The sequence below is a fragment of the Proteiniphilum sp. X52 genome, assembly GCF_003712195.1.
GTDB lineage: Bacteria > Bacteroidota > Bacteroidia > Bacteroidales > Dysgonomonadaceae > Proteiniphilum.
The window spans coordinates 115,344-230,686 of record NZ_RDSD01000002.1 but is presented as its reverse complement, the minus strand read 5'-3'; the positions used below and the strand labels follow the sequence as shown (position 1 = coordinate 230,686).

The 115,343-nt window shown below is 43.3% G+C and carries 106 protein-coding genes, 2 tRNA genes and 1 pseudogene (2 of these 109 cut by a window edge); 34 read left to right on the top strand and 75 right to left on the bottom strand.

Features of this window, described 5'->3' with window-relative positions; genetic code table 11:
* The 6 genes from D7D25_RS03330 to nadA all read right to left on the bottom strand — a co-directional run.
* Positions 1-2,640, bottom strand: the 5' portion of a protein-coding gene (locus D7D25_RS03330) for a TonB-dependent receptor (RefSeq protein WP_122967540.1). Its footprint begins 504 nt before the window's first position; only the first 2,640 of its 3,144 coding nucleotides appear in the window; the start codon lies at positions 2,638-2,640; its stop codon lies beyond the left edge, outside the window.
* Between the two features lie 123 nt (positions 2,641-2,763).
* Positions 2,764-3,963 carry a glycoside hydrolase family 172 protein gene (locus D7D25_RS03325; protein WP_122967539.1) on the bottom strand — a complete coding sequence of 400 codons (1,200 nt, stop codon included), beginning with the start codon at positions 3,961-3,963 and terminating at the stop codon, positions 2,764-2,766.
* A gap of 153 nt (positions 3,964-4,116) precedes the next feature.
* Positions 4,117-5,892, bottom strand: coding sequence for an L-fucose isomerase (locus D7D25_RS03320; protein WP_091905578.1), 1,776 nt, complete (start codon positions 5,890-5,892; stop codon positions 4,117-4,119).
* A 583-nt stretch (positions 5,893-6,475) separates the two neighbouring features.
* Positions 6,476-7,471: a LacI family DNA-binding transcriptional regulator gene (locus tag D7D25_RS03315; protein ID WP_122967538.1), complete on the bottom strand. Its 996-nt coding sequence runs from the start codon at positions 7,469-7,471 to the stop codon at positions 6,476-6,478.
* Between the two features lie 255 nt (positions 7,472-7,726).
* Positions 7,727-8,830, bottom strand: a complete 1,104-nt coding sequence (gene ychF / locus D7D25_RS03310; RefSeq protein ID WP_122967537.1) for a redox-regulated ATPase YchF — start codon at positions 8,828-8,830, stop codon at positions 7,727-7,729.
* A 137-nt stretch (positions 8,831-8,967) separates the two neighbouring features.
* Positions 8,968-9,912, bottom strand: coding sequence for a quinolinate synthase NadA (gene nadA / locus D7D25_RS03305; RefSeq protein WP_122967536.1), 945 nt, complete (start codon positions 9,910-9,912; stop codon positions 8,968-8,970).
* 794 nt (positions 9,913-10,706) lie between these two features.
* Between nadA and D7D25_RS03300 the strand changes: the two genes are divergently transcribed.
* The 5 genes from D7D25_RS03300 to D7D25_RS03280 all read left to right on the top strand — a co-directional run bounded on the left by D7D25_RS03300 (position 10,707) and on the right by D7D25_RS03280 (position 18,512).
* Positions 10,707-11,714 (top strand): tyrosine-protein phosphatase, encoded by a 1,008-nt coding sequence (locus tag D7D25_RS03300; protein WP_122967535.1) that lies wholly within the window; start codon positions 10,707-10,709, stop codon positions 11,712-11,714.
* A gap of 202 nt (positions 11,715-11,916) precedes the next feature.
* Positions 11,917-13,647, top strand: a complete 1,731-nt coding sequence (locus tag D7D25_RS03295; protein ID WP_122967534.1) for a DEAD/DEAH box helicase — start codon at positions 11,917-11,919, stop codon at positions 13,645-13,647.
* 255 nt (positions 13,648-13,902) lie between these two features.
* Positions 13,903-16,185, top strand: coding sequence for an inorganic phosphate transporter (locus D7D25_RS03290; protein WP_255417160.1), 2,283 nt, complete (start codon positions 13,903-13,905; stop codon positions 16,183-16,185).
* Positions 16,186-16,975: 790 nt separating this feature from the next.
* Complete coding sequence (locus D7D25_RS03285) at positions 16,976-18,310, top strand: NADP-specific glutamate dehydrogenase (protein WP_122967532.1); 1,335 nt, start codon at positions 16,976-16,978, stop codon at positions 18,308-18,310.
* Positions 18,311-18,438: 128 nt separating this feature from the next.
* Positions 18,439-18,512, top strand: a tRNA-Arg gene (locus D7D25_RS03280).
* Positions 18,513-18,775: 263 nt separating this feature from the next.
* On the opposite strand, the gene D7D25_RS03275 is transcribed toward D7D25_RS03280, so the two are convergent.
* The 3 genes from D7D25_RS03275 to D7D25_RS17925 are packed head-to-tail and all read right to left on the bottom strand — an operon-like array spanning position 18,776 to position 19,806.
* Positions 18,776-19,117: a hypothetical protein gene (locus D7D25_RS03275; RefSeq protein ID WP_122967531.1), complete on the bottom strand. Its 342-nt coding sequence runs from the start codon at positions 19,115-19,117 to the stop codon at positions 18,776-18,778.
* A 12-nt stretch (positions 19,118-19,129) separates the two neighbouring features.
* Positions 19,130-19,594 carry a hypothetical protein gene (locus D7D25_RS03270; protein ID WP_122967530.1) on the bottom strand — a complete coding sequence of 155 codons (465 nt, stop codon included), beginning with the start codon at positions 19,592-19,594 and terminating at the stop codon, positions 19,130-19,132.
* Between the two features lie 32 nt (positions 19,595-19,626).
* Positions 19,627-19,806, bottom strand: a complete 180-nt coding sequence (locus D7D25_RS17925; RefSeq protein WP_158602525.1) for a hypothetical protein — start codon at positions 19,804-19,806, stop codon at positions 19,627-19,629.
* A gap of 167 nt (positions 19,807-19,973) precedes the next feature.
* Between D7D25_RS17925 and D7D25_RS03265 the strand changes: the two genes are divergently transcribed.
* Both D7D25_RS03265 and D7D25_RS03260 read left to right on the top strand, forming a co-directional pair.
* Positions 19,974-20,420: a GNAT family N-acetyltransferase gene (locus D7D25_RS03265; protein WP_221407949.1), complete on the top strand. Its 447-nt coding sequence runs from the start codon at positions 19,974-19,976 to the stop codon at positions 20,418-20,420.
* 23 nt (positions 20,421-20,443) lie between these two features.
* Positions 20,444-21,172 carry a YggS family pyridoxal phosphate-dependent enzyme gene (locus D7D25_RS03260; RefSeq protein ID WP_122967529.1) on the top strand — a complete coding sequence of 243 codons (729 nt, stop codon included), beginning with the start codon at positions 20,444-20,446 and terminating at the stop codon, positions 21,170-21,172.
* Between the two features lie 63 nt (positions 21,173-21,235).
* Here the strand turns inward: D7D25_RS03260 and D7D25_RS03255 are convergent, their stop codons facing one another.
* Complete coding sequence (locus D7D25_RS03255; protein WP_122967528.1) at positions 21,236-22,642, bottom strand: PLP-dependent aminotransferase family protein; 1,407 nt, start codon at positions 22,640-22,642, stop codon at positions 21,236-21,238.
* Positions 22,643-22,881: 239 nt separating this feature from the next.
* On the opposite strand from D7D25_RS03255, the gene D7D25_RS03250 reads away from it, so the two are divergent.
* The 3 genes from D7D25_RS03250 to D7D25_RS03240 all read left to right on the top strand — a co-directional run bounded on the left by D7D25_RS03250 (position 22,882) and on the right by D7D25_RS03240 (position 26,827).
* Positions 22,882-24,783: a carbohydrate-binding domain-containing protein gene (locus tag D7D25_RS03250; protein WP_122967527.1), complete on the top strand. Its 1,902-nt coding sequence runs from the start codon at positions 22,882-22,884 to the stop codon at positions 24,781-24,783.
* A gap of 101 nt (positions 24,784-24,884) precedes the next feature.
* On the top strand, positions 24,885-26,090 hold the full coding sequence (locus D7D25_RS03245) for a sensor histidine kinase (protein ID WP_255417159.1): 1,206 nt from the start codon (positions 24,885-24,887) through the stop codon (positions 26,088-26,090).
* Positions 26,087-26,827 carry a LytTR family DNA-binding domain-containing protein gene (locus D7D25_RS03240; protein ID WP_122967526.1) on the top strand — a complete coding sequence of 247 codons (741 nt, stop codon included), beginning with the start codon at positions 26,087-26,089 and terminating at the stop codon, positions 26,825-26,827. The genes D7D25_RS03245 and D7D25_RS03240 overlap by 4 nt, the downstream gene beginning before the upstream one ends.
* A gap of 636 nt (positions 26,828-27,463) precedes the next feature.
* On the opposite strand, the gene D7D25_RS03230 is transcribed toward D7D25_RS03240, so the two are convergent.
* A complete protein-coding gene (locus tag D7D25_RS03230; RefSeq protein ID WP_122967525.1) occupies positions 27,464-28,483 on the bottom strand; it encodes a branched-chain amino acid aminotransferase in 1,020 nt (339 codons plus the stop codon).
* Positions 28,484-28,594: 111 nt separating this feature from the next.
* Here D7D25_RS03230 and dnaG point away from each other — a divergent pair, with 111 nt between their 5' ends.
* From dnaG to D7D25_RS18440, 4 genes and pseudogenes are all read left to right on the top strand, one after another.
* Complete coding sequence (dnaG, locus tag D7D25_RS03225; RefSeq protein WP_122967524.1) at positions 28,595-30,622, top strand: DNA primase; 2,028 nt, start codon at positions 28,595-28,597, stop codon at positions 30,620-30,622.
* A gap of 176 nt (positions 30,623-30,798) precedes the next feature.
* A complete protein-coding gene (locus D7D25_RS03220) occupies positions 30,799-31,698 on the top strand; it encodes an ABC transporter ATP-binding protein (protein ID WP_122967523.1) in 900 nt (299 codons plus the stop codon).
* A gap of 71 nt (positions 31,699-31,769) precedes the next feature.
* Positions 31,770-33,080, top strand: a complete 1,311-nt coding sequence (locus D7D25_RS03215; protein WP_122967522.1) for an ABC transporter permease — start codon at positions 31,770-31,772, stop codon at positions 33,078-33,080.
* Positions 33,081-33,135: 55 nt separating this feature from the next.
* Positions 33,136-33,306, top strand: a pseudogene (locus D7D25_RS18440) (LL-diaminopimelate aminotransferase); the annotation flags it as partial.
* Positions 33,307-33,374: 68 nt separating this feature from the next.
* On the opposite strand, the gene D7D25_RS03205 reads toward D7D25_RS18440, so the two are convergent.
* The 8 genes from D7D25_RS03205 to D7D25_RS03170 all read right to left on the bottom strand — a co-directional run bounded on the left by D7D25_RS03205 (position 33,375) and on the right by D7D25_RS03170 (position 46,971).
* Positions 33,375-34,481 carry a DUF4185 domain-containing protein gene (locus D7D25_RS03205; RefSeq protein WP_122967520.1) on the bottom strand — a complete coding sequence of 369 codons (1,107 nt, stop codon included), beginning with the start codon at positions 34,479-34,481 and terminating at the stop codon, positions 33,375-33,377.
* Between the two features lie 58 nt (positions 34,482-34,539).
* Entirely contained in the window at positions 34,540-36,042 is a 1,503-nt protein-coding gene (locus tag D7D25_RS03200; RefSeq protein WP_122967519.1) for a RagB/SusD family nutrient uptake outer membrane protein, read from the bottom strand.
* Positions 36,043-36,053: 11 nt separating this feature from the next.
* Complete coding sequence (locus D7D25_RS03195; protein WP_122967518.1) at positions 36,054-39,146, bottom strand: TonB-dependent receptor; 3,093 nt, start codon at positions 39,144-39,146, stop codon at positions 36,054-36,056.
* Between the two features lie 34 nt (positions 39,147-39,180).
* Complete coding sequence (locus tag D7D25_RS03190; RefSeq protein WP_122967517.1) at positions 39,181-41,928, bottom strand: GH92 family glycosyl hydrolase; 2,748 nt, start codon at positions 41,926-41,928, stop codon at positions 39,181-39,183.
* 12 nt (positions 41,929-41,940) lie between these two features.
* Entirely contained in the window at positions 41,941-42,798 is an 858-nt protein-coding gene (locus tag D7D25_RS03185) for a hypothetical protein (RefSeq protein ID WP_148038836.1), read from the bottom strand.
* Between the two features lie 108 nt (positions 42,799-42,906).
* Positions 42,907-43,998 (bottom strand): ROK family protein, encoded by a 1,092-nt coding sequence (locus D7D25_RS03180; protein WP_122967515.1) that lies wholly within the window; start codon positions 43,996-43,998, stop codon positions 42,907-42,909.
* 61 nt (positions 43,999-44,059) lie between these two features.
* Entirely contained in the window at positions 44,060-45,220 is a 1,161-nt protein-coding gene (locus tag D7D25_RS03175) for a sugar MFS transporter (protein WP_122967514.1), read from the bottom strand.
* 11 nt (positions 45,221-45,231) lie between these two features.
* Entirely contained in the window at positions 45,232-46,971 is a 1,740-nt protein-coding gene (locus D7D25_RS03170) for a class I mannose-6-phosphate isomerase (protein WP_370453819.1), read from the bottom strand.
* A gap of 118 nt (positions 46,972-47,089) precedes the next feature.
* Between D7D25_RS03170 and D7D25_RS03165 the strand changes: the two genes are divergently transcribed.
* The 5 genes from D7D25_RS03165 to dusB all read left to right on the top strand — a co-directional run bounded on the left by D7D25_RS03165 (position 47,090) and on the right by dusB (position 52,054).
* Positions 47,090-47,812, top strand: a complete 723-nt coding sequence (locus D7D25_RS03165) for a GntR family transcriptional regulator (RefSeq protein WP_122967601.1) — start codon at positions 47,090-47,092, stop codon at positions 47,810-47,812.
* Between the two features lie 248 nt (positions 47,813-48,060).
* Complete coding sequence (locus tag D7D25_RS03160) at positions 48,061-50,151, top strand: alpha-L-fucosidase (RefSeq protein WP_255417158.1); 2,091 nt, start codon at positions 48,061-48,063, stop codon at positions 50,149-50,151.
* 113 nt (positions 50,152-50,264) lie between these two features.
* Positions 50,265-50,609: a hypothetical protein gene (locus D7D25_RS03155; RefSeq protein ID WP_122967512.1), complete on the top strand. Its 345-nt coding sequence runs from the start codon at positions 50,265-50,267 to the stop codon at positions 50,607-50,609.
* A gap of 105 nt (positions 50,610-50,714) precedes the next feature.
* Positions 50,715-51,071 (top strand): arsenate reductase family protein, encoded by a 357-nt coding sequence (locus D7D25_RS03150; RefSeq protein WP_122967511.1) that lies wholly within the window; start codon positions 50,715-50,717, stop codon positions 51,069-51,071.
* Complete coding sequence (gene dusB / locus D7D25_RS03145) at positions 51,068-52,054, top strand: tRNA dihydrouridine synthase DusB (RefSeq protein ID WP_122967510.1); 987 nt, start codon at positions 51,068-51,070, stop codon at positions 52,052-52,054. Before D7D25_RS03150 ends, dusB begins: the two co-directional genes overlap by 4 nt.
* A 21-nt stretch (positions 52,055-52,075) precedes the next feature.
* Here dusB and D7D25_RS18750 read toward each other — a convergent pair whose 3' ends face one another.
* Positions 52,076-52,264 carry a helix-turn-helix domain-containing protein gene (locus tag D7D25_RS18750; protein WP_370453825.1) on the bottom strand — a complete coding sequence of 63 codons (189 nt, stop codon included), beginning with the start codon at positions 52,262-52,264 and terminating at the stop codon, positions 52,076-52,078.
* Positions 52,265-52,486: 222 nt separating this feature from the next.
* On the opposite strand from D7D25_RS18750, the gene D7D25_RS03130 reads away from it, so the two are divergent.
* Complete coding sequence (locus D7D25_RS03130) at positions 52,487-54,055, top strand: sulfatase (protein ID WP_122967507.1); 1,569 nt, start codon at positions 52,487-52,489, stop codon at positions 54,053-54,055.
* A gap of 133 nt (positions 54,056-54,188) precedes the next feature.
* The gene (locus D7D25_RS03125) at positions 54,189-54,551 is read left to right on the top strand and encodes a hypothetical protein (RefSeq protein ID WP_122967506.1); all 363 of its coding nucleotides are present in this window, start codon (positions 54,189-54,191) and stop codon (positions 54,549-54,551) included.
* Positions 54,552-54,615: 64 nt separating this feature from the next.
* Here D7D25_RS03125 and D7D25_RS03120 read toward each other — a convergent pair whose 3' ends face one another.
* The 4 genes from D7D25_RS03120 to D7D25_RS03105 form a co-directional block, all read right to left on the bottom strand.
* Complete coding sequence (locus tag D7D25_RS03120) at positions 54,616-56,364, bottom strand: S41 family peptidase (RefSeq protein WP_122967505.1); 1,749 nt, start codon at positions 56,362-56,364, stop codon at positions 54,616-54,618.
* A gap of 76 nt (positions 56,365-56,440) precedes the next feature.
* Complete coding sequence (locus D7D25_RS03115) at positions 56,441-57,049, bottom strand: L-threonylcarbamoyladenylate synthase (RefSeq protein WP_122967504.1); 609 nt, start codon at positions 57,047-57,049, stop codon at positions 56,441-56,443.
* 238 nt (positions 57,050-57,287) lie between these two features.
* Positions 57,288-58,145, bottom strand: a complete 858-nt coding sequence (locus tag D7D25_RS03110) for an enoyl-ACP reductase (RefSeq protein ID WP_122967503.1) — start codon at positions 58,143-58,145, stop codon at positions 57,288-57,290.
* 392 nt (positions 58,146-58,537) lie between these two features.
* The gene (locus D7D25_RS03105) at positions 58,538-59,224 is read right to left on the bottom strand and encodes an MIP family channel protein (RefSeq protein ID WP_122967502.1); all 687 of its coding nucleotides are present in this window, start codon (positions 59,222-59,224) and stop codon (positions 58,538-58,540) included.
* A gap of 346 nt (positions 59,225-59,570) precedes the next feature.
* Between D7D25_RS03105 and D7D25_RS03100 the strand changes: the two genes are divergently transcribed.
* The 5 genes from D7D25_RS03100 to D7D25_RS03080 all read left to right on the top strand — a co-directional run bounded on the left by D7D25_RS03100 (position 59,571) and on the right by D7D25_RS03080 (position 64,208).
* A complete protein-coding gene (locus tag D7D25_RS03100) occupies positions 59,571-60,296 on the top strand; it encodes an MBL fold metallo-hydrolase (RefSeq protein WP_122967501.1) in 726 nt (241 codons plus the stop codon).
* A 146-nt stretch (positions 60,297-60,442) separates the two neighbouring features.
* A complete protein-coding gene (locus D7D25_RS03095) occupies positions 60,443-60,823 on the top strand; it encodes a VOC family protein (RefSeq protein ID WP_122967500.1) in 381 nt (126 codons plus the stop codon).
* Positions 60,824-60,833: 10 nt separating this feature from the next.
* Positions 60,834-62,687 carry a 4-hydroxy-3-methylbut-2-en-1-yl diphosphate synthase gene (locus D7D25_RS03090; RefSeq protein WP_122967499.1) on the top strand — a complete coding sequence of 618 codons (1,854 nt, stop codon included), beginning with the start codon at positions 60,834-60,836 and terminating at the stop codon, positions 62,685-62,687.
* Positions 62,688-62,832: 145 nt separating this feature from the next.
* Positions 62,833-62,906 (top strand) — tRNA-Ile (locus D7D25_RS03085).
* Between the two features lie 129 nt (positions 62,907-63,035).
* Positions 63,036-64,208 carry a site-specific integrase gene (locus D7D25_RS03080; RefSeq protein WP_122967498.1) on the top strand — a complete coding sequence of 391 codons (1,173 nt, stop codon included), beginning with the start codon at positions 63,036-63,038 and terminating at the stop codon, positions 64,206-64,208.
* Here D7D25_RS03080 and D7D25_RS03075 read toward each other — a convergent pair.
* The 22 genes from D7D25_RS03075 to D7D25_RS02970 all read right to left on the bottom strand — a co-directional run bounded on the left by D7D25_RS03075 (position 64,205) and on the right by D7D25_RS02970 (position 83,823).
* Positions 64,205-64,810 carry a hypothetical protein gene (locus D7D25_RS03075; RefSeq protein ID WP_122967497.1) on the bottom strand — a complete coding sequence of 202 codons (606 nt, stop codon included), beginning with the start codon at positions 64,808-64,810 and terminating at the stop codon, positions 64,205-64,207. The two genes, D7D25_RS03080 and D7D25_RS03075, sit on opposite strands and share 4 nt — an antisense overlap.
* Positions 64,811-64,847: 37 nt before the next feature.
* Positions 64,848-65,360 carry a hypothetical protein gene (locus D7D25_RS03070; protein ID WP_122967496.1) on the bottom strand — a complete coding sequence of 171 codons (513 nt, stop codon included), beginning with the start codon at positions 65,358-65,360 and terminating at the stop codon, positions 64,848-64,850.
* Positions 65,357-65,917 (bottom strand): hypothetical protein, encoded by a 561-nt coding sequence (locus D7D25_RS03065; protein ID WP_122967495.1) that lies wholly within the window; start codon positions 65,915-65,917, stop codon positions 65,357-65,359. Before D7D25_RS03065 ends, D7D25_RS03070 begins: the two co-directional genes overlap by 4 nt.
* Position 65,918: 1 nt before the next feature.
* Positions 65,919-66,419, bottom strand: coding sequence for a hypothetical protein (locus tag D7D25_RS03060; protein ID WP_122967494.1), 501 nt, complete (start codon positions 66,417-66,419; stop codon positions 65,919-65,921).
* Entirely contained in the window at positions 66,419-67,498 is a 1,080-nt protein-coding gene (locus tag D7D25_RS03055) for a hypothetical protein (protein ID WP_122967493.1), read from the bottom strand. Before D7D25_RS03055 ends, D7D25_RS03060 begins: the two co-directional genes overlap by 1 nt.
* 2 nt (positions 67,499-67,500) lie before the next feature.
* Positions 67,501-68,361 carry a hypothetical protein gene (locus D7D25_RS03050; RefSeq protein ID WP_122967492.1) on the bottom strand — a complete coding sequence of 287 codons (861 nt, stop codon included), beginning with the start codon at positions 68,359-68,361 and terminating at the stop codon, positions 67,501-67,503.
* A 22-nt stretch (positions 68,362-68,383) separates the two neighbouring features.
* Positions 68,384-68,719: a hypothetical protein gene (locus D7D25_RS03045; protein ID WP_122967491.1), complete on the bottom strand. Its 336-nt coding sequence runs from the start codon at positions 68,717-68,719 to the stop codon at positions 68,384-68,386.
* A gap of 247 nt (positions 68,720-68,966) precedes the next feature.
* On the bottom strand, positions 68,967-70,457 hold the full coding sequence (locus tag D7D25_RS03040) for a hypothetical protein (RefSeq protein WP_122967490.1): 1,491 nt from the start codon (positions 70,455-70,457) through the stop codon (positions 68,967-68,969).
* Positions 70,444-72,174, bottom strand: coding sequence for a hypothetical protein (locus D7D25_RS03035; RefSeq protein ID WP_122967489.1), 1,731 nt, complete (start codon positions 72,172-72,174; stop codon positions 70,444-70,446). Before D7D25_RS03035 ends, D7D25_RS03040 begins: the two co-directional genes overlap by 14 nt.
* A gap of 38 nt (positions 72,175-72,212) precedes the next feature.
* Positions 72,213-72,917 carry a hypothetical protein gene (locus tag D7D25_RS03030; protein WP_122967488.1) on the bottom strand — a complete coding sequence of 235 codons (705 nt, stop codon included), beginning with the start codon at positions 72,915-72,917 and terminating at the stop codon, positions 72,213-72,215.
* Complete coding sequence (locus D7D25_RS03025) at positions 72,914-75,166, bottom strand: hypothetical protein (RefSeq protein ID WP_122967487.1); 2,253 nt, start codon at positions 75,164-75,166, stop codon at positions 72,914-72,916. Before D7D25_RS03025 ends, D7D25_RS03030 begins: the two co-directional genes overlap by 4 nt.
* On the bottom strand, positions 75,157-77,655 hold the full coding sequence (locus D7D25_RS03020) for a hypothetical protein (RefSeq protein WP_122967486.1): 2,499 nt from the start codon (positions 77,653-77,655) through the stop codon (positions 75,157-75,159). The genes D7D25_RS03025 and D7D25_RS03020 overlap by 10 nt, the downstream gene beginning before the upstream one ends.
* The gene (locus D7D25_RS03015; RefSeq protein ID WP_148038835.1) at positions 77,600-78,307 is read right to left on the bottom strand and encodes a hypothetical protein; all 708 of its coding nucleotides are present in this window, start codon (positions 78,305-78,307) and stop codon (positions 77,600-77,602) included. Before D7D25_RS03015 ends, D7D25_RS03020 begins: the two co-directional genes overlap by 56 nt.
* Before the next feature lie 25 nt (positions 78,308-78,332).
* Complete coding sequence (locus D7D25_RS17825) at positions 78,333-78,545, bottom strand: hypothetical protein (RefSeq protein ID WP_148038834.1); 213 nt, start codon at positions 78,543-78,545, stop codon at positions 78,333-78,335.
* A 373-nt stretch (positions 78,546-78,918) separates the two neighbouring features.
* Entirely contained in the window at positions 78,919-79,227 is a 309-nt protein-coding gene (locus D7D25_RS03005; RefSeq protein WP_122967483.1) for a hypothetical protein, read from the bottom strand.
* On the bottom strand, positions 79,215-79,811 hold the full coding sequence (locus D7D25_RS03000) for a hypothetical protein (protein WP_122967482.1): 597 nt from the start codon (positions 79,809-79,811) through the stop codon (positions 79,215-79,217). The genes D7D25_RS03005 and D7D25_RS03000 overlap by 13 nt, the downstream gene beginning before the upstream one ends.
* Position 79,812: 1 nt before the next feature.
* Positions 79,813-80,175, bottom strand: a complete 363-nt coding sequence (locus D7D25_RS02995) for a D-Ala-D-Ala carboxypeptidase family metallohydrolase (protein WP_122967481.1) — start codon at positions 80,173-80,175, stop codon at positions 79,813-79,815.
* Positions 80,168-80,644: a hypothetical protein gene (locus D7D25_RS02990; protein ID WP_122967480.1), complete on the bottom strand. Its 477-nt coding sequence runs from the start codon at positions 80,642-80,644 to the stop codon at positions 80,168-80,170. Before D7D25_RS02990 ends, D7D25_RS02995 begins: the two co-directional genes overlap by 8 nt.
* A gap of 104 nt (positions 80,645-80,748) precedes the next feature.
* On the bottom strand, positions 80,749-82,047 hold the full coding sequence (locus tag D7D25_RS02985; protein ID WP_122967479.1) for a hypothetical protein: 1,299 nt from the start codon (positions 82,045-82,047) through the stop codon (positions 80,749-80,751).
* A complete protein-coding gene (locus D7D25_RS02980) occupies positions 82,044-82,532 on the bottom strand; it encodes a helix-turn-helix domain-containing protein (protein WP_122967478.1) in 489 nt (162 codons plus the stop codon). The genes D7D25_RS02985 and D7D25_RS02980 overlap by 4 nt, the downstream gene beginning before the upstream one ends.
* Positions 82,533-82,675: 143 nt before the next feature.
* Entirely contained in the window at positions 82,676-83,068 is a 393-nt protein-coding gene (locus D7D25_RS02975; protein ID WP_122967477.1) for a recombination protein NinG, read from the bottom strand.
* Between the two features lie 158 nt (positions 83,069-83,226).
* On the bottom strand, positions 83,227-83,823 hold the full coding sequence (locus tag D7D25_RS02970) for a hypothetical protein (protein ID WP_122967476.1): 597 nt from the start codon (positions 83,821-83,823) through the stop codon (positions 83,227-83,229).
* A 100-nt stretch (positions 83,824-83,923) separates the two neighbouring features.
* On the opposite strand from D7D25_RS02970, the gene D7D25_RS02965 reads away from it, so the two are divergent.
* A complete protein-coding gene (locus D7D25_RS02965) occupies positions 83,924-84,244 on the top strand; it encodes a hypothetical protein (RefSeq protein WP_122967475.1) in 321 nt (106 codons plus the stop codon).
* A gap of 37 nt (positions 84,245-84,281) precedes the next feature.
* Here the strand turns inward: D7D25_RS02965 and D7D25_RS02960 are convergent, their stop codons facing one another.
* From D7D25_RS02960 to D7D25_RS18435, 22 genes are all read right to left on the bottom strand, one after another.
* A complete protein-coding gene (locus tag D7D25_RS02960) occupies positions 84,282-85,133 on the bottom strand; it encodes a phosphoadenosine phosphosulfate reductase family protein (RefSeq protein WP_122967474.1) in 852 nt (283 codons plus the stop codon).
* Positions 85,130-85,657 (bottom strand): hypothetical protein, encoded by a 528-nt coding sequence (locus D7D25_RS02955; protein WP_148038833.1) that lies wholly within the window; start codon positions 85,655-85,657, stop codon positions 85,130-85,132. The genes D7D25_RS02960 and D7D25_RS02955 overlap by 4 nt, the downstream gene beginning before the upstream one ends.
* A 58-nt stretch (positions 85,658-85,715) precedes the next feature.
* The gene (locus D7D25_RS02950; RefSeq protein ID WP_148038832.1) at positions 85,716-86,360 is read right to left on the bottom strand and encodes a DUF6291 domain-containing protein; all 645 of its coding nucleotides are present in this window, start codon (positions 86,358-86,360) and stop codon (positions 85,716-85,718) included.
* Positions 86,361-86,380: 20 nt separating this feature from the next.
* Positions 86,381-86,536 carry a hypothetical protein gene (locus D7D25_RS17920; RefSeq protein WP_158602522.1) on the bottom strand — a complete coding sequence of 52 codons (156 nt, stop codon included), beginning with the start codon at positions 86,534-86,536 and terminating at the stop codon, positions 86,381-86,383.
* Positions 86,537-86,540: 4 nt separating this feature from the next.
* Entirely contained in the window at positions 86,541-88,250 is a 1,710-nt protein-coding gene (locus tag D7D25_RS02945; protein ID WP_122967600.1) for a DNA cytosine methyltransferase, read from the bottom strand.
* Between the two features lie 45 nt (positions 88,251-88,295).
* Positions 88,296-88,802: a hypothetical protein gene (locus D7D25_RS02940; RefSeq protein WP_122967471.1), complete on the bottom strand. Its 507-nt coding sequence runs from the start codon at positions 88,800-88,802 to the stop codon at positions 88,296-88,298.
* Positions 88,803-89,023: 221 nt separating this feature from the next.
* Entirely contained in the window at positions 89,024-91,540 is a 2,517-nt protein-coding gene (locus D7D25_RS02930) for a DNA methyltransferase (RefSeq protein WP_122967469.1), read from the bottom strand.
* Between the two features lie 294 nt (positions 91,541-91,834).
* Positions 91,835-92,098 (bottom strand): hypothetical protein, encoded by a 264-nt coding sequence (locus tag D7D25_RS02925; protein ID WP_122967468.1) that lies wholly within the window; start codon positions 92,096-92,098, stop codon positions 91,835-91,837.
* 11 nt (positions 92,099-92,109) lie between these two features.
* Positions 92,110-92,442 carry a hypothetical protein gene (locus tag D7D25_RS02920; protein WP_148038831.1) on the bottom strand — a complete coding sequence of 111 codons (333 nt, stop codon included), beginning with the start codon at positions 92,440-92,442 and terminating at the stop codon, positions 92,110-92,112.
* Between the two features lie 26 nt (positions 92,443-92,468).
* Positions 92,469-92,684: an HNH endonuclease gene (locus tag D7D25_RS18745; RefSeq protein WP_370453818.1), complete on the bottom strand. Its 216-nt coding sequence runs from the start codon at positions 92,682-92,684 to the stop codon at positions 92,469-92,471.
* Positions 92,671-93,486: a hypothetical protein gene (locus tag D7D25_RS02910; RefSeq protein ID WP_122967465.1), complete on the bottom strand. Its 816-nt coding sequence runs from the start codon at positions 93,484-93,486 to the stop codon at positions 92,671-92,673. The genes D7D25_RS18745 and D7D25_RS02910 overlap by 14 nt, the downstream gene beginning before the upstream one ends.
* Position 93,487: 1 nt before the next feature.
* A complete protein-coding gene (locus tag D7D25_RS02905) occupies positions 93,488-93,718 on the bottom strand; it encodes a hypothetical protein (RefSeq protein WP_122967464.1) in 231 nt (76 codons plus the stop codon).
* A 16-nt stretch (positions 93,719-93,734) separates the two neighbouring features.
* The gene (locus D7D25_RS02900) at positions 93,735-94,835 is read right to left on the bottom strand and encodes a PD-(D/E)XK nuclease-like domain-containing protein (RefSeq protein ID WP_122967463.1); all 1,101 of its coding nucleotides are present in this window, start codon (positions 94,833-94,835) and stop codon (positions 93,735-93,737) included.
* Positions 94,832-95,317: a hypothetical protein gene (locus tag D7D25_RS02895; RefSeq protein ID WP_122967462.1), complete on the bottom strand. Its 486-nt coding sequence runs from the start codon at positions 95,315-95,317 to the stop codon at positions 94,832-94,834. Before D7D25_RS02895 ends, D7D25_RS02900 begins: the two co-directional genes overlap by 4 nt.
* A 10-nt stretch (positions 95,318-95,327) precedes the next feature.
* The gene (locus tag D7D25_RS02890; RefSeq protein ID WP_148038830.1) at positions 95,328-96,107 is read right to left on the bottom strand and encodes a cell envelope integrity protein TolA; all 780 of its coding nucleotides are present in this window, start codon (positions 96,105-96,107) and stop codon (positions 95,328-95,330) included.
* An 11-nt stretch (positions 96,108-96,118) separates the two neighbouring features.
* Entirely contained in the window at positions 96,119-96,544 is a 426-nt protein-coding gene (locus tag D7D25_RS02885) for a hypothetical protein (protein ID WP_122967460.1), read from the bottom strand.
* Positions 96,541-96,804 (bottom strand): hypothetical protein, encoded by a 264-nt coding sequence (locus D7D25_RS02880; protein ID WP_221407948.1) that lies wholly within the window; start codon positions 96,802-96,804, stop codon positions 96,541-96,543. The genes D7D25_RS02885 and D7D25_RS02880 overlap by 4 nt, the downstream gene beginning before the upstream one ends.
* A 58-nt stretch (positions 96,805-96,862) precedes the next feature.
* Entirely contained in the window at positions 96,863-97,129 is a 267-nt protein-coding gene (locus D7D25_RS02875; RefSeq protein ID WP_255417157.1) for a hypothetical protein, read from the bottom strand.
* Position 97,130: 1 nt separating this feature from the next.
* Entirely contained in the window at positions 97,131-97,529 is a 399-nt protein-coding gene (locus tag D7D25_RS02870; RefSeq protein ID WP_122967458.1) for a hypothetical protein, read from the bottom strand.
* Positions 97,526-97,840, bottom strand: coding sequence for a response regulator transcription factor (locus D7D25_RS02865; RefSeq protein ID WP_122967457.1), 315 nt, complete (start codon positions 97,838-97,840; stop codon positions 97,526-97,528). The genes D7D25_RS02870 and D7D25_RS02865 overlap by 4 nt, the downstream gene beginning before the upstream one ends.
* Positions 97,840-98,088 (bottom strand): hypothetical protein, encoded by a 249-nt coding sequence (locus D7D25_RS02860; protein WP_122967456.1) that lies wholly within the window; start codon positions 98,086-98,088, stop codon positions 97,840-97,842. Before D7D25_RS02860 ends, D7D25_RS02865 begins: the two co-directional genes overlap by 1 nt.
* 171 nt (positions 98,089-98,259) lie before the next feature.
* The gene (locus D7D25_RS18435) at positions 98,260-98,391 is read right to left on the bottom strand and encodes a hypothetical protein (RefSeq protein ID WP_255417156.1); all 132 of its coding nucleotides are present in this window, start codon (positions 98,389-98,391) and stop codon (positions 98,260-98,262) included.
* Positions 98,392-98,438: 47 nt separating this feature from the next.
* On the opposite strand from D7D25_RS18435, the gene D7D25_RS02855 reads away from it, so the two are divergent.
* The 6 genes from D7D25_RS02855 (at position 98,439) to D7D25_RS18740 (ending at position 101,623) form a co-directional block, all read left to right on the top strand.
* Positions 98,439-98,831, top strand: coding sequence for a hypothetical protein (locus tag D7D25_RS02855; RefSeq protein WP_122967455.1), 393 nt, complete (start codon positions 98,439-98,441; stop codon positions 98,829-98,831).
* 77 nt (positions 98,832-98,908) lie between these two features.
* Complete coding sequence (locus tag D7D25_RS02850) at positions 98,909-99,262, top strand: DUF3157 family protein (protein ID WP_122967454.1); 354 nt, start codon at positions 98,909-98,911, stop codon at positions 99,260-99,262.
* Positions 99,263-99,268: 6 nt separating this feature from the next.
* Complete coding sequence (locus D7D25_RS02845; RefSeq protein ID WP_148038829.1) at positions 99,269-99,595, top strand: hypothetical protein; 327 nt, start codon at positions 99,269-99,271, stop codon at positions 99,593-99,595.
* A 231-nt stretch (positions 99,596-99,826) separates the two neighbouring features.
* A complete protein-coding gene (locus tag D7D25_RS02840) occupies positions 99,827-100,801 on the top strand; it encodes a P63C domain-containing protein (protein WP_122967452.1) in 975 nt (324 codons plus the stop codon).
* A 212-nt stretch (positions 100,802-101,013) separates the two neighbouring features.
* Complete coding sequence (locus D7D25_RS02835) at positions 101,014-101,358, top strand: hypothetical protein (protein ID WP_122967451.1); 345 nt, start codon at positions 101,014-101,016, stop codon at positions 101,356-101,358.
* Between the two features lies 1 nt (position 101,359).
* Positions 101,360-101,623, top strand: a complete 264-nt coding sequence (locus D7D25_RS18740) for a helix-turn-helix domain-containing protein (protein WP_122967450.1) — start codon at positions 101,360-101,362, stop codon at positions 101,621-101,623.
* Positions 101,624-101,872: 249 nt separating this feature from the next.
* On the opposite strand, the gene D7D25_RS02825 is transcribed toward D7D25_RS18740, so the two are convergent.
* The 7 genes from D7D25_RS02825 to D7D25_RS02795 are packed head-to-tail and all read right to left on the bottom strand — an operon-like array spanning position 101,873 to position 113,230.
* The gene (locus tag D7D25_RS02825; protein WP_122967449.1) at positions 101,873-104,236 is read right to left on the bottom strand and encodes a glycoside hydrolase family 3 protein; all 2,364 of its coding nucleotides are present in this window, start codon (positions 104,234-104,236) and stop codon (positions 101,873-101,875) included.
* Between the two features lie 20 nt (positions 104,237-104,256).
* Complete coding sequence (locus D7D25_RS02820) at positions 104,257-104,592, bottom strand: hypothetical protein (protein ID WP_122967448.1); 336 nt, start codon at positions 104,590-104,592, stop codon at positions 104,257-104,259.
* Between the two features lie 12 nt (positions 104,593-104,604).
* Entirely contained in the window at positions 104,605-105,813 is a 1,209-nt protein-coding gene (locus D7D25_RS02815) for an esterase (protein ID WP_122967447.1), read from the bottom strand.
* A 50-nt stretch (positions 105,814-105,863) separates the two neighbouring features.
* Positions 105,864-108,206, bottom strand: a complete 2,343-nt coding sequence (locus D7D25_RS02810) for a glycoside hydrolase family 3 protein (RefSeq protein WP_122967598.1) — start codon at positions 108,204-108,206, stop codon at positions 105,864-105,866.
* Between the two features lie 15 nt (positions 108,207-108,221).
* The gene (locus D7D25_RS02805) at positions 108,222-109,802 is read right to left on the bottom strand and encodes a RagB/SusD family nutrient uptake outer membrane protein (RefSeq protein ID WP_122967446.1); all 1,581 of its coding nucleotides are present in this window, start codon (positions 109,800-109,802) and stop codon (positions 108,222-108,224) included.
* A gap of 33 nt (positions 109,803-109,835) precedes the next feature.
* Entirely contained in the window at positions 109,836-112,913 is a 3,078-nt protein-coding gene (locus D7D25_RS02800) for a TonB-dependent receptor (protein WP_122967445.1), read from the bottom strand.
* Positions 112,910-113,230, bottom strand: coding sequence for a carboxylesterase family protein (locus tag D7D25_RS02795; RefSeq protein WP_148038828.1), 321 nt, complete (start codon positions 113,228-113,230; stop codon positions 112,910-112,912). The genes D7D25_RS02800 and D7D25_RS02795 overlap by 4 nt, the downstream gene beginning before the upstream one ends.
* Before the next feature lie 432 nt (positions 113,231-113,662).
* Between D7D25_RS02795 and D7D25_RS02790 the strand changes: the two genes are divergently transcribed.
* A protein-coding gene (locus tag D7D25_RS02790) for a two-component regulator propeller domain-containing protein (RefSeq protein ID WP_255417155.1) crosses the window boundary here: on the top strand, positions 113,663-115,343 show its start. 2,369 nt of this gene lie beyond the right edge of the window; only the first 1,681 of its 4,050 coding nucleotides appear in the window; it begins with the start codon at positions 113,663-113,665; its stop codon lies off the right edge, out of view.

Genomic DNA, 115,343 nt, shown 5'->3' with positions numbered 1-115,343 from the left:
TCCTATAAAAGTACGGTCATACAATTCATCAACGACCCCATTCCCATCCAGGTCCTTATAACGGATCCTTCCGATGGCCTTTCCTGTCTGCTCGGCATGGTTATCCACCTCTTCCTGGGTTTTGAAGATGCCATCGGCCACCATTCCATAAAGGATATTAGGCGTTCTGCCTAAGACAAAATCATGCATACCGTCACCCGGATACCTGTTGACCACATTTTCGGGAAGTTCTACCAGTTTTGTCCTGTAAGAACCGATATTGGCCGTTATGGCATATTGAAACTCAGCGGTTGGATCGTTTCTGTAAGTAATCTCGAATTCAACACCCTGATTATTCATATTGGCGCCATTGATCCACGGCTCTCCTCCTTCACCCATAGCGGCAATATAAGGAACCTGTACCAACACATCGTTTGTCTTTTTAAAATAATAGCTTAACGAACCGAACAGGCGTTGATTCAGAAAACCAAAATCGACTGCAATATCAGTCTGTTTTGTCGTTTCCCACTTCAGATTCGGATTTCCAAGCCAGGTTCTCCGGTAACCAGACCAAAGCGGTCCGCTTTCATTACCTTCTATCGGATAGGATGTACCAAAATAATCGGTTGTAAAAGGTGTGGAAGTATATCCACGCGGCAATCCCTGCACATTTCCGTTGGCTCCCCAGCTTGCACGAAGCTTCAGATCAGATACAGCTTCCACGTCAGCCATAAAGGGTTCGTTGTTGATTCTCCATCCGGCCGAAACTGCAGGAAAAATTCCATACCGGTTGTTCGCACCAAAGAGTGATGACCCATCTCGTCGTAATGTAAATGAAAGGAGATACTTTGAGTCAAGGGCATAATTTACTTTTCCAAAGAGTGATAAATAGACGTATTCATCTGCCGAACTCCCCAATGAATATTTTGTACCGGTAGTCACACCGATATGGGCAAAATCCCTGTCTTCAAGGTATATCCCTTCCCTTCTGGCCGAAAATCCTTCCTGTACAAATCGGGTAAATTCGGTACCCGCCACCGCATCCAATGAATGTCTTCCGGTATTCAGCGAATAGGAAAGGGTATTGGTCCATACATAACTCAATGGATGCGACTGGTAGCTTCCTACATAATTTTCCCCGTCGCTGTTTCTTCCGCCGGTCTCAGACCAGATGCCATCGACCGCCCTGTTATAGGCATTACCGTAATCTACCCCAAACTGGGTACGGGCTGATATTCCTTTCCAGATATCAAGGTCAAGGAAAATATTACCGATTATTTTCACGTAATTATTGATATTGTCTTTATTCATTGTCAATAGACGTACCGGATTGGTAAAATCATCAAAGCCGGGAGCTCCCGCCCAGTTACCATTGATGTCGTAAACCGGCCCGGCAGGAGGATTGATCATTGCCCAACGGGTTTCGTTCGAATTCCTGTATTGCAAATAGGTCAACGCGATATTCTCACCGATTTTCAACCGGTTATTCAATAAAGCGTATTCCGTGTTGGCACGTACCGAGTATTGTCTGAAAAAGGTATGAATTTGCGTACCTTCATTGTTATAATAACCCAATGAAAACAGGCTCTTTGACCGATCTGTTCCTTGAGAAACGGTCACCTGATGGTTTGTCATCATCGCGGTACGGAAGATTTCGTCCATCCAGTCGGTATCCGAGCCTCTGACAGTCTGTTCCGGATTGAGCCATTCCTCCGGTTTCACCCCGTCGAGCACTGCCAATCCGTTGTCATTTCTGTGCCAGGTAAAATCATAGGTAGTGGGTAATGACATGGATACGCCATACACTTTCTCGTCATATGCCTGCGCTCTGAAAGCAGCTATTCCGTACTCTTCAGCATTCATCAACCGGGGTTTGTTCACAACGGAACTGAATGAAACACTTCCGTTGTATTCAACGGATATTGCACCTTCTTTCCCTTTTTTGGTTTGAATCAAAATTACGCCCCCTGATGCGCGTGCACCGTATATACTGGCTGAAGCAGCGTCTTTCAATATCTGAATCGATTCTATATCTCCGGAATTAATATCCCTAAGGTTGAGATTCTCCGTGGGCATCCCATCCAATACGATCAACGGTTTTACTCCACCTGAAAGGGAAGAGAGCCCTCTAATCTGAATATTCACATCTTCAGCAGGATTTCCCCCGTTTGTTGTAATATGGACCCCGGAAAGTTTTCCCTGCAAGGCTTTCATCGCATTGGCCGAAGGATTTTTGATGATATCACTGCTCGTCGCCATGGAAACAGATCCGGTAAGATCAGCTTTCCTTTGTGTCATATAGCCTGTATAAACCAATTCTTCCAGCATGGTAGCATCATCTTCCATCACCACATCAATTACCGTCGCTCCTCTCACGGATTGTTCCACTGTCCTCTTTCCGATAAAGGAAAAAACCAGTACCGCATCCTCTGAAGGCACGTTTAGCTGGTATCTACCATCCATATCGGTGATAGTACCAACAGTTGTACCTTTCACATATACACTTGTTCCCGGCAAGGGGTCATTGGTATTTTGTTCTGTAACAACTCCTCTGATGGTTTTAGCCTGTTGTATCTCGTTGGGTGTCTGGGCTGCAAAGGTATAGAGAGTGAATCCCAGAAACAGACAAACCAAAGCGAGTTTACTTATAAAATTTTTCATATGATTATTTTATTTTTTTATTTCGGTATATGGAACCTTTGATGTTCAAAATAATCATTCCCTTCGGGTGTTTAATGATTATTTTAAACATGTCGGTTTCATATGACTAAATTTATTGATTGATCACTCATTCCCCCACAATTGCGGGTCATTTCCTTTCGCTTTCCGCCAGGCATCTCTCCAGCGGTGCATATCCATATGGTTGATAAAAGGCTTGGGTTTACGTGCTTCCTTAGATGGCGCCGGAGGCAATTTTACCGCACTGTCCTGATACCAGTAAGCCACAGTGGCCAGATCAAGGGTGAGATTGTTGTTATGGCCTGTTTCAATGGTTCCTTTCACTTCTGTTTCAAAGAAAATGGGGTCATCGATAAAAAACCGGTACACATGGGTTCTTCCCAGCCAGCCTATATCGTTATTCACCCTGGGATAACCGAAATGGGGATGTGAGAACGGCTCTTTGGGACACCAGGAGGTGTTGAAGAAATCTTCCGTACCGGTGCCGATCAAAGAAGGAGTCTTCTCCCCGTCGATAAACCACATATCATCTCCCTCGCCGTACCACATGGGGGTAGGAGAGTGGACGTAATAATTGATTCCTACAAAATGCCCTTTCCCTTTGGTTTCGATAAAAACATAGTTCCGGTCTAACCGGGTATTGGGCTTCCATTCACCTGTCAGCGCCCATTCAGTTTCTCCTTCAGGCAGGGCTTTGGATAGGCTGTGATTATACCAGGCGTGAAAACGGCCCATTCCCTCGGGAAGTTCCGCCATCTCCAGATAATCTACATAAAAATAGAAAGCATTGATCGTCTTATCGGTCTGATTCTCAATTTCTATTCTTGCTCCTTTCTCGAAGGGCATCGCAAAATAACTGCTCAGTCCTGTTCCGTTCTCAGGTCCTGCCGACAAGGGGAGTGAAGCGTAATTATACCGCTCGTCCCATCCCTGTCCAAAGAAAGGCCCGATAGGTGATTCCACCGAGGGATAATCGTTCCCGTCCCAATACATCCTGATAATGATATCGTTCCTGCTTAATTCACCGGGCGGAGGAGCAATGGTAATCCAGATATGGTTGATCACACCTGTTCCTTTTATCTCCGCAATAGTTCGTTTTTCACCGGGCTTGAACGGTTCCAGATGGTCCCGGTTTCCTCCTGTGGGATCGGTACTGGATATCCTCCTGTTTTTCATGCCCGACTTCAATTTTGCCAGTTCAAACATCTCCCCCATCGACTCTGTTTGGGAAAAGAGGGGTAATGAAAGCATAATTCCCAAAATAAGGGTGCTTAATTTCAGCATTTTAAAGTTAATTCTCTCCATTGTATCTGTTTTATTTGGTTTATTATTATTCCGATAAACCGGAATCTTTGATCCACTTCGTCCTGTTTCACATATTCACCTCATTATTTTACTTTTGAGTCTGAATATTTTGCATCTGAACGTCCTGGTTCCTGATTCCTGGCTCTTGGTTCTCTATCTATACAACGGTCCGTAAGCAGCACAGGCACGGTAATCCGCCCCTTCGTTATCAGAACCGAATGCGGACCATGCATCCGGACGGAAGATATTTTCATCATCCACATTGTGCATATTCACCGGAATAGAAAGCGCCGAAGCCAGTGTGATCAGGTCGGCACCGATATGTCCATAACTGATAGCACCATGATTTGCACCCCAATAGTTCATCACCGAATAGATATCTGTAAAGCGGCCTTTACCGGTGATGCGCGGTACGAAGAAGGTAGACGGCCATGTCTTGTCGGTTCGTTTGTTGATGATGTCGAAAACTTCTTCAGGAAAGGTAGCTGTCCATCCTTCAGCAATCTGTAATACAGGCCCCAACCCCTTGATCAGGTTCAGGCGGCACATGGTCACCGGCATACCTGCCCTGGTAAGAAATTGTGAAGAATATCCTCCTCCACGCATATACTCAAGCGATGCAGGATACCAGGTAGTGGTATTGAGCATCTTTTCCACCTCTTCCTCACTGATCTCCCAGAAAGGTTTCATCACAGGATTGCCGTTTTCGTCCGACTGCTGACCGGTACCGTCAAGGGTGCATGAACCGGAATTGATGAGGTGGATCGCACCATCTTTCAGTATTCCTTCCGGTTTCCATCCGCTTACCCGTTCTATCGCTTCGGGACTCCAGTAGGTACGTACATCGGCAAAGATCTGGGAAGTATTGGTAAGTAGTTGGTTGAATAACATACTGATACCGTTAAGGTGATCATCCTCAGTAGCAAAAGTAAATGGTTTCCGGATCCCGTTCCAGTCGAATGAAGAATTGAGGATCGCTTCCGAAAAATCACCATCGGGCAGAAAATCGGTCCACTGCCGTTGCCCCTGGAAACCTCCCGCTATGGCATTGTGGCCGAGGGCTTCTTCACCATATCCCATAGTGTCCAGTACCGGATTTCCAATCATCAGGTCACGCATAATCAGTGTCATCTTCACCACGAACTCCCAGTCTTTATCTTTCTGTTCCCGGCTGTGCTTCAGATGTTCAGGATTAAAATCCTCTCCCTCACGAGTCATACAGTGCTCTTTTGTCCACTGCATCGCTTTGGCGAATTCATCATGATCATAGATACCCAGTTGAATGCGGCGAAGTATTTCACTGGCATCCACAAATTCGGTACGCATCCCGAGGTACTCCTGCAAGAAATCGGGATTGGTCATAGAGCCACCGATCCCCATCGAGACGGAACCGATGGAGAGGTATGATTTCCCCCGCATGATAGCCACGGCAAGTCCCGCCTTCGCAAAGCGAAGCAGTTTCTCCTGTACATCGGCCGGAATCGACGGGTCGTTCATATCCTGTACTTCCCTTCCGTAAATACCGAATGCAGGCAGTCCCTTTTGATTATGAACCGCCAGCGCAGCCGAAAGATAAACCGCGCCGGGGCGCTCCGTACCGTTGAATCCCCAAATCGCTTTCGGTATATTAGGATTCATGTCAATGGTCTCCGATCCATAACACCAACAAGGAGTAACCGACAAAGAAAGTCCTACGTTCTCTTTTTCAAACTTTTCAGCACATAAAGCTGCTTCTCTCACCCCTCCGATACAACTGTCGGCAATCACACATTCTACCGGAGAACCGTCGGGGTATCGAAGATTTTCACGGTATAACTTTTCTACACTTTTCGCCAGATTCATAGTGGTATCTTCGAGAGATTCCCTGATACCTCCGCGTCGTCCGTCAATCACAGGACGAATTCCGATCTTAGGATAATTTTGTTGCATACAATTTGGTTTACTTTTTTTATACTGTTAGAAACTGTTTTGAATTTTACGAGTAATTATTTCACGCTTATTTTTCCACTCTTTCATATGATTATTTTATTTTTTTATTTCGGTATATGGAACCTTCGATGTTCAAAATAATCATTCCCTTCGGGTATTTAATGATTATTTTAAACATGTCGGTTTCATATTGTTTTTTGCCCTTTTTCGCGCCTTTGAACTTTCATTTCTTTTAAGTGGCCCGCCACATTTCAATCAATGAAAATCCAAATCCATCAAAAAATGGCTAAAAAACAATCGATGAAAAAATTCAAAACAGCTTCTAAATAGTTCGGTAATTTTCTATTTAATGACCTCATAACCGGTCAATTGTCATATTTTTTCTAAAAAGTGTATTTACTATTAATAATCAATCAGTTATAAGCATTTTTGAGCAAAAAACAGCGAACTGTGGATACTATATATAAATGACAGAATTAAACGTTTAACTCCTGTCCTCACACTTATCATAATTATTTTCTCCTATACAAAAACCATTTAACAGAGATTTAAATTAAACGTTTAACTAAATATGGAAAAAATTTCATGTAATCAATTCTGCTTCCAAGAAGAGTTTTTTGTTGGTAACCTCCTTCTTCTCTATCTGATCAATGAGCAGTTCCAATGCAGTTTTAGCCATTTCTTTGATAGGTTGTTTAATGAAGGGTACCCTAAAGGGGAACAAATCAATAGCATCAGTTTCATCAAAACACATTACCTGAATATCTTTTTGAATAAGCATTCCCCGTTTGAACAACGATTTCACCCCCGCCATGGAGATAGTATTGGTAGCGAAGAAAATGGCATCTACTTTTTTTTCACATTTCAATAATTGTGAAATCGCCTTATCCATATCTTCATTCAAATATGGATAACTTACCTCCTTCACATGATCCGGAGTAAAAAGACCTGCGTCTTTCATTGCCTCAATGAATCCCCGTTTTCGTTCGTTGGTATGAAACTGGTCCTGTCTGTAAGTAATGAATGCCGGATTTTTGAATCCCTGGTCGATCAACTGCTTTGTGGAACGATAACATATTTCATAATTGTTGATCAACACAGAAGGAACGTTTAAATCCGGAAATCCCCTGTCTACCAAAACCAACGGTTTCTTACCTTTCAAAACCGATTCTATCAAAAACTCACTTCCCTCAGCAGGAGTGATGATTAAACCATCCACCTGCCGGGAATTAAGAAAAGTGATCATCTTTTCCATCTCCTCCAATTTTTCATTGGTATTACCAATAATCACCGTGTATCCTCCTTTCTCGGCATAATTCTGAATATGGAGAGCCAACGTGCCAAAAAACACGTTCGAAATATCAGCGACTATTAATCCGATCGACTTTGAATGGCCCATTTTTAAACCTTTGGCCAGGCTATTGGGGATATAATGCAACTCAGCCGCTTTATCTATGATTTTTTTTGACATTTCCTCACTTACCCTGCCGTTCTTGTTCTTTCCGTTCAAAACAAGCGACACGGTTGCTGCAGATACTCCTAACTCTTTCGCTATTACCTTTAAGGAAACTTTTTCCACTCTCTATAGACATTTATAACGTAACTTAACGCAAAAGTATAGAGTTAATCGATTAATTAAAAATTATTTCTTATGTTTTATAACATATTTATGCCCTACCATGCTATTTATGTCAATTCTAAATAAAAATATCGTTAATATGGGATAAGAAGTAGATTGGGAAAGTGGTATTTTTATGAGAAATGCTCAGTCAACTTAAAGAGATAAGATAGCAACTATAAAAAAGTTCATAGACTGTGCCACGCATTCAATACGTCACACATTGAACCTGAAGTGCATAATATCCCCGTCCTGCACGATATATTCTTTTCCTTCCACACTCATTTTCCCTGCTTCCTTCACGGCATTTTCTGAACCATAACGGATAAAATCCTCATATTTGATCACTTCAGCCCTGATAAATCCTTTCTCAAAATCGGTATGGATCACTCCCGCGCACTGCGGCGCCTTCCAACCTTTCTGGAAAGTCCACGCGCGTACTTCCTGCACGCCCGCTGTCAGGAATGTTTGCAAGTCCAACAGGTTATATGCGGCTTTGATCAGGCGGCTCACACCCGATTCTTCCAATCCGATTTCATTCAGGAACATTTCACGCTCTTCGTAGGTGTCGAACTCGGCTATTTCGGATTCGATCTTTGCCGCAACTACCAATATATCCGCTTTCTCGTTTTTTATTGCTTCGCGGACTGCTTCCACGTATGGATTGCCGGTCACGGCACTCGCTTCATCCACATTGCAGACATATAACACAGGTTTTGCCGTCAACAGGAAAAGTTCGCGTGCAATCCTGTTTTCGTCTTTTGTATCGAAAGTGACCGTACGCGCCGACTCACCCTGTGATAATGCCTCCCGGATCTTTGCATAAACTTCGAAAGCAAGTCTGGCATCTTTGTCTCCTCCCGTTTTAGCCTGTTTCTCTACCTTATTGATACGGGCTTCAATCGTTTCCAGGTCTTTCAGCTGCAACTCGGCATCAATGATCTCTTTATCACGTACCGGATCCACACTTCCATCGACATGGGTCACATTTTCATCGTCAAAACAACGCAATACATGCAATATGGCATCTGTTTCACGGATATTGGCCAGAAATTTATTTCCCAAACCTTCACCTTTACTGGCGCCTTTTACCAATCCGGCAATATCGACGATCTCGACAGTTGTAGGTACAATCTTTTGGGGATGGATCAATTCCGCCAGTTTATTGAGCCGTTCATCGGGAACAGTAATGACCCCCACATTGGGTTCTATAGTACAAAACGGGAAATTCGCCGCCTGCGCTTTCGCATTCGACAAACAATTGAAAAGGGTGGATTTCCCCACATTGGGAAGTCCCACAATACCACATTGCAGAGCCATTTTATTAAGACTTTAAAAGCGCTTCGCCAAAAGACAAGAGCTAAGAACCAAGACACAAGACCGGAGGCAAAGCCGAAATTCATATTGCTTGACGAAAATGTTTTTTCGGTTGCGGGTGCAAAGGTACAAAAAAAGGGTTACAAACCATACTTCGCCGATATCTCCAGCATCCGTTCGATAGGTTTCACCGCTTTAATCCTTACCTCTTCATCCACTATAATTTCAGGTTTTTCATTTTTCAGACAGAGATACAGTTTTTCCAATGTGTTCATCTTCATATAGAAACACTCGTTACAGGCACAGGTTGAATCCTCGGGCGGAGCAGGAATAAATTCCTTGTCCGGATTGTCATTCCGCATCTGGTGTAAAATTCCCGCTTCGGTAGCCACTATAAATTGTGGGTTGTCAGATTGGGTAGCATATTTTAAAAGGGAGGAGGTAGATCCCACATGATCAGCTATTTCCAACAGATATTTTGGACATTCGGGATGTGCCAGCAACAACGCATTGGGATATTCCCCCTTCAATTCCAGTATTCTTTCGAGGGAAAATTGCGCGTGTACATGACACACCCCATCCCATAAAATCATACTCCTACCGGTCAGCTTATTGATATAATCACCCAGATTCTTATCCGGACCAAAGATTATCTTTTCATCTTCCGGAAGCGACTCCACAATCTGTTTGGCATTGGTGGAAGTCACCACGATATCTGTAAGCGCTTTTACAGCCGCTGTCGTATTTACATAAGAGATGACCGTGTGGTCGGGATGCGCATTTACGAATTCTTCAAAGGGTTTGGACGGACAACTTTCAGCGAGCGAGCAACCGGCTTCCAGATCGGGAATAAAAACCCGTTTTTCCGGACTTAGTATCTTAGCCGTCTCGCCCATAAAGTGTACGCCGCACAATACGATGATATCTGCCGAAGTTTTAGCAGCCCATTGTGCCAATGCAAGACTGTCCCCCACAAAATCAGCAATATCCTGTATTGCCGGTTCCTGATAGTAGTGCGCCAATATAATAGCGTTCTTTTCCTTCTTCAGCAACTTTATATTCACAACAAGTTCTTCTTTTGTCATACGGCTATTTATTTTCCCCTGTTACGGCATACAAACCTTTCAACCGAATTTATATTTATATATATTTTTAAATTAAAAAAATGTATGATAGTGATGATTGGCTGTTGAAACTGTTGATGATTTTCACATAGAAAAGCAACAAACAATGTTATTAAACTTTGGATCTATGTTATCATAACTTATCAACAAAAATATATATTTTTTCTATCTGTATACGTGATAATTACAAATGTTATCATAAACTGTTTACAAAGGGCAAAGTTAATAATTTATTTCTTTTTGGTTTCATTTTCCCTGTTGAAAAGTGGCTGAAATCTTTCCAATAAAAAAAATATCTTTTCGAGGGAAAGTCGGAATTTTTTATAAAGGGTCGGTTTTTTCTCTTTTGCAAATTATTTTATCAATTTCTATCTACAGTTATTGCACAAGTTATCAACAGACGGTTTGATTTGGTGAATTGTTGATTTGTTGATTGAACGATGTGATGATTATTTTATTCCACACTTTAGATGAATCGCTATAAAAATCAGGGATTCAAATATCTAAAAATTAAGTATTAAAAAGAAAAACGAATAATTATATATTGTTAATCTGAGCCGGTTGTTTTTATTTTGGAATAAAGTTTTTTGTATATTTGTATAATATAGGGTGCGCCTCGGAGCAGCTTAAGCAGGTTTAGCTGGTCTCCCGGCTTTCGCTATATTTGTTCGTCTGTACTATTTGTAGAAGAAGAGGTGAAAAGACTGTATTCTATATCTTATCTGTTTTTACTTTTTGTGTCAGGGTATTCCTGTATGTCAACAGTAAAAATTACTTCTGTCGTTGAAAAAGACAGGGAAGGGGATTTTTTATTGAAATGGGAGGTAAGTCCTGACCAGGAGGGAGACATAGATATTTATTCTTCCCTCACCGACAGTTCCCTTACCAGTTTTACACCCCTTGCCTCTAAGAAAATTACCGATCAGGTACTAAGAGTAAGCCCCACCGGTTCGGGATTGAGGGAATATTTTATACTTCGTACTGCGGGTGTCTATTCGGGTGTGGTTGCCAATAGAATCATAGAAATGAATAATATTAAAAATTTCAGGGATATTGGTGGATATTTCACTACAGATAACCGACAGATAAAATGGGGAGAAATCTACAGATCGGCCAATTTGAGCGATGCCACTCTATATGATCAGGAGAGGATACGCAGGTTGAATATTAAAACGGTCATTGATTTCAGATCCGAGAGGACAGCGAAAAAATATCCGTTGCTCCTTCATCCTTCCATCCGGAAAATAGCGTTACCTCTCAGCCCGATGGATGCTGAAAAACTGGATGAACAAATAAAAAATGCTCATTTCGACAGGAGTGATGCGATCCGCTATGTACAGGAATCGTATGTGGATATCGTGGAAAATCACAAGCCACAATTTGGTGAAATGTTCGATGTACTGACTAACGACAGTAATTATCCTGTTCTTTTGACAGAATCCTTGGGCAAGGATGGTGTGGGATTGGCTTCATATTTTATACTCCACGCTTTGGGTGTTCCACACAGTACATTAGAGGAGGATTACATGCTTTCAAATATTGAAATTGATCCGGCAAAAGCAAAAATAGACGCGCGGAATCTCCCTGAACCCATGCAGGAAGCAGTAACGGCTATGCTTTCCGTCAACAAGGCATATCTGAATTATGTTATCGACTATATTAATCAGAAATATGGTTCGATGGACAATTACCTTGAAAAAGAACTCCGCGTAACCTCAGGGAAGAAAAATTTACTGCGGAAATACTTGCTTTACCAATTTTGATATTTATTTATTCAATTTATTTTCATACCTTTGCACCCGATTTTAAAGAAAGGATAATTTTAACCGGCTTTTTCGGGGAACGGGGTTATTATCGTCACTAGAATCATAAATCATAGGTTGTCATTGAATTCTCTCTCTTCTTTAATGTTGTTATGGGGTAAAGAGAAGTATCAATACCCATCACGCTAAAAAATATTATAAAATGAGTACATTTGAAGAATTGGGAGTTATTCCGGAGATCCGCCAAGCTATTACGGAATTGGGATTTGAAAATCCTATGCCGGTACAGGCGGAAGTGATCCCGCAATTACTTTCCCATAAGAGAGACATTATTGCCCTGGCACAGACCGGCACAGGCAAGACGGCGGCGTTTGGCATTCCCGTCATCCAGAAAACAGATATTTCACTGTTATCACCACAAACGGTGATCCTTTGCCCCACCAGGGAGTTATGCCTGCAAATAGCAGGAGACCTTACCGACTTTTCCACTTATGTGGAAGATTTGAAAATACTTCCTGTATATGGCGGATCAAGTATCGAAAGCCAGATACGGACATTAAAGAGAGGGGTTCACATCATCGTGGCAACCCCGGGCCGGCTTATCGACCTGATTAACCGAAAAACCGTCTCATTGAAACATGTTCATACCATTGTGCTGGATGAAGCCGACGAGATGTTGAACATGGGTTTTTCGGAAAGTATTGATGAGATACTTTCGAGTGTGCCTGAAAGTCGTTCTATGCTGCTCTTCTCGGCCACAATGCCGAAGGAGATAGAGAAGATCACCCGTAAATATATGAGTGATCCGGTTGAGATCACCATCGGTAGGAAAAATGAGGGCGCCCAAAACGTGAGGCATCTCTATTATATGGTGCATGCCAAAGATAAATATCTGGCGTTGAAAAGGATTGTGGATTATTATCCCAATATATACGGAATTGTGTTTTGCCGCACCAGAAAAGAGACCCAGGAGATTGCCGACAAACTCATGCAGGACGGATATGATGCCGATGCATTGCATGGCGACTTGTCTCAGGTGCAACGCGATTATGTGATGAGCAAGTACAGGAACCACAATCTCCAGATATTGGTGGCTACCGACGTCGCTGCGCGGGGATTGGATGTGGATGACGTAACCCATATCATTAATTATGGATTGCCCGATGATTACGAGGTATATACCCACCGTAGCGGCAGAACCGGTCGTGCCGGGAAGACGGGAACCTCAATCTCCATCATCCATATAAAAGAAAAAGGAAAGATCGGACAGATCGAAAAACTGATCAATAAACAATTTGAAAAACGGAGTATCCCCAAAGGAGACCTTATTTGTGAAAAGCAATTGTTCAATTTCGTGGATAAGATTGAGAAAGTGAAGGTCAACGAAGAGGAGATCGACCGGTTGTTACCCTCAATTTTCCGCAAATTGGAGTGGCTTGAAAAAGAGGATATCATCAAACGGGTGGTTTCGCTTGAATTCAATCGTCTGATTGAATATTACCGTCAGGCGGAGGAGATCTATGAACCGGAAGAGAGATCATCCAAGGGCCGGAGAGAGGACGCACATTCGGAGAGAGGGGGCAGACGCCAGCACAACGGAGTAGTTCAACCTGAAAAAGGGTATGCCCGTCTCTTTATCAACATAGGGAAAATGGACGGAGTGAATCCCGCCACCCTGATGGGTTTTATCAATGACCATGTGAAAGGGAAAGTGCCGGTAGGCAGGATCGACCTGATGAAGAATTTCTCCTTTTTCGAAATACCGGAAGAACTTGCCCCGAAAGTGGTGAAAACCTTCAAGGGGATGTATATCGAAGACAGGAGACTGGTGGTTGAAGTCTCTCGGGATGAAAACAGGCCGCAAAAGGGGAAGAAGCAATTCTTTGAATCTTTCGAAGGGAAGAAAAAGAAAAAACATAAGCAGAAAAGATAACCGGAGGAGACAACCCGGAAAACGGAATTTTCTTATGTAGGGGTATTTCACAATGTGATTTACCCTTTTTCTGTATGGTCTTGTTGCATGACAAATCCGGTTCACAGATAATTAATCAGACTTTTGCAAGTACTTCTGGGGAAATGTGTCCAACCGAAGGGCTGACTTTAGTTATATAGCTTAGGATTACAGCTGCAATCTTAACAATATTGTAATCGTATCGTAACCATTTTGTAACATTTATAAGAGACCTTTGTGGCCAAATTAATTGGGTACTGCATGGATCCTGTGTATTTAATCATTGTAATAATCTTGTTAGGCCTTGCCACATTAGACCTCGTTGTGGGAGTGGCAAACGATGCGGTCAATTTTCTTAATTCGAGTATCGGATCAAAAGTAGCTCCCCTGTGGATAATCCTTACCGTCGCTTCCATGGGAGTAATGATTGGCACGCTGTTCTCTAGCGGGATGATGGAAATTGCCCGTAGCGGTGTCTTTTACCCGGAAAAATTTACATTTCCGGCGATTATGATGCTGTTGCTCGCTGTGATGCTTACGGACGTTATTCTTCTTGATCTATTCAACACGTTCGGATTGCCTACCTCTACTACCGTCTCACTTGTATTTGAACTGCTCGGATCGGCAGTGGCTGTGGCTTTTTTCACTATCTGGACTTCAGGGTCGGGTGAGCATCTCGGGGAATTCATCAACAGCGGGAAAGCCCTGGCCATCATTGGAGGTATATTTATTTCCATCGCTATCGCATTCGTGGTCGGTTGCGTCATCATGTATATATCCCGGTTGATATTCTCTTTCAACTACAGCAAGCCTTTTAAGTACCTGGGTGCCATATGGGGTGGAATCGCTCTCACGGCTATCACCTATTTTGCAATTTTTAAAGGGCTGAAAGGAAGCGTGTTGGTGAGCGCCGACATGCTGGATTATTTAAAGCACCACATGGGAACAGCCCTTCTCTACACTTTAATAGGATGGACTCTGGCGATGGCTGTGTTTCAACATCTTTTTCGCATCAAGATACTGAAAGTGATCGTGCTTGTCGGAACGGCTGCTTTGGCAATGGCATTTGCCGGAAACGATTTGGTGAATTTTATCGGTGTATTTATGGCCGGCTACGATTCATTCCGTATAGCACAGCAGGTTACTGCTTCGGGAGGTGATATCAATCAACTCCATATGGGCCGGTTGTCAGAGCCGGTCGTCGCCAATATCTGGTGGTTGCTGGCTGCCGGAGTGATCATGGTGCTGGCGCTCTGGTTGTCCAAAAAATCCCGGTCTGTCACCGAAACAGAAGTAAATCTTGCCCGGAAAGGAGACGGAGTGGAGCGATTCTCCTCATCACCTCTTTCACGCCACATGGTGAGGAGCAGTCTCCATTTTAGTAAATCGGTCAGTAAGATAATACCTGCCTCGGCAAAAAATTTCATTAACAAACGATTCGAACCGGTAGAACTGGAAGACAAAGCCTCTTTCGATTTGATACGAGCATCCGTCAATATTACTATTGCGACTTTGTTGATCTCGCTCGGGACATCGTTGAAATTACCCTTGTCCACCACTTATGTTACTTTTATGGTGGCAATGGGAAGCTCCCTGGCCGACCGGGCCTGGGGGCGGGAAAGCGCCGTGTACCGGATTAACGGGGTCCTTACGGTGGTAGCGGGCTGGCTACTGACCGCGTTGGCGGCTTTCACTGCCTCCATGATCGTGGGATTGTTCCTGATGTGGGCTGGTAAGATTGCCGTAGTGATAATGGTGTTTCTGGTCGCTTTTATCCTGTTTAAATCGGGCAAGTTGCATTATAAACGGAAGTCCAAAGAGTTACAGCATCAGCAAATACTTTCCAGCGAACAACAACTGGTCGTTTCATGTAATAATGAAGTGCACCTCATGCTGGACAAAACACTTTTTATTTATAAGTGTATATTGGAAGCTCTGGAAGGGGAGGATAGGAAGATTGTAAGGAAAGCGATGGGTGATGCCTGTGAGTTGTATGGGAGATTCAAGGATAAACGGGATTATGAAATAGTGCCTACACTGGAAAGCATACAACTCAATGCGCTGGATCTTGAACAGGAGTATGTGCAGTTGATAGGTTACTCCTATGAAATTACCAAATCGTTGAAAGCAATCACTGAGACGACTTTCCGGTATATCGACAATAATCACACTGCCTTTTCGAAAGAACAGATAGAAGACCTGAAAGTCGTTTATAAAATCCTTTCCGAAGCCTTTATAAAATATGGTGAGATGGAAAAATCAGGAGATTACAGCCAATTTAGTCAGATAGTGAATATGCGGGAAACCATCTTGGATTTGAATCCCAAATTGACCAAACGTCAGATTAAACGGGTGAAAGCGGGAGAGTCGACTACCAGGAGCAGCATCCTTTTCCTGAACCTGGTCAATGAATCGAAAATCATCACCCTGCAGTCGAGCAATCTGATGAAGTCCCACCGTAACTTCAAGGTACAATACGCCAAGTCGGTATCAGAGCCGCATACCACCGACCGTCACTGACTTTTCCAGGTTTAGAGGCTAATCCACATCGTATCCTTTAATTCACCGATACGGAGGTATCGGTTTCGCTCTGGAATCTGTATCCCTCTTTCATCCATCCTTCTTTGAGAACCGTATAGTTTTCGATGATCCGGTAATGAATAATGGCGATTTCTTCCCCTTGTGAATAATGAGGGTTCGCATTATGTCAAAAAGTTTGCGGACTGATTAACAGGTAGTCCAAATTTTAAAGTACAATGTTTTGCCTGAGTTGTACGAGTTCTTAACTTTGTGAGAACTATTTTTAAAAATATGGCAAGAAAGAAACTCTCTCAAACACAGGCTGCATTTATTATTATCCTTTGGATTGTACTGGTTGTCTATATACTTCTATATGCAACACTAACCCCGTTCACTGTTATCTCGATTCTGATGTCGGGGGCAATTGTTTTTATTCCTGTTTACAGAAATCTAAAAAAATAGCTGTTTTACTAACATATTTAATAAAAAAACAGGAAATATTTTTGTTTTAGAAATTTATTTCTACCTTTGCATTTCAAAGTGCTTATTTAATAATATTATTTGGTTATGAGGTTTTTTCATGAACCCGGATTCTAATTGATTGGCACCGGGATCGTGATGATTGTGAGGCTGTCCCGGTTTATCTGCATATGCCGGAGGGCTTTTCATACGACCTTAGTGTAAAAAATTAATATTGACGTATGAAACGAGCAGGAGAATCATTCTTACACAAGGTACATGATTAAAGCGAGTTCCATACGACCTTAGTGTAAAAAATTAATATTGACGTATGAAATCTTCAGAAGTTTTAGATCTTCTAAAAAGGCGTTTTCCCAACGAGCCGGAATATCACCAGGCCGTGGAAGAAGTAGTGGAATCCATTGAGGATGTATACAACGAGCATCCCGAGTTTGAAAAAGCAAACCTGATCGAACGGTTGGTTATCCCCGATAAGATCCATTCTTTCCGTGTCACATGGATTGATGACAAGGGCAATGTGCAGACCAACATGGGTTACCGGGTACAGCATAACAATGCCATTGGCCCGTATAAAGGGGGCATTCGTTTTCACGCTTCGGTATCGCCTTCAATTCTGAAATTTCTTGCTTTTGAACAAACGTTCAAAAATGCGCTTACAACGCTGCCGATGGGAGGGGCCAAGGGGGGGTCCGACTTTTCACCGCGGGGCAAGTCCGACGGTGAAGTGATGCGTTTCTGCCAGGCTTTTGTGGAAGGTCTGTGGCGCGTGATCGGCCCTAATACCGATGTGCCTGCCGGCGATATCGGCGTGGGAGGCCGTGAGGTGGGTTATATGTTCGGTAAGTACAAGAAGCTGGCCGAAGAATTCACCGGCACCTTTACCGGCAAGGGGCGTGAATTTGGCGGGTCGCTCATTCGTCCCGAAGCCACGGGCTACGGTAATGTCTATTTCCTGCTGGAGATGTTGAAAACCCGGAATATCGATATCAAAGGGAAAAAATGTTTGGTTTCCGGATCGGGTAACGTGGCCCAATATACCTGCGAGAAACTGCTGGAATTGGGAGCTATTCCCGTCACCTTGTCCGATTCCGATGGTTATATCCATGATCCCGATGGCATCACGAAAGAGAAGCTGGAATTTGTGATGGAGTTGAAGAATCTCTACCGGGGACGCATCCGCGAATATGCGGAAGAATATGGTTGCAAGTATGTTCCCGGAGCACGTCCGTGGGCAGAAAAAGGGGATATCGCATTACCTTCGGCCACCCAGAACGAGATCGACCAGACGGATGCCGAAACGCTTGTAAAGAACGGCGTGATCGCTGTTTCCGAAGGAGCGAACATGCCGAGCACTCCTGAAGCCATCGCGGTTTTCCAGTCGAATAAAATATTATATGCCCCGGGTAAGGCGGCGAATGCCGGCGGAGTGTCGGTGTCGGGATTGGAAATGACACAAAACTCAGAACGCTACAGTTGGTCGGCGGAGCAAGTCGATGAAAAACTGAGATGGATCATGGCCAATATCCACGAAAATTGCGTGAAATACGGTAAAGAAGGCGACGGTTATGTTAACTACGTGAAAGGCGCCAATATCGCCGGTTTCATGAAAGTGGCCAAAGCGATGATGGGGCAGGGTATCTTGTAATGTCTATACTTAATATGGAAAAAGCGGCCGAAGCCGCTTTTTTTGTGATTTCAATTCACCTTATGAATTAGCGATTCATAAATTTTTTTTATTCTGAGAATTGCGTTATTTTTGCAACCGCAAAGGAGGGTCCGGTAGCTCAGCTGGATAGAGCAACAGCCTTCTAAGCTGTGGGTCGTGGGTTCGAATCCCGCTCGGATCACTTTCTAAATAAGGCACTTATCAGTTTTTTATGATAAGTGCTTTTCTTTATTGGGGACACTATGGGAACACAATAAGGGTAAAAGATAGATTTTTGACCGGTAGTGTTACATTCAGTGTGTCTCCAGTCTAGTTTCTTTATCAGCCTTGCAACAAAATTATTTCTTTGAACAAATTAAAAAACCCGGAAAAACCGGGCTTTTTAATTATGAGGTGAAGACTTATATTTTACACCTTTTATAAATGCATTTGCTGTTCCAAATGTCAGAAAGTAGACAAGTAAGCCGATAGGCTTTCCATATCGGAAAATTCTTTCATATTGGCATTTTCAGTTTTCCGAACCCTTTTATGAGTACGGCTGTCAGAAACAACCGACATCATTGAACCAACAATACCTTCCATGTTTCTTAATACAACATTATCCTCCTTCTCTTTGACTATGGTATACACTTCATCTGCAAAAGAACGGGAAATAAATTCAACGCCATTAAAATCGAGTTCAACAACACCACTAAAATTACCCATACTGTTGCGTATATGATCGGCATTTTGTCGGGAGCGAATATCTGAACCTATCAACTCCGCTATTTTTATAATCTTTTTCATAACCTTGCTGTTTTATCTTATAACATATTCCATGTAATTAAAGTTTTGAGGAACATCAATCGGAATCCTCATTAAGACGATTGTACCCATCCAATTCATCATGTCGGGTAACTTTACATAATCACTTCCATTCACATCGTTTCGATGGAAGGCGCCACCGGAGAGCATAAAGAAATCCCCTTTTAATCCTTCAACAAGCATCCTTTTTGTAGGGGAAATACCGAATCCCCTATTTTCACTCTCTGGCAGGTCCTTGGTGGAATATCCCTCGTTTGCGAGGCGTAATGCTTCCATTTCATTGCTATCGATTATATCCAAATACCTTCCTGCCTTGAGGTAACTACCAAATACAGATATTCCGTCATCTGCGATGCAAATATTTATACTTTTCTCTTTTTTCGGCAAGCATTGAGAAAAAATATAGCCATATTTGCCGTCCGAGTGTTGGCTTATATTACAGATCAGCTCCCCCAGCATTACTGGTGTATGTTGACTTATTGTCGTTATCCCTACTTTGTGTTGTCTTTCCAGGTCTTATCCCGGTCAGGGGTTGACTGGAGGGCGTAGCCCGGAAGGAGACCCCTGACCGATGCACAAAGGTAAAGGTTTTTGAATCCAACGATCTGAATAATTACAAGCCCATGCTCTACTTCATTCACCTGATCATTGTTGTAGGATGTCGATCTCAAAGATGCCGCCTTCTTGAGGTCTGACTCTTCCGCTCCGGGAAGGATGCAGGACCATGATTATCTGGCCTACCTATTTATCTTTATTCTGTACCATGCACACAGTCCAATTGGGTTGTACTTTTGTGGCGTTATCGAAACAAAATAATTTCAACTCAAAAGAATGCATTATGCCACAAATTGAAGTAGCTACGTTAGCGCATTTAGACCAGTTCGCTGAATTATTCAATGATTACCGGATATTCTACGAGCAACCGTCCGATTTGGAGAAAGGGAAAGCATTTCTCAAGGAACGGATAAACAATAATGACACGGTTGCGTTTCTGATAAAACAGGACGATAAGTATGTGGGATTCGCGCACCTATACCCGTTGTATCATTATAAGTCGTTAAAACGGCAATGGCTGTTGAGCGACCTGTTTGTTGATCCGGCCTATCGCGGGTTCGGATTGGCAGTGGCGCTTATCGACCGGAGCAAGCAATTCTGCGATGAGACCGATGCTTGCGGATTGCTGCTGGAAACCCAAAAGACAAATATTATTGGCAACCATCTATATCCCAAATGTGAATTTGAACAGGACATTGAACATAACTATTATAATTGGTGGAGGGTCTGACCACTCTCCCCGTCCGATAAGCTATGGATAATATCAGGACAAACTTATCAATCATCCATCAAAGGATGGAGGCGGCTTGCAAAAAAGCGAACCGACATGCGGGCGATGTGAGGTTATTACTGGCGACGAAAACCGTTCCGGCCGAAAGGATCGCGTTTGCACTGGAATGTGGAGAGAGGCTGGTGGGTGAGAATAAAGTGCAGGAATTAAAGGGGAAATACGAGGTATTGCGTACCTACAATTATGAAAGTCACTTTATAGGCCATTTGCAGACCAATAAGATCAAGGATGCATTGAAATATGTGACTTGCATCGAATCGGTGGACAGACTCGATTTAGCCCGGAAATTGGATCAGAGGCTGCAATTTGAAGGTCGGTCGATGGATATCCTGGTGCAGGTGAACAGCTCGTTCGAAGAGAGCAAGTTTGGCATAGATCCGGCGGATGCCATTCCGTTTATCAGGGAAGTCGCAAAGTATGACACGCTTGCAATCAGGGGATTGATGACCATCGGGCTATTCAGTGCCGAGGAGGAAAAGGTGAGAAGATGTTTCCGGTTACTCAAGAATATCCGGCAACAGGTCATAGAGGAGGATATCCCCAATGTGGAAATGAGGGAGTTGTCGATGGGCATGAGCGGCGATCTGGAGATAGCCATTGAAGAAGGTGCGACCATTGTGCGGGTCGGTACCGCCATCTTTGGACAGAGAATGTATCCCGACAGTTACTACTGGAATGAATCGAAACGCTGATATGGGTTCAGATATTGGCTGATAGATAGGGTAGAATAGTTCCCGATCGAAGGTCCAAAAGGGCTACAAATACTTGCTGAGAATACGTATTCCTTTCTCCAGATTGGTTTTGGAAAGAGATGCGTATCCGATCCGTAGACCCTGGATGGGTTGCTCATAACTAAACCTGTCCGGGGTATAAAAGCTGATCAACTCCGCGTTTACTTTTTCCTTTATCCGAAAAAAATCGACATCCTTCGCCGGTGTCAACCAGAAGGCCAGTCCGCCATCCGGTTTTTTGTAGGTGACTTTCTCTTTAAGATAATTCTCCAAGAGGGATGTGAAGAAATCCCTCTTCACCCGATAATAACTGTGCATCCGCTTCTGGTGTCTGCGGATATCACCGGAGAGCATCAGGTCTAAAATGGACTGCTCCATAATGGCATCGCCCTGTAAATCCACAATCTTGCGCAGTTTCCCGATCCGGACGATAAAATCGGGTGTGCTGACAATATAGCCTATCCTTATGGCGGGCGCGATTAATTTGCTTAATGTGCCTATATAGACATAGTGCTGTATCCCTTCGAAGGCGGAAAGAGGCATCACGGGACGTTGATCGAAGTGGAACTCATTGTCGTAATCGTCTTCGATGATGGTAAAGTCATATTTGTTGGATAAGCCGATAAGTTGTAGTCGGCGTGACAGGCTGAGGGTTACCGTCGTCGGATACTGATGGTGGGGAGTCAGATAGACAGCCTTTACCGCTTTTGTTTTCAGATATTTCTCGATCATAGCCACATTGACACCCTCATCGTCGACATCGATGGGTACCAATGTTGCTCCGGCATGTTGGAAGGTACGCCAGGCCGGACTATAACCGGGATTCTCCACCAGAACGATATCCCCTTTTTGGAGCAGGCTGTGGGCCGTGAGGAACAGAGCCATCTGACTGCCTCGTGTGACGCAGATTTCCGGAACACAAGTCTGCATGCCCCTGTTTTGGTTGAGCATATTCGATATTGTCTCCCGGAATTTCTCATCGCCGAATTCACTCGCCAGATTCATTATCTGCCATTGCGCCTTGCGGCTGAAAATACGGCGATAGGCTCTTGCCAGCTCTTCGACCGGTGTGCAGGTGGTATCGGGTAATCCATCATCGAAAAAGATCAGGTCATTGCTGAAAATTTCGGTCGTTTCAAGCCGGACGTGTTTCTTCTCTGCAGCCTGATACAGTTGGATTTTATCTGATACACGGGTTTTCTTTCGTTCTTCCGAAATAAGCCACCCTTCACTGATAAGAATATCAAACGCCAGGACGACGGTGTTCCTGTTGACAGACAATTCCGTCGCCAGTTGGCGTGTGCCGGGCATCGTTTCCCCGACTTTCAGCACCCCTTTTTTGATATAGCCGATGATCTGATCTGCGATCTGGAGGTAGACAGCCTTTTTGCCGGATCTGTCGAGCTTTGTTCGTAGTTGGGTAAAATCCATTCCTGGTCTATCTGTTTGTATTCATTTTGAATTACAAATATAGTCCAATAAGGCGATGTTTTTGCATATACATCCCTCCATTCGTTGACAAAAAAGCGCCGTTAGTTGATTACTTTATGGCAAACATCATGTTGTTATTATATTTGCGTCGAAAAATCACTATTCAAGTTTCGCATGTCAGTTTGAGTCGCAATCATACCACTTGCGAAAGTTGAGTCACTATTAAACAACAACGTGATATGAAGAAGAATTTACTGATTATATGCCTGATTCTTGGCATAGCGATGATGTACGCTTGCAGTAAGGATGACTTTACAGAATCTGAACTGGAGGAAACGCAACAGACTGACCCGGATCCTGAAATAGCCGATGATCCCGGTGATACGGATGACGATGATCTCAATGCCAACTCCCAAAGCATTCATTATGAGAATGCTGTTTTGATTGCATTCTCTTCAAATGGCGCTTCGGTTACCAACCCTTTTGAGAATAACGGAGTGACTGTGGAGAACAACAATGGGCATATTGTCATTACTTCAGCGATTACCGAATTAGAATTAAACTACGTACTTTCCGGAATAATTGCTGACGGTTCTGTGAAGATATATGGCGAAAAAAAGTTCGGACTTGTATTGAACGGCGTCGGGATAACCAATCCGAATGGCGCCGCGATAAACATTCAAAACAAGAAGAAAGGCACGGTTACCCTTGTGGACAACACCAACAATCGTCTTATCGACGGATCAACATACACCTACACAGACGGGGAGGATATGAAAGCGACCTTCTTCAGCGAGGGTAACGTCGAGATTGGCGGGAACGGCGCTCTCGAAATACGCGGCAAGAACAAACATGGACTTTGCACCGACGGCGCGTTGACAATCACAGCAGGAACTATCAATATTAAGGAAGCTGCAAGTGACGGGATCCATACGAACGACGAGATAACTATTTCCGGGGGCACCCTGACGATACGCTCTGTGGGCGACGGAATAGAGAGTGAGAGTAAAACGGAGCCGGTTTCAATTACCGCAGGGGACATAAGCATTATCACCACCGGAGAGAAAGGCCATGCCATAAAGACGAAATACAATGTGGAAATCGAATCCACCGGGAAGGTCGAGATAACCACGTATGGTGCAGCGTCGAAAGGGATCAAGCCCGCGGGAGACATCACAATCCGCAAAGGGGATATTACTGTGAACAGTGCAGGTGATGCTATCTGGGATACAGACGAACAGGATATTTCTTCAGCCGCAGGTATCAAGTGCGATGGCAATTTCCTTATGGAAGAGGGAACACTTACCCTGTTGAGTACAGGAAAAGGCGGTAAAGGGATCAATGTCGACGGCACGCTGATCATCAATGGTGGAACTGTGACGGTTACCACCACCGGCGACCAGTACGTTTACAACCGCAGCCACGATACCGCCGCCAAGGCGATAAAAAGTGACGGGAACCTCACAATTAACGGGGGTAATATCAAGATACGCACATCCAAAACCGAGGCCGAAGGATTGGAAAGCAAAGCCATATTGACCATCACCGGGGGAGAAATAGATATCGAAGCGTATGATGACGCGATCAATGCCTCCACGCATATACAGGTAGACGGAGGAAATATATACTGTAACAGCGCAACCAACGACGCTATCGACTCGAACGGCACGCTCACCGTAACCGGCGGTGTCATCGTGGCGGCCGGAGCTTCCCAACCCGAGGGAGGATTTGATTGCGATAACAGCCGCTTTACCATTACCGGAGGCACCCTTATCGGTATCGGTGGCGCCACCAGCACCCCTACGGCGGCTTATTGCACCCAACGTTCACTGGTTTTCAATTCTTCCTCATCCAATATCCAGTACATAAGGATAGAAAGCACTTCGGGCGGACAGGAGGTTTTAACATTCAAGCTGCCGAAAACCTATTCTTCACGAATGACGATGCTTTTCAGCAGTCCGTCCCTCGCCGCCAATACAGGATACACGATTTACACCGGAGGCACCATATCGGGCGGCACTGATTTTCATGGCTTCTATACCGGGGCAACCTATACCAAAGGTACATCGGCCGGAACTTTCACCACCGGTTCAGCCGCGGGTTCGGTCAGTACCGTAGGCACATCTATCGGACGCCCATAAGAGGTTTTGTTAATATATTGATGACTAAACAGGTAATACCGCTGTTATGTTTATCTTTGCATAACGGCGGTATCTATATTTAAACCGGCGCAGGGCAACAAATGATCAAGCAGAAACAATATATACTCGAAAACCTGATATATGCTTTTATATGGCTTGTCATGTTTATCATACCTTTGGCCGGTTATAGTTTTGAGGGGACTATTCATTGGGACGAAGTGGGAAAATATTGGGAAAGGTTGCTGCCTTTTGTCCTGCTCTTTCTCCTGAACAACTATCTGCTGATCCCCAGACTCCTGTTCCGGAGAAGACATTTGTTATATAGCGGTTTGCTACTCTTATCGATTCTTCTTCTGTTTATCGCCAGGCCGCTTATAACAGACAGTCCGTATCCCGGCCCACACCCAAAGAAAGAACAGCTATCCAGGGAAAACAATGGAGATTATTCCCGAGAGGAAAAAAGACCCGATCAGGGTGAAACGATATCTCCATATGAAGGGAAAACATCTCCTCACGAGGAGAGGATAAAACCATCACCCTTTATGGATCCGCCACCCCGGGATCGGAAAAAAGGCCCCCCGCTCATGCTGTTTCCTAAAAAATGGGGGCCATACCTGAACGGATTATTGATGGCGATGTTGGTCGCGGGATTTAACATCGCCATACGCCTCCTTTTTAAATCCATGAACGATGCCAAACAACTCGATGAACTGGAAAGACGGAATCTGCGTAATGAGCTGAACTATCTGAAAGCCCAGATAAACCCCCATTTTTTCATGAATACGCTCAATAATATTCATGCGCTGATAGACATTGACGGCAAAAAAGCAAAGCGGACGGTGGTGGAATTGTCTAAACTGATGCGATATGTGTTGTATGAGGCGGAAAAATCTTTTATCACGCTGGAAAAAGAAATAGAGTTCATAGAAAATTACATAGCGCTCATGCGGATACGATATACAGAAGATGTGGAGATCACTTCCGTATATCCGCAGGATATGCTTCATGCTCGGATACCGCCTCTGCTTCTAATTACATTGATAGAAAATGCTTTCAAGCATGGAATTAATATAAGCGGTAAATCATGTATCCATTCACGGATGACGATTGAAGATGAACATCTTTTTTATTCCGTTGCAAATACTTTACCCACCGATCCTCCGGATTCCGCATCAGTAAGGGGGATGGGATTAGATAACCTGAGAAAGCGTCTGGAGCTGCTTTTCGGAGAGGACAACTATGGTCTGGAAATATACAGCGGCGACGGAGTGTTTATGGCGAATCTCCATATACCTGTAAAAACATGAAGGTTAGATGCATAGCGATAGACGATGAACCTCTGGCACTCCAGCAGCTGTCAAGATATATAGTTGATACCGATTTTCTTGAACTGGCAGGATCATTCCCCAACGCGCTGGTCGCACAGAAATGGCTTTCAGGGAACAAAGCCGATGCGATATTTGTGGATATAGAGATGCCGGGACTCAACGGGTTGGAATTTGTCCGGAGCATGAATCAAAAACCATTGGTTGTGTTCACTACCGCCCATTCCGAATATGCGTTGGATGGATTTAAAGTGGACGCCACGGATTATCTTCTAAAACCGATCGATTACCAGGACTTTTTACGTTCAGCGGAGAGGGTGTATCGGCAATACCTGTTAATGCAGGGGATAAAAGAGGGAAAGGGCGGCAGGCATATCATCTTTGTCCGGTCGGAATATAAGACAATGGCCATAAACCTCGAAGAGATAATTTTTATCGAAAGCCGAAGTGAATATGTACGTATATTCCTCGAAGATAAAAAGCCGATCATGACGCTCGGCAGCCTAAAATCGTATCAGCAGACATTACCGTCAGACTTGTTTCTTCGTGTGCATCGATCTTTTATTGTGAATATCTCTTCGATAAAATATATTGAAAGAAAGCACATAATACTCACCAACGAAATGAATATACCTGTGGGCAAACTATACGAAAAAGACCTGAGAAAATATATCAATGAGAATACTCATAGGAAACCGACCTCTTTAAATAATCATTAAACACCCGAAGGGAATGAATATTTCCGTTAAGCTAAATGAGCAAAGGACAAACTTGTTTGGACTATGCCATAGCGAGGAATTGAAAATCGAGGAGCGAATGCGACTCAAATATCTAACTTTAGTGAATATTTTGCACATCAAAGGTTCCATATGCCGAAATAAAACAATAAAATAATCATAGGAAATAAACCCTGTTATTCAAAAGGGGGCCCTACCTGCACTGAGAGTGAAAAAATGGGATAAAGGCACAGATGTGGAATTTTTCCACGAATAGTCCGATCGTTTTGCCAATGTGATCGCCCATGGAGAATAATTCCCTACTTTTATTCCGGATTCATTGAAAATAGAATTACGCGCATTGATTTTCTAATCCAACCAAAATCTTAACTATGTTTTTATTTTTTCGTAGTGATTACGGGATCTTAAAGGCATAGTTATTTTTTTGCATTCTCATACACTCAACACTATCCCATCTTTTTGTTATAACTCTCCTATATTTAACGCGTATGGGATACGAAATTGAACGCAAGTTTCGTGTCGGGGGTGATTATAAATCACAGTCATCCAAAAATTTTTCTATCAAACCGGGTTATCTTTCCGGAATAAGTGTGATCCGTGTGCGCAGGGGTGGGTAAATCACTCCACCACTGTTACCCATCCGTACTTGTCCGGTTCGTCGCCATATTGAATGGCACGTAGTTTATGGTATAATTTTTCGCAGATCGGCCCTGCTTTGCCGTCTTTGGAAAAATGGTAACTTCTGTTCTCACTCAAATCGTCAATCCGTAAAATGGGACTGATCACGGCAGCCGTGCCGCAGGCACCCGCTTCCTCGAAGGTGGCAAGTTCCTCTTCCAATACCGGGCGACGCTCCACTTTCATTCCGATCTCTTCTGCCAGTTGCATCAGGCTCTTATTGGTGATGGAAGGCAGGATGGATTCCGATTTCGGGGTGATATAGGTGTTGTCCCTGATCCCGAAGAAGTTGGCCGGGCCACACTCGTCGATATATTTCTTTTCCCTTGCATCGAGATAAAGTACGGCGGAATAACCCATTTCGTGTGCTTTCTCACCCGACCGCAGGCTGGCGGCATAATTTCCGCCCACCTTGTAAGTCCCTGTGCCGAGGGGAGCAGCACGGTCGTATTCACGCATGATGACCATAGGGGTAGGTTTGAAACCTTCTTTGAAGTAAGGACCTACCGGTGTGACAAAAATCAGGAAAGTATATTCTTTGGCCGGTTTTACCCCTACCTGGGCACTGGTGCCAATCAGCAGCGGACGGATATACAATGATGCCCCACTCTGGTAAGGAGGTACAAAACGTTCGTTCTTCTTCACGGCTAACAGCACCATCTCTTCAAACCGTTCTACCGGCAGCTCCGCCATCATGATACCGCGGCAAGAGGATTGCAGGCGGAGTGCATTCTCCCTCATCCGGAAAATGCGGATCTTCCCGTCTTTCCCGCGAAAGGCCTTTAATCCCTCAAAAACTTCCTGTCCGTAATGCAGGCAGGTAGCTGCCATATGAAGGTTGATATATTCCGATGTTTCCAGCTCGGGATCGCTCCATTTGCCGTCGCGGTAATGACAACGGACGTTATAGTCGGTTTTCATGTAGCCGAATGATAAATTCGACCAGTCGATTACATCCATCTTCGTAATATTAATAGTGTTTGAGTTAGACTGAATACTCTACAAATATAGGGCTTTATTTTTGTAATTAGCATTCTTTTACAGGAAAAATTAGTATTTTCGTGCTGCCAAATGATCGACCAGATAACTATAGGACGTATTCAGGATGCGGCACAGATTGTAGATGTCGTGTCCGACTTTGTCACACTCCGCCGCCGGGGGGTGAACTATGTGGGTTTGTGCCCGTTCCATGACGACCGTAGTCCCTCATTCTATGTCTCTCCCGCCAAAAATATCTGCAAATGCTTTGCCTGTGGCGAGGGGGGATCACCTATCCACTTTGTGATGAAGCATGAGCAGCTTTCCTATTATGAAGCGCTGAAATATCTTGCCCGCAAGTACAATATCGAGGTGGTGGAAAAAGAGTTCACCGATGAGGAGAAGCAGGCCCAGAGCGATCGGGAGAGCATGTTTATCCTCAACGAGTATGCCCGGGATTATTTTGTGAAGATGCTTCATACCCATCCCGAAGGGAAGGCCGTCGGACTCACCTATTTCCGCGAAAGGGGATTCCGCGACGATGTCGTGAAAAAATTCCAACTTGGTTACAGTCTGGAGCAACGCGATGCTTTCTCGGTCGAGGCGCGGAAAGCCGGATATAAACGCGATTACCTGTTGAAAACGGGATTGTCCACCGGTAATGACCACCAGCCGCTTTACGACCGTTTCCGGGGAAGGGTGATTTTTCCTGTCCATACATTATCCGGAAAGGTAGTCGCTTTTGGCGGGCGCATCCTCAAGAAGGTGGAGAATACGGGGAAGTATGTGAACTCCCCCGAAAGTGAGATCTATTCCAAAAGCAGGGAACTCTATGGCATTTATTTCGCCAAGAATGCCATAGTAAAACAGGACAAATGTTTTCTGGTGGAAGGATATACTGATGTGATCTCGATGCATCAGGCGGGAATTGAAAATGTGGTGTCCTCTTCCGGGACGGCGCTTACTTACGGGCAGATCCGTATGATACACCGTTTCTCCGAGAACATAACTGTCCTCTATGACGGTGATGCGGCGGGGATTAAGGCGGCGCTGAGAGGCATCGACCTGCTGCTGGAAGACGGCATGCATGTGAAAGTAGTGCTTCTCCCCGAAGGAGAGGATCCCGATTCGTTCGCAAGAAAGCAGAATGCGGAGGGTTTTCACCAATATATCGCGGAGAATGAGGTCGATTTCATCCGTTTTAAAACACAACTGTTGCTGAAAGAGGTGGGAGATGATCCCGTCAAGCGGTCAGGATTGATATCGAGTGTGGTGGATAGTATCGCGTTAATACCTAACACCATCACCCGTTCTGTTTATATTCAGGAATGCTCCCAATTGTTGAATATACAGGAGCGGGTGCTGATCTCGGAGATCAATAAGATTCGTCGCCGCCATTACGAACGGAAGAAGGAACAAAAAGAGAAAGAGCCCGTTTTGTTGCCGGAGCGTGAACCGGAAGAGATGCCAATACCCGGGGAAGAGACAAAAAGCAAGGTTTCTTTAAAAAGTCCTTACGAAAAATATGAAAAGGAGATACTGCGTTATGTGGTCCGCTATGGTAACAGGCCTATTTACCGGAAGTTTGAAAAACAGAAACGAAAACAGGGCAGAGAGGTCATCGAGGAGGATGTGTTGGTAGAAGAGGGGCCGGGTGTGACGGAATTTGTAAAGTTCGACCTGGAACGGGATAATATCACCTTTACCACTGGCTTGTACAAACGGATTTTTGAAGAGGCTGTGGCCTATATGGAGGATACGGACTTCGATTCGGCCCGTCATTTTCTGTCGCATGTCGATCCGGTTATCAGCAAGCTGGCATCGGAGTTGATGAGTGACCGCTATCATCTGAGTAAGATCCATGCGAGGATACTGGGAGAAGAAGTCGATGACAAAGATTCCCGGCTGTTGGAGGAAAATCTGCTGAATTCCTATGTGCCCCGCGCGACGACAGAACTGAAAAATGCCTATGTCCTGCAACAGATCAAGGAGATAAAAGAGGAGATGCGGAAAAGCCATCCCGATGATTCTCTTTCTCTCATTGTCCGGCTCCGGCAGTTACAGGAGATAAAGAAAATTCTCTCGAAAGAGTTGGGAGAAAGGATTATATTGAGATATTAATGATTGGCTCCGCAGATAGCGCCTTCGGCGATCATTGCGCTTCGCATGATAGTGGCCTCGTCGATATAGCTTCGCAGATAGCGCGCTTCCCGCGATAGTCGCTTTACTGGTAGTTGTACTTTGCGCGATAGTCCGTTTCACGCGATAATGGGTAATTGGTAATTAAATTAAAATAGATGTATTTAGAAACCGCGAATGTAGTAAAACAGTATGCCAATCATCTGGCGTTGAATAATGTGAGTATTCAGGTGCCCCGCGGTACTGTCTTTGGGTTGTTAGGCCCGAACGGAGCGGGAAAGACCACGCTGATCCGTATCATTACCCGTATTACCGCTCCTGACAGTGGCGAAGTGAAGATCGACGGCCGTCCCTCAAAAGCCGAAGATGTGTACAGGATCGGTTATCTGCCCGAGGAACGCGGTTTGTACAAAAAGATGAAGGTGGGGGAGCAGGCGATGTATCTGGCGCAACTGAGGGGATTATCTAAAAAAGAAGCCCATCGTGAATTGATGATATGGTTTAAACGGTTCGACATCATGGGCTGGTATAACCGTAAGGTTGAGGAGCTATCGAAGGGGATGCAGCAGAAAGTGCAGTTTATCTCCACCGTGATCCACAATCCCGATCTGTTGATTTTCGATGAACCTTTCAGTGGTTTCGACCCCGTGAATGCGGATATCGTGAAGAGGGAGGTGTTACGGCTCAGGGATGAGGGAAAGACCATCATCCTCTCCACGCACAATATGGAATCGGTAGAGGAGTTGTGTGATAATATCGCGCTTATCCACCAGTCTCAGGTGGTGTTGCAGGGAAAAGTGTTTGCTATCCGCAAGGAACATCGTCCCAATATCTTCCGTTTCCGGCTGATGGGCAATGAATTCGATCTGGAACACCCTTCTTTTACTCTCTTGTCGAAAGAACCTTACCATGAATTTATCGATCTGCGCATTCAAAAACAGGGTGATATCAGCAGTAACGATTTGGTGAGATTGATCCTCGCCAGGTATGAGGTGGTAAGTTACGATGAAGAACTGCCCACCATGAACGATGTATTCATCAGGACCGTCACAAGATAAAAATACAACCCATTCGTTTTCGATGAGTTAAATTTCCACAGGGAATAAAATCAATTGAATATCCATTGCGCATGAACAGATTAGGTTTAGTCATCCAAAGAGAATATATTACCAGGGTAAGAAAAAAATCATTCATTATCCTTACCCTCCTTATGCCGTTGTTGATGGTGGCTTTGTCATTAGTCCCCCTATGGCTTTCCACCCTTAATGACGGGAGTGTGAAGAATGTGGCCGTAATCGACAATACGGGTATCTACGCGCCACTATTGCAATCAACCGACGCTTATCAGTTTCAGGTGATAGGCGGATCGGGCCAACAGGAGCCGGAATCGAGATTGGGAAAGGATCTGTTTGCTATTTTACAGATTACCGAAGACCTGAATCAAAACCCGCGGGCGGTTTCGCTCACCTCCCAGAAACAGGCGCCGCAGGAACTCCAGTCAATGATTGTGAGGACGTTGAACGAAAAAGTCACGCAACAAAAATTGGATGATCTTTCATCGTCGGGTAATGTGGACAGGGAAGCCATTACACAGGTGCGTTCCATTGTGGAGGAAGGATCAAAGGTTTCTTTACGGACATTGCGCCTCGACAGCGGCGGAAGTGTGTCGGAATCGTCTACCGAACTGGCTACCGTCATCGGGATGCTGTTCACCATACTTATCTACATGTTTATACTCATGTATGGGAACATGGTGATGCAGGCGGTACTGGAAGAGAAGAAAAGCCGGATTGTTGAGGTGATGGTATCTTCCGTGAAACCGGTCAACCTGCTGCTGGGTAAAGTGGTGGGAATCGGATTGGTGGGGATTACGCAATTGATTATCTGGGCGATATTGATGGGATTCTTCTTCAGCGGACTCTCCTTTTTTATCGCCTCTCCCGGACAGATGGACACTGCTATGCCGGCCCAAATGAGTAGCTTCGATATGGAAGGAATCATGAATACGGTTATGTCGGTCAACTGGCTGGAGATCGGTTTCTATTTTATCCTGTTTTTCATTGGAGGATATATTCTGTACGCGTCTATCTTTGCCATGTTCGCATCAGCTGTCGATAGTGATGAGGACACAAGCCAGTTTATGACTCCTGTGACGCTTATTATCGTGTTTGCCTTCCTGGCCGGGTTCTATAGCGTGAATAATCCCGACGGGCCCCTGGCTTTCTGGGCGTCACTTGTCCCCTTCAGTTCGCCCATTGTGATGATGGTACGTATTCCGTTCGGAATTCCGTTGTGGGAAAAGTTGTTATCGATCGTCCTGCTCTATGGGACTTTTATCCTTATCTCTATCATTGCCGCCAAAATTTACCGGGTAGGTATTCTGATGTACGGTAAAAAACCATCGATCAAGGAAATGGTGAAATGGATAAAGTATAAATAAAATTTATGTGCCGATGTGGCAATGTGAATAATATGCCAATTATAAGTGGAAAAAAGAGACTTTTCATGGCTACGGACCGGACCAGGGATATAGTTTTCTGCGGGAGAAAATAACGGAGATCGATTTCGGACAGAGAGAGATCAATATCTCTCCTGATGAGATTTTTGTTGGTGACGGATCCAAGAGCGATACGGGTAATATCGGTGATATGCTGGGTGAGGGTAACCAATATTATGCGCCTGGGTAAGTCCTCAAAGATTGTGTTGCTGCCTTGTGGAACCGCCGCCAGTCCACTTATTTCAGTATGGTGTTCATTGATACCCAAAAGAAGCGTGGTTTATAAATAGATACATCACTATATAAATCGGGTATATTCTTTGCATTGACACAATAACTCACTAATAGATTCTCATCCGGGCCATATTGGGGATGAGCCATTGCATTATATGTGAATAATATTGAATCTTCTCCCTCGGGTATAGTGTAAATATGCTTTTTATTTGACCACGATCCTTCAGGTGCGTCGGCAATAAAAGTATAGATTTGGGGCCGGAATCTGTCTTGTGTCAACAGAATAAATTTGTTATCCTGCTTGAAGACACTGAATTGTTCCGAAACCGGGATGTCAATACCCTGCAACGATTTGCTCTCTTTCGCATCGGTTACCCAGTTGTTACCGTCATAATATTCCCAATCTTGTAACTTATTATTCACCAAGCGTGCCCGGGTCACATGTAATCCTGCGGTAAAGTCTGCCTGGGGATTTGAACCATAGATATAATAAAAATCTTCATGTTTAATGACCCCAAACCCGAAGTGCGCATCTGTCTGTTCTACAGTCAATAATTCTTGTTTGTCAATGACGGATAAATCCGAAAGATTCAACCGGTAGTATACGGTTGAATGCCAGTAAAAATCCCAGGTTCCCGTCCCCGTCTGCACAATAGTGGACATAAATACATGTACGATATCGTTCTTTACAAAACCGTGCATAGGCCAAAGGACAGCCGGATATCCATCTACTTTTTCTGTTTTCAGCAAGGATTCCGGATTCATGGTGGTACCTCCGGTTATGGTCTGTACGGACTCTCCATCCAGTAGTTGCCATACATTGCCCATAATAAATGGGGATGATTCTGCCCTTTGGTTGTCGATGACTTCGCCTAAAAATGAGTCACCCCATAACCAGAAACTCTTGGTGTTATCTATTTGTATGGATATGGCTCCATCACCACCAGTAAGATTATCTTTTCCGGGAGGAAATAAAAATTCCACCATTTTGGTATCAATCACTATTTCTCCATCTTCAAGAGGGAAAGCAGATACGTTTTCCTGTTTGCCGGATCGTTGACAGGAAAAAACAAGCAGTAATCCTGATAATATAAATAATCTAGTTTTCATCTTTGTAATAATTTATGTAACTCGAACAGGAATCCTCTTCCTGTCCGGATTCTGTGAATTAGTATCCCTCATTTTGGGTTAATCTTCCATTAGAAATAATTCTATCGTTATTAGGAATCGGAAATAGGAAGTTGGCTTCCCTTGGGACAACCCCCGGTTTCGCAGTGCCTATCAGGCTTTTTATTTCATCCAGTGTGCACATTCGCACCAGGTCATGCCAACGATGCCCCTCCATAGCAAACTCCATACGCCTTTCCTCTAAAACAGCTTTTTTAAAGTCTGCATAATTATCGGCCGGAGTATCGCCTAATCCAGCACGTTGACGAACTGCATTTAATGCATCTTTAGCCGCCTGAGTCGGATTTTGATTGATTTCATTCAATGCTTCCGCTTTTATCAGGTACATTTCAGCGGTACGCAAATAAGGGAATGTTGCATTGGATTCATTTCCTCTGGGTTCGGCTATTCTGTCCCAATACTTGCAAAAATAGGGAGCATCGAATGTTTCTATGGAACCGTCAGCATAAGTGAATGATTTGAATAATGTTACTTCAAGGCGTTTATCGCTTGGATCAAAAGTCCTGTATAGGTTTTCCGTTGCAGCAACCCATCCACGGGCATTGTTAGGCCCCCCTTTTTCAGTATCCATCTGAGGCAATAAACGAACCAGGAATTGATTTCCTTTCCACCCCTGGCTCAATGAAGCATTGAAATTTACTTCCCATATCCGTTCTCCTTTAAATCGGTTTTCCAATTTAAACAGGTCTTCATAAGAGCCCATTGGAAAAGCAGGAATCACCGCATCTGCCTTTGTTACGGCATTTTGTAGATGAGTGTTGTTTTTCTCTTTCTGTCCCAACGTCAAATATACTCTTGCCAATAAGGCAGAAGCTGATAATGCATAGGGACGTCCGTAACCCAAACGATCTTCATACTTCAGGTTTTTTTCGGCAAAGTCCAGATCCTCCAGTATTACAGGATAGATCTCTGCAACAGGTGTTCTTGGAATCTGAGTCTCCGAAACGCTTTCGGTCGGAACCGTGTGTAAAGGGACGTCTCCGAAGAAACGGGTTAATTCGAAGTAACACAATGCACGGAAGAATTTAGCTTCAGCAATCAACTGATTTTTCTTGATTTCATCCCTAAAGTGAATAGCAGGTACCTTTGCAATTACCGTATTACAAACATTGATCGTTGTATAAAAATCACGCCATAAACAAGCCACCCGGATACTATATGCATCTACCTGGAATTTATCAATAGATTGATAATCAGGAGATGATTGTTTAGATACTGCATTGTCGGACATTAACTCAGGGAGTTCCCAAAAGTCGTTGTAAAATAATCCCCCAAAATGATCGCTCCACAAATTAAATGCATCCGCATCAGAGATCAGGTAACTGTAAATTGCATCCGTAGCTGCAACGGCGTCGGATTCAGTTTTATAAAAATTCTTATCTACTTGGCTTCCTTTCGCATCCTCATCAAGGAAATCGGAGCAGGCAGAAAATATTCCTGTTGATAAAATCCAGATTGATAAATATAAATATCTTTTTTTCATCGTCGTAGTCTTTAGAAATTCATTTTAAGTCCTAACATATATAATTTGGGTACAGGATAAGAGCCGTAGTCAGCACCCATACTCAGGTTGTTCTGTCCGAAGCGGCTTACTTCCGGATCATATCCCGAATATTTTGTAAATGTATGTGCGTTTTTTGCACTTATGTACACTTGTAATGCGTTACAGTTGAACTTTCTTGTCAGATTTACCGGAAAATCATATGACAGTGTAACATCTTTTATTCTCAAGTAGGAACCGTCTTCCACCTGGTGATCAGAAAATACATTTGACATGGGAGAAGCATTTGCCCTCGGATAGTCATTCGTGGGATTATCGGTTGTCCATCGTTTCAATGCGGCAATTGAATTATTCTTTTGGCCATCAAAACTTTCGAGTGAGAATAGATTGAAATTGGCAATCGAATTCCCTTGCACACCTTGTAAATAGAGGTTCAAATTGACAGCACCTTTATTTTCTCCCAGTTTCAATGAAAATGTGTTGTTCCATCCGTATGTGAAATCGGGATTGGCATTTCCCAATTCAAAAAGGTCATCCTCATTCAGTACGTCACTGGTTCCTTCCCTATTCACATACTTTCTGTCGCCATAAGTAATGGTTCTTCCGGGGAAATGGATAATTTGGGAAAGATCTTCATCCAATTGTGCGATTCCGTCTGTTTTGTAGCCATATATGGTTCCAATGGGTTTGCCTTCCATAATTCTTGTCCAATAATTGATCCCCATTATACTTATGCCGGAAATCCCGTTCTCATTACCCGGCAGGTTGGTTATCTTATTCCGGTTAAGCCCGAATGTCAAGTTCGACTCCCATTTGAATTTGCTATTATCTACCGGTGTAGCGTTGAAAGTGAAATCAAATCCTTCATTTTCAAGATTACCTACATTTTGCATGGCTACGTCATATCCGATATGCGATTCGGTTGGCACAGTCAGCAGCAAGTCTCTTGTTTTTTTGATATAATAATCAGCAGATAGAGAGTACCGGCCGTTATAAATACCCATATCGAATCCGACATTAAATTGAGCCGTTGTTTCCCATTTCAGGTCCTGATTACCGAGTGTATAGGGTGCCTGACCTTTTATGATTTGGGATGTACCGATGTAGGCTTCCGTTCCTTGCAATAACCCCATGGAACTGTAGGGAGAGATACCTTCATTCCCTACCAACCCGTAGCTTACACGTAACTTCAGGTTGTCGATAGTGGTTTGCTCTTTCATAAAAGCTTCTTCAGAAATACGCCATGCAAACGCAGAGGATGGGAAAAATCCATATTTATTATTTGTACCGAATTTGGAAGAACCATCTATACGGCCGGTCAATGTCAGCAAATAACGGCTATCATACCCATAATTTACACGAGCCAGATAAGACAACATTTGCCAGGAGCTATACCCTGTATTTGCCAATTGAATTTTGGTTCCTTCCTCAATAGAGTGATAACCCAAACGTCCATCTTCAATTCCTGATCTGGAAACGAGAACCGGAGTACCTTCGTATTGCTGGGCGGTAATACCGGCCACAGCGTTTACCGAATGTTTTTCAGCAAATGTGTTATTATAACTCAATGTATTTTCCCAAACCCAGGTATAACCATCTGCCTGTCCCACAGTAGCGATACCCTCACTGGCCTCTCCGCGTTTAATATGAATAGGTGCAAAACTGAGGTCTTTTACATTATAATAATCAAGACCGATACTTGTTCTGAAGTTTAGTCCTTTGACAATAAACAAGTCGGCATACATATTGCCGGTCATTCGAAGCGTCTTATTCAATTGTTCATACGTATTGGCATCCTCAACCGGATTACCAACAGCAGGATTTGATATATTATTTTCATATACATATGTGCCATCAGGGTTGCGTACTGGTAGTCCCGGGTTCATTTCCAAAGCCCAGGATGTTATACTGGAGGCAATAGCACTTTCATAATTGGTCACCACACCGTTGGCCTGACTGTAAGTGACGTTCATTGTATTTCCAATTTTGATTCGCTCGCTTAACTCCTGGTCTAAATTAAAACGAAGGCTCCCTTTTTTATAGTCCGATCCGAGAATAATACCATCCTGGGAGAAAAAATTGGTGGATAAGAAATAGGCCGATTTGTCACTTCCGCCTGAAAAAGCCAACTCATAATTCTGGATAGGGGCTAAGCGGAAAATCTCATTCTGCCAGTCCGTACTTCTTTTTCTCAGGTTGTTCAAATCAGCAAATACCAGTTTTCGATCGATATTGGCATTATCTGTAGCTTCATTCCCCAAAATTGCCAACTGTTCGGCATTGAGCATATCCATCTTTTTTGCGATGCTCTGTATTCCGTAATATGCGTTTGCCGTTGTCCGTACTTTGCCTTTACTCCCTCGTTTAGTAGTTACCAGAATGACTCCGTTCGCTCCACGTGCTCCATAAATTGCCGTGGCGGAAGCATCTTTCAATACTTCGATCGATTCCACATCGTTTGGATTCATCAGTGCCATGGGATTCAAAGGAGGGGTGTTCATGGCTCCCGAGCTAGCACCTCCATTGATTACAGGTATTCCGTCAATTACATACAACGGTTCGTTTGTCCCCATGACGGAACTTGTACCACGGATACGAATGGAGGTTCCTGCACCCGGTTGACCGGAAGTGTTGGTCACTACTACGCCCGCAGCGCGACCTTGGAGTCCCTGGTCAATAGAGGTGATTGAGGTCTTTATTAAATCGTCCGATTTTACGGAAGCTATCGCGGCTGTCAGGTCGCTTTTTCTCATTTGTCCATATCCGACAACAACCATTTCATTCAAATAAATGGATTCGCCATTCATTATTATTGAAAGGGTTGCATTATCTGTTAATTGTACTTCAATCGTTTCATATCCGACATACGAAAAAACGAGATAATCACCCGGCGATGCGTGCAGAGTAAATCTTCCATCGATATCGGTTACTGTACCATTAGTGGTATTTTTTACCAGCACACTTACACCGATAAGAGGTGTACCGTCATCTTCCGTTACAATACCTGAATAATCTTTGTGTTGTGCATATAGGTTACTCCATAGACAAAGATATAATAATAAACAACATAATTTTAAGGGTCTCATGTGCATCATTTTTAGATATATACTAAGTAAAAAATTATTTTTCTGTTCCCCAGCTCTTGTTGGGTGTTGAGTCCAGCCAGATTTCCAAACATCCCCCGGCTCCAAAATCTTTGTGATCAATCCAATATCTGTTATAATCTTTCCCGTTCAGTTGAGTTTTCTGGATAAAACAGTTCTCTTTTGAATTGTTGTATGTTCTGATCTTGAACTCGTCTCCTTTATAGTATGTGGGATGAAGTTTAATTGTAATTTCGTCAAATACAGGACTTGTAATCTCATACGAAGGATTTTGTGCACTGGTTCCTTGTACACTGAACAGTCCCAATGCCATCAAAGCGCTTACGCCTCCCATTTGTCCCTGATCTTCGTCATGGCCACCATATCCCCGATCGGGTGTAATTGCACCGTAAGCCTGTGCACCTACTTTTCTTACCCAATATTGGGTAAGCCACGGTTGGCCTGACAGATTGAATACATGTGCATTTGAACATCCGGGCTGATTGGCATAGCTCACATATCCACTACCATATCCGAATACGAAATCATCTTTTTCAGACTGTTCAAAGGCATAATTCAATTTTTCACATAACACATCATTTCCTCCCATCAACCGTGCCAATTCGGGAATATCGTGCGATACACCCCATGTACCTTGCCATGCATTAGCCTCAACCCAGCCTCTATTATTTAATGGGTCTAATGTTACCCACTCTCCTTTTTCATCTTTCGGAAAGAGTAATTTCTGTTCGGAGTTGAATAATTTTTTCCAGCCCTGAGAGCGTTTCAGATAATAGGCGGCATCTTTTTTTTTGCCCATCTTGGCGGCCATTTGTGACAGTGCCCAATCTTGAAATGCTGCTTCGATAGTAATTCCGGCATTGCCCGGATAATATCCGTTTTTGATGTAAAAATCAATTTCCTTTACCGGACCGATCATTCCACCTGGCTTATGATTCCTGACCATTGCTTCGTATGCCTTTTCAGGTTTTGTCTTGGTCAGCATGTCCTTTTGATAGGCGCTTGTGATCAAATTCGTTGCCGGGCAGCTTGTCATAATATAGGAATATCCGCCGGCATTGGGACCGCGGGGAAGTAATCCGCCGTTATCGGCATACTGGACAAGACAGGCGGCGAAATCATCCAACACTTCCGGCCAAGCCAATCCCCAAAGAATATTCAGGTTCCATTGAGTTAACCAAAAGGCGTCGGAATTATACATATGGCAACGAACCGAACCGTCAGATTTTTTGGGTAATGTACGCACAATTAACCTGGCATTGACGGTGGCATTTCCTACCCGTTCACCTTGTGTATAATCGGGATAATCGCCCGATACATCATCCAGTTTGTGTCTTCCCAGCAATACGTGCCATAGATCGGTATAGAATTTAATTTGCTGTTCGTGCGTTCCCCCTTTTACGTCAATACGCCCGAGCCAATCATTCCATTCTTGTCGCGAATCTTCCCTGACAGCTTCGAAATCCCAACCAAACCGATCGCTTTCCATGTTTTTGCGGGCGTTCTCTATGCTTGTATAAGAAATGGCAAATTTAACCTGAATTTCATCACCGGCTTTTACATTATATATAGCGCTTACGCCGCAGGCGGGAGCGTCGTAATAACTTTCGTTTGCATTCCGGGCTGTTTTTTGGTTTACCCCTTGATGTGAAGTAATATTTCTCAGAATTTCTTTATCATCCCATGCATCTAATTGCTGAAACGGTTTATCAAATTTCATTACAAAAAATATTCTCACATTATCAGGACCGCCCCAGAACCGTCCGGTCGTATTGACTGAACCTTCAATTTCGGTATTGGTCACTTTGGTAACGCGACAATCATTCATTGTCGTGGTCCCCAGGTAGCCGCCTAAATTGAGCAGTAAATTCGAAGTATTGTCTTTCGTATAACGAAGTTTGTAGTAGCTTACTCTGTCGGTTGTGGTTTGTTCCACCCAGATACCGTAATCCTGTAAAAATACCCGATGATATCCGGGCTGTACAATTTCACCGTCATGTGAAAATGTAGATTTCCAGTGCTGTTCACCTAATACAGGGTTAATATTTCCGGTGGTCGGCATCAGGCTGATTCCTGATAGCATCCAGCAGTGTACCTGGGGAAATCCGAGTATTTCGAGCGAATTGTAATTGTATCCGCCTCCATACTGATTCTTATTACGGGTCATAGGAGCAGCACTGATCATACCGAACGGACGGCTTCCTGTTACAAAAAAGAAGTAGCGTCCACGGGCCGACTCCACATATGGATCCACTTTTGAGACATAATCGAGGTAATCTTCAGGAGCCGGGTATACTTCTATTTCAGACAATCCGATATTCAATCCGTCGCCATCGTTTGTTTCAAATTTCACCCACGTTACTTTTTTGGTCGGAAAGTTCACAGCCTTTGCCCTTCCGTCGTTAGGAATCTGATTGACGAAAATAGTGGTCCCATCGCTAAAGTGCAATGTCCCACCCGCGATATGACTTTGTTGTATCGGCCGGTCATATAATATGATTCGATTGATGTTTTGCGGTTTCTCCCATTCTAATTTGATCCATGGATAATCAATCGCTCCCCAAGACGTTTGTCCGCTTGCCGAAGCCCATTCCCCCTGATTTTCGATACCTATCAGTCCGTCAACCGCTTTTTGTGCCGAATATTCGGCGTTCTTCTCAGAAGATACCGTTACTCTGGCTGAGGGGGCGATATTGTCGGTCCCTGCAAACAGGCAAAAGCTGTACCCGACGAACATTAATATGGTGAATATGTGTTTACTCATAATCCGGATTATTTAGTAATTACCTGGAGTGCAAGATGCCCAACTGTAATTTGCAGGATTTTCACCTCTGTAAGGCGTGAAGTTGGACGATTTAGGAATTGCAACATATTTTTCAACAACAGGAGTTTCCGCAGTATAAGGATCACCAAGCCATGACAAATCCATAAAGGTATGTATCCATAAATTGGTATCGTCCAGCCTCAGGACCTCATATTTATCAATCGTCGGTGTGGTGGATAAGAACCCGAATTTTACCAAATAAATAGAATCTGCTTTTAAATCTGTCCCGATATACTTCCACGCACAGTACTGGTTTAAGACATCAAACCCTGCTCCTGCCGGATCACCCCAGTCATATTCCCAGCTCAGATCACTATTTAACCGGTACACATTGTCTAACATGGCTTCTTCTGTGGTGTTTTCTCCGTTTGTTGTTTGTTCTGTTAATCTCCAATCAAATTTTGACAACCGTCCAAAATCGGTCAATGTCACCGAAATGGCCAGATCTGAAGCATCAATCAATGTATCCTCCACCGAATATCCGCTAAATGTGTAGATCAATGTCCCCTCTTCGTCACCCACTTCAATTTCCTGTTCGAATTCATACGAGTCGGAGATACTGTTTACGGGAACATTTATTTCATATCCGGGAACTTGCTCCCCATTTACCCATTTTGTGATTACCAATTTCTTTATATCGGAGTTTCCATATGTTACGGTAGCCCTGATCATATCGCCGGTATATCCTGAAAAAAGTAATTTATCGAGAATTACTTTAGCGTCACGATGAATACTTTCATTTTTCTCGCAAGAAAAGAACATAAGCAACATACATGAAATACATCCAATAATTTTACATACGTTTTTCATTGTTTTTGTTTTTTGAATTTATGTTTCTATGTGTTTTTTATAATACTGTTTTAAATTATTGATTCAATATTTTCTGCTGCTCATTTACATGCAGGAATATCAAATATTTCAGGATAGCTGGTCCAGCGCAAAATTATATGCCCCTATGGCAATGGCTTTGCTTGTTCCCAGCGTACTTGTTCTTACACCGATCTTTTTTACCGCATGGTATATCGCCGTTTTGTTACTTTCGGGAATGGTTACGATTGTTGATTCATTATGCAGGAAGAGTGCTTTTTCGTTTTCATCCTCCAGATTATAGGCTTTCATTTGCAATCGGGGAAAAATATCACCCTTGACGGTTTCTCTGGTTGTGCTCATCTCTTTGACCATCGCGGGAAGTATATATTTATATGCGTTGGCAATTCCGCCCCCAATAACAACTATTCCATCCACAATATTCAATGATTCGGAAATAGTGAAGCCGGCAATTTCGCCGAGTTTCTCAAAACTTTTTATGGCAGCTTCCCTATCACCTTTCTTTATTCCCTCGGCTATGTCGAAAATCTCTTTCGGAGAAATATCTGATTTGTCTCCTGATAGTTCGCGGTACTCCCGTTTCACGGCACGGATACTAACACCCTCTTCGGCGAGAAGATGGTGGTCGTATTTATTGGCCGATATCCAGACATCGCCTCCGCAGCCATTGTCTCCAGTTAAAAGCCTGTTATCTATTACCACCCCGCCACCAAAACCTGTACCAACCGTCACGGCGAGCAGGTTACGGTATCGCTTGGGATTTCCGGCAGCTTCCAACTGTTTGTTGATCTCGGGTAATGTACCTGCAAGGGCTTCGCCATAAGCGAAGAGGTTGCCGTCGTTATTGATAAAGACGGGCAATCCGAATTTTTCCTCCAGGTAGGGACCCAATGCTACGCCACCTCTGAAAGCCGGAAAATTGGGTAAGTTTCCGATAATGCCGTTTTCGTAATCGGCAGGGCCCGGAAATGCAAAACTAATAGCTATAGGATCACTCTTTAAGTGTTTTATTACTTCTTTGAATCCCGCAACAATAGAATTCAAACATTTATGCAAATCGGAGGGATATGCAGGAAAATCTACCGGATCAACGACCTCTTTATTATCTTTTATGGCCGAAAACACAAAATTGGTTCCTCCCGCGTCGAGTGTTAATACGGCTCCTTTTTCTCTATTGTACATTTTCTTTGAAAGTATTTGTAGAATATAAGATGCGTCTCGGGCAAGCTTGAGCAAGCTTAGCTTACCTCTCGGCTTTCATTATATTTGTGAGTAATAGATTTATAATCAAACAAAAAAGTAATACGCATAGTGCGGCCGATAATCCGAAGTTATCATTCATCAACCCTTGAAGCGGCAGAATGACGGCTCCACCCGAAACACCCATGATCATCAGTGCCGAGATCTCATTGGAACGTTGCTGGTCTTTTTGCAACGCGAATGAGAAAACGATGGAAAAAACATTGGCACAGGTAAACCCGATAATGAATATCAGGATCAGTGCAACCCAGAGGTTTTGGACAAATATCAATACAGCAAAAGCAAGAATGGCGATAATGAGCGATGACCTCAAAAAACGGACAGGGGAAAATTTCAGAAGGAGCAGGGTCCCGGCGAAGGCGCCCGTGGTTTTCGCCGCGAAATAAACACTGCTCCCCAATCCTGCACGGCTTAGCTCCAGTCCCATCCGCTTCATCAGCAATTCGGGCGCCGAGATGTTCACTCCCACATCAAGGCCTACAATAAATAAAATGCTCAGAAAACAGTATAGAATATATTTATCCTTCAAAAGAGTCAATACACTTTTGAAGCTACTCTGTCTGTTTTCAAATCCCTTCTCTTCTGTTTTTGAGAATAGTAACAGCAAAACTGAAAACAGGGAAGTGATGGAAAAAATGACGAAAGTCATTTTCCAGTCTGAGAAATAATTGGCTGCCGCTCCCGCAATAATCGGCCCTAACAATGAGGATATGGCTTTGATAAACTGGCCGGCAGTCAGCACACTTGCTGTTTTCTCTTTTGTGAACATCGCGGCCACCAATGGGTTAAGTGAAACCTGCAGGATGGTATTACTGATACCCAGTAACGCAAAGGCCAACAAAACGGTGGGGAAAGTGTAACTGATAAAGGGTATGATCATTGCCACGGTAGTGATGGCAAGCGAGAGCAACACCGTTTTTTTCTTGCCGATCCGTCCCATCAGTATCCCGGCCGGAATGGAAAAAACGGCAAACCAGAGGAATACCATCATGGGAATGGTATTGGCAAGCGTGCTTGATAATTCAAAATCGACCTTGATGTAATTGGTGGCAATACCCACTAGATCCACAAACCCCATGATAAAGAAGCCAAAGAATACGGCTATTTTAGGAACCCAACCCGATTTTGTACTATCGTCGTTCATCTTGTATCTGTTTAAAATCTGACACTTGCTTTGATGGTTACGCATTTCCGGCCTGCCGATTTACCATGGGGCCTGATGGTATATTCTTCTACAGAAGCCGGAATGATAAATGTTTCGGCATAATGCACGATAAGAGGTTCGAAATTGTTATCAGGACTTTCCACGATGATCTCATCTCCTTCTACCAGATTCAATACATTGACCGAATTATTAGTCATATGCCGCACAGGTTTTGTGAAGGTGTGTCTTCTCGTTTCTATAAACTCGGTTGGATGCAAACCGGTTTTTTCTTCTATCCATCCGACACCCCGGTCTACCTCTTTAAACTGATTTACCAATTGGGATGTAACGTAGTCGGCATCCCTGTTCCATTGAATCACCTGTTTCCCTCTTTCTATATTGATGGGTCTTGGTTTTCCATCCAATCCCAGTCTATCCCAGTCCCATAGTTTGAAAGTGAACAGGTTAGGAGTAGCGCTGATCTCAAGTGCTACCGAATTTTTACCTGAGCAGTGAATCGTTCCGGCGGGAATCAAAAAATGATCATGCTTTTTTGCAGGAATGCGGTGGATATACTTTTCATCATTGAAACTTACATTAGAGTCACTATTTGCATTTCGCAGATCGTTGATCATGGCCTGACCGTCAATTCCTGTTTTCACTCCCACATAAACAAACGCGTCTTCTTTTGCCTCAATCATATAATAACTTTCGTCCTGCGTGTAGGGCAATCCGAAATTATCTCTTGCGAACTGCGTGGTAGGATGTACCTGAAGGCTCAGGTTTCCTCCATCCATTGTATCAAGGAGATCAAAACGGATAGGAAAATCCTGGCCGAACCTTGCTTCCACCGGCTCACCCAATAACTCTTTGCTTTTCAAATATACCAGGTTGACCGATGGCATTTCAAAAGTCTCTCCGTCAATTTCTAACAGCAAACTGTTCTCTTCGGGAACACAATCGAAACACCAACCAAAATTAGTTACTGATTTGTCCAGACCGCAGACCTCTTTCATCCATTGTCCCCCCCATGGCGCGGGATCGAAGAATGGAACCACCCTGAATGGTTTATGGGCCGTTTTTTCAATACCTGCCAAAAATGTTTGTTGGTCGATAAGTTTTGGCTCTTTTCCGGCGCTATCCAGCCAGTAGTCCGCTTGCTGATACAGTGTTTTTTTGTGCTTGTCCAATACCCGCCAATCATTGAAATAACCTCGTTTATATTGAAGAGAGAATACCTCATTTTTATTATCGACTCCTAAGCCCGTAACCTCATTTTTTCGCATTCTCTGTTGTATTTCCCAGCGAGGCATATCGGCATAAACCAGAATATCTGCTTGTGCGATGCTTGAGCTTCCATAGCCAAATAGAATAATATTTCCATTTTTTTGTGCGGATTTTATTTCCTGGTTGACACTAGATATTTTCTTTTTATCAAAATAGTCATGGATAGATAGATTACTTAGATAACCGAACAGAACATCTTCTTTCATAAAGTTTTCTGTTATTCGGAGAATTTCAACTTCGGCTTTGAAAAGTCTGGTAGTATCCACAAATAATGTGTGTGGGATATTTTTAAAATAAGAAATGAGTTGTTCATAGTAAACACCGGTATAGCATTCGATCGCGATGATATGGGTACCGGTCTCCGGAGTGATTTGGTTCAGAATATTTTTCCAGCCTTTAATGAGGGTTCCATTTTTGATGGAAGTGGCAGGATATTTATCATATTGAGACTTGTTTTCTTGCATATGGTTGAACATGTTTTGTATTTGTTTGAACATATAGTCGGGCAAATGTATAAAAGAAAATAAATAACACCAAATTATTTTGAATATTTTTTTATTTTTCATTTCTTTACCGGAAAAAATGGGTTATAAGAAACTACCTCTGCACAAACAAGCTGAGCTCTATCTCAGGAGATTGATAGAGCAGGAGGAGTTCAGGGACGGAAAACTGCTTCCTAACGAGATTGAATTGTCTGAACAATTGGAAATGTCCAGAAATACCTTGCGACAAGCCATCAATACGCTCGTCAGTGAAGGGCTGCTTATTCGTAAAAGAGGTGTAGGTACGAGGGTTGCGGAGAAAAATATTTACAGTGAAGCGACTAATTGGTTAAGTTTTTCGCAGGAGATGAAAGTCTTAGGTGTAGAAATTGAAAACTTTGAACTCCATATAAGCAAGCAGATACCCAGTGAGGAAGCAAGATTCTTTTTCTCAATTCCGGAAAACACTAAAGTGTTGCGTATAGAGAGGCTGAGGGGAAAGGTCAATTTTCCGTTTGTCTATTTTGTCTCTGAATTCAATCCTGAAATCCCTTTGAATGGAACGGAAAATTTCAACAGGCCGCTTTATGAGATTCTAAGAAATGACTATCACATTGTCGTAAAAACATCAAGAGAGGAAATAAGTGCTGCGCCTGCCAATAACTTTATCGCTTCTAAATTAGAGATCGAAACCGGTGATCCCATATTAATCCGGAAAAGGGCGGTAAGTGATGCGGACGGGCTCCCGATAGAGTATAATATCGGTTGGTATCGAGCCGATTCATTTACCTACAAAATAGAATCGGTCCGCAATAGTATATAACTTATTGATTATAATTTGAGGATTTAATATTGAAATATCATTACGAAAATCACTGTGGAGAGCTTATCGATCGACCTTGAATTTCTTCTTATCCTATCTAATGGGCGGTAAAAGGGCGGTAAAAGAGCACTGAGCTAACAAACGGGCAGTGGACAGTTTATTAAATTCAAGGGTCAGATGATTTGTAATCATTATCTTTGTGCTAAATTGTCTTGATGCTCAATTCCAAAATTTAAGTTGATTATTGAATGAAACTGAAAATTAGCCTGATTCTTTGTTGCTGTGCTGTCTTACTTTCCGCACAGGAAAAACCGTCGCAGGAGTGGCTCGACCGCAAGTTCTCCATGTTTATTCATTTTGGATTGTACTCCGTGTACGGAGGGGTATATGAAGGCGAACCCGTCAGGCGGGGTTATAGTGAACAGATCCAATCGTTCGCGGGGATCTTCAGTGACTGGTATGGGAATAGAGCTCACGGGTTTGATCCTGTCAATTGGAATCCCGACAGTGTTGTGTCGCTGGCAAAAGAGGCAGGAATGGGATCGATCGTCTTCACATCCAAACACCACGACGGGTTTTGTATGTATCATTCGGCACATACCGGTTACAATATTGTGGATGCCACCCCTTACGGCCGGGATTTGATGAAAGAGCTGGCCGAAGCCTGTGAACGGGGTGGAGTTGCGTTTGGTGTCTATTTCTCGTTGATCGACTGGCACTTCCCCCAGGCTTATCCTATCTCCAGTCATAATGCTGACCCGCTGACACCGGAGCATTATGCGTTCAACCTGAAGCAGGTAGAGGAGATTATGACGAATTACGGGCCTCTCTCCGAAATCTGGTTCGATATGGGTTCGCTTACGCCTGAGCAAAGTAAGGGATTGTATGAACTGGTCAACCGGCTTCAGCCGGAATGTATGATCAGTGGCCGTCTGGGGAATGATTATGTGGATTTCTCGGTGATGGCCGACAATGAATATCCCGATTATCCAATCGGTGTCCCCTGGCAGACGGCTGCTTCCATGTTCGATGAAACCTGGGGTTACCGTTCCTGGCAGGAAAGGGGTGAGGCGCGACCGAAAGTAAGAGAAAAAATAGAAAGCCTTGTCAAAGTGGTCAGCAGGGGAGGAAATTTCCTGCTCAATATCGGGCCGAAAGGGGATGGCTCTGTGGTAGAGTTCGAACGGGAGGTCTTGCATGAGATTGGTAAATGGTTGATATCCAATGGTGAAGCTATCTATGGAGCTCATGCCAACCCGTTTCATCAACCGTTCGCTTGGGGTGATGTCACTACCAAAGAAGGGAATTTGTTTGCCTTTGTGGAAAGAATGCCGGTGTCCGGCAAGATCGAACTCTCCGGTTTCAATGGTAAAGCAAGCGGAGTGAGCCTGTTGTCATCGGGTGATCCGTTGCCTTACTCACAAAACGAAGAGCAGTTGGAGATCGATCTTTCTGCTGTTTCAGCCGGAGAAACCGTGCCCGTGTTGAAGATCACCTTTGACGATGGCTATGCTGTTATTCCTCCCTTGGTAGTCGCTAACGGGATATTGACTCTCCGAAATGCTGTTTGTCTCTTTGGCCATTCCAGCCTTAACTATTATGCCGGCTACAAGAGTATAATAGGTTATGATTGGATACTTCGTTCGCGCAAATCATCCGTCTCGCCGAGAATTACTTTTACAGACAATGAGAAAGGAAGGAAAATCGAGTTGGTGATGGATGGCAGGAAACAACCGGTCACGTTGGAAGCGGATGCATCCGAAACGGCCAGACTTTCCCCGAACAGTGTGAAATGGGGTAATTTGTACAGAAAACCCGGCAGAGGTGTATTCGGTAATGTGGAAGAAGAGGGTATACCGTGGGTGGATGTAAATGCCGCCGGCTCTCCTTGGGTGGCAGTCGATGATTTTCTTTACGGTGAGAGCCATGCCGAGCCTATCCTTCCGCGTGCAAGTGTGGTTTTCCTGCAGGAATTGGAGTCGGCACGGGAACAAACTGCGGCCGTGAGGATCGAAAGCGGCAATGCTGTTTATATCCTGCTGAATGGTGAATACATCACAGCTCATTTTTCTCCCGAGCGGATAAAACGACAGGACGAGGTCGTGCTTTTACCGCTAAAGAAAGGGCAAAATCAACTTATAATTAAATATTATAACGGATTTGAGAAAGAACTTGTTTATGGCATCACTCCGTTGAATGAGTGGACGGTATATACGCAGAAACTCTCACCTGTCGTATTGGGAAGTGATGATCATCACCGTATTTCTATCCGCTCTGCCGATTCGTCTTCGAGTGTTTCGCCCATGCGTTTGAACAATATTAAACTGATCCTCCGTTAGAGAGTTTCGATCAACCTGTGTCTCCGGATAAGATGGACGGTTTTGTTGAGACCAGACTTTTTCGCCGTTGCGGCTGTATTTTATTATTTACATCTTATTGATTATCTTTGTTTATGGATTTAAAAGTGAGTCTGCTCCGGAATCCCCAAAAACCGATTTCACAGGTTTCCAAATTATTGAAAATCAATGGTCGTTTTGAGGGGAATTTGGGTAAAAAAGACTTTTCAGAGGGGACTCAAAATTCAAAATTGAGTCTGTTCCGAAAAACCCCAAAACACGATTTTGCAGTTTGCAAATTGCTGAAATCAATAGGTCTTTTGGTGGGATTTTCATCAAGAAAGACTTTTTGGAGTGAACTCAAGATTCAAAACTCAAAGCTCAAGATTCAAAATTTTATAATTGGGATTTTCGATATGGGATTTGTGGCACGTTATCCACCGGTAATTAGTAATTCTTAATTGGGCATTGATTACTTTTCCACTTCCGAACTTCTAAGTTCTTAGTTCCCAGTTCCCAGTTCTAAGTTCTAAGTTCTAAATTCCCAGTTCTAAATAAACAAAAGAATGAAACCTCTTTTTTTACAATATCCCAGATGCGGCACTTGCCGTAAAGCAGCCAAATGGCTGGAAGAAAACAATGTGGATGTGACCTCAAGGCACATTGTGGAAGAGCGTCCTGGACGCGAGGAACTTTCGCTGTGGATTGACAAAAGCGGTCTGCCTATCAGCCGTTTCTTCAATACGTCGGGATTGGTTTACAAGGAGCAGCATTTGAAGGAGAAGGTAAAAACAGCCTCTCGTGATGAGTTACTCGGGATTCTGGCCTCGAATGGTATGGTAGTAAAACGTCCCATTATTGTGGCCGACGACTTTGTGCTGGTCGGCTTTAATGAAAAAGAGTGGAAAGAAAAGCTGGGATGAAGATTGCTGATATAGAACTCCCGGAGAATCCTGTTTTTCTCGCTCCTATGGAGGATGTGAGCGATATCGGGTTTCGGCTGCTGTGCAGGCAGTTTGGAGCCGATATGGTCTATACCGAGTTTATATCGAGTGATGCCCTTATCCGCGATATAAAGAAAACCAAGAAGAAAATCCTCTTCAGTGAAAAGGAGCGTCCTTTAGGGATACAGATTTATGGCAGCGATCCTGTAGCGATGGTGGAGGCCGCCAAAATCTGTGAAGATTCCGATCCTGACCTTATCGACATTAACTTTGGTTGTCCCGTGAAGAAGATAGCCGGTAAGGGAGCCGGTTCGGGGATGATGCGTACGCCTGATGTGATGCTCGATATCACGGCGAAGGTCGTCAAGGCGGTAAACAAACCGGTATCGGTCAAAACCCGCTTAGGTTGGGATGACAATTCCAAAATTATTGTGCCGTTAGCGGAACAGTTACAGGATTGCGGTATCGTGGCGCTGACCATTCACGGGCGTACCCGTTCGCAGATGTATAAGGGCGATGCCGACTGGACATTGATCCGGGAGGTAAAGAATAACCCCCGTATGCATATTCCTATTATTGGGAATGGGGATGTGACTTCGGCAGAACAATGCCGGCAGCGGTTTGACGAGACCGGCGTGGATGCCGTGATGATTGGCCGCGGAAGCATTGGCGCGCCCTGGATATTCAGGGAGTTAAAATATTATCTGCAGACCGGTGAGCATCTTCCCAAAGAACCTTTCCGTTGGTACTTGGATATCCTGAAGAAACAGGTGCTTGAAAGTGTGGAGCGGATCGACGAGACACGGGGAATCCTCCATATGCGCCGGCATCTGGCGGCTACGCCCCTTTTTAAGGGTATTCCCGATTTTAAAGCGACACGTGTCGCTATGCTCCGCGCCAATACCCTCGCGGAACTGTTTTCTATCCTGGATGAGATCCCGGAGAAATTTCAAGTGGATTAAACTCCGCGCCTATCCGATCTTTTATTCGGATTGCATTTTCTCTCTATATTCGCTTGGAGAGATACCTTTCCATCCTTTAAAACTCGTGCTGAAATAACGCTGGGAAGAGAATCCAGTCATGGACGCAATTTCGGCGATGCTCAAGTGAGGGTGCGCGATGAGCAATGCGGCGGATTTTTCGAACCGAGGTGAAAAAAAGCGATGGTGAATTTTTATTTACACCCCGGACTGTGATATCCGTCGAAAATGAGGTAGAAGTCAATGTTTCGGCTCGTTATGTTCGCGTCGGCGGGAAAAATCCGGGTCTGTGTCCGCCGGATCATGCGCGTTCCGGGCGGAAAACCTCGGTGTATATGGACGAGATAATAATAGGGTAATCATTTGGTAATGGATGGTGAAATTGTTCTTTTAAGCTAAAAATCAAAAATAAAAATGAGTAATTCAAAATTGACAGCGCTATGCTATCCGCTTGTCGGTACAGCCATGCTATCTGCTTGTGGAACCGGGAAGAAAGCTGAACAGCCCGAACCGTTGAATATTGTGTACATCATGACCGACGACCACACGCGGCAAATGATGAGTTGTTACGACGATCGTTTTATCGAAACGCCGAATCTCGACCGCATTGCCGAGAACGGCGTTATTTTCCGTAACGCGTACGTGGCCAACTCCTTGTCCGGGCCAAGCCGCGCCTGTCTCTTGACAGGGAAACACAGCCACAAAAACGGAAAAGTAGATAATCACTCGGTGTTCGACGGTAACCAGCAAACTGTCCAGCAGCTTCTCAAGCAACACGGATACCAAACGGCGATGATCGGAAAGTGGCATCTGGACAGCGATCCCACTCATTTCGACCACTGGGAAATCCTTCCCGGGCAGGGGAGCTACTACAACCCCGATTTTATGACTCCCGAAGGCCGCGTACATTACAAAGGTTACGTTACCAATATCATCACCGACATGGGAGTAAACTGGTTGGAAAACCAACGCGACAAGGAAAAACCCTTCGCGCTCTTCCTCCACCACAAGGTGGCGCATCGTAACTGGATGGCCGACACCGCGCATTTGGCGCTCTATGAAGATAAGACATTTGCTCTTCCCGATAATTTTTATGATGATTACGAAGGACGTGCTGCCGCATCGAAACAGGAAATGAGTATCGAAAAGGATATGGATTTGACAAACGATCTTAAAATATTGCATCCCGATGTGCAGACGCGGCTTGCCAAGGCATATGAACTGGGCGAATATGCCCGTTTGGATCCGTTGCAAAAAGCGGCTTGGGACAAGCACCATCAGCCCATTATCGATGAGTTTGTTGCCGCCGGCCTGCAAGGTGAAGAACTTGTTGAGTGGAAATACCAACGCTACATGCGCGATTATGCCAAAACCATCCGATCGCTTGATGAGAATATCGGCCGTCTGCTCAATTATCTGGAAGAAAATGACATGATGGAAAATACCGTTGTCATTTACACCTCCGACCAAGGATTTTACATGGGTGAGCATGGTTGGTTCGACAAGCGTTTTATGTATGAAGAATCATTCAGCACCCCACTTGTAATGCGTCTCCCGTCGAGCTTCAAGAAACGGGGAGAGATAAAGGAACTGGTGCAGAATATCGACTTTGCCCCCACTATGCTGGCGCTTGCCGGCGTGGAAATTCCGGCGGACATCCAGGGTGCATCGTTACTGCCCTTGTTGGAAAGCGCTAAAGCTCCCACCGGCTGGCGAAAATCGCTTTATTACCATTATCACGAATATCCGGGCGAGCATGCTGTGCGTCGTCATTATGGGATAAGGACCGAGCGTTATAAGTTAATTCACTTTTACGACGATATCGATGAATGGGAATTGTTCGACCTGCAAACCGATCCGATGGAGATGGACAATCTTTACGGGAAACCGGGCAATGAATCCATCGTGAATGAATTGAAAGCCGAGTTGAAGCGTTTACAGATTCAATATGAGGATCCGGTGCTGGAAAAATACCCCTTGTAGAGATGCTTTTGGCGGAATAGGGGTTGTCAATACCCATGAGCGGGCAGGTAATAGCAAAGTGAAAATCCGGAAAAATTTCAGCGGGATTAAACAAATCTGAATAGAAGCAGTCTTACTGAAAACATGGAATGATATGATGAAAAAGGTTTTAGTATTCGCACTGTCATTATTGGCAATTACGGGACTCTCCGCCCAACAGCACTCTATCATTGAGGATGTATTGGTGAGTAGCGTGGAAAAGAAAATTTTTTCCATGCAGGAATTGATCGGATTTGATGATGCGCAAGCAGGTCAACTCCGGAAAATGGAACTGAATTTTTTATTGGAAGTTAACAAAGCCGAAAACTGTTTTCTCTGCAACAAGCGGAAACGCATCAAAAAATTAAAGCAAAAACGTGACGCGGAACTGCAGAAGATACTCGAGCGCGATCAGTATGTCAAATACGATGCCATTGAGAATGAAAGAATACGGAAACGCCCGTTATGGTCAAATTGATACAACAAAAAAAGAGGCTCAAAAGGCCTCTCTTTTGTAATGTCCTGTTCCTCTCCGGAGTGTTTTATTTCTTTAATTCCCGAAGCTTCTGGAAATCTTCCGCCGTCAATTTCACATTATCCATAATTACAGGTTTGGCGATATTGCGAGAATCAACGACATCTTTCATTCCTTGCATACTTCTTGTTGAAACGGGTTCCACGGGACGATAGCTTGCATCTCCCGAAATCAGGTATAACGCTTGCCCCAATAATACATCTTTCGGATCACCGATAGGAGTCCAGTAATCGATGTAACCAAATCCTTCTTTTAATGTATGATCGGGAATTAAATACCCGGGATTGCTGAAATTCTTACTATCCTTGTTGGCATACATGGCTACGATGGGTTGCATAGCCCAGTTTTTCAGTTTGTTTTTTTCGGAGGATGAAAGCTTCGTTTCATCATATACTGGTATTCCGAATTCATCGTCATATCCGTGAATAGTCCACGATGCTGTGTATTTTCCGCCCGTATTGTCTCCGATATGAATCACATCCATATAGGGATCCAGACAAAAAAGCGTGAGCTCTGAAGCTGAATAGGATCCTCCCGTCGCGATGATATATACTCTGCTTAAATCGAGATTTGCATCCAGGGGATTTTTATCCTTGGAAGAGCTGTAAGTACCTAAGTAATCTTTTCTGTCGTATTTATACTTATCTGCCGGTTTTGCTTCATTATACCATTGATCAAATGATCTGTTCAACAGATCATTGTACTCCATTACCACAAAAGGAGATTTGTTTTCCACTACAGCTCGGGGGGCTAACAAGGAGGCCAGATAGATCGCTGAAGAAACCGCGCCTCCGGTATTATAACGCAAATCGAGTATCAGATCGTTAACGCCGGCCTGTTTGAATTTATTGAAGACCTCATACAGGCGATAATTATAATTATCGTAGTAATTGGTATAAAACAGATAACCGATCTTCTTGCCACCGATAGTGTAAATACTGTCATAAAGAACAGGATCTTTGGGACTTTTATCAGGTGTAATCGTAACCTCCTTATCCGGCACTATTTGGTTACCCGACAATTTGTAAGTAGTGAATTTGACAGGATTATTACCATATAATAAATTGATGTCTCTGGAGCTTATATAAAGATTACCTTTACGCTCTTCTGTTGAGATAGGTTGCCCGTTCAACTTGCCGATCAGATCGAGACGCTGCAAGCCTGCTTTTGCAGCAGGTGTATTGGCATGCACGTATTTTATAAAAGCATATGTCTCATTGCCGACAATGGTAAAGTTCAACGCATATCCAAAGGATAACGATTCTCCTGAAAATTCGTCCAAGAGACTCTCCACATCATCTGTGATCCACGACCACTCTTTTTGGATATCTGTGGAATGTAATATCTTATAGAAATAATTTTCCGGATCAACATCGGTAAGTTTTGGCTGTTTGTTTATTACGTCATCTGCCCAGAAATAGTAAGTGGACATCCCGTCATATACAAACTCAGAAACAATATTCACCTCTTTTGAAATGGTTGCATCTCCGGAAATTGCCGCATCAGCAGCATAGAGATAAGTTTTATCATCTAATGCATAACCTGCCGTCGGAGGATCTACCGTATTATCTATTACAGCCGGGTAGCTTTTTTCGCCCCCTTCACTATATTTTACTACAAACGAATGACTTGCCGCGTCATAAGTAGCCGAAACAACATCTCCCAGAGCTCTGTCAGAAGTCTCTTTGGGATCGCAGGATGAGACCACAATTATTAATGTGGCGATAAGTGGAAAAATGAGAAATAATCGTTTCATAATTGGGGCTATTCGCAATTATATTAAAATGTGAGACTGCGAAAATAGAAAAGAATTTAATTGCGTTTATAAAATCTCAGAAATTTAACATTCCTTTGCCTTGTCGGCTGATCTCCGGTTCATCGGAAGTGCAGTCCACCACAGTAGAGGGTTCAATATCCCCGAAGCCGCCGTCGATCACGATATCGACGATCTCTCCCCATTTCTCGTGGATCAATTCGGGGTCGGTAGTGTATTCTATCTCGTCATTTTCGTCTTTTACCGAGGTGCTCAGCACCGGGTTGCCAAGCTGCGCCACGATCTCCCGGATAATATTATTGTCGGGCACGCGGATCCCGACGGTTTTCTTGTTTTTGTAAATCTTGGGCAATGACGAGGTGGTGGGCAGGATGAATGTGAACGGGCCGGGTAGATTTCGTTTCATCAGTTTGAAGATGGGAGTGGTTACCTTGGCATATTCACTGATCACACTCAAATCGTTGCAGATGATCGATAGATTGCTCTTTTGCGGATTGATCCCTTTCAGGTCGCATATCTTCTCCACCGCACGCACATTCAGCGCGTCACACCCCATACCGTAAAGGGTATCGGTAGGGTAGATAACAATGCCTCCCTCACGAAGTACCGAGACCACTTTTTCAATTTCCCGCGGATTGGGATTTTCATTATATAATTTCAGAAGCATCTTGTTTGCCTAAATGATAAGACCTGTTGTGTTGATTATGTTCTTTTTCGTAGGATTCTGTCTATTATCCTATTATCAAAGAGATTAAATAATTATCTGGTTGTTTTTGATTCTGTTTTGAATTGAAAGGACTCCTCTGCAAACTTAGATAAAAATGTTGAGATTTCATGCACAAAGTAAATAAAAATAGCTTCAATCAGACTGATCAAAGCTATTTTGCGCATATTTACCGGAATATTTATCCGTAGATCACATTCCCATCTTCATCGCGATTTTCATCCAGGCCGTTACTGTATTGCTTCATTGCGCGGAGACTCATACCCATGCTTGAGAATCCCCCGTCGTTATAGAGATTCTGCATGGTGACCTTGCGTGTGAGATCGGAGAACATTACGATACAATAGTCAGCGCAATCATCGGCATCGGCATTTCCCAGAGGAGCCATCCGTTCGGAGAAGTCCATCAGGTCGGTCATTCCTTTTACCCCGCTTCCGGCGGTGGTCATTGTGGGCGATTGCGAAATGGTATTCACTCGTACCCCTTTGTCGCGGCCATAAATGTATCCGAAACTACGGGTGATGGATTCGAGCAAGGCTTTGGCATCGGCCATGTCGTTATAACCATAAAAAACACGTTGCGCGGCTACGTAGGTGAGCGCGAGCATGGATCCACCCCGTTCGACAGCGTCTAACTTACGGGCTACCTGCAGCATCTTGTGAAAAGAGATGGCGGAGATATCGAGCGTTTTTGACAGCATATCATAGTCGAGGTCGTCATACGTCCTCTTTTTACGGACATTGGGCGACATGCCGATCGAATGAAGCACGAAATCGATCTTTCCTCCCAAGATTTCCATCGATTTGGAAAAGACCATCTCCAGGTCTTCCACATTGGTGGCATCTGCCGGAAGGATCTCAGCATTGAGTTTTTCTCCCAACTTGGCCGTATCTCCCATGCGGACTGCTACCGGAGTGTTCGATAACGTGATGATGGCACCTTCTTCAACCGCTCTTTCGGCTACCTTCCAGGCGATAGACTGATCGTTCAATGCACCGAAAATAATGCCTCTTTTTCCTTTTAATAAATTGTGACTCATAATTTTTTCAATTTTCACCTTCCTGATAAAAAGTCTTTTTACCGGGACGTTTTCATTAAGCTAATTGAGCAAAGAACAAATTTTGTTTGAACTATACTATAGCGGAAAAACGACTAATATAATTAAGTTTTACTGTGATTGGTTTTCGAAAAACTGCGCAAATTTACAAAAACTGTGCAATAAGTAAACGTCCAATAAAGAAATAAGTTCTATACCAGCTTTATTTTTCGGGAAAAATGGAATGAAAAATGAAATAATAGCACAGGTCAAAGTCCAATTCCGGATAAGAAGAAGATTATTTGCGGAAAAGAATCAATGAGGCGAGGGAAAATCATCCTGACATGATTTCCCCTCGCCTTTTTATCATTCAGCTCTTTATTCGGCTGTACCAATTATGCCGCTTTTACCGCGTCGTTCTCCACCGTTATTCCTTTCCAGACAATGGCGGCAATCGCCGCGCCGAGTAACGGGGCAACAATGAATAGCCAGAGTTGACCCAATGCCGCGCCGCCTTCAAAAATTGCCGGCCCTATGCTGCGGGCAGGATTTACTGATGTTCCCGTGATTGGAATGCAGACAATGTGTACCAACACCAATGCCAAACCTATGGCCAGGCCGGCAAATTTATTCAGACCATTCTTGGCGGTCACGCCCAGCACAACCAGTACAAAAATGAAAGTGAACACCGTTTCAGCTACAAAGGCCACAGCCATCTGCCCTTCAGCAAAACCATTGGCACCTGTCAGGGTGGTAGTGGAACCGGAATCTTTCGCAAGAAACCAGAGGATGGAAGAACCTAAAATAGCGCCAATTACCTGAAAGATCATATACATACCGGCATCTTTACCACTCATCCTGCCTGAGAGGAATACCCCCAGTGTAATGGCCGGATTGATATGACATCCGGAAATACTACCGATGGCGTAAGCCATTGCCACCACCGAAAGGCCGAATGCAAACGCCACACCTAACGTACCTACGGGATCAAAAGGCTGGCCTGCACCTGCAAACACGGCTGCGCCGCAGCCCATCAAGACCAGTACCATCGTACCGATCATTTCTGCCAAATACTTCTTCATGATTTTTTGATATTTTAGTAAAACATACTCTATTTCACAAAGGAAGAAAATAATTTGTATGAATGTACGAATCACCAAGAAAATTGGGGATTGACTCCACACTTTTTTCTTTTTCGGTTGGGAGGAGTCACTTCTACTGCGGGTATGGAGGAATTGGATTCTGAAAAATTGAATCCGAGAGGTTGAATCCGGGAAATTGATAAACTGATGGTCCACAGACAGAAGACAAATCCCTCTCTATTTTCTATTTCAGCGAATATCCCGATTTACTATTTTTACCAAATTTTATGTGAAACCCATTGAACATTTACCCGCACAGTTGTTATTAATGATAAGAATTTCAGCTATGACAATCACCTATATATATCACAGTTGCTATCTGATTGAATTTGAAAAGTTTTCAATACTATTCGATTATTATAAAGATGCATCCCGCAAGGATGGCACGAGATGGGTGAATGATTACCTTCTCAACAAGGAGGAGGAACTTTATGTATTGTGTTCACACTCGCATGGCGATCATTTTAATCCGGAAATTCTTTCCTGGAAAAAACGGAAAGATAATATCCGCTATGTTTTCTCCCGGGAATTGCTGGAGAGCGGAAAAACGGCCACAGGGGATGCCCTCTATCTCGAAAAAGAAGAGGTTTATCGCGACCAGTACCTTACAATAAAGGCCTTTGGATCGACCGATGCCGGTGGATCTTTTTGGATTGAACACAATAACCGGCAATTTTTTCATGCCGGAGATCTGAATAACTGGCATTGGAGTGAAGAGGTCGGCACCGAAGAGGCTCTTTCGTATGAGAATTGTTTTTTATGTGAACTGGAATTATTGGCAGAGCAGACCAATCGCCTTTATTTGGCGATGTTCCCCGTGGATCCGCGCCTGGGAAAAGATTTTATGCGGGGTGCGGAACAATTTGTATCACGCATAAGAACCGATCTCTTCCTGCCGATGCATTTTGGAGAGAATTATGATAAGGCAAACTGTTTCAGAGAGATTGCTGCCCGCTATGATTGCCAATATCTGCCGTTATCGCATAAGGGACAATCCTTTACGTTTGACTAAAGATTTTTAGAACCACGAACCAAGACTTTGATAAACTGAAAATTATGAACTCAAAGTGAAAAATCCGGGATTTGGGATATTGGAATTAGGAGGAGGTAACCCTTCCTCCTTTCCACGCTTCCACCTTCCCGTTTAAAAATAAGGATATGGAAATAAAAGCAAGATTCGATCACTATAATATCAATGTGCTCGATCTACAAAAAAGTATCGAATTTTATGGCAAGGCATTGGGTCTGAGAGAAGTCCGCAGGAAAGAAGCATCAGACGGATCCTATATACTGGTCTATCTGGGGGACGGGGTGACGGAATTTACGCTCGAACTCACATGGCTTCGCGAATGGGACAGGCCTTACAACATGGGGGACAACGAACAGCACCTGTGCCTCCGCGTGGAAGGTGATTACGACGCGGCGAGAGCTTTCCATAAGGAAATGGGTTGTGTATGTTACGAAAATGATAAAATGGGACTTTATTTCATCATTGACCCCGACGGATATTGGATAGAAGTGTTACCTTTGAAGAAGTAAATAGTAAAATATGGATTTTTTCAATTACAAACGTCGTCCAACCATCGATGTGCATATCGGAAACATCACCATGGGGGGGAGTCATCCGGTTGTCGTGCAGACGATGACCAATACCAACACCCTCGACACCGAAGGCAGTGTGGCGCAATGCGAAAGGATTATCGCCGCGGGTGCCGATCTGATCCGTCTGACCACACAGGGTGTGCGCGAAGCCAATAACTTGCGCGAGATACATCGGCGATTAAGGGATAAGGGATACACCACACCCTTGTCGGCCGATATTCATTTCAATCCCCGTGCAGCGGAAGTGGCTGCCACCATCGCGGAGAAAGTGCGTATCAATCCGGGAAACTTCGTCGACAAGCAAAAAACCTTTGCCGTAGTGGAATATACCGACGAGGAGTACGCGCGGGAGCTGGAGAAGATCCGTTCCAAGGTAATCCCTTTCCTGCAGGTTTGTAAAGAACACGGTGCGGCGGTGCGGATCGGCGTCAATCACGGGTCGCTGTCTGACCGTATCATGACCCGCTTTGGCGACACCCCCGAAGGAATGGTAGAGTCCTGTATGGAGTATTTGCGAATTGCTATGGATGAGGGGTTCACCGATATCGTGATATCGATGAAAGCTTCCAACACATTGCTGATGACCAAAGCCGTGCGTTTGTTGGTGGACAGGATGGATAAGGAAGATATCCATTTCCCGTTGCACCTCGGCGTGACCGAGGCCGGGGACGGAGAAGACGGACGGATGAAGTCGGCCGTGGGTATCGGCGCGTTGTTGAGCGACGGGCTGGGCGACACGATTCGTGTCTCATTGAGTGAGGATCCCGAAGCAGAAGTTCCGGTGGCCAGAAAATTAGTGGACTATGTAAGCCTGAGAAAAGGACACGCACCCATAAAGGGCGGAATTTATCCCGGCTTTTCCCCCTATTCCACAGACCGGCGTGAAACGGATCCGGTCTGGAATATCGGTGGGGACCATTTGCCTGTGGTAATTTCTGACCGGAGCAAAATTGATGACATGTCGGTCAACCCACATTTCATCCCCGATTACATTTATGTGGGAAGCCGTATGCCGGTTCATTTCCCGAAAGGAATGAAATCCATTATTGATTATCCCTATTGGGAAGAGAAAATAGATAATTTTCCGTTCTTCACGGTCGACTCGCTCGATAAAATAGAGGGTTGCAATGCAGAAGTAAAATTCCTGCGACTCTCTTATGCCGAACTCTCGGACGAGGTGATTGCTTTCCTGAAAAAGACGCCCAAAACAGCAGTGATCCTTACCACCGCTCATCAGAACGGGGTAGGCGAGCAGAGGGCATTCTTTCATGCATTGTTGAACGCCGGCTCTCGGGTGCCGGTAATCCTTCAGCGGAGTTATACGGAGGATGAGCCGGAAGATATACAGGTGAAAGGGGGTGTGGATTTCGGTACCGTTCTCCTCGACGGATTCGGTAATGGTATCATGATAAGCAACCAGGGACAGATCGATATCACCCATATGGATGCTTATGCTTTCGGTATTTTGCAGGCAGCACGTGTCCGGACAAGCAAGACCGAATTTATCTCCTGTCCCGGTTGTGGAAGGACATTATTCGACTTGCAGACCACCGTCGCTTTGGTGAAGCGGCACTTCTCCCATCTCAAGCATCTGAAAATAGGGGTGATGGGCTGTATCGTGAACGGCCCGGGTGAGATGGCTGATGCCGATTACGGTTATGTGGGGGCGGAACACGGTAAGATATCGCTCTACAGGAAGAAAGAACTGGTGGAAAAAAATATTCCCCAAGAGCAAGCCGTGGAACACCTTATTCAGCTGATCAAGGACAATGGGGACTGGATTGAGCCGGAAAGAAATTGACCTGTGGAGTTTGCTCCGGCCGGGTCTGAGGGGTAAAATAGGTATAATCACTTCAAAGATATGATTATTACTATTTCTTTTGGAAATTTCCGAAAAAAGCAGTAATATTGCACCCGCTTTCGGTGAAACTAAAAGCTGAAGGAGAGGTCCCATAGCTCAGTTGGTTAGAGCACCTGACTCATAATCAGGGAGTCACTGGTTCAAGCCCAGTTGGGACCACTCTCTGAAAATAAGCAAACAAAGGGATTTCCTGTAAAATGGAAGTCCCTTTCGTCGTTTTAAAACAGCTATTTAAGTCCACTTTTGGACTTGAAAACTTGTCCTAAACTTGTCCTAAATTTTGAAAACATGGCAACACTAAAATTAGCCGTTGTGCCGGCAAAAGTTTTGAAAAATGGAAGGCATAAAATCAGAATTGCGGTATCGCATAAACAAGATACACGCTATATTGTGCAGCGCTATGAAATTGATAATCTAAATCAATTCAAAGACGGTCAGGTTGTCAATAGACCTGATGCCGGAATGGTCAATTCAAAGTTGAGGACAAAGCTCAACGACTATCAGGAAACACTCGAAAGAATAGATCCAAATATATACACCTGCTCACAACTTCGGGATTTTCTTGTAAAAAACACGAAAATAAAACAGCTCACAATATTAGAAGCGGCAAACAGCCATATCGAGAAACTAAAAAAAGCATCAACAAAAGAGGATTACAATCGCACAAAAAAATACTTCATAGAATCATGCGGAAACCTGCCGTTAGAAATGATTACACCCGATGTTATTGAGGAATTCGACAACTATTTAAGAGACCAGCGTGGCAATAACAGCACTACCCGCGGAATACATCTACGGCAACTTAAATCATTTATAACGCCCCAAATAAGAAAGGGAGTAGTAAAATATCAGATTACCCCATTTTACGGCGTTGAAGTGCCGGAAACCCTCGAACGTGAGCTTGATATAACAGTTGAAGAATTCAAATTAATACGAGATTCGGATTTTAAGGAGAAACCCCTGCGTGTTGCGCGCGATTTATTTTGCTTGTCATACTACTTGGGTGGTATTAACCTGATTGATTTGTTGGGCATCGATTTCAACAAAACCGATATCGTTGACTATGTCCGGGAAAAATCAAGGTACACGAAAAGAGGAGATAAACGTATTTCGCTCACCATTCAACCCGAGGCAAAAGAAATAATTAACCGTTGGAAAACTCACAATGGGAAACTCGATTTTGGGTATAAATACGAATATGAAAATTTCAGAAGATACATAACGAATAACATCAAGCGCCTTGCAAAAAAACTCGGAATTAACAAGCGAGTAGTTTACTATTCGGCTCGCAAATCTTTGGTTCAGCATGGCTTCGATCTTGGTATTTCGCTCGAAGTTCTCGAATACAGCATCGGCCAGTCCGTGAAAAAGAACCGGCCGATATTCAATTATGTTCGCATAATGCGCTCTCATGCGGATGCGGCGATGAGAACTATTTTAGATAACCTGAAAAATAGCTAAGGTGTAACGCTTTCCACACAATTATTAATCAGTTCCTTGATATCATCTTCCATAAGAAAGACTTTTGGGATGTTTGGATTGCTTTGAGTCCAAGTAACTGTCACTTGCCACAAAACAAGACTTTCCACATCTTCCTCCACGGGATCCTTTACTTCAACTTTGTCTAATTTTTTCCCAGATACTCTAAATTCGTTTTCAGTTGTCCATCCAATGAAATAACCGGTTGGATTATCTTCAAGATAGGAATAGAAACTGCCATTTTTGGAGTGGTTTTTGTCGTTCCAAACAATCACGTGGGTTTTACCGACAACCTTTTCAGCTTGTCTGCCAAACCCGGTGATTGTCTTAGGAGTTCCGCCGTCATATGTTCCTCTGACATTTGGGATAACCACAATATCTCCGTTGTTTATCTTTGATGCTAAATCATCTATGTTTATAATTCCTTCAGGAGTGATTCCGTCTTGACCCATTTCAAATACATCTCTCATTTCCTTGAAGATGAAAACGGTACTTACACGCCCTTTCTCTCCTTCAGCGCAAGGGTTGCAATCATAAACAGGCAATCCAGTATCGGGAATGCAATTTTTATATACTATAGCCATAATATTTTAACGTTAAAATGATTTAGTAAGAGTATTTTCAGCACCTTTCTTCAGGATACCGAACTTTATATTGGATTGAAAAAACAAATTCTTCCGGCCGGATATTGAATTTATATCCTTTAAATTCACGATTGAATATTTGCAAGCTGTCAAAAGAAGATGCTAAGAGAAGAGCCTCATCGGGAAATGCTTTTCTTACGATTTCCTCAACTTGATATTTACTTAACTGCAACGGTTTTGAAAATCCCCACACAACCAGCATCATGTCAGATTCCACAATTCTGTCTTTATTCCTGCCAAAATTCCGATAATTAGGCAAATACCTATTTACGTTAACCCGGTGATAAAAACCCAAATCAAACTTATCGTCAAGAAACGGATATTTGCCCTCGCCGTTCACGTCAAACAGCGCCGGAAATGATTTTTGAGAACCTTTCTGATTCACAATAGCAACTTCAGCAATTTCGTTTGCCGATATGTTAGTAATCCCTTCAAGTTGCAAGCCAAGATTCAAGGCATTATTTATCTGTAAAACCGCTTCGTGTATCATCCTATAATCTCATCTATAAAATCATTAACCAATTCGTCAACTTGTGCATCTTCACTTTCCGTCAAAAGCCAGATATCCTTCTCGTAAGTCTCTTCCAACCACTGGGATTTATCCCAGTTATGCTCATTCGAGAATCCGATGTAAACATCATCACCATCAGCGATAACTTTCATGTCGTTTTCCATTTCTCGTGTCAAGGAGCCTATTACTTTCGTATCCGTGCTTCTGTTGTAACGTGGCCGTGGTTGCCCTTTATTTTTACCTTTTGAGTAAACACCCGCCTGACCGGCTTTAGTCTTTGCCTTCCGAAACTCGCCTTTGTCTTTCCCGCTCTTCAATCGTGTTTCCGGATAATTTCCGGTTCTCACTTTCATATATGCTTCCGAATATGTTCCTATCTGACTGTCATTACTGTCCATCCCGTCAATAAAAACACGTTGCTTGATATTCGCCAAAGTCGTGTTCGCACAATCTATAAGAATAGAAGTGTAGTCGGCGTCCCCCATATTCTTCCCCATGTCAAACAATTCGCTCATATCAACATTAACGGTAATCATGTCACGGCATGTTAAACATCACTTCTATATCCCCGCCATGTTCCGGATCCTTAATGCAAACCGTGAGGTCAACACCGGCAACAGCCGTGTGCAGCTCTCTGAAGAAAGTATCCATGTATTCGTTTCGCAAGTTCTCTGCTTTATCCAAATCAATAGTCGTAAACCGGTTTGTCCGTTCGCTGCCTATTGTTTCCGCCATCATCTCCGCACCCATCAGGTACCACATCGCCACCGATAAGAGTTCCTTATGTCCGCAAATCAAGCACTCGGCCGATTTCACGTCCGACACGTTCCAACATCGGTTCAACTCATTAAGAAAGAACGTGCGAAACTTCAACGACGAACGATTCTCCACGTCGGAAAACGTCTTTGCGATCGTTTCCGCATCGTCGGTAATACCCTCCAGCAGGTCCGGAGTTATACCCGGCAAAGCGGTAAGGTACAAGCCGCTTTCAGCCTGCACCGTACCGTCAAAACCAATAAAACCAAGAAAACAGTCCATTACACATTTGTTCCTACGTAACGCAAACTTCCGTTCACACCCTCCAATCTGTCGCCTGCCGCAAAAGCATCGTTCGGCAGATTAAACAAGCCATAGTATTTGCTCAAGATAAGTTTCCACCCGCGGTCTGCAACCTTATCGCCTCCATCGTTATAAATCGGACAATCTTCGTACTTCAATTGTGCATCCAGCTTAAAGGTGGTCAAGGTCCCGTTGGCCAATTGCACGGGTATTGGAATAGTAAAGAATATTGAGCCGCCTTTTTCGCCCGCAAATGCACCTACATTCTTGTTATAATCAACCAGTCCAACAGTGCCGGGAGCAAATACGCCAAAGTGATTAGCTCCCCAAAGGGTAGCCGTTTTAAAATCGTTGTAATATTTGAGTTTGGATGCGCCAAATCCGCCATTATCAACACCCACTTTTACGTTTTGAGCCATCTGCCAGTTATTGACAGCTCCGTTACCGACAATAATAGGAGAGCCGCTCATCTCATTAGCTTCAAAGTCAGCTAATATTTTAATAATACCATCAGTCTGATTTATAGTCGTGGAAAAATTTACAGCCGTTGCTGTGTTTGCGCCGGTTACAACGTTAATGCCAAATTTAGTGGCTTGTGCCGATACAAGGTTGTTGTCAATCTTTTGCAGCATAGCCTGTATTTGGGTAAGCATCAAATTATATAATCCAAGCATTAAAGGAGCAGATGGATTTCCAACAGAAACCGTCCTTGTTGCTTCTTCCTGGTATTTCCTGAAATCAGAATCAGGGATAAACAAGCCTATTTTGCTGTACGAAGGTGCTCCAATTGCAGTTTCTTTCCAAACAGCACCGACAGGAGTGTCACAATCATCCCTGTCGGTAACGGACGACTCTAATCCACGTTGCAGATATCGCACTTTAATTTCACGGTCAAATCCTTGCTGTAGTTGAGATAAATTGCTTATCTGAGTAGTGGCGGGATTTTCCATCAACATGTTCAAAAAACCAACAGGAGTTACCTTGTATTGAGGGTCGTTCAATCCGGCAATAATCCCGATATTAACCAATAAGGCATTTACAAATCCAATCAAGTTCATAGTTATTCAGTTTTTAAATCGGCCAAAGATTCAGCAATAGCATCTTGAACGGCCGCCGTGTTCAAGCCTGCACCATCCTGTGGTACTCTCGGTTGTGGAGATGGTTTTCCATCGCTAACCGCAAGCATCTTGCTGTTTGTGAGTGTTTTGGTCACGAAATCGTCATAACCAACTTTCACGTTGTTTTCGTAATAATCCAGTTCCGGATTCGTTTTTTGCTTCAATACAATGCTGTGTCCGTCTCTCACCGCAATGGCGCCTTTGTTTGCAAGTTCCATGTCAACCAAAGCTTTTGCCGTTATGGCGTTCACTTCAGGTTTCAAGTCCTTGTTAGCATAGTTTTTGCTCATCAGATTTGCACGGATGATAAGATCAGTAATTTCAGCGTCGTGTTGAGATTTAAGGCCCGAAATATCCTTTGCGCTTGTTTCTTTCAACGTGGCAATAGTACGATTCAGGTCGTCAATCTGTTTTTGGTATTCCGCACGTTTGCCGGCACTGTCTTCGGTAGATTTCTTATCTTTCAACTCAATCATTTTGTCTTTCAATCCACGAAGTTTGTTATAGGTGTCTTTATCACCTTTGAGTTGAGCGATAACTGTTTCATCAAAACCAAGTTCCGATGCAGCGTTTAAAATTTCAGAATCAACGCCGTTCAATGCCAAACCATAGAAGTGATTTCGCAATTGTGCATTGTTTTTCGCTGCTTCCAGCGACATAAGTCCGCCGTTCAATAGATTTGCAAAATCATCTTCCAAATCCTTGTTGGCGAGTTCAGCATTGGATAATAGACTTATCAATGCCGGATTGTTTTGCGCTCCCACTTTTTGCGCCAAAGTATTGAGAAAATCTCCAAGTTTCATATAATAAAAATTTTTTTGTCTTTTACTTTTCGTCTTTTTGTATAGCTTTTAAAGCATTAAGTTCAGCAGTCAGTTTTTCCACCTTGGCCTTTTCAGCATCCAATTCAAGTTCCAAATTGGCTTTTTGAGCGGTTAGCGTTATTAGTTCGGTATTTAAAGCATTGTACTCGGGAGTATTGGTGATATCTATTTTATCTTCTTTCACCTCAACATCTTTGCCGAAAACGGCGTCAATCTCTTTTTGTGTAGGTTCGCTTATCTTTGCACCTTGCTTCTTATAAAAAGCTTCATTTGAAGCTAAAAGCACATGTTTCGTGCCATCTTTCAGCTCAACCTTGATGTATTTTCCTTTTGCCATAACAATAAAATTATAAGTGTATAATATTCGTTACAAATATACTCATTTAGATTTAATAAAGCTCATTAAGAGCTTATTTTTATAATAAAAAACACAATAATTTGTTTTAATCAAAATATTAATTATATTTGCGGTGTAGAAATACCGCTCACTGGGTAGCGTAATAACTCTTACCGGCAACGCGAGGAGCGACCGGGGGTGAAAGCCTGAATGAAGTAAGCAGCCTGTCAAATGGCTGCTTATATTTTTATGGCAACATCTTGTATATTTTGTCATCGAATAGCTCCTTCTTACTTAATTCATACCATTGCCCTCGCCAATTTATTAATACGGATTTCATGTTATCATTCCAACCTTCACGTAATCCTTTAATTAGCCAATTCCGCTTAATTCCACTCTGAATGTCATACGCAACCACATCGGCTTGCCCGCTTCCGCTGATGATTTGACTTTTCACTCTTTCGGCAGTATCTCCGTATAGGGCTTTTAGTTCAACTTTCCTTTGTATATATTTTTTAGAGTCATACACATACACGTCATTTATGCGCCCTTTTCCTAAATCTCCCTGTCTCGGAAAAACAACATGATATCCTGCTTTGGCCAGCTTCACCGCTGTTTGAAATTCGGCATCATTATATTTTGCCCCTTGTATAGCATAAACATTCCCCTTTTTATAGTAAAAGGATTTATGTTCATTATGCTTCAAAAAATTCTCAAACCCTCTTTTCTTTATTTTCGCAGAAACTTTTTGAGTCATATTTGAAGTTAAATCTGCAAATGTCTTTATTCCCGTAGGATCGAAATACAACTCACCACTACCATCTTTAAATCCTTTACCGTCCTCAATTCCCTGGTTTTGCTCATAAACAATTTTATCTCTCAATGCTTTCGGCACTGCACCTTCAGGCAAACCGATTATTTGATGGCCGCAATTCCACCCTCCGCGCAATTGATGAAAGTTTTCTTTTGTTGTTTCGGCTTTCATCCCTTTCGGTAAACCAGTTTTGTCTGAGATTTCGCATTTGTGATTATTAATATGTCCTTTCAGCAATTCCGGAATTTCGCTCACATGGAAATACTTCTTTTCAACCATCTTTTCGCAAAACTCCCGGCTCGTTTCAATCAACGATCCAGTGTACTGAAACCACTGATATTTTCCGATATCAGAGATTATTTTGTTATAGTTAGCTGAGAATGTATTGATACTGTCGAGTGTGTATGTTTTCAGATACCGACTCACAACCCCATCTTTGCCGGCAGGTTGTATCTGATTTCGCAATGAATCCATCATGTCTGTGTATTTTCCGCCGGAAATAACGTTTTTAACCAACATATCGCGAATCGGATTCACTATATTGGCTTTTACTCCACTTTCTGTCAATCCTTCAATAACGCCATCAATGCTCATTTTTTCAATCATTGACAAACGTTCGTTCCTAATTTCATACATTCTGCTTTGCATGGATGCAAGTTCCGAAAAAGAACGCACAAAAGACGTTACATCTCCAATATATTTTTTTGATATAATAATTCGTTCAAGCTTCTTGCCGATGTTTGTTATTTTCTTCAGATTTGCGGTGTTTGATTTTATACGGCCTGTACCGTCAAGTTCAAGGTCCTTTAAGAGCAATTCAATTTCAGACAGTAATCTTTTTTCAATCACAGTTAAATTGTCTCCGAATTGCGCAATTGCATCATCAACTTTCTTTTGTATTTCTTCCGGCTTAATCACGTTCAAAGTTTGTCATTACATTTCCCTTTGCCGACGTCTCTTTCAAAATATCTTCTGCAAATTTGTAAACCGTTTCTCGCTTTTTGTTTTTATCCCAACTGTAAAAATCTTCATTTTCCAACAATGCTTTACGCACCAATCTAACCACATTGCAGCTTACAATATAATCCAACTGTGAAATACCGCCATTGTTCAGCATTATCAACTTATCTTCTTCTTTCGTTGCGGGTAACGGGTCTATGTCATACACAACTTCCAGCTCATCCGCAATTTCTTGGTTTGCATTGTATCTTTTCCGCAAATACTCGATTTCCATATTCTGAATCACAATCGGATGCACATTGGCCGTTTTTGCCTTTTCAAGTTCGGCAACCAAATAATCTGCACCCAACAAATCAAATCTTTCCGGCACTGAAATGGTCGGCAACATTTCCTTTCTGTCATCATTATTAGGAACGGAAATTCTGTATCTGTACTCACAAATATATTTATAAACATTATCCAAAATACGCACAACATCTTCAGCTATTGAGTTAACGAAGTTGTTCAACTCATCCTTGTCAACCTCTTTTGCCAATCCGGATTGATTTAAAGGAGTTTCTGCCAAGAATTCCATGTTGATACTTTGAAGTGCCTTGTATATGTGTTTATCTACACGCTCGTCTTGCAGTTTAGCAATTGAGGTATCTTTCTGAACATATCCGATTGGAGGTTGTGGTATTGGATTCCCCGCTTCTGTTTGTTTCACTAAATATTGTCCGTATGGCGAAACAGCATGCTTCAACCCGGTACCGTTACATTCTTTGCAAGCACCATCAACACCAATCTTACCAGACCCATTACAATGCTTGCAGTCTGTTGTCGTATAATAATACTTTTCGCTGTGGATGTGTTGCACTATTTCAGCTTGCAGGTCACTGTATTCTCTGGATGCCTCTTTCAGGTGTGGCAGCATTGCAGATATTCTACTTTTGTAAACCGTATCGTTATTCACACGCTCTTTAAAAATACCGCCCGCTTTGAATGCGGGGATTTCACCGATGCCATGTTCATAATCTACCGTAATGGCAAACTGTTTGCCTTTGCTCTCTTGCTCAAAACGAACAATCCTATCGGGTGTTATCACATAATATATTTCGCCATCGCTATATGTGTATCTTCCTGCAGTAGTTGAGTAGGGAACAACATCTCTCGACTTCAGCACTACATATTCGCCCTCTACAAAGTCAGTTACATTTTCACTTCTGAAAATTTCAACTACAGGTGTTTCGTATTCGGTTTCAAGTTCCTGTTTCTTTTTCAGAACAACAGCTATCATGCAATTTGCATCAAGCAGATATTCACTCAACAACTCACTAAACGCCCAATTTGTTAGGCTTGTAAAACCCGGATAATTTTTTTCACAGTAATCTTCCAAACTTTCGCCTTCTCTCACACCTGCAGGTACCACTGTGTTATAATCAATAATCCAATCTTTCGACCTGCGTATTTTGCCGAGAGACGTGAACACCTTAGATATCGGATTTTGTGTAATTGGCACATAAATATCCTTTCTGTACTTTTTCACGCCATCAGGCTCATTCGGTCGCCTTTTTTCTATTATATCTTCTGGCATCACACCGTCATAATGCATACGTAATTCTTTAGCTTCTTCTACCGTTTTTTTATAATTCGGATGTTTTGTCTGAATCGCTTTTTTTAAAAAATCAACCGTTATCTCCATATTGTTTCCGTCTTTTAATCATATTTTTATTTTTTACTTTAGCAGTTAGTATTTCGCTCAACAAAGTTCACGGCGACTTCTGTTTCCCCCATATATCCCTCAACGCAATCATAATCAAATATCTCTTCTAATATTTTGTAACTTCCGGTCTCTACGTATTCCACATCATTAAATGTTACCAAATCATGCGAAAGAGCAATCTTCAATTTATCGTGCATGCTTTCCGGCATGTAATCCGTTTGCAATCGGTATTTCTTCCTTATGTCAGCGTGCAATATCCTTGTCTTTCCGTTCGAGTCTGTATATTCGGTTTTGTTTTCGTTGTAATTAGGTTTGTCAAGAATCAAAGGAAGCCTAATCCAATTCATCCGGCTAGGTTCATAATGAAATCCGAACTCGTCTTTGCTGCACCAATATTTTAAAAGTGGATATCCGCAGTTTGGTAAATACATGAACACATTGGAGTAATAAACTTCATTGGTTGTTTTATTTGTCAATTTCAATCGAAAACATCTGCCTGGGTTCATAAATACTCCCAAATCCAATCCGGTCGCAAAGTAGTTGAATGAATGCACAAATTCACGCAACATCGCCCCGTTAATACTTACCACGTCCACGTTCAAATTAGTAATGGATGTGTCAAAAAAGAAACGCAAATCACTCAAATTTCTAACGGGCAATGGCACTTCACATCCCGTCATTGTTTCACTGAATTGCACAAAACAATATTTTCCTGTAATCATGACCATTCTGGGATTAGTTCAAATTTTGTCAATCCTGTTTTAAAATTATACTGTACCTTTTTAAGCCAGCATCGTTCGCCATCTACACGAATATAACCGTACGGGTTCATCCGGATTATATTCCACTGGGACATGGTGATGGGATAATCAAATGATATTATTTGAGATTTTAGGTACGGATCGGATTTATTAATACCCTTATTCTCTTCCACGAAGATCGTCCATGCTCTTTCATACGTTGTTGTTGTCGTTAATCCACCCGATTGAACCACTTGTGGGGATGCTATTGATTTTCTTGTACCTTTTGCATTTGTATTTCTTGTGCCGCTGGTATAGCTCAACCCATTTGCGCCGGGATATTGGGAAAACCTGTCAGCCCATCTCATTGCATTTCTTGCCGGAGATATATACACATTAATTACTGTTTCAGGAGATGTCACGGTGTTCCCCGTTTCTTCCATCCCGTTGTCTACCTCATAAGCAGTAACATCACTAGAAACAACGCCGCCGGATTCTTTTTTGACATTAACCCTCATCACGCAAATAATAAAAATATCTTCATCATATCTCCAATCCTTTGTATCTTTGTCAATCGATTTTCTACGGGTATATTCAATTGCAAACGGATCGGCCACAAGTTCGCTCATCGCCTGGAGTTCCTTGTCGACAGCTTTTGCAAGCGTAGTATAGTTCCTTTCCGAATGAAAAGTATCCACCACGTTGGCCTCACTTATATCGGCATATTTTTTATATCCTATCTTTAATCGGGTAAATGTCTCATCAAGATCATGAGACCTCTCAACATTGGATGGATTATTTATTTCGAATAACTCTATATTTTTATAAAACCATTTCCAGTTCTCAACTCTCACCCACCACCTACCTTGTCCAAATGAAAAACCGCATCCTATATTGTCAATGGCTGAAAGGGAGTTGACCAGCTTTTTCATTGACAAATACATCTTTGCTGATTCGCCATTCGCATATTTATATTGCCTCAATTTATATCCATTCGTAAGGCACCTAAGAGACCCGGGACCAAATGACTTTGCCGGCGGGTATGGTTTTGTCGCACCGGCAAAACTATCCGGACGGCCATAATAATCACTCCATACAGTCATTTCGTTATTCGTGATAGATTCGGTGATCCTGGCCATTGTTTCATGTAACATGTTAATCTTTGATGTTGTGGGTGGCAATATGCTATTTGACGTAACATTAAAATAAGAACTTCTTGGTTTCGTGTGCAAGCTATAGCGTTGTAACGCTATAGGGGTTAAGTTAGAAGGCACAAAAACTGTAATTATCAAATATACATACAGTTGATCAAAGTTTACATCCTGAAGCGTCCCTCCAAATGAAAATCTTTTTTCATAATACTTCACGCCGAGAGGTTGTGATGCAAATTGCGCCGTTATTTCTCTATTCTCTAAAACACCACCTTCTTTGCCTGTCTCGATAATGAATGTAGCATTAGGATATATTTCTTCCAGTGTTATATTTTCTTCCGAATTTTCAAGCCTAATTATAAAATCGAAAGAATAGTCAATTTGCGTTTTCTCTATATGAATTCCTTTATCAAATTCAAAATACGGCAATAATAGATCTTTCGCTTCAGATGATTTTACAACATAGGGAGACTGAAAAGGGAATACACCGTTATCACCGGTTTCGGAGTTCATCATTACCGGAGCATATACAATGTTCCTTGGCCCCGCTTCAAGAGAATATGCCAATGGAATAAATTCACCGACATTGTCATCCCAAGATCTCGATTTTACAATCAAATTATGCCCTGGGATGCTAATCTCTTTATTTATCAAGTCATAATCTGGCAATTCTACTCCATCAACCGAAACAGTATCGTCAACACAGACATCTGTACTGATCCGGTTGTTGAATGTGGTAAACACCCCCGTTTGTCCAACCTTGCACTTTACAGCCGAGTATTCTTTTTTGAGATGCTGATACGTACTTAAATCCAAACGCCCGCGGTAAATCTCGTCAAAATCATCATTGCAATTCATTTCCACAACGAATTCGATCACGCTGTCAAGATTCGATTCATATTTCCGTTTAATTATATCAATTGCATCACAATCCGTGAACTCCAGATCAATATCGCTATACTCCACGCTTACGCCGTGCATTTCATTGCGCTCAATTTCAGGCTCAAAAGCATCAAAACCAACCGGTTCATCAATCTCAAGCCGGAAGGTGTCGTATATAAGTGCAAACCTCAATTCCATTGCCCTTTGTATTTTCTGTTTCTAAATGTCCGGTTGCCGCCAGTATCATCTATGTGCACACCGTCTTTGTCAACCGTGATGTTTACATTCCTTTCAACCGATTGTGGAATCCGGATATGTTTTGCGACCGAACGACCGAGGAGATCATAATCAATCGAATTTTGCCTTTGAAATTCCTTTGTTTCCCGGATGGTTTCTTTCGATATTCTCGGCAATTCAATGTTATACACGTTCGGGATGTTCCAGTTCTTTAACAAATCATATCTGTTATTCTTAATCACGTCTTTGCTCACATGGGCCGGAACAACGCTTGCTCCGTTCGGAATCCACATCATTTCAGGTCCATGTTCACCAACCATGGCCAGCTCACCTTTTCCACCTTTGCGCCCTTTCCAGTATTTAGGTAATGGTTTACTTACAACCGCCGCCAGTTGCACGGCGCCTAAAGCGGCAGCCATAGCTATAAAAGGTATAGCTGCAGGAAATCCCATCTTAGCCGAATTCATTATCGATTGCGCCGTGGCTATTCCGATATTGAAAATACCTTCCAGTTTATCGGCTTGAGCCTGCTTCCTCTTAATCTCGAGTTTTTTGGCTGCCAATTCCTTTTCGCTAATCAGTTTTTTGTCTTTATTCTTTCTCGCTTCTTCCGCATCGGTGGTATAGTAATGCTCTAAATCTGACAATTCAGCTTGCAGGCGGTCACTGTTTATCGAAAACAATGTATTGCCGAAATCACGTGCAAAATCCAAAGAAGCCATTTGAATTTCACGTTTACGCTCTGCCGCTTCTCGTTCAAGTTCTATCTCTCTTTCAAGCCTTTCTCTTTGTTCTTTAGCTATCTGTTCGGCTCTTTCTTTATCGATGGCTAACTCTTTTTTAACTTCGATTTCCTTTATCGCTCTTTTCTCATGTAAACTTTTTTCAAATTCAGCTTGATCCTGCTTATACTGTTCCTTTTGCCAAAAAGCAATCTTCTTTGCCGAATCTTTAGAGATATTACCTATTTCATCTCCTGTTTTTAAACCGAGAGTCTTAAACAATTCCGACGCTTGATTTCCCATTTCGATAGCGGTATTGATGTAGAAATTCTTTTCAGCTTCAAAATCTTGTTTGTTTTGCTCACGGTAATATCCGGCACGGCGTCTTCTCAATTCATCCGCATCACCAAACAGTCCGTAAATTCCTGCAATGGCTTTGTCATACCATTTCAAAACCTCCTCATCCGATTTTTGCTGATCCTCCAACAATTTCATATTGGTTTCAACCGCTTTCGCTCGTGCCGCATCTGCCGTGGCACGGGCAATGTATGCCTGAACGACCGCCGGTGTGGCATTCACCAGCCACTCCTCAAGCTCGTTAACATCCTTAAGCTGGTTTTTGCTGTCAAGGTACTTTTCGTTTACAACCTTAAGCATCTTTTGTTTTTCATCCAGGCTGGTAGTGTTTAATTTTATTTTTCGGGACATCATTTCCAACTCAACCTGTTGTTCATTGTAACCGTCAATGGCAGCCTTATTCAAATCATTCATCCGCTTTTGCTCAATATTGTGAGCCTTGTTCGCTTTCGTCAGCAAAGCCAACGCACCCACAACACTTATCAACGCAGTAGCAAGCAAAACATACGGATTTGCCTTTGCAACCAAATTAAAAGCCTTTTGTGCAATCGTAGCTTTTCCGAGAGCTAAAACACTTCCTTTTTCGGCACTTGTTTTTATGGCGATAGCTCTCGCATGTGCCGCTTCAGCTTTTGTGGCTGCACTCAATTGAAGGTTACTTACAGCACGCATAACATAACTCTCTTTTTGAATGTTATTTTGAATCTGCTGTAATCCTGTGGTCAATGCCATTAACGCTTGAAGTTTAACCATCATTGGCATTAACTTCTCTTGCTCAACGCCAAACAAAGCTGCAGCACCTTGTGCAACCTGAAAACCAGCAGCTATTCCCTGCGTACCTTCCATTATCAAATCAAACCCGGCCGTATCGCTTGCAATACCTTTTATTTGACGCGCAACGTCACTCTCGATATCCGCCAAACGACCGGCTTCTTTTATTAATTTTTGATATTCAGCCGTTCCGGTTTTACCGAGCATTTCCATCGACTTGATTTGATTTTCAATTTCTCGCTTAATGGTTCTGAAACTCTTTTCAACTGCTTTTTCCGGTATCGACTCTGGCACCTTCTTAAACGCATCGCTCAACCGTTTTACGTTTTTTACACCTTCGCCACTGAGTTTTTTTATCTGTTTTTCGTTCTTCTCTATTTCGGAGGTTACCTTTCTGATAGCGTCGTATTGCTCTTGCATCGACTTTTGTTCTACGGCAGAACCACTCGATGCCGCCTTTTTTCGGGCCTCTTGCGCCTTGTCGTAATCAGCCCAAAGCTCTTTATTTTTCGCCCGCAACTCATCTATTTTCTGCGTGCTTTCGTCAAGTCCGCCGCTCTCTGCCGTAAACCGGATTAATACGTTCTTCTCGTTTGCCATTTTTAATCGCTTTATCCAATTTGAAAAGGAATTCCCACAAGGTCAATCCCTCAGTTGTGTTACCCTCTTTTTCAAGTACCATCTTCCACTCCTCAAAACCATCTATGTAGTTTTGGATATGGCTGCTCGCAAAATCGCCGAATGTGTTTCGTTCGTTTTCTCCACCACCTCCGAATATGTTTGTAAATCGAAATCGGCATCTTTCAAGAAGGGAATTAATTCCATTAAAGGCTTCTGTAAAAAAAAAAGCCGTCAAATCCTTATGCTTCTTCCAATGCTCTATTTTTTTAGCACAATAATCCGCCTCATAAAGTGCCGGATTTTCCTTTTCGTCAAAAAACACAACCGATGCCAATTTATACAAATGCTCCGCATCAAACGCCAAGTTCAGCCGGTCGCCCAACTGTTCGTTTATCAAGTTCAGTTTGTATATATCTATTTTACTGTCGTGGAGCAACTCCCGGCAAGCCTCTACATGCTTTTCCAAATACTCCCGAGTGCATCGCATACGCACCTCTTCATACACGGCCAAAGCCATCAACCCACGCTCGTATGGGAGTTGGAATACATCCGAAAAACGGTAATACTTCACACCACCCACCTCGAACGCCTCTTCGATAATATGTTTCTGATTTGGGAATATCGATTTCACATTCCTCCGTCTTCTAAAAATTTTTCTAAATAAGTTCATATTTTTTCATCAATTCATTAAAGTTCGATGCTACACCGGAATCAACGACATTACCGTCTCTTTTAATCGTAAACCGTTCGCCCTTGGTTATTATTTCCCATCCCATCCTGCCGTCGTTTTTCCAATATCGGGGCAAACCAACGCAACTGCAGCCGGTTCTGTAGTTAACCCATCCGTTTTTTTGCAATATCTCTTTCATAATAATGTCCGTTTCCGTTTGCGTCACAGTGGTATATTATGGCATTCCGATAATCAATATTCAAAACCGGCATAAACTTTCGTTTATTCTTTCCATTCCACATCCGCAATTCCGCTCGTGTGCCAACGTGGAAGTTGTTTCCATTTTGTACAACGTAATATCTGCATCCATTTTCAATTGCCTTCACGATACATTCACTGATCGCATTCTCTTTTCTCAGACTGAATGCATAGTTACGTATCCATTTGTATGGAAAAATCACCCATGCGAATAGAATCGTGATTATTATCGAAAAGATTTTAAAAAGCATATATTTATATCATTTTGTTGTATCCGTATATTTGACAAAAACGGCATTTTTACCTATTTAACCTTACATTTCGTCAGGAATGATGTCTTTTATTAGTGCCGTTATTATCGTGTTTATGCCCGCCACGCAAAGCATCACCCAAATCAAATGAAAACCATCCATCGAAATTAACCAAGCAATGAATGTCCAAAAACTACTCATGCAAATCAAACAGCCAAAAAGTGGCTTGTAAACCACTCCTATTTTTTTTGCTTCCAACAAATCTTTAATCCCGGATGTCGGATTGTGAAATATCATACCGGGCCACGTGGTTGCATAAATTGCCGTAATAATCAGGCTGATTATTATAGATGTTAATATTATCTTTTCCATATTTTTTTTATGATGTTTCCAAATTTCATCCAACCAAACGCTCCAACAACCAACCCAATGATAAAACTCCACACGCACAATTTGAAGTTAAATCCGGTTCGTGGGATTGTTTTCGATTTTAACTCGCTGTTTTCATTCAGAAGATGCTTAATCTCATACTGCAGATTACTGTTTGTCAGAGTCAGACTCTCTATTACCCGTTTTTGCTCAACATTAACGTCCTTAAGTTCCTTAACTTTTATCTCCAACACGCTCTTGCTCTCCGTTTTCGTCTCCTCCATCACCGGCGGCTTGCCTGTTTCCGGAACTATGGGCTTGCTCGTGTCGTACTTTGTTGTCATGGTTGACACTTCACTCTGCAACCTGCTGTTCTCCTCTCTTACTTGTCGCAATTCAGCCTTAAAGTCCTCAACCTCCTTGCTCCTTTCTTCCAGTTGCTCCTGCAACTTCAACACTGCCGTACTATCAACCCGGGTAATCACACGCTCGGTGATAATTTGCTTCGGCTTACAACCTGTAATCAGGAAAAGGATTATTGTTCCCAACAATACGATCATCCAGATTATCTGCTTCTTGTCTTTCATATCAATACAACCAAATAATACCTTGTGAATGAACCTCAGAATCATCCGCATGGATATACGTTTTCGCAATCCCAATTCGTTTAAAACCCGCCTTTAGAAGGGCATCAACAACCTTAAATCGATTGGCATTCGCATTGCACCGTATATCCATCGCGCGGCCCAATGTATGCGCACCTGTTCCGCTCCTGCCTTTCGATTTATCCCATTGAGCCGAACGATATGCTGAATTGATTACAAATGGAATCCCCGCAATATCACGAGCCGTGTCAAAACGGTTTATCGTGCTTTGTTTCATATCCTGAAGCGAACATGCCGGAACGCACTTTTTGAATTCGCTTTCTTTGAAATGCCTGCTTTTAATCATGTTTTGAAGGTTTATAACCGACCATGTTTTTCAATCGCTCAAAAATTTCGGTCGATAAAAGTTCGTAAATAAATTTTATTGCAAGATTACTCGGGTAGATAAGCTTTGCGTTTTTAAAAATGTTTGTCAAGTAGAAATAAACAACGATGTAAGTCATCCATTTAACGGCTGTTATGCCAATTTCTGGTTCATTAAGCAAACGTGCTCCATAATCAAGAAAAACAACGCATGCGGCATAAAACGTCAACTGTGTTACCGCATTAAATGCTTTTTTCAAGTTAAACTTGGCTTTGTTTGCATGTACATCGGCGATTATTCCGGTAGCAATATTGAATAAAAAAGCAACGAACAATAAAACAAGAACATTCTGCACTGGAGTTAGCACCGATATCAAAGCGGTGACAATAAGCCAAAAAAGTTCTTTTGTCTTTTCAATCAATACATCCATTTCTTTTGTTGTTAAGCTCATATTTATTAAGTATTTTGAGACTGTGAAACCAACCAGTCTCAACTGAATTGAAAGACACACAAATATAGTCATTATGATTTAATAAAACTCTTAAAGAGCTAAATTTAATCAAAAAATTTTATCATGTCCCTGAAATAACGATGTAAATAATAACGAACCGTATCCAACGTATCTGCTTGTTGCTCTTCTTTCAATCTGCTCTTTACAATCGTCCCGTCCGGATTAGCTTTGCACTTCTCCAAATCATCAATTACGGGTTTACAATTATCTTCATCAATAGTTATCGGATATTTCTCAAACAAAGTATTCACCAACATCCGGCTATCCTGTAACCTCGGATTGCTTGCACTGTATTGCATTTGTGTATCACTCAAACCAAGAGCGTTTTTTATCACTCCGAAGTTTGTCAGTACACTCAATGTCGTTTTATTGTCACCACTGGCATCTCCAGTGACAAACATCAATGAACCGTGGTACCTATCTTTGATCTCGGCACATAAACGGTGTATCGTAGCGTCTTTCAATTTTATGCAATCAATGCAAAAAATCTGTCGGTCGTAATGCTGCCAGACGGTGCAGGTAATTGGATTTCGATTGAAATCAAACGATAGATAAATCGGATGGTTGTTATTCAATTTCGTCTTACCCACATGTTGTCTCTTCCTGAATGCAAATGCCCATCGGCCATCGGCAGAATCAAAATCAGTCCAATCCCCCTCGATAAATTGTTTTTTATACCTCTCAGCCATCATATCCCAACCGGCAAACTGATCATCTGTAACAAAAGCATTATCACCAGGCAATGCGGACATAAAGAAGTATTCCGGTGGCAAGACCCCACTAATCCATGGTGTATATATTTTATCTTTCACCCAATTCTGAGTGGGGTTGAAAGTCATAAAGATCAATCCGCGCGGCATCTTCGGAAGGTACCAGGATCCTGTGCGTTCTATGGCTTTCTCCCAGAGTTTATTGCTAAGTTCTTCCGACTGTTCAAGGAAAAACCCGTTCGTTTCCAATCCCAAAAAAGACATCAGATTAGGATCCCGAATAATGTTTTCAGCTTTGAAAAAAATCTTTGAACCGGTAGATGTGTTTTTGTAATGGTAATTGGAACGGTCCCGGTATGGTTTCCATCGCTTCGATCCAATCACAATCTTTTCAAAACTCGGAATGGTTGTGGATTCAAGACTTGGCATATCCTTTCTGATCACATGCCACCTGCTGTTCGGAAAAACCTCTGACAACCGGATCAGGATAGCCAGCGTTACAAATGTCTTGCCACCGCGAACACCACCGCCGTAATTCAAAAACTTATAATCATTTACACCTTGTGCGGCTGCCATCGAGGTGATGAAATATTCAGCCTGCTTTGGGTTCTTTGTCAAATCAACCGATATCATACCTCAATCTCCTTTCCACCTGGAAGAATCATCTTTGTCACACTTTCGGTTTCATCAGAAATATCGCCACTATCTTCTCTCGAATATTCCCTTTTGTCTCTCCATTTATGAGGTTGCCGGTTCTTCAGCCAGAAAATAGCGGCGGTGGTATCTGGGGGATAATGCTCTTCGTATTCTTTCTCGTCCGTTATCTGTCCCTCATATGTGGCGAACTTGGTTGTCTTACAGGTATATCCGGTGGCTCGCTTGTATAATCTCGTGGCCACATTCGCATCAGCAATCTCACGTCCCTTTTTTATGGACTCAAAAAACAAAGGATGTTCAATCTTCCAGTTGTTGATTGTAGTCTCCGTAACTTCAAAGAAAGTAGCCAGATCAGCATCGGTTGCTCCCAACAGACAGAACTTATAAGCCAACTTATCATATTCCGTCTTGTACTTTGTTGGACGACCAGTTTTATTATCTTTTTCGCTGATTTCTGACATATTGTTTTATCTGTTTACCGGTAAAACCTCATTTATCGGTGAGAATTGTGACATTTTGTAAACATCAAAATCATTATCCACCACAAATATAACTCATTTAGATTTAAATACAATCATATAGAATGATCATTTAATAAAAAAGATCACAAACATTTTTTATCCTTTAACAATCGTATTTGCTTCCGGTAATATGAACACAGCAATTCTATTTCATAATCGGTATATTGACGGATATCCGTTTTCTTGTTTTCGAGATAATCAATTATATACCGGCCATGCTTTACAATCAACCCCCGTTTATACTTTTTCAAGTTTCCGGACTTAAAACGGTTGCAATCCACACACTGTGCATTCACGTTGTTATTATCGAATCTCAAACCCATGTGCTTTCTACTCACAAAATGTCCCGCATCCGCATATTGCCACTTCACACGCTTTCCGCAACTAATACAGCGTATCATTCCGTATTGGTCCGCATCCCTTAATCTCACGTATTCGGAGAATATATTATCTAATGTTTCTATGTACTGGTTCATACTCTTACTAATCGGCAAAACGTATCAAAAATTTCTCTCTCTGTTTTTGATCTCATAATCTTTTTTCAGTTAAATATCAATATTCTGACTTAAATACATACAAATATGCCTCCTGATAAATAGCCGGAAGCGGGCTTTTAGTCGTAGTTTCATAGAGATTATTTTAAAAGTTCGTAATCTATCACCCACACAAACGGATTACTCTCCCATGTGGCAGCACCGTTTATTTTGTCGATTAAAGCGGCATATGCCTCTTGTGGCGTCCAAAACGCATCATCTACCAGAGGGGCGTAATACACATTCCCAGACTCCGGACAATCGGGATCATAAAACGTGACTTGTATGCCCTCCAATAGGCAATCTTCCTCCGAAATATCTTGTAATCTCTCTGCTCTCACGGCGGTTATCTTGATGAAGTGACGGGCATATTTTTCAGGCATGAAGAGCTTGTTTTGCCACCTCTCTATTCCTAACAATTCTTCCATATACGTAACCACATCCGGATCATCGCCATACTTATATATAGTCTCACTCCATGTTTGAGTAACGAACGGATTACTCATCTTATGAACATAATACGGCTCTTTCAGATACACGATTTCACCTACTTTGTAGCGTGGATTTATAACCCATTCTTGTTCTGTTTCCTGAATACCAACTGCGCCTTTTGGCACATGGACTATTCTCCGTGTCTTCTTCTTTATCCCCTGGACTGTCAGGTGGAATAAAGGTTCTTTAAAACATATTCCTTTCATAAGGTTTCAAAATTATTTGTTTATAACTCAATATCATTTTACTATTAAATCAATTTTATTCTTGTTACTTTTGTCACCATCACTATAAAATTGTATTATTATGAAGAGTAAAGACTTTTATATCAAAGAAGCTGAGAGAAAAAAAGAACAGGTTATTTCTATTAGATCAAAAGAACCTGATTTTACATCCGAAGAAATATTAAACCCATATTCGGAAATTAGGAATGTGGTTATAGAATTTGCCCATCTCGTATATTCTTATGACAAATCACTACCACTAAATTCATATATACACGAATTAAAGGATATAAAATTTTCAAGTCCATTTGGATCATATAGCGAGTATAATGACAGAGAATTCGATAATATTATATATCATATTGATTTTTTTATTAAATACTTAAATGATTATATAGATTGAATATTATTTTTGGAGGTGTTCCGTTGGTTCACCTTTTTTATTCGCATAGCCCGTGAAACATGCTCATGCATGAATAGCCTTCTTCCGGCTCGAACATATCAGGATTTGTTTTATTTGAAATATATCTGAATACATCTTCCACCATCGGATATTTACCATTCGGACAAGCTTTTTTCGGGATATAATTAGGCGGAAAGAATGATCGACCCATTTTATTTTCAGCATCTAAAAGGCGTTGTTTCATCGGTTCATCCTTTATCAACTCTCTTACTTCTGAATGCCTCCACATGATACATGGGAAGCATCCCACACGGGAAAACCCTTTATAATAAAGCGGGTTCGGTTGTTGCCCCGCATTAAGGATATAATCTATTACATCCTGAGACGTCCATTTGAATATCGGCCGTAAAACAGAAGCATCGTACTTATTACAATACTCTTGTACTTCTTTTTTTCGATAACTTTCAAGCCTACCAGAAGCGTTCGGCTGAAAATAGGATTTGAAATACATGCACTGTTCGTCCATTTTAGCCCTTGATACGCTTTCCCCCGCCCTGATACCCTGTATGATGATACAACTGTCATCAAGAGATAGAACATAATCAATCATTGGCTTCATTTTAAGCTCAGATGTACAAAATCTCGCTTTTGTTGACGGGAAACGCTTCTTATATTCAGCTAATCCGACAAAATCAAATTTGCTTTTCAGGATTACTAATTTCACATTCAACTGCTCACATACACTCTTTACATGCTCATACGTTAGTGGGTGCTCCCATCCGGTGTCGCAGAAAACAGCGGTTATATTTGCCCCCCCGTATTTGTTAACAGCGTGTATTAAACATGCTTGACTATCTTTTCCACCTGAATAACTCACTAATATTTTCATTTCCTAAAACTTTCACCGTCCAAAACTAGATCATTCATACATTCCCGGAATCTGTCGATTATTCTGGTGCCGTACTTCTGCTCGATTTCGGATGGCGTTAAATTGGTTGTTATAATCGTTCGTTTGTTATTCCTGTAACGGTAGTCGAACACATCGTTAAACGGTTCTTTGATATTTCCGTAACTTTTTGTTTCCACCGCTTCCACACCTACGTCATCTATAATCGTATATGAACGTTTTTTCGCCCGGTCAATGCCATCAACATCGCCCCTGGCATACAGATCGCTCAACTCTGTGGCGTGTAGGAAGCACGGAACGAGTATCTCGTATGCCCAGATGATTTCGCAAAGCGCTTGCACAATTAGAGTTTTCCCGGTACCTACATTTCCCCGAATCATCAGACCCTTGTGAATATCGCCCTTGAATCGGATATCCCATGAGTACCACAATGCTACCTGGCCAGTCACAAATCTGTTTTCTTCAGTCAATATCAGTTTGTCACTTGGATTTCGCAATTTTATCAAAGTATCCATCATTTTTAGCGAAGTGAGATAAACATCCTGAGCATCAAACTTAGGGCCATCACAACCGCTCGGAATTATGGGGTTTTCTTTCAAAATTTCGTTTATTGGTTTCATATTTTGTGAAGTTCTGCTCATTATTCAACCATTGTGCTTCAAAACCTCGCCATTGTTTTAACACGATGTGTTTTAGAAGTTTGTTTTTATCTTCTCCTGTTTTTTCTATTTCTGAAATAAATCCATTAAAAGCTATTTCAGAATTGACTGCTTTTTTAGATCTTCGAATGATAAGCCACTCATCCACCAACCCGGAATCAAAACCATAATCAAGCATTGCTTTTTTGAATGAAAATTTTTTCTTTTTTATATCTTCGTCAGAAGATATATCATTATCATCTTCATTATCATTATCAAGGTTTTTTGGGTTATTCTGGGTTTCCAGATAACCCAGTGGGTTTTTTGGGTTATTCGTTCCCTTTGGGCGGCCTCCCTTTTTCCCGTTTTCTTTGTTTCTTTCTACAATCGACATATACCTTTCGGTATCCCTGTCAATATCCGTTTTTATGAAGTTAAACGCAACCTTTGCCAATGGCTTTAACCCCCGAATATTTCCCGATATGGCATACTCTATTATGCTTTCGTAAATATCCAGCCTAACGTCATCCGGCAAACCCGAAATTGCATTCTTCCAATCTTCATAAAACACGAACGATTTTTTTTTCATACTCAAAACAAAGATGGTTCACGGTTCATTTCCGCAAGCATTAAATCAACTTTCTTTTCAGCTTCTTTCGATTTCTGCAGTTCACTCTGACTTCGAGTGCGGAAATACGCACGCTGATGGGTACGCATCTCCTTTACTGCTTTGATAAATTCTTTCATATATTTACAATAATGTTTGAATACATCTGTCAATCAATAACTCCATGACTGGCGGAGTGACTGCATTTCCCAATTGTTTCACCTTGTCTTTAGAATTTCCACAAATGACATAATCACTTTCAAAAGCCATTGCAGCCTGAATTTCATGTGGTTTTAACATCCGATAGGAACATTCATTTATATCAATATTCCCGGATGGTGCAAGAACTAACCCCGTCCTATCTCTTGTCGTTACAGTGTTGATTGCTTCTGTAATACCTGTCGGACTGGATTTTTTGTAGTAATATGTCAAAAAAGCATTTACAGATTCCGAAGAAACAAGGCCATAGCTATTCACCGTCGTCTGGCATCCGATCGGATTTGTAATCGGTTTTGACTTACTGCTACCGAAATTCTCTGTTATAAAAGGGATACCTAACACATAATGAGCATTACATCCTGGTTGGGTTGGTATGGGTTGATTATAATCCCGTACCCTACAATCCACGCCGCTGGAATACCTCGATGTCACTATGTGAGGCATCATCACAAGGGAATGATGATCTATGGTTGTAATTGATCCAATGGGACTATCGAACCCAACGGGAGAATGTTTGGGTTCAAATCCTCCACCGTAATTCTTCGACATAAAACCCGGGACGAGTAGGCCAGCTCCGTGATGAGTGGTTTGAGTTTCCATGGCCTCATCCATCTTCCGGATATGATTGCGATGACCGGAGGAATTATTGCAGTAAACAATCATCGGCGGGTTTATCAATGCGGCCACTTGTCGGGTGGTCTGAGTGAACATCGCACTGTCTAACGTATGGAACCGGTCAAGAATCGAAGAATGATCCACATGCAACACTAACTGTTGATTACCGTATTTATCAACTCCATGTTCAATTCTCTTCATTGTGTTCGGAGATAACGGTTTTTTCCTGTCTCCTATCCGTTGGCCCTGTATGGACCAGTCAATGCAATTGAACGAAGCATAATAATATGGCTCGACTACACTCCCGCAATGAGGACAACAGTATAAATATTGCTGTTTATATTTCCCGTACTGTTTTCTCGGATTTTTCCACGTCTGTATAGATTCCACGTCTTTATCACACTCCGGGCAATATGCAGATGGACGTATATCCAGATCAGGGGCTTTATTTCCCTTTTTCCAAAAAACAACATACATCCTGTCTCTCGATTGAGGTGTTGGATGAACGTGTTGGGAGTTCAGGTAAACGCATTTATGCAGGTACCCAAGATTCCGCATTGCATGTAACCACGCATCCCACATTACCCAGTTGCGCGCATCTATCACATTTTCCACAATTATTATTTTGTAGTTGTGAACCTCGGCGAAACGTGGCACATCCCACATCGTGGCTCGTGAACGTTCAGCCGAAGGGTCAATGGTTATATTACCGAAAAGCGTATTTGTTTCTTGATATTTTCTTTTTACTCCCTTTGCAAGTGAATGGTTGGTGCATTCAGGTGAAGTAATCAAAATATCCGCACTGGTATATCTGCGGGGGTCAACAGCCGACATATCCGCACAATCATGATCCGTGTCCGGAAAATTTGTAGAGTGTGTTTCAATCGCCAATTTCCAATGGTTCATGGCGAGCGAGACGCCAATGTTCCCACCATACCTATTCGCAGCTCTGCGAACGCCGATAGAGCTTCCTCCTGCGCCACAAAACTGATCATGTACTTTTAATACTGTCCTTAGCATATTTAAATTTTTATACGTTAAAGATGCCGCTCTTTTCCCTTTCATTCAAGCAATAGAGCTATTGATAGTTAAACATTTATACTTTTCAAAATATCTTATAAACTCAGCTTCAGCATCAATAATATATGACTTCAAACCGTTAATCATTAAAATATTCCACTCGTAGCTTAGAGCGTTTTCATCTGCCATTTTCACTTCTTCGCTCAAAGGATACTGAAAACTGAATTTTTTCGATATTACAGTCATCAACCTGTCTTCAATTTCTCTGTATTGTGGCATTTGCATCTTAATAGGCCGTGGCATATCAGTTAAATATGCTTCGCTTGCATCGTGCAGAAGTGCTGCCAGTTTGTCGTTTCTGACAAGTTCAGAGCAATGCATAGAATGATGTGCAACCGAATAAAAATGCTTTAAATGTCCACCGAAACGTGGAGTTTGTGCTAATGCGTGTGCGATATCTTCAATGCAGATCATTTCAGGATCCGGATTGAATACATCGATGTATTTTCCGGTAAATGTCCTGATGCGGTTCGAATATAGATTCTCTTTCATTTTCTCTCTTCCATATTATTTTTATACTTCAATTTCAATCGTTCAATCCTTTCGGCCGTCATATCTTTCGGAACAAGAATAAATGTTCTCACTGCCGTTTCAATCTTAACCGGAATCATATTTTTTGCACGTCTGAGTTGTGCGATAACAAATCTTTCCACACCTTCAATGTTCTCACCAAAATCATCTTTGTGTTTGAATGCTTTTTTTCGTGCCATGGCTCATACTGCAATATCATCAAATAATGTGGGTGCTTCAATATCCATTTCAGCCTTCCGAAGGTAGAATATACCGTCTCTGAAACTTTCAGGATTTAATTCGGTAGCTACACCTTTTCTGCCTTTCAATATAGATCTGTATGGCACTGTCATCAGACCTCCGAACGGATCGAAAACCACATCTCCTTTATTCGAATAACGATCAATACATCTATCTACTATATCAAATTGAAGTGGACAAATATGCATGTTTAGTTTCTTTTGCGATTGTGAACTGTTCAGTGTTAGCATCCGGTTAACATCATCCCAAACAAACATTGTCCGGGCCGGAACATCGAGCGTTTGAAACGTTGCCGGCAGCTTGCCCAAATCATCCATTTCGTTAGCTATTTCAACGTGTTTATTGTAGTCGTACATCATTGATTTCATCTCTTCTTTGAAATAGATATTTATCTTATCCACCGCCGACCGCCTTATCTCTTCCCGTGTTAATAAACGATTTCCAGATGAGTTCCATTTCGCCCGCGCGTCAATTTGCCAACGTCCTCGAGTGTACTCGTCTTTCGATTTTACAACCGGATTATCGGCGTACGCTCTTGTTGTGTCGGTCGGCAGTTTCCGAAACAGCAAGATGTATTCGGGACACCCCACCCCCATCTTTGTGCCGTCCTTCCCGTTCTCTGTCCAGCCGAGCCGGTAGGTTTGGTTATTCTCCCGCACCACGTCCGTTTCGATGGTTATTCTGCCCATGTACCGAAATCCGTGCTTGATGAAGTGGAATACAGTCATGTCGCTGAACGGGTCGAGGGTTGGCATACCGTCGCCTGTTGCATTGCCAAACAAAATGCGGTCTTTCACGTGAATACAAGCTACACGTCCGGGCATCAAAATCCGATGCAGTTGCGGTGTAAGGTAGTCCATTTGAGCAAAGAAATGCTCGTTATCGTCCGTGTGTCCGAAGTCGTTGTAGGTGGGGGTGTATTCGTAATGATTGGAAAACGGAATAGAGGTTACAATCAACCCTACAGAATTGTCCTGCATGGTTTGCGTTTCAAGCACACAATCATTCTGAATTGCATGATAATGTTTCCCTTTCTCTTCCTTGCGCTCAATTCCGAGTGTACGTAGCAGTTTTTGCTCTACATTGGTAGAAGATAATCCGTTTTCTTTTATAATTTCGGTCATTTTCTGTACTAAATAGTTATGTTGTTCCCATTTTTTTAATAAAACTTTCAATATTTCAGCCTCACTTTCGGCGTAAATTATATGAATTTCAACTTGATGTTGTTGCTGAAATCTGTAAATACGGTGAATTGCCTGTATAAAGTCGTTAAACTCATACCCGATTCCCAAAAAGATAGCTTTGTGACAATGATATTGGAAATTGCAACCTTGACCGCTAATCGTTGGTTTTGTGGCTAAGTACTGTATTTTACCGTCCGAAAAATCGATGATGGTTTGTTCCCTTTTATCCAAATCCTGTGAACCGTAAACCTGGGCAATATTATCATAACCTTTCAGCGTTTTCATTATCTCGTGCCGTTCATTTTCCAAATCGTGCCAGATGATATAATGACTGTCAGGATCGGCATCTACCATCTCTTTCATTTTGTCTATTCTTGCGGGCAGGCTGGCCCTTTTTTCTCGAGCAGCATCTTTTAATCCGAGTGCAGCCTCTCGAAACATTTTAACCTGTCCGTCCCGGTCTACTCCTGCAGTAGAGTTATCCACAGAAACGCAATGATAGTGGATATCCATTTCCGGCAAATCGTATCCGTCATCCGAGTATCCCAAATCGCTCGGCTTTGTGATAAACAACGCCCACGTACTCATCCACAGCCAGAACTCTTTTTCTTTGTGCGGATGGATTTTCAGGTTGTTTGCCTTGGTGCTGTCCCGTTTGAAAAACCGTGTCAAAGCCTGTCCTGTATCCATCACTTCGAGATAACCTGCATAGTGAATCAATTCCTTGTACTTGTTTGGCGATGGTGTGGCGGTGCAAACAAACTTAAACTGAATGCCTTTGAATTTGTCGAGAAAAGTCTGATACGTTTTACTGCCGTACGACCGTAATACACTCGCTTCGTCCAAACTGGTAACGGTGAATTGTTTCGGATCAAGTCCGCAATCTCTCACACGTTCGTAATTGGTAATGCAAATAGAACCTTCCGGCAAAGCATCCACATCCTCGTTGCTTTTTACATAGTGTATCTGCATTCCCAGCTTATTTTCAGCATCTTTCTTAAATTCCTGACGAACTCCAAGCGGTGCAACAATCAACGCCTTACCGCCAACTTCTTTTATGATAGTTTGGCAAATGATAAGTTGTTGAATGGTTTTTCCCAATCCAAAGCTCTCAAACAACGCTCTTCTACCTCCACGTAATGCCCAATTGATTGCATCTCGCTGATGTGGCAATAGCTGTGTACCGTCTTTGAAATCCACAATCGGAATTTCTACCTGTAATCCGGTTTCCGGTGCAACGTAAATTTTTGATTTTAAAAAATTGATATAATTCATCTGTTTAATTGATTTTAAACCGGCGCCGATTGGTTTTGAAAACAATTGTTTTTGTGGGTGTAGTGGAATCGAACCACTCAATAGATTGCTACCAGTTAATCCCTGCCAACGTCTACATTTAAGTAGATTATTCAGGCTATCGTGCCATTGAAAAACCTTTACACCCAAGTTACCGCTACTTTCACAAGCGGCGTTTTCCGCTTTTTACAAGAGAAGACATTTTAATTTTCGGGAAAAGAGAAAGCATCTGCTTGCCAAGATGTTCCCAATTCCCTGCACCGAACGCTTTCGGTGTTAATCAATTACTTTTACAGAATCTTCTAAAATGTACATGAAGGGCTCTTTCCCACTATGATAGCATCTTGGCATATCCGTAGTAATTCCATATGAGTAGGTATCTTTTTCTGATGTACCGGCTGCTTTTATTACGGATATATGACCTTCAATCATGTTATCAAATTCAAATACAGATTCTTTGGCGTCGTATTTGGATTTTACTTTTACTGCTACTTTTTGACCAATTTTGTATTTTGGTTGATTCCCTAATCTGTAATTCATATCGATTGTCTTTAAAATGGTAAATCATCCACATATTCAGCATCCTGAATATCCATTTCACCTTCTGCCTTCATTGGTTTTGGAATGATAGGACGTAGGCCGCCAACTATCGGTATGGCGTTTCTCTCTTCTTCAGTCAAAGCATCGTAAACCTCACGTTCAACACTCATTTTCACAAAGTGCGAATCACTGTATTTTTGTTCGCGATACTCAATGGCCGTGAGATTGAGATATACTCCTTTCTCACCCACGTATAAGCCTGAATCTTCAACCGGAATAACCAAACACTCTTTTACCTCTCGCTTTCCTTTCAGCTTCAACAGGGACGCTCCGGGAACTCTCATCAGATTTATTTTTATGCTTAAATTGCTCATTTTTGATGTTCTTTTTGATGGCAAACCTCACAGAGAAGCTCCAGGCATTCCAAATGCTCTTTTTCGCTGCCTACAATGCTTTTGCCGTTTTTGTAATATGTTTTGTGATGCACTTCGAGGTTGTGGCGTTGTCCGCATCGGGTACAAGCGAAGTTGTCCCGCAAACGGACAAGCCTTTTAACCTCGTTCCAATAGCTGCTATCCCTCAACATCGCCCGGTATTTCGTCGGTCGCCCCAGTTTGTGTTTCAGTCTCGTCATTTTCATAAGGATTCTCGCCAATGGCGTATTCTTCGCGTTCTGCACGTTCAATCGAAATAACAGTGCCCGTATCTTCATCGAGATGCTCTTCAACCCAATGCCGCAAAACCTTTTCTTTACCGTCATTTTCCCATATCTCCACGTATTCGCTCTCTCCCAATTCCACAACACGGTAATTCTCTCTATTTTCCAAGATAAAATCGGGAATTTCGTAACCCATAGCCTCCAAAGTTTCTTTATTCTTTTCGCCGGTATTGAAAAGGTCGTACCGTTCGTTTTCCGGTATCTTTTTCACGGCAATCAGCTGAAATATGGAGCCGGTATAAGAGTAGTACAGATAATGCCCTGCAACCGGAATTTTGAACGTGTTTTCGTTATCGGGTTCATATACGGCCGTTCCATCCTTGGCAACCGATACCAAGTCTTTAAATTGAGTGTCAAGCGCCGTCAACTCTGCTGTCAATCGCTCTTTTTTAGCCTTGTAGTTGGCTGTAATCAACTCCAGTTCTTCACGCAGTTCAGGCATTTGTTGTTCGGCAATATCGCCATATTCAGCTCTGATCTCGTTAATCTCCTCATCTGTCATGAGTCGGTTTGCCTTCACTCCACGCTCCTGCATGGCGATAAAATCGGCGGTGATTTTATCCTTAATCTGCAAGGGGGTTAAACCTTCAAAAATTACAACCGGAAATTGGTTGTTTTCCGGCAATTGGAATTGCAATTGCTCTTCGGGAATGTGCTTGTCTTTTTCCATTTTATCTGTTTTTTAATAAGTGAATTTCTCTTTGTGCTTCTATCAGAGCTTTAATTAAAGGTTTGTTTTTCCGCTGTTCGGCTTCAAACATGTATTTGTAATATTCGGCATCTCGTTTCAATCTTTCCTTTTCGGCTTGCTCCTTCGTGGCAAACCGACCGTTTCGGTCCCGGATATAAATCCTTTTAATCCGTTCTCGCGGTACATCAAAAAGGGAAAGTTGAACATCCATAATTATGCATTATGAATCAATCATCTACATCCACCGGATGCAGCTCTTTTTCGCTCCATTCCGGCAATTTCATGTCAATAATTCCATGTGAACCGCTTTCGGCTAAAGAATCAAAGCCGGGAAACCATCCATTGTCCATGCACTCTTTCACGGTCATAATAGCATGCTCATACTTGTATTTTCCAAGCTGTATATCATCCGGAGACCACCATAAAACAGCCACGTCGTAAGGAGGTACGGTTTGCAACATGATCATAATCGTGCAGTTGAAATTACGTCCGGTTATGTCTGTCATAACTTTCTGATACATCCCTTCCGTAACCTCATATTTCAATTTTGCGGCGTCGTAAATGAATTTGCCAATGTTGTCGGCTCTTGTTGTTTTGAAGCTTATAATGGCATTTACTCCAATGTTTTCCTCAATGTTGAAGTAGTCTGGCCGCACCTTTACTTCCAGCCCCGTACTCTCATCCATGCCGTAAAAAGACACTTCCGCCATGGCGCCTTTCAGGATTTTCGGAATGATGCCGCCGCCGTACCAGTAGTAATTTTTTTTCAGAGCATTTATTATTTCGTTATGTTCGGGCCTGATGACTTGAAATTTACATTGCGATTTTTCATAATCCAGTATATCTTTCAAATCGGTCATTTTCCAGTTCTCGTCGCACGTGTTTCTCGAGCCGTTTAAACTTTCGTAGAAACGCAACATCTCCAACACACCTGCTTTTGTTGCTAAGTTTGCGGTTGGAGCAACAGCTACTTTGTCAAACAATTCAGGTTCCAGGAACGCCATGTGTGCGAATGTTCCCAATTCGAAGCATTCTTTTTCCTTTGGCGTAAATTCATTTTCTAAATCATAGAAAAAATGACGCGGCGTTTTTAAAACCTCTTTCAATGAACCGCTACCTATTTGATGCGCCGATAAATACTCTTCCATGCTGTCTTTTACTACATTTCCGTTCATGGCCAGCTCATCGAGAAAGATATCCACTGCAGGTTCTTCGTGATGTTGCTCAATAAAGTCAATCATCACCTGCTTTTCGGGATAATCTCCGGGAGAGTAGGCAAAGGGATTTAGTTCTTTGCCTACCTCCATGCTACTCAAATCCTGCATCATGCTATTTTAATGATTAGCGGTTTAATGCTCCAACTGTCGGAACTGAAGTTGTTGCTTTTATTTTTGCGCTTCCCCATGTACGTTATCTGCAACGGTGTTCCGTGTCCGATAACACCTTGCAACATATACGACTCCAACACACCTACCAATCGGCGGCTGCCGTTTGTAATGGTTTGCACCGTTCCGTCCGGCCTTTGTTCCAGGAATACGGCACAATCCAAATCGATAATTTCACCGGTTCCCGAGCTACTCAATACCTTTTGCGGTTTAATCTCCACAAAATACAAGCGTTTCACCTCGCCCTCTTTTTCCGGTGTCCAATAGTTGCCGCAAAGGTCGATTGGCATTTCATTTGCATTCTGCAAATCGGGCAATTTACCGTTCAAATCAATTTTTTGCGTTTCAAACACGTTGTTGTCTGTACTCGCAATCTCTGTTGTTCGTGGCCTGATTACAGCCATGTCGGTTTTTCCTGTTTCCATTGTTTGTTGGTTATAATTTATCCGAGTTCAATCGAATGTAAGTAACGGTATCTTTTATTATCGGCTCAATATGGGCCATTATCTTCACGGCATCTTCGGCTTTCAATTCCGGCGCATTGTAAAGGAGCTTTTCCAACTCTGTCGCAAACACAAGAAGTTTTTCTTTATCCGGTGCGTTTTTAGCACGTCTTTCGGCCTCTTCTTTTGCCCTTTTTTCAGCAGCAGACTTTCGTTCGGCTTCCAGTCTTTCGGCTTCAATACGGGCCTGTTCCGCTCTCCGTTCGGCCTCTAATTTAGCTTGCTTTTCACGCTCTATCAGCAATAAACGCTCATGTTCTTCACGTTCTTTCCGTGCCTTTTCCTCTATGGCTTTACGTTCAGCTTCTGCTTTGGCACGTTCTTCGGCAAGCTGGCGTTCACGTTCTTCGGCTTCTTTTTGGAGCCGTTCTTTTTCGGCTCTCAGTTTTTCCCGATATGCCTTGTTGGATTCTGCTGTGGCTAAAAATTCATCCTTGTAGTTTTTGAATTTCTTATCATCACAATCGAGAATTTCCTTAAAGTCAACCACATTCGAGAAGTCGGGATTTTCTTCATTGGTTAAAGTGAAAGTGTTGTCTGGGTTACTTTTCACGCCATCTATGTTAAGCAGCTCAATCTCTCTTTCTTTCCGTTGTTTTACCAATTTTTCAAAAGCAATCCGTTCCTGTTCCGCTTTTCTGTCTGCTTCTTCTTTGGCTTGTTTTTGCAGTTTTGCACCGGATAATACCTTATTGTAATTATCCTCGTCCATGGTCCCTAAATTCAAACCGTAAGTACGAACTCAATATACGGCTCAAGTTCACGAGTGCGGACGTCTTTCAACGCTTCAATCCTTTTTGCCTCCTGTATCTCGGCAAACTTTTCTTTTTCTTCCAAATCCTTTTCTATCGGAGTAATCAAGTTTGTAAGCACTTTGGCAATAGTTGTTTGCCCTTCACGGAGCGACGCTTCTTTCAGTTGTTTTCTCGTTTTCTCAACGGCAATACGTTTGTCTTTCAAAAACAGACGCCCCTCACGTGCGAGTTTCATTTCCGCTTTTTGTTCAACGCTTGTAATTACAAGCTCTTCTGCTTTTCGTTCCCATTCGGCGGCCATTTCGAAGTAGCCGGAAAAGTTGTCTAACAAGATTTGACTTTTTGTTTTGTCAAGTCCGTTTTCATCGATAAGTTTTACTAATTGGTTGTTCATTGTTTATTGGTTTTAAAATCATTATATCTCCTGTTGCACTCCCCGCATATCTTAAATCCCTCATAGTCCCACATTTCACCGGTTGTTTTCTTCCCGCAAAAATCGCAGGTACTTACAATCACCGGGATAATCCTGATCAATCTCGATGCCCGTGTGGTTGTTTTTGGCGTTGTCATATCGATGCTATTAAGATGTACCCAATCCCCCTTAATGCCTGAAAAGCGATGAATAATCCGGCCAAAGCCAGCATCAACCAACATATAACTGTATTAATTTTCTCATCAAACAGTTTGTCTGTAAACCAGTAAAAAAATCGTTTCATACTTTTTCTGTCTTATTGGTTTGTATATTTTTTCTCTTTTTCCGGTATACGTCTTTAGCGTAATACACCACGTCCCCGGCATTGCAAAACCATTTCCCGTTCTGTGCCATTGTAGGCTTTTCCGCTCTTATCTTTCCCTCTGCCACAAGCCTGAATAACCGTGTACGGCCTCCTACAATCTTTGCGGCTTCACGTTGTCCGAAATACATGTTATTCCGGTACATGATGCTACACAGTTGCCGTATGGATACAGGTTCATGCATATTATTTTCCTAATGCCAGGCACATTCTTTGATCGTAATACATGTCTTCATAATATCCGGCTTCAATTTCAGCCAAATCAGCGGCATGTTCTTCCTTGTACGCTACCAACTTTTCGGAATAATGCTCTTTCAGTAGCGTTTTCAACATGCTTTCAATCAATTGAAAGTTCAAGGACATACCGTGTATCTTTCGCCAATCATAGAGATATCTCTTCCAGTAGGAATATCTTAAATCCCTGATTTCACCTTCACCTGAATTCCTGTAGTATATGCTCAGCGAATATCGGCCATCATTTATCTCCAGTTCCGTTTCCAGATGGCTTGCTTCAAAATCGGCGACCGATTCGTATACATGCTCAATCTGTCCGACCAGTTGTGAAATTGCTTGTAATGTCGTCATGATTCAACTTGTAATATAAATTCGGTTTCCTGTCTGTTGCGTCCCGCTCTTCTTACCCTTATCATTCCGTTGTTTGGTTGAAATGCTGATGGAAGGATAATAAGGAGTAGAAAAGTGGCAATGATGTTGGTGTAATAGTACCGGCACAGCTCCGACACCTTTTGCATGTTCAATTTCGCCTTGATATTCTTGATGTGGTTTTTCGCCGTTGTCGGCGATATTAAAAGACGATCGCCGATTTCTTTTGCCGACAGGCAATCACGTGCCGTCAACGTTAAAACCTCCAATTCCCGAACCGTCAAACTTCCCATCACGCCAATTTTTCCGCAATTGCTGCCACTTTACTTTCTATTTCAGCAGCCCGGCGTTGTTTTTCTTTCACGAAGCTCAAACACTCTTCCCAAACACGCATTTGCGCACTGGTTGCACCTTCAAGGGAGTCAAGGTTCAAAGCATTGTTGACGGTTGCTCTTGTTACGCCGGCACGCTCGGCAATAACACCACGCTCACCTTGTTTGAGAATGTCGAATACCAGCTTTTTTTGTTCTTTAAAGTCCATATCATTAAAATTTTATCGAAATGACTATTTTTAATTATTGTAATTCATTATATTTGCCCTTTACTTTGCATCGTGTTCAAATTGTTGTTACATTTAATTCACGCTGCAAATATAAGAATAATTCTGATATAAAAGAGTAAATATAAGAAAATATCTTATATTTAAATTTATTTAACAAGGCATGGGCTGAGGGATTTTATCGAAGAAACGTTGATGCAGATAGTAACTGGTGTAAAAGAAGTTCAGGGAAAGAATTTGCGGCATGGATCCGTAATACGTCACGGAAAGTTTAGGTAATTTCACAACAAGTATTTTTTTAAACACATTGCAAATATAAGAATAATTCTTAGATGACTAAAGATGAGGTAATATCGATAATGGAAATGTTTTTCAAAAAATTTGATACAAATCCAAATAAATTGGCTGTAGATATAAAAGTTTCTCCACAATCTATTTATGATGTTATGAACGAAAAGAAACCAAATGTCGGGATCAGTAAAAGATTAGCAAAAAAAATATCTGATAAATATCCGGTCAATGAAACTTATTTTTTAACTGGTGCTGGCCCGATGCTCAAATCAGAAGTCGAGTCTATATCTGCGCAATCGCAAGCATCAGACCATGTAGACGGCTTTTTCATCAGCAATAAAGTTTTTGAGCAAATCAGCAGGCTCACAGAGACCGTTTTATCTCAGCAACGCACGATTGAAATGCTTGCGGGAAAAAAGACGGATGTCGGTTAATTATTGTGGTAATTGTAAAAATTGCAATTGTAGGAAAAATAAGATAAAACCAATGTTTCCCCAAAAATGAAATCAATATGAGAAAACTTATTTTAATTGTATTCGCGTTTATTCCATTTTTAATAAATGCACAAAAAAAGATTGAGGTGGTTAAGCTATCTAATGGCAAACACATTACCATATTCGACGATTACACGTGGAAAAATAGCACTATAAGTGAAATAGGTGAATACGAAGGAAGTGGCTCAAATAATTCAAATAAAGCTATTCCGTTAAAGTCAACAACAAACACTTCGAAAACATCAATATCAAAGGTGCCATCTCAAACAACGTCTTCATCTTATTCGAGTACTTGCGGAGCGAGAACTAAAAGCGGAGGATATTGTAAACGAGTGGTTAAAGGAGGGGGTAGATGCTGGCAGCACAGATAATGTAACATGAAACTCTATCAAAAGATATTGCATAACACTAACGACACAGTTGGGATGAGTGCCGATGCATTATCGGCACTTTCCGGCATATCCATTGATGAATTGAGAAGCATCCGCGATGGTGCAGATATTACGCTGTCTCAGCTCGAAAAACTGTCTTTAGAGCTTGATATACCTGTTTCAGACCTTATCAGTGAAGCAGATTTACCAACAGGGCACATCAACATCGAAGGTCCCATTACGATAAATATTTTCCCTGAAAAGAAAAAACATCTCTACTCGATGCGGGATGTTCTAAGTAAACAAGTTAAACCTAAATATCCGAAGAAATGAAAACAAACATTTCGATCAATATTTACAACAGATAAATGATAATATGGGCCTATTGATTATATCCCTAAAAAAGGTATGGAGGTTTCAAACATAAACAATGATCATAATTAGTAAAAGATGGGAAAAATCAAGCAAATCATTGAGGGGGAAGATATGTTGATTCAGGTATTGATGAATAAGAAATAACACCGAATTATAACCGAATATTATGAACATGTTATTTTCACAAATATGGAAAACATAAAACAAGTGTATAAAGGAGTGATTAGACTTAACAATGGAGAATATGAGCTTCCTTGTTATGTTGTCGACTTCGGAGACAAGATCGAAAGAGTGCTTACTCAACGGGAAGTCGTACGTTTGATTACTGGTAGCAGGGAAAGCGGTGACATTAAAAGGTATCTAAAGTCCCGGGCCCTTGAAGAAACTTTACCCCCTGAAATATCACATAAATTTGACGACAATTTGCTGATAATCAGCGTGGGCACATACACCATAAATGGAGTAAAAGCGAGTATGGTTGTTGACATATGCAATGCATACCTTAAAGCTAGACAAATGGGGATATTGTCACCTAATCAAGCAAAATTGGCAGAACAATCTGAAATTTTTATTTCAGCATTAGCGAAAACAGGAATAGATGCGATAATTGATGAAGCTACTGGTTATCAATATTTCCGAAAATCGAATGAATTACAGGCCAAATTAGATTTTTACATTTCCGATGGATATCGGGAATGGACAAGAACATTCCCGAAAGAATTCTTCATGCATCTATACCGACTTGAAGGTAGAACGCCTCCTTTGATTGACAAACCATATCCAAAACGATTTGGCAAATATGTGATGAGGTATGTATACGACACTTTGGATCCTGATGTTGCTGATTATTTGCGAAAAAATAACCCACAACCGCAAGGTACAAAGCATCATCATCAAAAGCTGAGCAATACTGGATATAAAGCTCTTACGGATCATTTGTTTTCTGTTTTAGGTATCGCAAAAGCCTCTTTCAACATGGATAGATTTAAAGAAAATCTTGAGTTTGCTTTTCCAAACGCCAGAACAGTTCAATTCAGCAGAATAAAGGAAAAGAGAAAAGAAGATAAGCAAAGGAAACTATCTTTTCTACCTGTTCAACAAATGGAATTATTCGATTTTACTGGTGAGGATAATGAAAATAACTCATTTGGAAATAACAAATAATAAGCACTTAATTAATGGCAGTCATCGATTTAAAGGCATTTTTACTAAAAAAGATCGACATTGACATGGCGATCCGGTACGTTGCCGAAAAAACATCTTCTCTTAAAATCAATGACCCATTACACTATGAATATGGAACTCGATTTTTATATGAGTATCGGCAATATTGAAAAAGCGAGAAAGGTCACGAAACGAAATCAACTGTTTGAATTATGAAAAGATTATTTTACGCATTGATCCTGTCACTTCTATTCACCTCCTGCTATAAGGAAAAGATTCCTCTTTTCGGATACACCGAATGGGAACATGAAGGCGATATTTTCGATAATGAAATAACGGCGTCAATCACTACTTTCAATTTTCCGACCAATGACACGGTATTGATCTATGAAGATGATATACTATTCGGAAAGTTCTATTACGATTTCACTTCTTTCACCACGAAAGGGTACGTTAAAGAACATGATATGTATTTCATGAGAGACAAAGACGATGAGGAAAACAAAATGACACTCTTCTACAATAAAGAGGAATATCTATTCAAAAGATCAAAATAACATGCCCGCAAAACAAGTAACACCGGAATCCAGGGCCATATGTTTACGGTTTGTCCGGGCATATGAGGAGCTGAGATATAGGGGAAAGGTAAAGACAAAAACGGAGTTTGGCCGCAAAATTGGCATGTCTGCCAGCAATTTAAAACGCATCGAAGACAATGAAAATAACGAACCATCCATTAACTCAATTCTACTTTTGCTCGAGACTTACAATGTCAATCCGGACTGGCTTTTTTTTGGAAAAGGTGATTTTATAAGAAAATGAAAATAAAGATTAGTTTTAACCAAAACTTGTCTTTTGTAATTTTTTATATTGATGTAACATATTGAAATACAGTTTATAAATAGGTAATCCCGAGTTGGACTCATAATCAGGGAGTCACTGGTTCAAGCCCAGTTGGGACCACCTTAGAAATACCTCCGTAATGTTTACAAACAGAACGGAGGTTTTTTTATTTTGAAGGCATTGATGATACTCTCCTATTGGAAACAATCCCCACATGACAAAGTACTATTACGGTTTCAACACCGAAACGGGTGCCTGCAGCTGCAATACTTTGTTTGTTTTCGTGATTATCGGATTGGAAAGGGTCAGCTCGATGGTTTGTTTGGTTTCGCGGGAAGAGGTTGCCAACAGGATGGTGTATCTCCCCGAATCTGCGACCCAGGCGCTCTCATCATTATCGAAAGAAGCCAAATCCGCCTTTGCGACCTTCATACTTAGGGTCTGTGTTTCCCCGGCCTTCAGTTCTTTTGTTTTTGCGAAAGCTTTCAACTCTTTTGATGGCTTTGGCAGGGATGCATTCCGCGGGGCAGCCACATACAACTGAACGATTTCTTTGCCGGGAATTCCGCCTGTATTCGAAATATCGACGTTTACGACGAATTCGCCGTGGGTTTCTTCAATTACCGGATTGGCATATTCGAAAGAGGTGTAAGACAGGCCATAACCAAAAGGATAGGAAACGTCTTTGCCGAAAGTGTCAAAATAACGATAGCCCACAAAAATGTCCTCTTCGTAAATCGTGTAATCCACGTTACGCACGGGCTCTTCCCCGTCGTCCGGTTTTCCCATGAGATTGCCGCCGGCAGATTTTACAACCGCCGGATCCCACGGAAAATTGGCGGAAGAAGCCGCATCCATATACTGAACCGGAAATGTCACGGGCAATTTGCCCGAAGGATTTACTTTACCGCTTAAAAGGTCGGCTACCGTATTGCCGCCCTCCTGCCCGGCTTGCCAGGCAATCAGGATGGCATCGGGAAAGTTTTTCCAGGAGGCCGTTTCGATGACACCGCCGATGTTTAAGATGACAATGGCTTTCTTTCCCGCAGCCTGAAACGCCTTGGATACCGTTTCAATCATTTCCTTTTCATTGGCTGTCAGATTGAAATCGCCCTCTATCGCGCGGTCGGCAAATTCGCCCGAAGTCCGCCCGATAGTAATCAAAGCCACATCGGCTTCTTTCACTTGCAGGGCAAGGGCTGCCGGAGCCGGGACGAGTTCTTCCGGACGTGCCCTCGGCATGAATGCGGCAAAAGGATTGCCGGGGTCGGGTTTGTTCTTCTCATTCTCGGACGCGATATATTCCTCGTATTGCTTCTGCAACTGTGGGTCGAGTTGGTAACCGGCATTTTTTAGGCCTTCCACCAACGAGACGGTGTATGCCTCGTTCACATCGCCGCTGCCAGTTCCGCCGGAAATAAAATCGTAGGAAGAAACACCGTATACAGCCACATTTTTTATGGAAGCCGACAAGGGTAGCGCATTGTTGCTGTTTTCCAGCAAAACCATTCCTTCTGCCGCCGATTGGCGGGTTACTGCCGCGTGCGCTTTCAAGTCGGGGGTATTAGAGAAAGCATGTCCCTTGAAACGGGGCGTTGCGAGAATCATATTTAATATGTTCCTCACATTGCGATTTAATTCTGCTTCGGAAAGGGTGCCGTTTTTTACCGCTTCAACGATTGATTCGTACTGCTTCGGGGTGCCCGGCATCAGCAGGTCGTTGCCGGCTCTGACCATGGCCGGAGCATCTTTTCCGCCAAACCAGTCGGTCATAACGGTTCCCTTGTAACCCCATTCGTCGCGAAGGATGGTGGTTTGCAAGTCGTAATTTTCGGGGGCATAAGTGCCGTTTATCCGGTTGTAAGAAGACATAATTGTCCATGGGGCGGACTCTTTAACCGCAATCTCAAAACCTTTCAGATATATTTCACGCAAAGCCCGCGGAGTTACCCGACTATCGTTGCCCATGCGGTTGGTTTCCTGGTTGTTGGCCGCGAAATGCTTTAAGGAAACACCCACACCGTTGGATTGGATGCCTTTTGTCATGGCTGCCGCCATCTTCCCCGAAACGACGGGGTCTTCGGAATAATATTCAAAATTCCGTCCGCAAAGGGGATTGCGGTGGATGTTGAGGGCAGGCGCCAAGAGAACGTCGGCGCCATATTCCAACACTTCGTTACCCATGGCTTTGCCTACGTTTTCCACCAATTCGGTATTCCATGTCGATGCCAAAGTCGTGGCTACCGGAAAGGCGGTACAATAATAAGTTTGTTCGTCGCCTTCGCGTACGGGCGTGATTCGTAAACCGGCAGGTCCGTCAGCCAGCACGGCGGCGGGTATTCCCAAACGGGGAATTGCATACGTTGTTCCGGCCGCGCCCGGGACAAGCTGTTTGGTTTCGCCTACCACGGTTGTTTCGCCCGAGAAACCGGCCATTCCGGTTCCGACAAGCAACAGGGCTTTTTCCTCGAGTGTCATGGCAGCTATGACTTTATCGACGGAAGCCTTGCCCAATTGGGGCGTTTTGGGGGTGCATGCCGTGAGAAACAAGGCAGGTGCCAAAATTGCTAGTAAAATACTCTTTTGATTCATTATGATTCAGTTGAAATTATTTAAACAGCATGGGGGCCAATGTATTCAGGTAATCTCTCCAGTTCGACCAAGTATGGCCGCCCCCGGTAACATGGAACGTATGCGTTAATCCGTTCCTCTCCAAAGCTTCGTGCCTGCTTCTCGGCAAGGGGTTGCGTATCGGTGTAATTGGCCATCCACGAACCGTATAGTTTTACTTCTCTGGCTTTGGGAGCCTTGATCCGTAAGGTCACTTCGCCATCCGAAAACTCGGGAGAGACGATGGGAGTGCTGTTCATGAAATTACTCAACTCCTGTGCTGGAAGTGAAACGGAGCACAAAAACAGGAGAAGCGATAACAGATTGAATTTCCTCATGACGTGCTTATTTTATTTAAATAACATCGGTGCAAATTCCGACAGATATATCCGCCAGTTTTTCCAGATATGTCCTTCGCCGCTTTCCCGGTAGGTGTATTTGAATCCCATTTCGTCCATCTTTTTCATACTGTCGATCACGCTTTGGTACAAAAAGTCGGTATTGCCGCAAGCAATCCAGTACAGCTTGAATCCGTTCTTTTTCTGAACTTGCAGCTTTTTCAAAAACTCTTCGGTATATTTGGCCGCTTCGTCCTTGTCGCGTGCCATCAATGTGGCGATGGGAGGAGCCGAGAATACGCCCACGTAATCAAACGTGTTGGGGTATTGCGCCGAGATAGCCGCCGAGTGCATTCCGCCCATAGACAAACCGGCAACGGCCCGGTTTGCCTTGTCTTTCTTTACCCGATAGTTGCTTTCAACGAATTTCAAAATATCGCCAAAACTGTCTTCCATACTCGCAACAGCCTGTCGGGGACCGCCGCCCATAGCCGGCAGGTAGCTGCGGCTCGATTCGCCCGGAGCCGCGGCATTTTGCGTGTGTCCGTTGGGCATAACAATAATCATCGGTTTCGCTTTTCCCCGGGCAATCAGGTTGTCCATGATTTGGGCGGTACGTCCCAGTGCAATCCAGGCTTCCTCGTCGCCGCCGGAGCCGTGAAGGAGATAAAACACGGGATAAGTCTGATGGTCTTTTTCGTATCCGGGAGGAGTGTAAATGGTAATGCGTCGCTGTTCTTTTAATGTCGGGCTATCGTACCAGCGACGGGTAACACTGCCGTGAGGAACATCCTTTACGCTGTACAAATCGCCGGGGTTGCCCGGAATAATAAACACATTGGTCACGGAAGCCACGTCGCGAATCATCGCCACATTGGCCGGGTCGTTGATGCGCTGGCCGTCCACCATAAAAGTGTAACTGTAAAGTTCGGATGCCAACGGCGCGGGAGTGGTATATTCCCACACGCCGTCTTTGTTCTCTTTCAATTCGGCTGTGCCAGGCATATCGAACTTGCCGTAGGGGGTTTCGGTTGGTTGGGTCGGCAAAAAGTCGCCGGTTACTTCTACTTTCACGGCCTTTGGCGCTCTCAGGCGGAAAGTGACGGTGTTGTCGTCATGAATTTCGGGGGACACAATAGCTTGTCCGCCCCAAAGGGCTTGTTGTGCGAACGATGTCGCAGCCGCGAGCAGTATTACTGCCAAAAGGGTTATTCGTTTCATTTTTTTAGATATTTTAAAATTATGTTTAGGGTTCAATACTCTTTGTTGTGTTATCGTATTCTGCGGATTTCGGCTCGGGGGCGCATGGCATTATGCACCTTTTCTGTTTTCTTCCGGTCAATCTTTTGATTTACCGACAGTTTTACATCAGCCGAAGAAGAGGCCACTTGCCAAATATAGTTTCCTTTTGCCAATTCCCACGCGCTTGTTTTTTCGTTAAACGAAGCCATGTCCATCACATCCCAAACCAATGCTACCACCTCGCTCTCGCCCGGTTTCAACTCTTTTGTTTTGGCAAAAGCTTTTAGCTCTTTCGATGGTTTCTTTAAACCGCCTTCGGGGGCTTTTACGTAAAGTTGCACGGCATCGCGTCCCGCTGTTTTTCCGGTGTTGGTGACGGCCACTTTCAACTCGCATTTTTCTCCCCGAACGGCAGAATCGATCACTTCGTAATCGAAAGAGGTGTAAGATAATCCAAAGCCGAAGGGATAAGAAACATCTTTGTTGAATGTGTCGAAATAACGATAACCGACGTAGATGTCTTCCTCATAATCGGTATAGTCCACATTCCGTTCCGGTTCGTTGGGTTTGTTTTCTTCTTCTTTTCGTTGCAGATTCATCCCGCTCCCCATAGCGAAAGAGGGCATTTTAAATTCGTGGTCAAAAGGGAAGTTATTATCCGATGCAGCATCGCCGTAGTTTATGGCAAATGTCATCGGCAGTTTGCCCGACGGATTCACTTTTCCCGTCAGCACGTCGGTAATGCAATGTCCCACCTCCTGCCCCGGTTGAAAAGCGCAGAGAACCGCGTCGGCCAAACCTTTCCAGGATGCTGTTTCAACGGGACCGCACACATTTAGGATAACCACTACTTTCTTGTTCGCGGCCCGATAGGCATCCGTCACCTGCTTCACAAGCGCCAGCTCGCTCTCTTTCAGGTAAAACTCTTCGGAACGACGGTCGGCAGCCTCGCCGCTGGTGCGGCCCAGGGTCAGGATGGCCATGTCGTTTGCTTTTACTTGTGCGGCCATATCCTCCGCGGAAGGAAGAAACTCGTCGGCGCGTGGCGGCGGCGTTAGAGAAAAGGGTGGACGCCCATTGGGGAACAAGCGTTTTTCCTCTTCGGCCAAATGTTTTTGATATTGTTTGGTTAAATTCTTGTCCACTACATAGCCAGCTTCGCGAAGACCTTCGACCATGGAAACGGTGTAACGGCCAAACCCTGTGCTGCCAAAACCCATTCCGGCAGGAACCATATCGTAAGAGGTTGTTCCGTAGAGCGCAATGTGCCTGATTGAATCGGACATAGGCAGGGCGTCCTTGTTTTCTAACAGGACAATGCCTTCGGCGCCTATTTGGCGGGAAATTGCCGAATGGGCTTTCAGGTCGGTTTCGTCAGGGTAGGAATAATTGTTGAAACTGTGGCATTTTACCACCAATTCCAACACGCGTTTTACGTTTCTGTCGAGAATCCGCTCATCCAATGTTCCGTTTTTCACGGCGTCAATAATGGCGTCATATTGGCGTTCCTGGCCGGGTTGCAGCATATCGTTGCCGGCCATCATGGAGGTTACGGCGTCTTTTCCCGCGTTCCAGTCCGATACAACAAGCCCTTTGAAGCCCCATTCATCGCGCAGAATGTCCGTTGTTAATTCCTCATCCTCGCTCGTGTGTTTGCCATTCACCTTGTTATAGGAGGTCATAATTGTCCACGGTTGCGATTCTTTGACGGCTATCTCAAAACCTTTCAGATAGAGTTCGCGAAGAGGACGCTGGTTGAGTCGGGAATCGTTGTTGTAGCGATTTGTTTCCTGATTGTTCACGGCGAAATGCTTCAGGCTTGTTCCCACGCCTTCGCTCTGAACGCCGTTAATAAATCCCGCGGCCATTTTTCCGGTCAATAACGGGTCTTCGGAATAATATTCGTGGTTGCGTCCGCAAAGTACATTGCGCATCAGGTTGGCCCCCGGCGCCAATAAAATATCCAATCCATAGTCTTTTACCTCGGTTCCGAGTGTTTTACCCACTCGGTAGGCGGCGTCGGGATCAAAGGTTGCGGCCACTGTCGTTGCCGAAGGAAATTCCGTGGTGTAATAAAACCGGCTGTCGAATTCGCGCCGGACGCTCATTGCCAGGCGGTGGGGGCCATCGGCCATATATACCGATGGGATTCCCAAACGCGGAATATCGTAAGTGCGGCCTGCCGTTCCGGGAAATTTGGCATCGCTGCCCATCGACATTCCGCAACCGATAACCATACGGACTTTCTCTTCCAGCGTCATTGCCCGGACCACTTCGTCCACATTGTCTTTGTTGAGCGTTATCGGTTGCGCCCGGATAGAAGTGAGGCTGCAAAGCGCAATCAAACTAAAAAAACAGTATATTCTTCTCATCTTCATGTTTTTTAATTACCAACCGTCGTTTTGTACCATATTGGGATTCAGTCGCATTTCGGTAGCGGGAATGGGCAAGCGGTAGTGCCGGCTTTTAAAGCCATAACGGTTGGGGTCTGTGTTGTATTGTCTATATTCAACCACCACATTATCCGGTTCGCTCACCGAATTTGCCTTGTTTACAAGCAATGGTGTTTGGGCGCCTTGGTTTTTCATCAGCGTTTCCGCATCTTTCCACCGGATAATATCCTGATATCGGGTATATTCGCTGCACAGTTCCAACCGTTTTTCCAACTTGATGGCTTCCATATTGGCTGTTTTGCGGGGCAATTTGGCGCGTTCTCGAATCTCGTTCAGCGAGGCATCGGCTTCCGATTGGTTGCCGGCCATAAAGTTGGCTTCGGCGGCCAGAAGCAAAACTTCGGCATAACGCATCCAGCGGTAGTTGTTGAAAGAACACCAAAAGGTAATGGGCGCTTCGGCGGCAGAAAAACGACGTTTCCACAAGAAAACTCCTTCGTTGACAATGCTTTTGCCTTTCTGCAATTTCACGCCGTTTTCCGTCATTTGGGCATACGTTTTCATCGTCTGGTTCAGGCGGTAACCCTCTGCTCCCTCTTCGGCGACAAAAGCATCGTACAGGTTCTTTTGGGGAACCATAAATCCCCAGCCCGTATCTTTGTAGTTTTCAAAAGCGGTCGATGTCGCTTCCAAATTGTCCATACGCCAGTGATTCATCACTTCGAAAAAGCTGAATTCATCCCACGCATTGCTCGTATCCAGCACGCGGTTGCTTTCCAGCATGCTCTCGCAAGAGTATTCGGCTACGTAAGTGAGAATGTCTTCATAATTTCCCTGATAAAGCGCATACTTGCCGCTGCTGCGCACTTCGTTCAACACATTGGCGGCATCTGCATATTTTTCTTGCCACAGATAAGCCTTGCCCAGCATGGTTTGTGCCAGCTGCTTGGTTATGCGCCAAGTGGTTTTGTCGTTTGCGTCTTTCTTCTCGGCGAGGTATCCTGAAGCGATGGCTTCGGTCAAGTCTTTTTCAACCAGCGCCCAGAGTTCTTCTTGGGATGATTTTGGCATTTGATACTCATCGGGGGTTAATTCCCTGTCGACCAGCGGCACTTCGCCCCACATGGAAATCAAATCAAAATAAGCGAACGCGCGGAAAAACCTTGCCTCGGCGTGCGCCCTCTTTTTGATGTCCGATTCGGGTTCGACGTGGCCCAATATCACATTGGCTTTATAAATAAGGCTGTAATAGGCTTCCCAGACGCTGCGGATGAAACTTTGGTCGGAACCGAACGAAAATTCGTTGCAACCTTCCAGCTCGGCGTTGTCGTTACGTCCGCCGCCACCTGCCCATACATCGTCTGACAGAGAGTTTTTAAGCATTGTGTAGTTGTAATACATACTTTTCAACTCAATATAGAGTGCATTTGCCGCATCCTCGGCCTGTTCGTCTGTCCGGTAATAAAAAGAGTAGTCGAGCACGCCTTTTTGGGGGATGTCAAGAGTGTGCTCGCACGAAGCCAGGCCCAGCGCAAGCAACCCGCCAATCATCAAAGGTAAATATTTATTTTTCATATCGTTTGCTTTTTTACGGATTAAATAAAATAATTAGAATGTCAAGGTTAGTCCGAGAACCATTTTCTTTGAAGTGGGATAGCTGCCCTTGTCCACACCCAGGGCGTTGCCTGTGCCGGTAACTTCGGGGTCGAAACCGGGATAGCGGGTAAACGTGAAGAAATCCTCCAACGACCCGTAGACACGCAGGCTCTCGATGGCGGCTTTTTTGAGCAAGTTCTTGGGGAAAGAATACCCCATTTGAATCTGCTTAATTTTGAAGTAAGAACCGTCGAACACCGAGCCGGATGAGGTCATATACTTGGTATAGTCCGTGGCATAAGCTCTGGGGGTGGTTCCGTTGGGATTGCTTGCAGTCCAGCGGTTTTCGGTAAAATAGGTCAGCTGGTTCAAATTGTAGTCCACCCGGTTTAAGCCGCTGTAAACGTCGTTTCCTTGCGAGCCGGTACCGAACAGGATGAAGTCGATGTTTTTCCATCCCGCGGTCAGGGTAACGCCGTAAGTGAAGTCCGCAATTCCCTTGCCAATTTCGGTTTTGTCGTTGTCGGTAATCACATTGTCGCCGTCTTGGTCTTCAAAAACAGGTTCTCCGGTTGCCTTATCCACGCCGGTGTATTTGTAACCGTAGAAATACCACGCCGGTTTTCCCACTTCGAAACGGGTAATGGCGCCGTAAGTTACCAGCGTGGCGCCGTCAATGGCGGCAAGCGATTCGTGAATGTGGGTTACCTTATTTTTGAGCGTGGCCATGTTGCCCCGTATGCCGTAAGAAAAATTGCCTATGCGGTCTTGCCAGCCAACTTCCAGCTCCACACCTCTGTTGATGATGTTTCCGGCATTGACCGGGGAGAAAGTGTTGCCAACTACGGTGGATGCCTTGATGTCCGAGACAATCAGGTCTTTGGTTTCTTTGTTGAAATAATCGGCCGATACGGATAATCGGTTGTTGAGGAAACGGGCATCCACGCCGATGTTGGTCTGTTCTGAGGTCTCCCATTTCAATTGTTCGTTACCCGTGGCCGATGGCGCATAGCCGTTGATGTAGTAGAAACTGTTGTTATCGCCCACAGCCAAGTGGCCGGTAGAGCCTACCGAAACATTCCAGAGATAATTTCCGAGAGAGGCGGTGGAGCCGTTCTGCCCCCAACTCGCGCGCAGTTTCAGGTGCGACAGCCATTTTTGGGTATTCTGCATAAACTCTTCGTGAGAAATAACCCAACCCACCGATGCGGCAGGAAAGTATCCCCAGCGTTTAGCCCTGGGCAACACCGAGAGGTCGGCGGCATCGGCACGCAGAGAGACTTGAGCCAGATATTTGCTTTCGTAGTCGTAGTTTAAACGGCCGAAATAGGCCAATTTGCGGGTGTAGCTCTCTTCTCCGCCCGAAATGTCTTTGGCCGCATCGGATGTAGCATAAGCAAAGTACCAGAAAAGCGGGTCGTCTTGCAGGAAACCGAGATTCTGGTCGTCGCCCCTCTTGTTTCCGCTTACCTCAAAAGTGCGGCTCTCGCTGTAAGAGGTACCGAGCATAACGCTTGTGTTGTGTTTGCCAAAGGCGCGGCTGTAGTTCAAGAAGTTTTCCCATTGCCAATAGGTGGGACTCTCGTCGGAGGCATCTACCTGAATATAATCTTGTTTTGCGGTGCCGTGATAATAATAGTCGTGGCTTACACCGTAGGAAGAGGTGGAAGAAAGACGGTATCCCAATCGGGAGGTAAATACAAAATCTTTGATGGGCGTGAAATTTAAGTAGGTGGAACCGTTTATGTTAAACCCTCTGTATTTGGTAAAAGCGCGGTCGCGCATTGCCAAGGGGTTGATCGCTTCGGCATTGCCAGTGAAAGCGGATATGCCGTAGAGATTGCCCTGGCCGTCGCCCAACATATTGGGATGCTGGGCGTAAGCGCTTTCCATGTGCGGCGGCAAGTTATTTATCGAATAAAGCGGTTGGGTCAACGGGTCGAGTTGCAACACCGACAACAGCAGGCTGCCGTATTCGCTTCCTTCGGCAACTGATTGGGTTTTGTAATGTTCTATCTGATTGTTGGTTCCTACTTCCAGCCAGGGTTTGATTTTACGGCTGGCATTAACCATTCCGGTCAGGCGCTCGTAGGTGTCGGCATCGCCAACAACCATACCGTTATTTTTTAAATGGGACGCGGACAGGTAGAAAGAGCCCGTGTCGCCTCCGCCCTGATAAGTCACGTTGTGGCGCATCATGGAGCTTTTCTCGAAAGCAACGTCGGTCCACTTGGTATCGGTCTCGCCGTCCCAATATATATCGAAAGCGCTTTCGGCAATTTTACCGGCTTCGATGAAGTAGTCTTTGTACTGTTGCGCATTCATCACCTTGGGGGTTCTGCCTAAACTTTGCGAGGTGTATTGGAAATCGTAAGTGATTTTTCCGCTGCCGCTGCCTTTTTTTGTAGTGATTAAGACGACACCATTACCGGCCGCCGCCCCGTAAATGGCAGCCGAAGCGCCATCTTTCAACACTTCCATCGACTCTATGTCGTTGGGGTCGATACCGCCAATGTCGTTGGCAATGCGCCCGTCGACTACATAAAGCGGGTCGCTGGAACCGTTAGAGCTGACGCCCCGGATGCGGACAGAAGGCGAGGCGCCGGGTTTGGCCGAGGCGCTGAGCACTTGTACGCCTGCGGTCTTGCCTTGCAGCGCCTGTTCGGCACGGGTGATGGTGCGGGCTTCCATATCCTCGGATTTTACCGAAGAAACGGCGCCGGTTAGCGAGCTCTTTTTCTGTACGCCGTAGCCCACCACTACCACTTCGTCCAGGGCCTGCACGTCTTCTTTCATCGTGATATTCAATGTGCTGCCAGTTACCGTATGTTCTTGGGAAACATAACCGATATAGGAAAAAACCAGGGTGGAACCCTGACGGGCAGATAATTGGTAATTGCCGTCCAAATCAGTAGTCACACCGTTGCTTGTGCCTTTTTCCAGCACGCTTACTCCAATCATTGGTTCATTTTGGTCGTCCACTATCTTTCCCCTCACAGTCATTTGGTCTTGTGCCGAAAGGAAAGAGAAGGTCATAATTAGGAAAAGCACAGACGCCGTCAGTCTTTTCAATGAGTTGTTTTTCTTCATTTTCTTTTGTTTATTAGATAATTAGTTGCTTTAATTCTCCCTAAAAACCCCGCGCCGGATACAACCGTGCAATATCCGGCAGTTCGTTGTCGCGCGCCATTTTCCGGAGTATAGGGCTCCCGTTCGGGCGATCCTTCCGCATGGGGATTGCCGGTTCGTGCAAAGTCAATCCACGCGCTGCCCATTTTTTCTCCCTCAAGGGTTGCCTTGTGGCCTCCTCCGCTCATAGCTACACGGCGTTTCCCATTCGCCTTTGCGCGCGGGGTTGGCGGTGTGATAAGAAGGAAGTTCCTGTCACGAACCGGCCGGATAGCCACACCAGGATAAAACGTGTTTTGGCATACCTGAAGAAGTGTTTTCTTGTTTTAATATTTGCAAAATTACCCCTTCTCCCACAAACCGATTTTGTGTAGCGTCCAAATGATTTTTCTATTTGTAGAAATGTGCTTTCGGATTTGTCCAAAAACTTTCAAATTTGTGCATAAAGCGATTTTTGGAGGATATATTTATGGGGTTTCAGTTTTCGGCATCCTCATAGATTTGGAATATACGCGGCTGTTTAGTACTTTTGCCCAGTCATCATTTATCGCGCATAAGTATGTCCTCATAATTAAGCCGCATGATCTTTGATTTTTCCCATCCTTATCATTTCGGTGAGTATCGGGATAACGCATACGAAGGCTGAAAGTTATCATTTAAACTAATCTGTTGAACTACTTATTATATGATTTTAACAACTTTATCATCATATGAGAAATTTCTTCCTTCCCCTACTGATGGTCATTCTGATTGCCTGCACCGGTAAGGAAACTTTTCACGAACCGGACGCGCGGAAAAGCCCCGTTATCGCAAACGATATTTCGAACCAGAAAATCACCGCCTTTGCCGAAGACGAACAGGGACATATCTGGATAGGCACTTTCCGCGGCCTGAACAAGTATGACGGCAATGAATACCATCAGTACTTTTGCACGGACGACTCGCTCGATTTGCCCGACAATATCATCACAGACATCTTCCGGGACTCGAAGAACCGCTTATGGATAGCTACTGTTAACGGAATTTGCCGCTACACGGAAAAAGACAATTTCCACCGTGTCCCCATTCATTTCATGAACCAAAACGGACAGCAGATACTCGAAACACGCGACGGACGCATCTTGCTTAATTTTTACAATGCATTGGCTGTCTACAATCCCCAAACCGATTGTTTTGATGAGTTTATCGAATACGGTTCGGTTCATTTCTCCATGAAATTGTTTGTGGATGCGGCCAACGACTTGTGGGCAGTGAGGGAAGATGCCCTCATGCGCTACAATTCCACCACTTTTGAACTAAAAGATTCGGTCGCAACCGACTTCCGGGTGCAAACATCGTGCCTTTGGAAAAACCACGAATTATGGATGGGCGGCGATGGCGAGATAGTCCTTTTCGATACCCGCACCGGCCGTTACCTGCATCCCCCTCGCTGCATAACCGAGCATCCGCTGATTCGCCAATCCACCATACAGAAGATATACGCCCTCAACCCAAACACGCTGCTTCTCGCGACAGACAACTACGGGCTGTTTGTCTTCCACAGGAATGAGCAAACGCTGCTGCATCAGAATGAGAGCGGATTCCCCTTCGCGGAGGTGAAAAACAGAGTCAATAGCCTGTTTGTGGATTCGCAGCGCAATCTCTGGCTGGGAACCGACGCGCAGGGTTTTTCCGTGCAGTACAGTTATCGGGAACGATTCAACAACGACAACTTTTTGAGCGGGTTTTTCAGGAACAATCCCGTATTGGCGCTCGCCGAGGACAACGAACGCAACCTTTGGATATCAACGGTGGTGGAAGGGCTGTACGTGTATAATCTCGACGAGAAGAAAATCCTTCGCGTGGACACCTCTGTTCTATTGCCCGAAAATGATTCGGGCAGGGATGAAGAAACGGAAATAACCTCAATGTTTGTGGATAACGAAGGCCGTATTTGGTTAGCCTCCAAATCGTCTAACCGGGTTGCATGCAGCCGGCTGGTCGGCGGAAAATTAAAGCTATTGGCAACCTATGACGTGGAAGGGCCGAGCGTGTTCACACAAGACGAGGAAGGGACGATTTGGTTGAGCGCCACATCGGAGTATGTTTATTCGCTCAAAAAAGGCGATGCGGATTTCGAGCCTTTGCAGGTGTTTCCCCGCTTCTTCAATTTCGTGTCGGGGTTTCTCACGTTGCGGAGCGGAAAAATTATGGCGTCGCCTTTTTACCATCGCCCCGTAACGATAGACCCGCATACCCGCCAAGTGGAGATGCTGCCCTTGGACGAAACCGAGTGGAAACAATGCATTCCCCGCTCTGTGCTTATTACCAACGTAGCTTGCGAAGACAGCCGGGGCGAAGTATGGATAGGGACAACCACCAACGGACTCCTTCATTATCAGCCCTTAACCG

What these genes read in the sequence shown, in the direction of transcription:
- D7D25_RS03325 (WP_122967539.1), bottom strand. Translation starts at nt 3,963, where the DNA reads ATGGAGAGAATTAACTTTAAAATGCTGAAATTAAGCACCCTTATTTTG.
- D7D25_RS03320 (WP_091905578.1), bottom strand. Translation starts at nt 5,892, where the DNA reads ATGCAACAAAATTATCCTAAGATCGGAATTCGTCCTGTGATTGACGGA.
- ychF (WP_122967537.1), bottom strand. Translation starts at nt 8,830, where the DNA reads ATGGCTCTGCAATGTGGTATTGTGGGACTTCCCAATGTGGGGAAATCC.
- nadA (WP_122967536.1), bottom strand. Translation starts at nt 9,912, where the DNA reads ATGACAAAAGAAGAACTTGTTGTGAATATAAAGTTGCTGAAGAAGGAA.
- D7D25_RS03300 (WP_122967535.1), top strand. Translation starts at nt 10,707, where the DNA reads ATGTCAACAGTAAAAATTACTTCTGTCGTTGAAAAAGACAGGGAAGGG.
- D7D25_RS03295 (WP_122967534.1), top strand. Translation starts at nt 11,917, where the DNA reads ATGAGTACATTTGAAGAATTGGGAGTTATTCCGGAGATCCGCCAAGCT.
- D7D25_RS03285 (WP_122967532.1), top strand. Translation starts at nt 16,976, where the DNA reads ATGAAATCTTCAGAAGTTTTAGATCTTCTAAAAAGGCGTTTTCCCAAC.
- D7D25_RS03275 (WP_122967531.1), bottom strand. Translation starts at nt 19,117, where the DNA reads ATGAAAAAGATTATAAAAATAGCGGAGTTGATAGGTTCAGATATTCGC.
- D7D25_RS03270 (WP_122967530.1), bottom strand. Translation starts at nt 19,594, where the DNA reads ATGCTGGGGGAGCTGATCTGTAATATAAGCCAACACTCGGACGGCAAA.
- D7D25_RS03265 (WP_221407949.1), top strand. Translation starts at nt 19,974, where the DNA reads ATGCCACAAATTGAAGTAGCTACGTTAGCGCATTTAGACCAGTTCGCT.
- D7D25_RS03260 (WP_122967529.1), top strand. Translation starts at nt 20,444, where the DNA reads ATGGATAATATCAGGACAAACTTATCAATCATCCATCAAAGGATGGAG.
- D7D25_RS03255 (WP_122967528.1), bottom strand. Translation starts at nt 22,642, where the DNA reads ATGGATTTTACCCAACTACGAACAAAGCTCGACAGATCCGGCAAAAAG.
- D7D25_RS03250 (WP_122967527.1), top strand. Translation starts at nt 22,882, where the DNA reads ATGAAGAAGAATTTACTGATTATATGCCTGATTCTTGGCATAGCGATG.
- D7D25_RS03245 (WP_255417159.1), top strand. Translation starts at nt 24,885, where the DNA reads ATGATCAAGCAGAAACAATATATACTCGAAAACCTGATATATGCTTTT.
- D7D25_RS03240 (WP_122967526.1), top strand. Translation starts at nt 26,087, where the DNA reads ATGAAGGTTAGATGCATAGCGATAGACGATGAACCTCTGGCACTCCAG.
- D7D25_RS03230 (WP_122967525.1), bottom strand. Translation starts at nt 28,483, where the DNA reads ATGGATGTAATCGACTGGTCGAATTTATCATTCGGCTACATGAAAACC.
- dnaG (WP_122967524.1), top strand. Translation starts at nt 28,595, where the DNA reads ATGATCGACCAGATAACTATAGGACGTATTCAGGATGCGGCACAGATT.
- D7D25_RS03220 (WP_122967523.1), top strand. Translation starts at nt 30,799, where the DNA reads ATGTATTTAGAAACCGCGAATGTAGTAAAACAGTATGCCAATCATCTG.
- D7D25_RS03215 (WP_122967522.1), top strand. Translation starts at nt 31,770, where the DNA reads ATGAACAGATTAGGTTTAGTCATCCAAAGAGAATATATTACCAGGGTA.
- D7D25_RS03205 (WP_122967520.1), bottom strand. Translation starts at nt 34,481, where the DNA reads ATGAAAACTAGATTATTTATATTATCAGGATTACTGCTTGTTTTTTCC.
- D7D25_RS03200 (WP_122967519.1), bottom strand. Translation starts at nt 36,042, where the DNA reads ATGAAAAAAAGATATTTATATTTATCAATCTGGATTTTATCAACAGGA.
- D7D25_RS03195 (WP_122967518.1), bottom strand. Translation starts at nt 39,146, where the DNA reads ATGAGACCCTTAAAATTATGTTGTTTATTATTATATCTTTGTCTATGG.
- D7D25_RS03190 (WP_122967517.1), bottom strand. Translation starts at nt 41,928, where the DNA reads ATGAGTAAACACATATTCACCATATTAATGTTCGTCGGGTACAGCTTT.
- D7D25_RS03185 (WP_148038836.1), bottom strand. Translation starts at nt 42,798, where the DNA reads ATGAAAAACGTATGTAAAATTATTGGATGTATTTCATGTATGTTGCTT.
- D7D25_RS03180 (WP_122967515.1), bottom strand. Translation starts at nt 43,998, where the DNA reads ATGTACAATAGAGAAAAAGGAGCCGTATTAACACTCGACGCGGGAGGA.
- D7D25_RS03175 (WP_122967514.1), bottom strand. Translation starts at nt 45,220, where the DNA reads ATGAACGACGATAGTACAAAATCGGGTTGGGTTCCTAAAATAGCCGTA.
- D7D25_RS03170 (WP_370453819.1), bottom strand. Translation starts at nt 46,971, where the DNA reads ATGCAAGAAAACAAGTCTCAATATGATAAATATCCTGCCACTTCCATC.
- D7D25_RS03165 (WP_122967601.1), top strand. Translation starts at nt 47,090, where the DNA reads ATGGGTTATAAGAAACTACCTCTGCACAAACAAGCTGAGCTCTATCTC.
- D7D25_RS03160 (WP_255417158.1), top strand. Translation starts at nt 48,061, where the DNA reads ATGAAACTGAAAATTAGCCTGATTCTTTGTTGCTGTGCTGTCTTACTT.
- D7D25_RS03155 (WP_122967512.1), top strand. Translation starts at nt 50,265, where the DNA reads ATGGATTTAAAAGTGAGTCTGCTCCGGAATCCCCAAAAACCGATTTCA.
- D7D25_RS03150 (WP_122967511.1), top strand. Translation starts at nt 50,715, where the DNA reads ATGAAACCTCTTTTTTTACAATATCCCAGATGCGGCACTTGCCGTAAA.
- dusB (WP_122967510.1), top strand. Translation starts at nt 51,068, where the DNA reads ATGAAGATTGCTGATATAGAACTCCCGGAGAATCCTGTTTTTCTCGCT.
- D7D25_RS03130 (WP_122967507.1), top strand. Translation starts at nt 52,487, where the DNA reads ATGAGTAATTCAAAATTGACAGCGCTATGCTATCCGCTTGTCGGTACA.
- D7D25_RS03125 (WP_122967506.1), top strand. Translation starts at nt 54,189, where the DNA reads ATGATGAAAAAGGTTTTAGTATTCGCACTGTCATTATTGGCAATTACG.
- D7D25_RS03120 (WP_122967505.1), bottom strand. Translation starts at nt 56,364, where the DNA reads ATGAAACGATTATTTCTCATTTTTCCACTTATCGCCACATTAATAATT.
- D7D25_RS03115 (WP_122967504.1), bottom strand. Translation starts at nt 57,049, where the DNA reads ATGCTTCTGAAATTATATAATGAAAATCCCAATCCGCGGGAAATTGAA.
- D7D25_RS03110 (WP_122967503.1), bottom strand. Translation starts at nt 58,145, where the DNA reads ATGAGTCACAATTTATTAAAAGGAAAAAGAGGCATTATTTTCGGTGCA.
- D7D25_RS03105 (WP_122967502.1), bottom strand. Translation starts at nt 59,224, where the DNA reads ATGAAGAAGTATTTGGCAGAAATGATCGGTACGATGGTACTGGTCTTG.
- D7D25_RS03100 (WP_122967501.1), top strand. Translation starts at nt 59,571, where the DNA reads ATGACAATCACCTATATATATCACAGTTGCTATCTGATTGAATTTGAA.
- D7D25_RS03095 (WP_122967500.1), top strand. Translation starts at nt 60,443, where the DNA reads ATGGAAATAAAAGCAAGATTCGATCACTATAATATCAATGTGCTCGAT.
- D7D25_RS03090 (WP_122967499.1), top strand. Translation starts at nt 60,834, where the DNA reads ATGGATTTTTTCAATTACAAACGTCGTCCAACCATCGATGTGCATATC.
- D7D25_RS03080 (WP_122967498.1), top strand. Translation starts at nt 63,036, where the DNA reads ATGGCAACACTAAAATTAGCCGTTGTGCCGGCAAAAGTTTTGAAAAAT.
- D7D25_RS03075 (WP_122967497.1), bottom strand. Translation starts at nt 64,810, where the DNA reads ATGGCTATAGTATATAAAAATTGCATTCCCGATACTGGATTGCCTGTT.
- D7D25_RS03070 (WP_122967496.1), bottom strand. Translation starts at nt 65,360, where the DNA reads ATGATACACGAAGCGGTTTTACAGATAAATAATGCCTTGAATCTTGGC.
- D7D25_RS03065 (WP_122967495.1), bottom strand. Translation starts at nt 65,917, where the DNA reads ATGATTACCGTTAATGTTGATATGAGCGAATTGTTTGACATGGGGAAG.
- D7D25_RS03060 (WP_122967494.1), bottom strand. Translation starts at nt 66,419, where the DNA reads ATGGACTGTTTTCTTGGTTTTATTGGTTTTGACGGTACGGTGCAGGCT.
- D7D25_RS03055 (WP_122967493.1), bottom strand. Translation starts at nt 67,498, where the DNA reads ATGAACTTGATTGGATTTGTAAATGCCTTATTGGTTAATATCGGGATT.
- D7D25_RS03050 (WP_122967492.1), bottom strand. Translation starts at nt 68,361, where the DNA reads ATGAAACTTGGAGATTTTCTCAATACTTTGGCGCAAAAAGTGGGAGCG.
- D7D25_RS03045 (WP_122967491.1), bottom strand. Translation starts at nt 68,719, where the DNA reads ATGGCAAAAGGAAAATACATCAAGGTTGAGCTGAAAGATGGCACGAAA.
- D7D25_RS03035 (WP_122967489.1), bottom strand. Translation starts at nt 72,174, where the DNA reads ATGGAGATAACGGTTGATTTTTTAAAAAAAGCGATTCAGACAAAACAT.
- D7D25_RS03030 (WP_122967488.1), bottom strand. Translation starts at nt 72,917, where the DNA reads ATGATTACAGGAAAATATTGTTTTGTGCAATTCAGTGAAACAATGACG.
- D7D25_RS03025 (WP_122967487.1), bottom strand. Translation starts at nt 75,166, where the DNA reads ATGGAATTGAGGTTTGCACTTATATACGACACCTTCCGGCTTGAGATT.
- D7D25_RS03020 (WP_122967486.1), bottom strand. Translation starts at nt 77,655, where the DNA reads ATGGCAAACGAGAAGAACGTATTAATCCGGTTTACGGCAGAGAGCGGC.
- D7D25_RS17825 (WP_148038834.1), bottom strand. Translation starts at nt 78,545, where the DNA reads ATGAAAGAGATATTGCAAAAAAACGGATGGGTTAACTACAGAACCGGC.
- D7D25_RS03005 (WP_122967483.1), bottom strand. Translation starts at nt 79,227, where the DNA reads ATGGAAAAGATAATATTAACATCTATAATAATCAGCCTGATTATTACG.
- D7D25_RS03000 (WP_122967482.1), bottom strand. Translation starts at nt 79,811, where the DNA reads ATGAAAGACAAGAAGCAGATAATCTGGATGATCGTATTGTTGGGAACA.
- D7D25_RS02995 (WP_122967481.1), bottom strand. Translation starts at nt 80,175, where the DNA reads ATGATTAAAAGCAGGCATTTCAAAGAAAGCGAATTCAAAAAGTGCGTT.
- D7D25_RS02990 (WP_122967480.1), bottom strand. Translation starts at nt 80,644, where the DNA reads ATGAGCTTAACAACAAAAGAAATGGATGTATTGATTGAAAAGACAAAA.
- D7D25_RS02985 (WP_122967479.1), bottom strand. Translation starts at nt 82,047, where the DNA reads ATGATATCGGTTGATTTGACAAAGAACCCAAAGCAGGCTGAATATTTC.
- D7D25_RS02980 (WP_122967478.1), bottom strand. Translation starts at nt 82,532, where the DNA reads ATGTCAGAAATCAGCGAAAAAGATAATAAAACTGGTCGTCCAACAAAG.
- D7D25_RS02975 (WP_122967477.1), bottom strand. Translation starts at nt 83,068, where the DNA reads ATGAACCAGTACATAGAAACATTAGATAATATATTCTCCGAATACGTG.
- D7D25_RS02970 (WP_122967476.1), bottom strand. Translation starts at nt 83,823, where the DNA reads ATGAAAGGAATATGTTTTAAAGAACCTTTATTCCACCTGACAGTCCAG.
- D7D25_RS02965 (WP_122967475.1), top strand. Translation starts at nt 83,924, where the DNA reads ATGAAGAGTAAAGACTTTTATATCAAAGAAGCTGAGAGAAAAAAAGAA.
- D7D25_RS02960 (WP_122967474.1), bottom strand. Translation starts at nt 85,133, where the DNA reads ATGAAAATATTAGTGAGTTATTCAGGTGGAAAAGATAGTCAAGCATGT.
- D7D25_RS17920 (WP_158602522.1), bottom strand. Translation starts at nt 86,536, where the DNA reads ATGAAAGAATTTATCAAAGCAGTAAAGGAGATGCGTACCCATCAGCGT.
- D7D25_RS02945 (WP_122967600.1), bottom strand. Translation starts at nt 88,250, where the DNA reads ATGCTAAGGACAGTATTAAAAGTACATGATCAGTTTTGTGGCGCAGGA.
- D7D25_RS02940 (WP_122967471.1), bottom strand. Translation starts at nt 88,802, where the DNA reads ATGAAAGAGAATCTATATTCGAACCGCATCAGGACATTTACCGGAAAA.
- D7D25_RS02930 (WP_122967469.1), bottom strand. Translation starts at nt 91,540, where the DNA reads ATGAATTATATCAATTTTTTAAAATCAAAAATTTACGTTGCACCGGAA.
- D7D25_RS02925 (WP_122967468.1), bottom strand. Translation starts at nt 92,098, where the DNA reads ATGAATTACAGATTAGGGAATCAACCAAAATACAAAATTGGTCAAAAA.
- D7D25_RS02920 (WP_148038831.1), bottom strand. Translation starts at nt 92,442, where the DNA reads ATGAGAGTTCCCGGAGCGTCCCTGTTGAAGCTGAAAGGAAAGCGAGAG.
- D7D25_RS18745 (WP_370453818.1), bottom strand. Translation starts at nt 92,684, where the DNA reads ATGTTGAGGGATAGCAGCTATTGGAACGAGGTTAAAAGGCTTGTCCGT.
- D7D25_RS02910 (WP_122967465.1), bottom strand. Translation starts at nt 93,486, where the DNA reads ATGGAAAAAGACAAGCACATTCCCGAAGAGCAATTGCAATTCCAATTG.
- D7D25_RS02905 (WP_122967464.1), bottom strand. Translation starts at nt 93,718, where the DNA reads ATGGATGTTCAACTTTCCCTTTTTGATGTACCGCGAGAACGGATTAAA.
- D7D25_RS02900 (WP_122967463.1), bottom strand. Translation starts at nt 94,835, where the DNA reads ATGATGCAGGATTTGAGTAGCATGGAGGTAGGCAAAGAACTAAATCCC.
- D7D25_RS02895 (WP_122967462.1), bottom strand. Translation starts at nt 95,317, where the DNA reads ATGGAAACAGGAAAAACCGACATGGCTGTAATCAGGCCACGAACAACA.
- D7D25_RS02890 (WP_148038830.1), bottom strand. Translation starts at nt 96,107, where the DNA reads ATGGACGAGGATAATTACAATAAGGTATTATCCGGTGCAAAACTGCAA.
- D7D25_RS02885 (WP_122967460.1), bottom strand. Translation starts at nt 96,544, where the DNA reads ATGAACAACCAATTAGTAAAACTTATCGATGAAAACGGACTTGACAAA.
- D7D25_RS02880 (WP_221407948.1), bottom strand. Translation starts at nt 96,804, where the DNA reads ATGTTGGTTGATGCTGGCTTTGGCCGGATTATTCATCGCTTTTCAGGC.
- D7D25_RS02875 (WP_255417157.1), bottom strand. Translation starts at nt 97,129, where the DNA reads ATGCATGAACCTGTATCCATACGGCAACTGTGTAGCATCATGTACCGG.
- D7D25_RS02870 (WP_122967458.1), bottom strand. Translation starts at nt 97,529, where the DNA reads ATGACGACATTACAAGCAATTTCACAACTGGTCGGACAGATTGAGCAT.
- D7D25_RS02865 (WP_122967457.1), bottom strand. Translation starts at nt 97,840, where the DNA reads ATGGGAAGTTTGACGGTTCGGGAATTGGAGGTTTTAACGTTGACGGCA.
- D7D25_RS02860 (WP_122967456.1), bottom strand. Translation starts at nt 98,088, where the DNA reads ATGGACTTTAAAGAACAAAAAAAGCTGGTATTCGACATTCTCAAACAA.
- D7D25_RS02855 (WP_122967455.1), top strand. Translation starts at nt 98,439, where the DNA reads ATGACTAAAGATGAGGTAATATCGATAATGGAAATGTTTTTCAAAAAA.
- D7D25_RS02850 (WP_122967454.1), top strand. Translation starts at nt 98,909, where the DNA reads ATGAGAAAACTTATTTTAATTGTATTCGCGTTTATTCCATTTTTAATA.
- D7D25_RS02845 (WP_148038829.1), top strand. Translation starts at nt 99,269, where the DNA reads ATGAAACTCTATCAAAAGATATTGCATAACACTAACGACACAGTTGGG.
- D7D25_RS02840 (WP_122967452.1), top strand. Translation starts at nt 99,827, where the DNA reads ATGGAAAACATAAAACAAGTGTATAAAGGAGTGATTAGACTTAACAAT.
- D7D25_RS02835 (WP_122967451.1), top strand. Translation starts at nt 101,014, where the DNA reads ATGAAAAGATTATTTTACGCATTGATCCTGTCACTTCTATTCACCTCC.
- D7D25_RS18740 (WP_122967450.1), top strand. Translation starts at nt 101,360, where the DNA reads ATGCCCGCAAAACAAGTAACACCGGAATCCAGGGCCATATGTTTACGG.
- D7D25_RS02825 (WP_122967449.1), bottom strand. Translation starts at nt 104,236, where the DNA reads ATGAATCAAAAGAGTATTTTACTAGCAATTTTGGCACCTGCCTTGTTT.
- D7D25_RS02820 (WP_122967448.1), bottom strand. Translation starts at nt 104,592, where the DNA reads ATGAGGAAATTCAATCTGTTATCGCTTCTCCTGTTTTTGTGCTCCGTT.
- D7D25_RS02815 (WP_122967447.1), bottom strand. Translation starts at nt 105,813, where the DNA reads ATGAAACGAATAACCCTTTTGGCAGTAATACTGCTCGCGGCTGCGACA.
- D7D25_RS02810 (WP_122967598.1), bottom strand. Translation starts at nt 108,206, where the DNA reads ATGAGAAGAATATACTGTTTTTTTAGTTTGATTGCGCTTTGCAGCCTC.
- D7D25_RS02805 (WP_122967446.1), bottom strand. Translation starts at nt 109,802, where the DNA reads ATGAAAAATAAATATTTACCTTTGATGATTGGCGGGTTGCTTGCGCTG.
- D7D25_RS02800 (WP_122967445.1), bottom strand. Translation starts at nt 112,913, where the DNA reads ATGAAGAAAAACAACTCATTGAAAAGACTGACGGCGTCTGTGCTTTTC.